The organism is Streptococcus sp. 1171_SSPC (genome assembly GCF_001069335.1).
Lineage (GTDB): Bacteria > Bacillota > Bacilli > Lactobacillales > Streptococcaceae > Streptococcus > Streptococcus xiaochunlingii.
The window spans coordinates 22,663-127,480 of record NZ_JWAK01000035.1; the positions used below are offsets into that span (position 1 = coordinate 22,663).

At 42.4% G+C, this 104,818-nt stretch carries 97 protein-coding genes, 1 tRNA gene, 1 other RNA gene and 1 pseudogene; 87 read left to right on the forward strand and 13 right to left on the reverse strand.

Translation table 11 applies throughout. The features are described from left to right. Positions 1–53 precede the first annotated feature (53 nt). On the reverse strand, positions 54–524 hold the full coding sequence (locus tag ADF75_RS07070) for an arginine repressor (RefSeq protein ID WP_048689219.1): 471 nt from the start codon (positions 522–524) through the stop codon (positions 54–56). A gap of 12 nt (positions 525–536) precedes the next feature. Beyond that, positions 537–1,565, reverse strand: a complete 1,029-nt coding sequence (gene queA, locus ADF75_RS07075; protein ID WP_048789630.1) for a tRNA preQ1(34) S-adenosylmethionine ribosyltransferase-isomerase QueA — start codon at positions 1,563–1,565, stop codon at positions 537–539. A 203-nt stretch (positions 1,566–1,768) separates the two neighbouring features. Between queA and ADF75_RS07080 the strand changes: the two genes are divergently transcribed. The 12 genes from ADF75_RS07080 (at position 1,769) to ADF75_RS07135 (ending at position 16,450) form a co-directional block, all read left to right on the forward strand. Further along, positions 1,769–2,470 carry a glucosamine-6-phosphate deaminase gene (locus tag ADF75_RS07080; RefSeq protein ID WP_048689227.1) on the forward strand — a complete coding sequence of 234 codons (702 nt, stop codon included), beginning with the start codon at positions 1,769–1,771 and terminating at the stop codon, positions 2,468–2,470. 107 nt (positions 2,471–2,577) lie between these two features. Continuing rightward, on the forward strand, positions 2,578–3,912 hold the full coding sequence (locus ADF75_RS07085) for a DUF1958 domain-containing protein (protein ID WP_048789631.1): 1,335 nt from the start codon (positions 2,578–2,580) through the stop codon (positions 3,910–3,912). Between the two features lie 72 nt (positions 3,913–3,984). Beyond that, positions 3,985–5,148, forward strand: a complete 1,164-nt coding sequence (locus ADF75_RS07090; RefSeq protein ID WP_048789632.1) for an MFS transporter — start codon at positions 3,985–3,987, stop codon at positions 5,146–5,148. Positions 5,149–5,231: 83 nt separating this feature from the next. Then, positions 5,232–6,521: a serine hydrolase gene (locus tag ADF75_RS07095; RefSeq protein ID WP_048789633.1), complete on the forward strand. Its 1,290-nt coding sequence runs from the start codon at positions 5,232–5,234 to the stop codon at positions 6,519–6,521. A gap of 293 nt (positions 6,522–6,814) precedes the next feature. Next, a complete protein-coding gene (locus ADF75_RS07100; protein WP_048789634.1) occupies positions 6,815–7,369 on the forward strand; it encodes a hypothetical protein in 555 nt (184 codons plus the stop codon). Between the two features lie 158 nt (positions 7,370–7,527). Continuing rightward, on the forward strand, positions 7,528–8,478 hold the full coding sequence (locus ADF75_RS07105) for a competence protein CoiA (protein ID WP_048789635.1): 951 nt from the start codon (positions 7,528–7,530) through the stop codon (positions 8,476–8,478). A gap of 70 nt (positions 8,479–8,548) precedes the next feature. Beyond that, positions 8,549–10,351 (forward strand): oligoendopeptidase F, encoded by a 1,803-nt coding sequence (gene pepF / locus ADF75_RS07110; RefSeq protein ID WP_048789636.1) that lies wholly within the window; start codon positions 8,549–8,551, stop codon positions 10,349–10,351. 1 nt (position 10,352) lies between these two features. Further along, on the forward strand, positions 10,353–11,066 hold the full coding sequence (locus tag ADF75_RS07115; RefSeq protein WP_048789637.1) for an O-methyltransferase: 714 nt from the start codon (positions 10,353–10,355) through the stop codon (positions 11,064–11,066). 77 nt (positions 11,067–11,143) lie between these two features. After that, the gene (locus ADF75_RS07120; protein WP_048789638.1) at positions 11,144–12,085 is read left to right on the forward strand and encodes a peptidylprolyl isomerase; all 942 of its coding nucleotides are present in this window, start codon (positions 11,144–11,146) and stop codon (positions 12,083–12,085) included. 290 nt (positions 12,086–12,375) lie between these two features. Continuing rightward, complete coding sequence (locus tag ADF75_RS07125; protein WP_048789639.1) at positions 12,376–12,858, forward strand: LURP-one-related/scramblase family protein; 483 nt, start codon at positions 12,376–12,378, stop codon at positions 12,856–12,858. A 36-nt stretch (positions 12,859–12,894) separates the two neighbouring features. Beyond that, entirely contained in the window at positions 12,895–15,513 is a 2,619-nt protein-coding gene (gene alaS / locus ADF75_RS07130; RefSeq protein WP_048789640.1) for an alanine--tRNA ligase, read from the forward strand. A 280-nt stretch (positions 15,514–15,793) separates the two neighbouring features. Then, on the forward strand, positions 15,794–16,450 hold the full coding sequence (locus ADF75_RS07135; RefSeq protein WP_048717184.1) for a CPBP family intramembrane glutamic endopeptidase: 657 nt from the start codon (positions 15,794–15,796) through the stop codon (positions 16,448–16,450). A 150-nt stretch (positions 16,451–16,600) separates the two neighbouring features. Here the strand turns inward: ADF75_RS07135 and nrdF are convergent, their stop codons facing one another. The 3 genes from nrdF to nrdH all read right to left on the reverse strand — a co-directional run bounded on the left by nrdF (position 16,601) and on the right by nrdH (position 20,194). Next, entirely contained in the window at positions 16,601–17,560 is a 960-nt protein-coding gene (gene nrdF / locus ADF75_RS07140) for a class 1b ribonucleoside-diphosphate reductase subunit beta (protein ID WP_037608336.1), read from the reverse strand. Between the two features lie 123 nt (positions 17,561–17,683). Then, positions 17,684–19,843, reverse strand: coding sequence for a class 1b ribonucleoside-diphosphate reductase subunit alpha (gene nrdE / locus ADF75_RS07145; protein ID WP_048789641.1), 2,160 nt, complete (start codon positions 19,841–19,843; stop codon positions 17,684–17,686). A 132-nt stretch (positions 19,844–19,975) separates the two neighbouring features. Further along, a complete protein-coding gene (gene nrdH / locus ADF75_RS07150) occupies positions 19,976–20,194 on the reverse strand; it encodes a glutaredoxin-like protein NrdH (RefSeq protein WP_006596951.1) in 219 nt (72 codons plus the stop codon). Between the two features lie 431 nt (positions 20,195–20,625). Between nrdH and ADF75_RS07155 the strand changes: the two genes are divergently transcribed. The 26 genes from ADF75_RS07155 (at position 20,626) to ADF75_RS07280 (ending at position 51,434) form a co-directional block, all read left to right on the forward strand. After that, on the forward strand, positions 20,626–20,889 hold the full coding sequence (locus tag ADF75_RS07155; protein WP_006596636.1) for a phosphocarrier protein HPr: 264 nt from the start codon (positions 20,626–20,628) through the stop codon (positions 20,887–20,889). A 2-nt stretch (positions 20,890–20,891) separates the two neighbouring features. Then, entirely contained in the window at positions 20,892–22,625 is a 1,734-nt protein-coding gene (gene ptsP, locus ADF75_RS07160; protein ID WP_048789642.1) for a phosphoenolpyruvate--protein phosphotransferase, read from the forward strand. Between the two features lie 386 nt (positions 22,626–23,011). Further along, positions 23,012–24,913 (forward strand): 1,4-alpha-glucan branching protein GlgB, encoded by a 1,902-nt coding sequence (gene glgB / locus ADF75_RS07165; protein ID WP_048789643.1) that lies wholly within the window; start codon positions 23,012–23,014, stop codon positions 24,911–24,913. Between the two features lie 117 nt (positions 24,914–25,030). Then, positions 25,031–26,173: a glucose-1-phosphate adenylyltransferase gene (locus ADF75_RS07170; protein ID WP_048789644.1), complete on the forward strand. Its 1,143-nt coding sequence runs from the start codon at positions 25,031–25,033 to the stop codon at positions 26,171–26,173. After that, complete coding sequence (glgD, locus tag ADF75_RS07175) at positions 26,163–27,299, forward strand: glucose-1-phosphate adenylyltransferase subunit GlgD (RefSeq protein WP_048789645.1); 1,137 nt, start codon at positions 26,163–26,165, stop codon at positions 27,297–27,299. The genes ADF75_RS07170 and glgD overlap by 11 nt, the downstream gene beginning before the upstream one ends. Further along, the gene (gene glgA / locus ADF75_RS07180; RefSeq protein WP_048789646.1) at positions 27,299–28,726 is read left to right on the forward strand and encodes a glycogen synthase GlgA; all 1,428 of its coding nucleotides are present in this window, start codon (positions 27,299–27,301) and stop codon (positions 28,724–28,726) included. The genes glgD and glgA overlap by 1 nt, the downstream gene beginning before the upstream one ends. Before the next feature lie 302 nt (positions 28,727–29,028). Beyond that, positions 29,029–34,875 (forward strand): ZmpA/ZmpB/ZmpC family metallo-endopeptidase, encoded by a 5,847-nt coding sequence (locus tag ADF75_RS07185; RefSeq protein WP_048789647.1) that lies wholly within the window; start codon positions 29,029–29,031, stop codon positions 34,873–34,875. Positions 34,876–35,147: 272 nt separating this feature from the next. Then, positions 35,148–35,348 (forward strand): F0F1 ATP synthase subunit C, encoded by a 201-nt coding sequence (locus tag ADF75_RS07190; RefSeq protein WP_006596628.1) that lies wholly within the window; start codon positions 35,148–35,150, stop codon positions 35,346–35,348. A 32-nt stretch (positions 35,349–35,380) separates the two neighbouring features. Then, entirely contained in the window at positions 35,381–36,097 is a 717-nt protein-coding gene (atpB, locus tag ADF75_RS07195; RefSeq protein WP_048789648.1) for a F0F1 ATP synthase subunit A, read from the forward strand. Between the two features lie 15 nt (positions 36,098–36,112). Next, on the forward strand, positions 36,113–36,607 hold the full coding sequence (gene atpF, locus ADF75_RS07200; RefSeq protein ID WP_006596626.1) for a F0F1 ATP synthase subunit B: 495 nt from the start codon (positions 36,113–36,115) through the stop codon (positions 36,605–36,607). Then, positions 36,607–37,143 carry a F0F1 ATP synthase subunit delta gene (locus ADF75_RS07205; RefSeq protein WP_048789649.1) on the forward strand — a complete coding sequence of 179 codons (537 nt, stop codon included), beginning with the start codon at positions 36,607–36,609 and terminating at the stop codon, positions 37,141–37,143. The genes atpF and ADF75_RS07205 overlap by 1 nt, the downstream gene beginning before the upstream one ends. A 15-nt stretch (positions 37,144–37,158) precedes the next feature. Next, the gene (gene atpA / locus ADF75_RS07210; RefSeq protein WP_048789650.1) at positions 37,159–38,664 is read left to right on the forward strand and encodes a F0F1 ATP synthase subunit alpha; all 1,506 of its coding nucleotides are present in this window, start codon (positions 37,159–37,161) and stop codon (positions 38,662–38,664) included. Positions 38,665–38,679: 15 nt separating this feature from the next. Next, positions 38,680–39,561: a F0F1 ATP synthase subunit gamma gene (locus tag ADF75_RS07215; RefSeq protein ID WP_006596944.1), complete on the forward strand. Its 882-nt coding sequence runs from the start codon at positions 38,680–38,682 to the stop codon at positions 39,559–39,561. 87 nt (positions 39,562–39,648) lie between these two features. Further along, the gene (gene atpD / locus ADF75_RS07220) at positions 39,649–41,055 is read left to right on the forward strand and encodes a F0F1 ATP synthase subunit beta (protein ID WP_048789651.1); all 1,407 of its coding nucleotides are present in this window, start codon (positions 39,649–39,651) and stop codon (positions 41,053–41,055) included. A gap of 13 nt (positions 41,056–41,068) precedes the next feature. Next, entirely contained in the window at positions 41,069–41,488 is a 420-nt protein-coding gene (locus ADF75_RS07225) for a F0F1 ATP synthase subunit epsilon (RefSeq protein ID WP_048689307.1), read from the forward strand. A gap of 87 nt (positions 41,489–41,575) precedes the next feature. Beyond that, positions 41,576–41,806 (forward strand): DUF1146 family protein, encoded by a 231-nt coding sequence (locus ADF75_RS07230; protein WP_040803274.1) that lies wholly within the window; start codon positions 41,576–41,578, stop codon positions 41,804–41,806. Between the two features lie 66 nt (positions 41,807–41,872). After that, a complete protein-coding gene (gene murA / locus ADF75_RS07235) occupies positions 41,873–43,156 on the forward strand; it encodes a UDP-N-acetylglucosamine 1-carboxyvinyltransferase (RefSeq protein ID WP_048789652.1) in 1,284 nt (427 codons plus the stop codon). Continuing rightward, positions 43,146–43,334, forward strand: coding sequence for a DNA-directed RNA polymerase subunit beta (locus ADF75_RS07240; protein WP_006596916.1), 189 nt, complete (start codon positions 43,146–43,148; stop codon positions 43,332–43,334). The genes murA and ADF75_RS07240 overlap by 11 nt, the downstream gene beginning before the upstream one ends. A gap of 105 nt (positions 43,335–43,439) precedes the next feature. Continuing rightward, a complete protein-coding gene (locus tag ADF75_RS07245) occupies positions 43,440–44,252 on the forward strand; it encodes a DNA/RNA non-specific endonuclease (RefSeq protein WP_192831475.1) in 813 nt (270 codons plus the stop codon). Between the two features lie 166 nt (positions 44,253–44,418). Then, positions 44,419–45,138 carry a matrixin family metalloprotease gene (locus ADF75_RS07250; protein ID WP_048789654.1) on the forward strand — a complete coding sequence of 240 codons (720 nt, stop codon included), beginning with the start codon at positions 44,419–44,421 and terminating at the stop codon, positions 45,136–45,138. A gap of 2 nt (positions 45,139–45,140) precedes the next feature. Continuing rightward, positions 45,141–45,512 carry a hypothetical protein gene (locus tag ADF75_RS07255; protein WP_048789655.1) on the forward strand — a complete coding sequence of 124 codons (372 nt, stop codon included), beginning with the start codon at positions 45,141–45,143 and terminating at the stop codon, positions 45,510–45,512. A gap of 82 nt (positions 45,513–45,594) precedes the next feature. Further along, entirely contained in the window at positions 45,595–47,502 is a 1,908-nt protein-coding gene (locus ADF75_RS07260) for an ABC-F family ATP-binding cassette domain-containing protein (RefSeq protein WP_048789656.1), read from the forward strand. Between the two features lie 208 nt (positions 47,503–47,710). Continuing rightward, entirely contained in the window at positions 47,711–48,067 is a 357-nt protein-coding gene (locus tag ADF75_RS07265; protein ID WP_048789657.1) for a hypothetical protein, read from the forward strand. A gap of 4 nt (positions 48,068–48,071) precedes the next feature. Beyond that, positions 48,072–48,944 carry an XRE/MutR family transcriptional regulator gene (locus ADF75_RS07270; RefSeq protein ID WP_048789658.1) on the forward strand — a complete coding sequence of 291 codons (873 nt, stop codon included), beginning with the start codon at positions 48,072–48,074 and terminating at the stop codon, positions 48,942–48,944. A 23-nt stretch (positions 48,945–48,967) separates the two neighbouring features. After that, positions 48,968–50,146: an MFS transporter gene (locus tag ADF75_RS07275; protein WP_048789659.1), complete on the forward strand. Its 1,179-nt coding sequence runs from the start codon at positions 48,968–48,970 to the stop codon at positions 50,144–50,146. Between the two features lie 109 nt (positions 50,147–50,255). Next, positions 50,256–51,434, forward strand: coding sequence for an MFS transporter (locus tag ADF75_RS07280; protein WP_048789660.1), 1,179 nt, complete (start codon positions 50,256–50,258; stop codon positions 51,432–51,434). 32 nt (positions 51,435–51,466) lie between these two features. Here ADF75_RS07280 and ADF75_RS07285 read toward each other — a convergent pair whose 3' ends face one another. From ADF75_RS07285 to murT, 3 genes are read right to left on the reverse strand one after another with little or no spacing between them, the layout of a single operon-like run. Further along, positions 51,467–51,757: a LapA family protein gene (locus ADF75_RS07285; protein WP_048689338.1), complete on the reverse strand. Its 291-nt coding sequence runs from the start codon at positions 51,755–51,757 to the stop codon at positions 51,467–51,469. 9 nt (positions 51,758–51,766) lie between these two features. Continuing rightward, positions 51,767–52,555: a lipid II isoglutaminyl synthase subunit GatD gene (gene gatD / locus ADF75_RS07290; protein ID WP_048789661.1), complete on the reverse strand. Its 789-nt coding sequence runs from the start codon at positions 52,553–52,555 to the stop codon at positions 51,767–51,769. After that, positions 52,555–53,895, reverse strand: coding sequence for a lipid II isoglutaminyl synthase subunit MurT (murT, locus tag ADF75_RS07295; RefSeq protein ID WP_048789662.1), 1,341 nt, complete (start codon positions 53,893–53,895; stop codon positions 52,555–52,557). The genes gatD and murT overlap by 1 nt, the downstream gene beginning before the upstream one ends. A gap of 181 nt (positions 53,896–54,076) precedes the next feature. Between murT and cdaA the strand changes: the two genes are divergently transcribed. From cdaA to whiA, 10 genes are all read left to right on the forward strand, one after another. Beyond that, complete coding sequence (cdaA, locus tag ADF75_RS07300) at positions 54,077–54,925, forward strand: diadenylate cyclase CdaA (RefSeq protein WP_048789663.1); 849 nt, start codon at positions 54,077–54,079, stop codon at positions 54,923–54,925. Then, positions 54,922–55,662 (forward strand): CdaR family protein, encoded by a 741-nt coding sequence (locus ADF75_RS07305; RefSeq protein WP_048689349.1) that lies wholly within the window; start codon positions 54,922–54,924, stop codon positions 55,660–55,662. Before cdaA ends, ADF75_RS07305 begins: the two co-directional genes overlap by 4 nt. Positions 55,663–55,689: 27 nt before the next feature. Further along, entirely contained in the window at positions 55,690–57,045 is a 1,356-nt protein-coding gene (gene glmM, locus ADF75_RS07310) for a phosphoglucosamine mutase (protein WP_048789664.1), read from the forward strand. 365 nt (positions 57,046–57,410) lie between these two features. Next, positions 57,411–57,542, forward strand: a complete 132-nt coding sequence (locus tag ADF75_RS10050) for a DUF4044 domain-containing protein (protein ID WP_065426872.1) — start codon at positions 57,411–57,413, stop codon at positions 57,540–57,542. Positions 57,543–57,587: 45 nt separating this feature from the next. Then, positions 57,588–58,901 (forward strand): GTPase ObgE, encoded by a 1,314-nt coding sequence (gene obgE / locus ADF75_RS07315; protein WP_048689356.1) that lies wholly within the window; start codon positions 57,588–57,590, stop codon positions 58,899–58,901. 23 nt (positions 58,902–58,924) lie between these two features. After that, positions 58,925–59,086: a hypothetical protein gene (locus ADF75_RS10560; protein ID WP_006596601.1), complete on the forward strand. Its 162-nt coding sequence runs from the start codon at positions 58,925–58,927 to the stop codon at positions 59,084–59,086. Positions 59,087–59,102: 16 nt separating this feature from the next. Continuing rightward, on the forward strand, positions 59,103–59,480 hold the full coding sequence (locus ADF75_RS07325) for a RidA family protein (protein ID WP_048689361.1): 378 nt from the start codon (positions 59,103–59,105) through the stop codon (positions 59,478–59,480). A 111-nt stretch (positions 59,481–59,591) separates the two neighbouring features. Further along, on the forward strand, positions 59,592–60,488 hold the full coding sequence (gene rapZ / locus ADF75_RS07330) for an RNase adapter RapZ (RefSeq protein ID WP_048689366.1): 897 nt from the start codon (positions 59,592–59,594) through the stop codon (positions 60,486–60,488). Further along, positions 60,485–61,462 (forward strand): YvcK family protein, encoded by a 978-nt coding sequence (locus ADF75_RS07335; protein ID WP_048689370.1) that lies wholly within the window; start codon positions 60,485–60,487, stop codon positions 61,460–61,462. Before rapZ ends, ADF75_RS07335 begins: the two co-directional genes overlap by 4 nt. Then, positions 61,459–62,379: a DNA-binding protein WhiA gene (gene whiA, locus ADF75_RS07340; RefSeq protein ID WP_048689373.1), complete on the forward strand. Its 921-nt coding sequence runs from the start codon at positions 61,459–61,461 to the stop codon at positions 62,377–62,379. Before ADF75_RS07335 ends, whiA begins: the two co-directional genes overlap by 4 nt. A 39-nt stretch (positions 62,380–62,418) precedes the next feature. Here whiA and ADF75_RS07345 read toward each other — a convergent pair whose 3' ends face one another. Continuing rightward, entirely contained in the window at positions 62,419–63,387 is a 969-nt protein-coding gene (locus ADF75_RS07345; protein WP_048689377.1) for an NAD(P)/FAD-dependent oxidoreductase, read from the reverse strand. Positions 63,388–63,592: 205 nt separating this feature from the next. On the opposite strand from ADF75_RS07345, the gene gla reads away from it, so the two are divergent. The 4 genes from gla to rpsU all read left to right on the forward strand — a co-directional run bounded on the left by gla (position 63,593) and on the right by rpsU (position 65,874). Next, positions 63,593–64,462, forward strand: coding sequence for an aquaglyceroporin Gla (gene gla, locus ADF75_RS07350; RefSeq protein WP_048689380.1), 870 nt, complete (start codon positions 63,593–63,595; stop codon positions 64,460–64,462). A gap of 126 nt (positions 64,463–64,588) precedes the next feature. Next, on the forward strand, positions 64,589–65,212 hold the full coding sequence (locus tag ADF75_RS07355) for a class I SAM-dependent methyltransferase (protein ID WP_125329602.1): 624 nt from the start codon (positions 64,589–64,591) through the stop codon (positions 65,210–65,212). A 30-nt stretch (positions 65,213–65,242) separates the two neighbouring features. Continuing rightward, positions 65,243–65,554: a hypothetical protein gene (locus tag ADF75_RS07360; RefSeq protein WP_048689384.1), complete on the forward strand. Its 312-nt coding sequence runs from the start codon at positions 65,243–65,245 to the stop codon at positions 65,552–65,554. 143 nt (positions 65,555–65,697) lie between these two features. Continuing rightward, the gene (rpsU, locus tag ADF75_RS07365) at positions 65,698–65,874 is read left to right on the forward strand and encodes a 30S ribosomal protein S21 (protein ID WP_000048054.1); all 177 of its coding nucleotides are present in this window, start codon (positions 65,698–65,700) and stop codon (positions 65,872–65,874) included. A gap of 101 nt (positions 65,875–65,975) precedes the next feature. Here rpsU and mscL read toward each other — a convergent pair whose 3' ends face one another. Continuing rightward, positions 65,976–66,353, reverse strand: a complete 378-nt coding sequence (gene mscL / locus ADF75_RS07370) for a large conductance mechanosensitive channel protein MscL (RefSeq protein WP_048689389.1) — start codon at positions 66,351–66,353, stop codon at positions 65,976–65,978. A gap of 238 nt (positions 66,354–66,591) precedes the next feature. Here mscL and dnaG point away from each other — a divergent pair, with 238 nt between their 5' ends. The 11 genes from dnaG to lepB all read left to right on the forward strand — a co-directional run bounded on the left by dnaG (position 66,592) and on the right by lepB (position 79,089). Beyond that, positions 66,592–68,379: a DNA primase gene (dnaG, locus tag ADF75_RS07375; RefSeq protein ID WP_048789665.1), complete on the forward strand. Its 1,788-nt coding sequence runs from the start codon at positions 66,592–66,594 to the stop codon at positions 68,377–68,379. Positions 68,380–68,381: 2 nt separating this feature from the next. Then, positions 68,382–69,494, forward strand: coding sequence for an RNA polymerase sigma factor RpoD (gene rpoD, locus ADF75_RS07380; protein WP_048689399.1), 1,113 nt, complete (start codon positions 68,382–68,384; stop codon positions 69,492–69,494). Between the two features lie 344 nt (positions 69,495–69,838). After that, complete coding sequence (locus ADF75_RS07385) at positions 69,839–70,168, forward strand: metal-sulfur cluster assembly factor (RefSeq protein ID WP_006596590.1); 330 nt, start codon at positions 69,839–69,841, stop codon at positions 70,166–70,168. A 155-nt stretch (positions 70,169–70,323) separates the two neighbouring features. Next, positions 70,324–71,031, forward strand: a complete 708-nt coding sequence (locus ADF75_RS07390) for an ABC transporter ATP-binding protein (protein ID WP_048691014.1) — start codon at positions 70,324–70,326, stop codon at positions 71,029–71,031. A 9-nt stretch (positions 71,032–71,040) separates the two neighbouring features. After that, positions 71,041–71,841, forward strand: coding sequence for a hypothetical protein (locus ADF75_RS07395; RefSeq protein ID WP_048691012.1), 801 nt, complete (start codon positions 71,041–71,043; stop codon positions 71,839–71,841). 76 nt (positions 71,842–71,917) lie between these two features. Next, positions 71,918–72,265, forward strand: a transfer-messenger RNA (tmRNA) gene (gene ssrA, locus ADF75_RS10055). 132 nt (positions 72,266–72,397) lie between these two features. Beyond that, positions 72,398–72,485 (forward strand) — tRNA-Ser (locus ADF75_RS07400). A gap of 128 nt (positions 72,486–72,613) precedes the next feature. Continuing rightward, positions 72,614–75,715: a DNA polymerase III subunit alpha gene (locus ADF75_RS07405; protein WP_048689099.1), complete on the forward strand. Its 3,102-nt coding sequence runs from the start codon at positions 72,614–72,616 to the stop codon at positions 75,713–75,715. Positions 75,716–75,800: 85 nt separating this feature from the next. After that, positions 75,801–76,814 (forward strand): 6-phosphofructokinase, encoded by a 1,014-nt coding sequence (pfkA, locus tag ADF75_RS07410; RefSeq protein ID WP_048689104.1) that lies wholly within the window; start codon positions 75,801–75,803, stop codon positions 76,812–76,814. Positions 76,815–76,874: 60 nt separating this feature from the next. Continuing rightward, complete coding sequence (gene pyk / locus ADF75_RS07415) at positions 76,875–78,380, forward strand: pyruvate kinase (RefSeq protein ID WP_048689107.1); 1,506 nt, start codon at positions 76,875–76,877, stop codon at positions 78,378–78,380. Positions 78,381–78,531: 151 nt separating this feature from the next. Next, positions 78,532–79,089: a signal peptidase I gene (gene lepB, locus ADF75_RS07420; protein WP_048689111.1), complete on the forward strand. Its 558-nt coding sequence runs from the start codon at positions 78,532–78,534 to the stop codon at positions 79,087–79,089. An 88-nt stretch (positions 79,090–79,177) separates the two neighbouring features. On the opposite strand, the gene ADF75_RS07425 is transcribed toward lepB, so the two are convergent. Further along, positions 79,178–80,371, reverse strand: coding sequence for a cation diffusion facilitator family transporter (locus tag ADF75_RS07425; protein ID WP_048689114.1), 1,194 nt, complete (start codon positions 80,369–80,371; stop codon positions 79,178–79,180). Positions 80,372–80,569: 198 nt separating this feature from the next. Here ADF75_RS07425 and pcrA point away from each other — a divergent pair, with 198 nt between their 5' ends. The 4 genes from pcrA (at position 80,570) to ADF75_RS07450 (ending at position 85,752) form a co-directional block, all read left to right on the forward strand. Further along, on the forward strand, positions 80,570–82,855 hold the full coding sequence (pcrA, locus tag ADF75_RS07430; protein ID WP_048789679.1) for a DNA helicase PcrA: 2,286 nt from the start codon (positions 80,570–80,572) through the stop codon (positions 82,853–82,855). A gap of 337 nt (positions 82,856–83,192) precedes the next feature. Next, positions 83,193–84,467: a DUF2130 domain-containing protein gene (locus ADF75_RS07440; RefSeq protein WP_048789667.1), complete on the forward strand. Its 1,275-nt coding sequence runs from the start codon at positions 83,193–83,195 to the stop codon at positions 84,465–84,467. A gap of 9 nt (positions 84,468–84,476) precedes the next feature. Then, the gene (locus ADF75_RS07445; protein ID WP_048789668.1) at positions 84,477–84,920 is read left to right on the forward strand and encodes a GNAT family N-acetyltransferase; all 444 of its coding nucleotides are present in this window, start codon (positions 84,477–84,479) and stop codon (positions 84,918–84,920) included. A gap of 31 nt (positions 84,921–84,951) precedes the next feature. Then, positions 84,952–85,752 carry an alpha/beta fold hydrolase gene (locus ADF75_RS07450; RefSeq protein WP_048789669.1) on the forward strand — a complete coding sequence of 267 codons (801 nt, stop codon included), beginning with the start codon at positions 84,952–84,954 and terminating at the stop codon, positions 85,750–85,752. A gap of 31 nt (positions 85,753–85,783) precedes the next feature. On the opposite strand, the gene ADF75_RS07455 is transcribed toward ADF75_RS07450, so the two are convergent. Then, positions 85,784–87,100, reverse strand: coding sequence for an FAD-containing oxidoreductase (locus tag ADF75_RS07455; RefSeq protein ID WP_048789670.1), 1,317 nt, complete (start codon positions 87,098–87,100; stop codon positions 85,784–85,786). A 179-nt stretch (positions 87,101–87,279) separates the two neighbouring features. Here ADF75_RS07455 and truB (ADF75_RS10315) point away from each other — a divergent pair. From truB (ADF75_RS10315) to ADF75_RS07530, 17 genes and pseudogenes are all read left to right on the forward strand, one after another. Next, positions 87,280–87,441, forward strand: a pseudogene (gene truB, locus ADF75_RS10315) (tRNA pseudouridine(55) synthase TruB); the annotation flags it as partial. Further along, the gene (locus ADF75_RS07460) at positions 87,419–87,706 is read left to right on the forward strand and encodes a hypothetical protein (protein WP_239665210.1); all 288 of its coding nucleotides are present in this window, start codon (positions 87,419–87,421) and stop codon (positions 87,704–87,706) included. The pseudogene truB (ADF75_RS10315) and the gene ADF75_RS07460, both read left to right, overlap by 23 nt. Beyond that, complete coding sequence (locus ADF75_RS10610) at positions 87,706–87,819, forward strand: DUF4176 domain-containing protein (RefSeq protein WP_239665211.1); 114 nt, start codon at positions 87,706–87,708, stop codon at positions 87,817–87,819. Before ADF75_RS07460 ends, ADF75_RS10610 begins: the two co-directional genes overlap by 1 nt. 44 nt (positions 87,820–87,863) lie before the next feature. Then, positions 87,864–88,625 carry a hypothetical protein gene (locus ADF75_RS07465; RefSeq protein ID WP_048789671.1) on the forward strand — a complete coding sequence of 254 codons (762 nt, stop codon included), beginning with the start codon at positions 87,864–87,866 and terminating at the stop codon, positions 88,623–88,625. A gap of 167 nt (positions 88,626–88,792) precedes the next feature. Continuing rightward, the gene (gene truB / locus ADF75_RS07470; protein ID WP_048789672.1) at positions 88,793–89,689 is read left to right on the forward strand and encodes a tRNA pseudouridine(55) synthase TruB; all 897 of its coding nucleotides are present in this window, start codon (positions 88,793–88,795) and stop codon (positions 89,687–89,689) included. A 4-nt stretch (positions 89,690–89,693) separates the two neighbouring features. Then, on the forward strand, positions 89,694–90,611 hold the full coding sequence (locus ADF75_RS07475) for a bifunctional riboflavin kinase/FAD synthetase (protein WP_048789673.1): 918 nt from the start codon (positions 89,694–89,696) through the stop codon (positions 90,609–90,611). Between the two features lie 126 nt (positions 90,612–90,737). Further along, a complete protein-coding gene (locus tag ADF75_RS07480; RefSeq protein WP_040803090.1) occupies positions 90,738–91,139 on the forward strand; it encodes a Spx/MgsR family RNA polymerase-binding regulatory protein in 402 nt (133 codons plus the stop codon). A gap of 1 nt (position 91,140) precedes the next feature. Beyond that, positions 91,141–91,419 carry a UPF0223 family protein gene (locus ADF75_RS07485; RefSeq protein WP_048789674.1) on the forward strand — a complete coding sequence of 93 codons (279 nt, stop codon included), beginning with the start codon at positions 91,141–91,143 and terminating at the stop codon, positions 91,417–91,419. Next, on the forward strand, positions 91,409–92,182 hold the full coding sequence (locus ADF75_RS07490; protein ID WP_048789675.1) for an inositol monophosphatase family protein: 774 nt from the start codon (positions 91,409–91,411) through the stop codon (positions 92,180–92,182). Before ADF75_RS07485 ends, ADF75_RS07490 begins: the two co-directional genes overlap by 11 nt. Further along, positions 92,179–93,483 (forward strand): RsmF rRNA methyltransferase first C-terminal domain-containing protein, encoded by a 1,305-nt coding sequence (locus tag ADF75_RS07495; RefSeq protein ID WP_048789676.1) that lies wholly within the window; start codon positions 92,179–92,181, stop codon positions 93,481–93,483. The genes ADF75_RS07490 and ADF75_RS07495 overlap by 4 nt, the downstream gene beginning before the upstream one ends. Positions 93,484–93,613: 130 nt before the next feature. Beyond that, positions 93,614–94,480, forward strand: a complete 867-nt coding sequence (locus ADF75_RS07500) for a phosphate ABC transporter substrate-binding protein PstS family protein (protein WP_048789677.1) — start codon at positions 93,614–93,616, stop codon at positions 94,478–94,480. 17 nt (positions 94,481–94,497) lie between these two features. After that, positions 94,498–95,409, forward strand: a complete 912-nt coding sequence (pstC, locus tag ADF75_RS07505; protein ID WP_006596571.1) for a phosphate ABC transporter permease subunit PstC — start codon at positions 94,498–94,500, stop codon at positions 95,407–95,409. Further along, positions 95,399–96,283: a phosphate ABC transporter permease PstA gene (pstA, locus tag ADF75_RS07510; RefSeq protein ID WP_006596570.1), complete on the forward strand. Its 885-nt coding sequence runs from the start codon at positions 95,399–95,401 to the stop codon at positions 96,281–96,283. Before pstC ends, pstA begins: the two co-directional genes overlap by 11 nt. Positions 96,284–96,294: 11 nt before the next feature. Next, positions 96,295–97,098: a phosphate ABC transporter ATP-binding protein PstB gene (gene pstB / locus ADF75_RS07515; protein ID WP_048689960.1), complete on the forward strand. Its 804-nt coding sequence runs from the start codon at positions 96,295–96,297 to the stop codon at positions 97,096–97,098. 36 nt (positions 97,099–97,134) lie between these two features. Then, positions 97,135–97,893 carry a phosphate ABC transporter ATP-binding protein PstB gene (pstB, locus tag ADF75_RS07520; protein ID WP_048689957.1) on the forward strand — a complete coding sequence of 253 codons (759 nt, stop codon included), beginning with the start codon at positions 97,135–97,137 and terminating at the stop codon, positions 97,891–97,893. A gap of 14 nt (positions 97,894–97,907) precedes the next feature. Beyond that, on the forward strand, positions 97,908–98,561 hold the full coding sequence (phoU, locus tag ADF75_RS07525; protein WP_006596567.1) for a phosphate signaling complex protein PhoU: 654 nt from the start codon (positions 97,908–97,910) through the stop codon (positions 98,559–98,561). A 131-nt stretch (positions 98,562–98,692) separates the two neighbouring features. Further along, positions 98,693–101,236 carry a M1 family metallopeptidase gene (locus ADF75_RS07530; protein WP_048689954.1) on the forward strand — a complete coding sequence of 848 codons (2,544 nt, stop codon included), beginning with the start codon at positions 98,693–98,695 and terminating at the stop codon, positions 101,234–101,236. A 56-nt stretch (positions 101,237–101,292) separates the two neighbouring features. Here the strand turns inward: ADF75_RS07530 and ADF75_RS07535 are convergent, their stop codons facing one another. Next, complete coding sequence (locus ADF75_RS07535) at positions 101,293–101,835, reverse strand: biotin transporter BioY (RefSeq protein WP_048689947.1); 543 nt, start codon at positions 101,833–101,835, stop codon at positions 101,293–101,295. Positions 101,836–102,040: 205 nt separating this feature from the next. Here ADF75_RS07535 and ADF75_RS07540 point away from each other — a divergent pair, with 205 nt between their 5' ends. The 3 genes from ADF75_RS07540 (at position 102,041) to ADF75_RS07550 (ending at position 104,781) form a co-directional block, all read left to right on the forward strand. Further along, positions 102,041–102,631 carry a hypothetical protein gene (locus ADF75_RS07540; protein WP_048689944.1) on the forward strand — a complete coding sequence of 197 codons (591 nt, stop codon included), beginning with the start codon at positions 102,041–102,043 and terminating at the stop codon, positions 102,629–102,631. A 112-nt stretch (positions 102,632–102,743) separates the two neighbouring features. Then, the gene (locus ADF75_RS07545; protein ID WP_006596563.1) at positions 102,744–103,418 is read left to right on the forward strand and encodes a response regulator transcription factor; all 675 of its coding nucleotides are present in this window, start codon (positions 102,744–102,746) and stop codon (positions 103,416–103,418) included. Beyond that, positions 103,408–104,781, forward strand: a complete 1,374-nt coding sequence (locus tag ADF75_RS07550; protein WP_048789678.1) for a sensor histidine kinase — start codon at positions 103,408–103,410, stop codon at positions 104,779–104,781. The genes ADF75_RS07545 and ADF75_RS07550 overlap by 11 nt, the downstream gene beginning before the upstream one ends. The last annotated feature ends 37 nt before the right edge of the window (positions 104,782–104,818 follow it).

A 104,818-nucleotide genomic window follows, 5' to 3' on the forward strand; every position in this document is an offset into this window, starting at 1 on the left:
ACGACGAAATCGAATTCTAACGAATTACCGATTTCTGTCCCACTCTCTTTCTTTTATTTGCTAAAGAAGAAGGGAGGAGTGAATTCTTTCAATTTTTCAAAGCAGTCCAAAGCTCCCTGATTGTCTTCACAAATGATGAGGCAGACATCATCTCCGCAGACGGTTGCGACAATTTGTGGCAATTCAAGGGCATCTAAGATGGCTCCGAAGGACTGGGCCAGACCAGGGAGTGTTTTGACGACTACTTGGTTTTGGACGGGACGAAGCATGACAAGGGCATCTTCCATATAAAAACGCAGTCGGTTTTCCCAGCGAGATGGGGCAATGCTATTGATGGCATAATAAGAGCTATCCCCTTCGTTAATTTTTACCAGATTCAAGGATTTGACATCTCTTGAGAGGGTTGACTGGGTCACGATGATGCCGTTCGCTTCCAGGCTGTCCTGCAATTCTTGTTGGGTTCGAATTTTCTTTTCTGAAATAATGGACCGGATCAGGCGGTGGCGACTTTCAATCTTATTCATAAGGGGCTCTCCTTATTTGATAAACATAGCATCTCCAAAGCTAAAGAAACGGTAGCCTTGGTCGATAGCGTGCTGATAAGCATCCAGAGTGAGTTCTCGACCTGCGAAGGCAGAAACGAGCATGACTAAGGTTGATTTTGGTAAGTGGAAGTTGGTTGAAAAGGCGTCGACAACTTGCCACTGATAGCCTGGTTTGATAAAGATATTGGTCCAACCAGAGTCGGCTTGTAACTCTCCATTAAACTTGTTCCCAATTGTTTCTAAAGTTCGGATAGAAGTGGTCCCAACGGCAACGATGCGGTGTCCACTCGCTTTGACTTGTCGAAGGGTTTGGGCGGCTTCTTCTGAGAGTTGATAAAATTCGGAATGCATTTCATGTTGGTCGAGATCATCGACGGATACAGGACGGAAGGTACCTAGTCCGACATGAAGGGTTAGATAAACCAAGTGAACCCCTTTGTCTTCGATCCTCTGTAAGAGCTCAGGTGTGAAATGGAGGCCAGCAGTAGGAGCTGCGGCAGATCCATTTTCTTTGGCATAGACTGTCTGGTAACGTTCCTTATCTTCTAATTTTTCATGGATGTAAGGTGGTAGGGGCATTTCTCCTAAACTTTCCAAGACTTCAAGGAAAATTCCTTGGTAAGAAAACTCTACGATACATCCTCCGTGTTCCAGCTTTTTGATTAGGGTCGCTTGAAGACGTCCATCGCCAAAGCTGACGACCCCTCCCTCTTTGAGACGTTTGGCAGGTTTAGCAAGAACCTCCCATTGATCGCCTTCGATATTTTTTAAGAGAAGAAGCTCCACATGCCCTCCTGTATCCGGTTTGACCCCATGGAGACGAGCTGGAAGGACACGGGTATTGTTCATGACTAAAGCATCCCCTGGTTCCAATTCATTGATAATGGCGTCAAAATGCTGGTCTTCCATCTGACCTGTTTGTCGATTGAGGATCAGTAGTTTTGAGGCATCGCGCTTCTCTAATGGGGTTTGCGCAATTAACTCCTCGGGGAGGTGGAAATCAAAGTCATTCGTGTTCATGTTCTCTCCTTGTATCTAAATTCTTCTATTTCTTACATTTAACCTTCCCCATTATATCATGAAATAAGAGTGAAACAAAGGAAATCACTAGCCGAATTTTAAAGGGATGAAGGTAAAAAATCCTTTTCTAACATCAAGAAAGCGCTTGACAAAAATTGGTCTATACCATATAATGAATATAAGAAATAAGCGGAGGATTTATCATGAAAGTTATTGAAGTAGCTAATCAAATCGAAGGGGGACAGGTTGCTTTTGACCTGCTAAAAGAAAAGTTAGAGCAGGGTGCCAAAACTCTGGGGCTTGCGACTGGAAGCAGTCCACTTGAGTTTTATAAATTGATTCGGGAGAGTGATTTGGATTTCTCAGACATGGTCAGTGTCAACTTGGATGAGTATGTCGGCTTGACGGGAGAAGATCCTCAATCCTATCGTTACTTTATGCAGGAAAATTTATTCAATGAGAAACCGTTTAAAGTTAGCTATCTTCCAAAAGGAAATGAAGATACTGCAGAAGAAGAAACAGCTCATTACAATGAAATTTTGGCCCAACATCCAGTAGATCTGCAAATTCTAGGGATCGGTCGCAACGGCCACATTGGTTTTAACGAACCAGGCACGCCATTTGACAGCCAAACGCATTTGGTCCATTTGGATCAATCAACGATTGAAGCCAACTCTCGCTTCTTTGAAAAAATTGAAGATGTTCCAACTCAAGCCATCTCCATGGGGATTGCGAACATTCTTGCTGCCAAGTCTATCATTCTCTTTGCCTATGGAGAATCAAAAGCAGAAGCTATTGCAGGAATGGTTAATGGTCCAAAAACAGAGAGTTTACCAGCGAGTGCCCTTCAAGGTCATCCAGATGTCGTGATTATTGCAGACCAAGCAGCCTTGAGCCTACTGTAACCAGTTGAAAAAGAGAGACCTATCTGAAATATCCTGAAAGATAGGTTTTTTTATGGATTGAAGTATGGTACAATAAGATAAAATTCTATATTTGAGGAAAATATATTTTGAAAAAGAAGTTGCTCGTTTTAGGAATCGTCGTCTTATCTCTACTCCGCCCTCTGTCAATCGTAGCGGATGAGCTAGTGGATATGGCGCAAAAAATGTATCCCAATGATCATGTGCAAGCCTATAATCGACCAAGGTCCTCTCTCGTCATCGATGCGAATACCGGGGATGTTTTGTGGAGAGACAATATTGATGAAGTGCGGGATCCAGCAAGTATGAGTAAGCTCATGACATTGTATCTGCTTTTCGAAACCATGAAAGAGGGAAAAATTACCAAAGATACGGTTGTCACTGCAACAGCTGCGGATCAATCCATGTCAAAAATCTATGAGATTTCCAACAATAACATCGTTGCAGGTGTGGACTATACGGTCTCTGAATTGATTACCATGACGGCTGTTCCATCCTCCAATGTGGCTACGATTATGTTGGCTAATCTCCTTTCTAACCACGATGCGGATGCCTTTATTCAGCGGATGAACGAAAAGTCCAAGGAGTTGGGGATGACCAATACAATTTGGAACAATCCGAGTGGAGCGGCCATTTCAACCTTCCAAGGTTTATATACCAGTTATAACTATCCAAATGATGCGGCCAACCAGACAACTGCAAGAGATTTGGCGATTCTCGTCTATCATTTCGTGAAAGAATATCCAGAGATTCTTAGCTATACCAATCAGGCTAAGGTGACCGTGAAACAAGGAACGCCTTATGAGGAGACTTTTGATACCTATAACTATTCCTTGCCAGGAGCTAGATATGCTCTTGAAGGAGTAGATGGTCTGAAGACAGGTTCGAGTCCACGTGGTGCCTTTAATTATATCGCAACCGCTAAACGGGGGGACCAACGAATTATCTCCGTAGTCATGGGAGTTGGTGATTGGTCCGACCAGGATGGTGAATACTATCGACATCCATTTGGCAATGCCTTGATCGAAAAGGCTTTTGCTGATTATCGTTATAAGAAGTTGTTGGACAAGGGTGTTCAGACGATTGATGGAAAGACCTACACACTGGATCAACCTTTCTATGCCACGGTCAAAAAGGGAGAAGAGAATCCAAAACTCGTTGTCAAAGATGGACAGGTTGAGGCGGATTCAGGCTTGATGACCCTATCAGAAAAGATTTCTGATGGACTTCCAGTCAAAGAAGGAGCAGTGAGTCAATCGGATTCCCAAAGTACGGCGGCCCCAGCTAGAGAAAAATCCTTTCATTTTCCTCTTGAAAGCCTGGTCATTCTGATTCCAATTTTCATTCTTGCTATGATTCTGTATTTAGAAAGAGCTCATCGCAAAGAACGGGCGCGCAAGGCTCAGGATCGCTACAAAAAATAACTGATCAAAACTCAACTGAAATCCAGTTGGGTTTTGTCATTGCCTTTTATTTCTCATGTTGAAAGGAAACTTATGAAAGCATTTCGAAATTCCTATCCTGCTTATTTATTTTTATATAGTTTTTACTTCATGTCGACGGCCCTCTTTACGACTTTAATCTCTGTCTATCTGATAGGCCAGCAGTATTCAGCCAGTCAGGTATCTAATTTGGTGTCGACAGCCTTTTTCCTATCCATGCTTACCCAGCCCTTATTTGGTTATATCAATGAACGATTTGGCATTGTTAAAATCACGACCTTGAGCTTAGGAGTCCTCATGGCAGGAGTGGGTGGCTTTATCTGGGCCCCTAACTTCTTTTGGTTGACGATTTTTTATGGCTTGGTATTACTGTGTCTAAATGGGACGGCTCCCATGATGGAGATTTTAGCTACCCAGAGTCCCTATGCTTTTGGAAAAATCCGCGTTTGGGGGACGCTAGGGTATGCGGCTGGAGCCCACCTAGCTGGTTGGCTCTATGCTCATCTTAGCCCCCAGTCTGTATACTATTGTGTATTGGTCACGATCCTTCTTAGTTTCTTCACTTTAGGGGCTATCCGTATTTCCAAGACCAATCGGGTACAGAAAGAAGCTGTCTCGATCCGTCCTTTGCTCCATAATGGACCCTATCTCTTTTTCCTATTACTGATGGGGCTTGTGTCGGGCGTGGGGAATATTGGCCATACCTATATTCCAGCTCTCTTGATGGATAGTGGCCTTCCTGTTCAGATAGCCTCTACGGTTGTGGCCCTATCTGTTGTTGTAGAAGCGCCCCTCATCTTTTTTTCAGACCGTTTTATGGACCATTGGCCCTTGCGTTTACTAATCTTGCTTCCTGTGGGGATCCTCTTGCTCCAGTATTTTATCTATGCTCTTCCGAGTCCGGTCTTCTTAAAAGTGCTGGTCACCCTCTTGGCTAAGCATACGACAGGGATGGTCTTGATCATGGTCTCCTTGCGTTTTATCTCCCAACAGGTGGATAAGAAAGATCTAGTCTTAGCTATGGCTCTTGTACAAGGAGTCCGCTATCTTGGTACCATTCTCTTGCAACCGCTAGCAGCTTTCTTTGTGGATCACGGAGGATTTTCAATGATGAGTTACTTCTTGGTGGCTGTCCTAGTCCTCGTCCTTCTACTAAGCCTCTTTTTAAAGATGCCAAAAGGGAAATCTCCAGGTCTCTTTGGGAACACGAAGGAGTAAAAAGTTTAGGAAATAGAGTTTGTGAATAGAAGGACTTATGCTATAATGGAGAACGATGATGTTTATGAAAGAAATGAGAGAGAATGAAGTTTAAACGTGCCTTATTTGCGACACTTTCCCTTGCTTGCCTATGTTTCCCAATGCTAGCAAAGGCAGATGATCTTTACCAACAAGAAGATATCATGTCGATCACAGAAAAATCTGGGACTTCGGTGGATGAATTTTTCCGTCCCAAGGCTGATATTGTCGTTGATGCTCATACAGGAGCTATTCTTTATGGTGATAATATTGATGCTCCTCGTGACTCGGGTAGTATGGCTAAATTGATGTCTGTTTATGTTCTTCTGAGAGCTATTAAAGAAGGGCAGCTGGATTATGATACCCTGATTACAGCGACGGATACGGATGTGATCATTTCTCAAAATCAGAAGTTGAGCAATAGTCCCATTGTGGCGGGTGCTCAATACAAGGTATCTACCCTCCTAAATATGATTTTTGTTCCTTCATCCAGTGCCGCGACCATCATGATTGCCAATAAGGTGTCGGGAGGAGATCCAGATAAATTCTTGGATTTGATGAACCAGCGGGCCCAGGAAATTGGAATGACCAATACCAAGTGGAACAATCCTAATGGTGCCCCAACTGCAGTCCTAGATGGCTACTATAATCCGACCCGCTATGATCAACATGCCATTAACCAAACAACCGCAAGAGATATGTCTATTTTGGCCTATCACATAGTTAACGAGTTCCCTGAAATCCTCAACTATACTAAAAATGCCAAGATAACTCTCTTCCAAGGTACAGATTATGAAGAAACCCATGAAAATTATAATTATTCCTTGGAAGGTGGAAGGTATTCTCTAAAGGGAGCGGATGGCCTAAAAACCGGCTCTAGTCCGACAGCAGATTATAATTACACCTTGACGGTTAATCGCGGAAATCAGCGATTTGTTCAAGTCATTATGGGAGTTGGGCATTACGATGTGGAAATTGCAGAGAGCCTGCGCCACGTCATTGGAAATGCCCTGATTGAAAGACTCTATCAGGATTATGAGTACAAAGAGATCCTGCCTGCGGGGGATCACACGATTCAGGGGCAAACCTATCACTTAGACAAACCCTTCTATGCTACAGTGAAAAGAGGGACCAATCCAGAGATCAGTGTTCAAAATGGCCTGCTACAAATCGCCAATGGCTTGCAAACTGTTTCTCCGTCCATTCAGCAAACGCAGGCTGTAAGCGCAGTAGAAGCGTCCCATCAGAAGACCACGAGTAGTCGTCAAAAAGGCTGGGATCCAATGTGGCTCTGTTGCTTCCTTCCTTTTATTTTCTTAAGAATTTTCTTTAACATCAGATATAAGAGAAAATAAAAAGATTTCCGTATTTGGAAATCTTAAATTAAAGAAATAATATTCCTAGAAACTTCCATAGGTGAGTACGGACGTCATGGAACTTCGAAGAAGTTCCATGACTAATTAAGATATAAAGGGCGTCTGCGGATAAAGTCAAAATAGGAAGTTTGACGCAGAATCTTTGGATTCTAGGAGAACTTATCTTTTTGACACAATCCGCAGCCCGTGTTCAATTAGTTTTGGATCTAAGGCTCCAAAACTCCCGAGCTTGATGCTAAAATGGTAGTGGAAGCTTAAAAAGGAGAGAGTGAATGAAAAAAATACTAATATCGACGCTTGCTTTACTGGGAGTGATGGGGCTAGTAGCCTGCTCGAATCAAGAAGGGACCTCGTCCAGTGAAAAGTCTGTAAAGGAAACACGCCAGTCATCAACCTTTTCTCAGGGCAAGAAAGTGACCAGCTTGAAAGGATCCTCAGAGTCTCCTTTTGTCTTGTATACAGATGAGGAACTTGAAAATGCTAGAACTGTTGGAGACTTTAAAGCGCTCTATGCTTTGATGATGGACCGAACCGTTGCTCATTCAGAGGAAGCAGGAGCATCACTGACGGGCTCTGCTAAAGAGACCTATGAGACCTATCTGAAAGATTTGAAAGAGAAAATGGAAACGAGCAAGACCCGCTTTAATGAATCTATGGATACGATAGGGTCCGAAGACACCGAAGTCCCGGAAGCTACCCGTGCAACCATTGTTGAAAAATTTGAAACGGCTCGAAAACAAGCTGAAGCATCTGAAAATGGGACCGCTCCATCATCGGAAACTCCAGATCCGGCATCAGACGAGAATTCGAGTGAGTCAGATCAATAAGCTAGGGACGTATTTAAACTTCTCGTCTAGGATGGATGAGCAGTCGCTTTGCATGTAAGAACGATTATATCTAAACAAGGAGCTTGGCTCCTTTTTTTCTTTCTCTTCTATATAAATAAGCGTCTTCGGTTACGAATTATATAAGTGGAGGTGATGACATGTTTGTTGCGACAGATGCAAAGCAACAGCGTTGGAATTGTTTGGAGAAAATCCCGATGAAAAAGGAAGGTCCCTTTTTCTGTCTCTTGTGTGGAAAGGAAGTCCGCTTAAAGAAAGGGTTTGTGATGCGTCCTCATTTTGCTCACGTTAGCCTAGAGGCTTGCCCCTTTCATCATGAGACGGAGAGTCCAGAGCATTTAGAGTTAAAACTGGGGCTTTATCAATGGGCCAAGCAAAACTCCGATGCTGAAGTGGAAAGTCCTCTGCAGGCTTTCCAACAGATTGCGGATGTTCTCCTTCCGGATCAAAAGATTGCCTTAGAAGTGCAATGCAGTTCCTTGTCTATGGAGCGTTTAAAAGAACGGAGCGATGCCTATCACAAGCATGGCTATCAGGTCTATTGGTTGTTAGGGAAAAACTTGTGGCTTAAGAAAAGCTTGTCTGCTCTGCAGGAAGGTTTTGTCTATTTTAGTCAAAATAGGGGCTTTCATCTCTGGGAGTTAGACCTAGAGAAGCAGGAAGTTCGTCTCCACTATCTCATTCATCAAGACTTGCGAGGGCGTCTTTATTATCGGACTCAACATTTCCCTTTTTATGGAGGTAATCTGTTAGAAGTTTTGCGGACGCCTTATGCCCAACAAAGCTTGCAACAAATGACAGTTCCTCTAGACAGACAGTTTAAGGACTATCTTCGTCAACAGCTGTATTACCGCCATCCTAAATGGATGGCCCTTCAGGAACAACTCTATCTGAAAGGAAAGCATCTCCTGGAGTTGGACTTGGAAGCCTTTTATCCCCTTTGTCGGCCACTGAAGTCTTCCCATTTTATTCAGATTAGGGGAGATTGGCGAAGCTATTACCAGGACTTTATGACCTACTATCGTCGAACTGGAATGAAAGCGACGCAGACTCTTTATTCCCCTCGTTTTTATCAGAATGGGAAAGCTTAAATTTCCGTGAATCAAATACCCCCAAATGGTAATATATGTGATAAAATAGAAACATTGGAGGATTTTTGTAATGGTAAAACAACGAAATGAAATTGATGAAAAATACCAATGGGATTTGTCGACCATTTTTGCGACAGACCAAGCTTGGGAAGAAGAAGCAACTGCTTTAGCTGCAGCGATTAAAGATGCTGCCCATTTTGCAGGATCTTTATTGTCTTCTCCAGCCAATCTATTAGAAACCACAGAAGTTTATTTGGACTTGAGCCGTCGTTTGGAGAAGGTCTATGTCTACGCCCATATGAAGAATGACCAGGATACACGCGTAGCCAAATACCAAGAATTCCAATCAAAAGCCATGTCTCTATACAGCCTTTTAGGGGAGATCTTTGCCTTCTACGAACCAGAATTTATGGAGATCACCGAAGAGCAATATGCCAACTTCTTGAAAGAAGTCCCTGCCTTAGAAGCTTATGCTCATTACTTTGACAAATTGCTCAAAACCAAAGAGCACGTTCTTTCTCAAAAAGAAGAAGAATTGCTAGCAGGAGCAGGTGAAATCTTTGCTGCGGCAGGGGAAACTTTTGAGATTTTGGACAATGCCGATATCGTCTTTCCAATGGTGAAAGATGACCAAGGCCAAGAAGTGCAGTTGACTCATGGAAACTACATCTCTTTGGTAGAGTCGAAGGACCGCCAAGTTCGTAAGGAAGCATACCAAGCCTTGTATGGTGTCTACGAACAGTACCAACATACCTATGCCAAGACCCTTCAGACCAACGTCAAGGTCCACAATTACAATGCTAAGGTTCGCAAATTCTCTAGCGCACGTGAAGCAGCTCTTTCTGCTAACTTTATCCCAGAGAGTGTCTATGATAGTTTGGTAGAAGCGGTTAACAAGCATTTGCCACTCTTGCAACGTTACGTGAAACTTCGCTCAAAAATCTTGGGAATTGAAGATTTGAAGATGTATGATGTCTACACACCATTGTCTTCTACTGACTACAAGTTCACTTACGAAGAAGCCCTTGCCAAATCTGAGCAGGCTTTGGCGGTGCTTGGTGATGACTACCTATCCCGCGTGAAGCGCGCCTTCACCGAACGTTGGATCGACGTCCAAGTCAACCAAGGGAAACGCTCAGGGGCTTATTCAGGTGGTTCATACGATACCAATGCCTTTATGTTGTTGAACTGGCAGGATACATTGGACAATCTCTTCACCTTGGTGCATGAGACAGGCCACAGTATGCACTCTAGCTATACTCGTGAGACTCAGCCTTATGTCTATGGGGATTATTCTATCTTCCTTGCTGAGATTGCTTCCACAACTAATGAAAATATCTTGACCGAGCAATTGTTGGCAGAAGTAGAAGATGATGAAACCCGTTTTGCCATTCTCAACCACTTCTTGGATGGTTTCCGTGGTACCGTCTTCCGTCAAACCCAGTTTGCTGAGTTTGAGCATGCCATTCATAAAGCAGATCAAGAAGGACAAGTCTTAACTAGCGAATTCTTGAATGAGCTCTATGCGGATTTGAACGAGAAATACTATGGTCTTTCTAAAGAAGACAATCCAGAAATCCAATACGAATGGGCTCGCATTCCTCATTTCTACTATAACTACTATGTTTTCCAATATTCAACTGGTTTTGCAGCAGCCTCTGCCTTAGCTGAGAAAATCGTTCATGGAACACAAGAAGATAAGGACAAATACCTAGAGTATTTGAAGGCCGGAAATTCGGATTACCCACTCAACGTAATCCGCAAGGCGGGTGTTGATATGGAAAAAGAAGACTACCTCAATGCTGCCTTTGAAGTCTTTGAACGTCGTCTCAATGAATTTGAGGCTCTCGTTGAAAAATTAGGATTGGCCTAAGATGGTAGAGTCTTACAGTAAAAATGCCAACCACAATATGCGCCGCCCAGTTGTCAAGGAGGAAATTGTCTCCTTCATGCGGGAGCGCCAAGCACCGGTAACGGATGCTTTAAAAGAGCTAGAAGAATTTGCTCGGCGGGAAAATATTCCCATCATCCCTCATGAAACGGTCGCTTTCTTTCGTCTCTTTTTGCAGACCATGCAACCCAAGTCGATCTTAGAAATTGGGACGGCGATCGGCTTTTCGGCCCTCTTGATGGCAGAGCAAGTACCTGATGCAAGGATTACAACCATTGATCGCAACGAGGAAATGATTGGTTTTGCCAAGGAAAACTTTGCTCGTTTTGACCAGCGTAACCAAATCACCCTCTTAGAAGGGGATGCGGTCGATCTGCTAGAGCATATCGAGCAACGCTTTGACTTGATTTTTATGGATTCGGCTAAGTCCAAGTACATCGTCTTTCTTCCAGAAGTTCTCAAACGGTTGGAAGTTGGGGGAGTAGTCATTTTGGACGATATCTTCCAAGGAGGAGATGTGGCGCGTGATATTATGGAAGTTCGTCGTGGACAACGCACCATCTATCGAGGCTTGCAGCGTCTTTTTGACGCCACTTTGGACCATCCTGGCTTGACGGCCAGTTTGATTCCCCTCGGCGATGGCATTCTTATGATTCGTAAAAATCAGGAAGAGATTTCTTTGCCGACAGAAGAGTAGCTTTTAGACTTATTTAAGTTATCCTGTTGAATTTGTGGTAAAATAGTAGCAGTGAATTTTAGAATGGAGAAATAAACATGAAGAAAAAATTTGTAGCTGGAGCGGTGACCCTCTTATCCGTTGTAACGCTAGCAGCTTGTGCAAAAGGTGGCAGTGACAAGGATATCGTCACAATGAAGGGTGACACGATCACTGTTGGTGATTTCTATGATGAAATCAAAAACAACCAAGGTGCACAACAATATCTTTTCCAAATGACCATTAATAAAGTCTTTGAAAAAGAATACGGCTCAAAAGTCTCAGACAAAGATGTTGAGAAAAAAGTTGATGAGCAGAAAAAACAATTGGGTGAAGCTTTCAAGAGCTACCTCACTCAACAAGGGTTAACAGAAGAAACCAACAAACAACAAATCCGTAGCAATCTTTTGTTAGAGTATGCGGTTGACCAAGCTATTTCAAAAGAGTTGACAGACGAAGCTTACAAAAAAGCCTTTGAAAGCTATACACCAGAAATCACTGCAAATGTGATTAAAGTGGATTCAGAAGAAAAAGCGAATGAAGTTCTTGCAAGTGTAAAAGCTGAAGGTGCTGACTTTGCACAAATTGCCAAAGAAAATTCTACAGATGCTAGCACCAAAGAAAAGGGTGGAGAAATCAAATTTGACTCTGGAACAACAACTGTTCCAACTCGTGTCAAGGAAGCAGCATCTAAGCTTGATGTAAATGGTATTTCAGATGTCGTTATTGATCCTGCTAGTCAAAAAAGCGCTGGTGCCTACTATATCGTTAAAGTAACTAAGAAGGAAGAAAAAGGATCTGACTGGAAGAAATACGAAAAACGCTTGAAAGAAATTCTGACGGCAGGACGTAAAAATGATGCCAACTTTATCCGTAGCATCATTGCCAAAGCAATGTCAAATGCCAATATCAAGGTCAAAGATGATGCCTTCAAGGCAACCTTCAACCAATACATGCAAAATATTGGTGCAACAACAGAAGGTAGCTCATCTTCTAAATAAGGATATTAGTTGACGAGCATTGTATTTATCTGTATAATGAGATAGTTGAGAATAAATCATTTAGAATCGGATGCAGAGAAGTGGCGGGGGTGCGAGCCATGGAAGAGAAATGATTTTGCTACTCAATAGAACAATTACATAATCGAATGAAGAATGACAAGTTCATTGAATGAAGGTGGTACCGCGGTTTTTCGCCCTTCGTTAGTGAGCTTGTCTTTTTTTCAGCATTTCTACCGGAGATCCTTTCTAATAAGAGAAAGGTTTTCATAAGGATTTGCAGGAGGAAACTGATGAAAACGTATCTGGTCAAACAAAAGTTTCGACTTGGAGGGGAACGCTTTGACATCAAAAATGATCTAGGAATGGTGGAATACCAGGTAGAAGGTTCATTTTTGAAGATTCCTAAGACCTTTACGGTATTTGATGTAGAAGGCCAGAAGGTCAGCCATATTATGAAGAAGCCTTTTAGCCTCTTGCCCCAATTCACTGTAGAATTGGCAGATGGCTCCAGTTTTTTCATCCGTAAAAAACTGACCTTATTACGTGATAAGTATGACATTTCTAACCTAGGACTTCGCATCGAAGGCAATATCTGGGATTTGGATTTCAAGTTATTGGATGATCGCGACCAGCTGGTTGCAGAGATTAGCAAGCAAGTCTTTACCTTGACGTCGACTTATCAGGTTTCTGTCTATGAAGAGGAATATGCCAATCTGGTGATTTCCTTGTGTCTTGCCATTGACTATGTAGAAATGATGGAAAATGGCTCCTAAGCCAATCAATAGAAAACAATAAATAGAGGAGAAAACATGAAACAATTAACTAGTGCACAAGTCCGCAAAATGTGGCTTGATTTCTGGGCGACCAAAGGTCACTCAGTAGAACCATCTGTTAGCTTGGTTCCAGTAAACGATCCAACCCTATTGTGGATTAACTCAGGGGTCGCAACCCTTAAGAAATACTTTGATGGAACTATCATCCCTGAAAACCCACGGATTACCAATGCGCAAAAGGCTATCCGTACCAACGATATCGAAAACGTAGGGAAGACTGCTCGTCACCATACTATGTTTGAAATGTTGGGGAATTTCTCCATCGGGGATTACTTCCGTGACGAAGCCATTACCTGGGCTTATGAACTCTTGACAAGTCCGGAGTGGTTTGACTTCCCTAAAGACAAACTCTACATGACCTACTATCCAGCTGATACAGATTCATACAACCGCTGGATCGAAGTGGGCGTGGACCCAAGTCACTTGATCCCAATCGAAGACAACTTCTGGGAAATCGGTGCTGGACCTTCTGGACCAGATACAGAAATCTTCTTTGACCGTGGAGAAGCATTTGACCCAGAAAACATCGGTATTCGCCTTCTTGCAGAAGATATCGAAAACGACCGTTACATCGAAATCTGGAACATTGTCTTGTCACAATTTAATGCAGACCCAGCGGTTCCTCGTAGCGAGTACAAGGAATTGCCACACAAGAACATTGATACGGGCGCTGGTTTAGAGCGTTTGGTGGCGGTTATCCAAGGGGCTAAGACAAACTTTGAAACAGACCTCTTCATGCCGATTATCCGTGAAGTTGAGAAGTTGTCTGGTAAAACCTACGATCCAGATGACGACAACATGAGCTTCAAGGTGATTGCGGACCACATCCGTTCGCTGTCATTTGCGATTGGGGATGGTGCCCTTCCTGGAAATGAAGGTCGTGGCTATGTCCTTCGTCGTCTCCTCCGTCGTGCCTCTATGCATGGTCAAAAATTGGGTATCAATGAGCCTTTCCTTTACAAACTCGTTCCAACTGTTGGAAAAATCATGGAAAGCTACTACCCAGAAGTTCTTGAAAAACGTGACTTTATCGAAAAAATCGTTAAGAGCGAAGAAGAGTCATTTGCTCGTACTCTTCACTCAGGTCAACACTTTGCAGAAACAATCGTAGCAGACTTGAAAGAAAAAGGCCAAACGGTTATCGCTGGTCAAGATGTCTTTAAACTCTATGATACATACGGATTCCCAGTAGAGCTGACAGAAGAAATCGCTGAAGAAGCTGGAATGACAGTTGATCGTGAAGGTTTTGAAGCAGCCATGAAAGAACAACAAGAACGTGCGCGTGCATCTGCTGTCAAAGGCGGATCTATGGGTATGCAAAACGAAACCCTTCAAAACATCACTGTAGAAAGTGTCTTCAACTACAATGCTAGCCAATTGTCTTCTAAGTTGGTGGCTATCGTAGCTGACAATGCTGAAGTAGAAGCTGTATCAGAAGGAACTGCGTCACTTATCTTTGCAGAGACACCTTTCTACGCTGAAATGGGTGGACAAGTTGCGGACCATGGTCAAATCTTGGATGCTGCAGGAAATGTCGTAGCGACTGTAACAGACGTTCAAAAAGCACCAAATGGCCAACCACTTCATACCGTTGAAGTTCATGCTCCACTTGCTTTGAACCAAGAATACACTTTGGCGATCGATAGCAATCGTCGTCACCGTGTCATGAAGAACCACACAGCCACTCACTTGCTCCATGCGGCTCTTCACAATATCCTTGGCCACCATGCAACTCAAGCAGGTTCACTTAATGAAGTGGAATTCCTTCGCTTTGACTTCACTCACTTCCAAGCTGTAACTCCAGAAGAATTGCGTGCTATTGAACAGCAAGTCAATGAAAAAATCTGGGAAGCGATCGCAGTTAAGACTGTTGAGACTGATATTGATACAGCTAAAGATATGGGTGCTATGGCCCTCTTTGGTGAGAAATACGGTAAGGAAGTCCGTGTTGTGACCATCGGTGACTACTCAGTGGAGCTCTGTGGTGGTACCCACGTTGGCAATACTTCTGAGATTGGCCTCTTCAAGATTGTCAAAGAAGAAGGGATTGGATCAGGAACTCGTCGTATCTTGGCAGTGACTGGTAAAGAAGCCTTCGAAGCTTATCGTGAACAAGAAGATGCACTGAAAGCAGTCGCAGCAACCTTGAAAGCACCTCAACTCAAGGAAGTTCCTCATAAGGTTGAAGGCCTTCAAGAGCAGCTCCGTCAATTGCAAAAAGAAAATGCTGAATTGAAGGAAAAAGCTGCAGCAGCAGCGGCAGGTGATGTCTTCAAACATGTTCAAGAAGCAAACGGCCACCGTTACATTGCTAGTCAAGTTTCTGTATCAGATGCAGGTGCCCTTCGTACCTTTGCGGATAACTGGAAACAAAAAGATTACTCTGACGTGCTTGTTCTTGTCGCAGCAATCGGTGACAAGGTCAACCTTCTCGTAGCCAGCAAGACAAAAGACATCCACGCAGGTAACTTGGTTAAAGAATTGGCTCCAATCGTTGATGGACGTGGTGGTGGTAAACCAGACATGGCCATGGCAGGAGGAAGCAACCAAGCGAAAATCCAAGAATTATTGGATGCCGTAGCAACTAAATTGTAAGCAACAAGAGATCTACCTTCGGGTAGGTCTTTTTGTATGGTAAACTGTTAAATCTTTGTAAAAACTTTTTAAGAAGTACTTGTAATTTTTGATAAATACATTACAATAAATATATAGGAAAAAGGAAGTGTCTTAGATATTGCTCCATTGTCGATTTGAAGGTGCAGTCCGAGGCCCTCATAAAAATCCTAAGTTTGACAGCATAATAAATAATCAAAAGTAGATAATTGAATTAAAAAATAGACTTGGAATAGGAATCGAAAGGAAAAAGGAGTGTTGTATGAAGGGGAACAGTATCTGGAAAAATGTTGGTTTGTATGCCTTGGTGGTCTTCTCTCATTTTATTTTATTTTCGAGGATTCTTGCTAGTTGCTTGAATGTTCTTGTTGAGGGAGGTTCCGAGCTTCTCATTCTCTTGATATTCGCTTTGGTATCTGCTCTCTATATTTTTGGTTTGTGGAAATGGTACCAAAAGGGTTGGAAACTTGAGGTTAAAAAGACCAAACTGACGTCCACGATATGGTTACCCATTGGATTATTAGTTGCCTTTATTGCTCTTCAAGCCTTGGTCTCGGGTGAATCGTCTAATAATCAAAGAAGTATTGAGTTTTTCTTGGAGTTATTTCCTGCCTTCGTTTTTTTCTATATTATTTTTATTGCTCCCATTATTGAAGAATTCATAACTAGAGGCTTAATGGCCAAGTATCTATTTTCAAAGCAGGAAACCCTAGGACAGACCTTGCTCTATATTGCTCTTTCTTCTAGTTTATTTTCTTTTCTCCATCTTCCGTCTAGTCTAGGGCAATTTCTAATTTACTTTATAATGGGTTCAATTTTCGCTTTAGCGTATCTGACTAAGGAAGATATTCGTTATGCCATTGCCCTGCATATAGCAAATAACCTGATCGCTTCTCTCCTTATCTTCTTGCTTCAATAAAGAAGAATGGGGACTAACATACCTAACAAATCAGCCCTTTCCAAATCTGGAAAGGACTGATTTGTTTATTTGAGATAGTTTCTTCTGCAGCAAGGCTAATTTTTAGCATAAAAAAACAAAAAAACCTTTCCATCTGGAAAGGTTTTTGTCTTATAGGCCATAGTTGTAATCGTCATCCTGCATGGCTTCTACTTCACCGAGAAGATAACCATTTCCGACTTGAGAGAAGAAGTCGTGGTTGGATGTACCGGTTGAGATCCCGTTCATGACGATTGGGTTGACATCATCCGCTGAGTCAGGGAAAAGGGGATCTTGTCCCAAATTCATGAGGGCTTTGTTAGCATTGTAGCGAAGGAAGGTCTTGACTTCCTCTGTCCAACCTACACCGTCATAGAGGCTCTCTGTATAGCCTTCTTCGTTTTCATAGAGGGTGTAGAGCAAGTCATACATCCATTCTTTAAGTTTTTCTTGTTCGTCTTCTGGTAATTCGTTAAATCCAAGTTGGAACTTGTAGCCGATATAGGTTCCGTGAACAGATTCGTCCCGAATGATCAACTTGATGATTTCTGCCACGTTGGCCAATTTGTTGTTTCCAAGATAGTAGAGCGGTGTGAAGAAACCAGAGTAGAAGAGGAAGGTTTCAAGGAAGACGCTGGCTACTTTCTTTTCTAGAGGAGTGCCATTGAGGTAGATCTCGTTGATGATTTCTGCCTTCTTTTGAAGGAAGGGATTGGTATTGGTCCATTCGAAAATCTCTTCGATTTCTGACTTGGTATTCAAGGTAGAAAAGATAGAAGAGTAAGACTTAGCATGGACAGATTCCATGAATTGGATGTTGTTAAAGACAGCTTCTTCATGAGGAGTACGAATATCCGCACGAAGGGCTTGCACACCCGTTTCAGACTGCATGGTATCGAGAAGGGTTAAACCTCCAAAAACTTTACCAACAAGGTCTTTTTCCTTGTTAGACAGCTTTCTCCAGTCGTCCAAGTCGTTTGACAAAGGAATACGTGTATCCAACCAGAATTGTTCGGTTAGCTTTTCCCAAGTAGATTTATCGATGACATCCTCGATGGCATTCCAGTTAATGGCTTTGTAGTAAGTTTCCATTTGAAATCTCTTTCTTTTTCTAATTCATTCGATCATACAATCATTATTATTCTAACACAATTGTTAGAATACCGCACAAAAAGTCGGCGAACCGACTTTTTGGTAGCAATGGATCAGAGTGTCTTAGATGACACAGCTTTCACATTGGTTCGCGCCAACTTCTCCACCATCATCGGTAAAGGTACGGACGTAGTAGATAGACTTGATTCCCTTGTTAAAGGCGTAGTTGCGAAGGATAGACAAGTCACGAGTGGTTTGTTTGTTTTCAGTTTTCCATTCGTAAAGCCCTTTTGGAATATCACTACGCATGAAGAGCGTGAGTGAAAGTCCTTGGTCTACGTGCTCAGTTGCAGCAGCATAGACGTCGATGACTTTTCGCATATCCATGTCGTAGGCAGAAGTGTAGTAAGGAATGGTTTCTGTTGACAAACCAGCAGCAGGGTAGTAGATCTTACCGATTTTCTTCTCTTGGCGTTCTTCAATCCGTTGTGTGATTGGGTGGATAGAAGCAGATACGTCATTGATGTAGCTGATAGAACCATTTGGTGCGACAGCCAAGCGGTTTTGGTGGTAAAGACCATCTGCCTTGACTTTATCGCGGAGTTCAGCCCAGTCTTCTGCACTAGGAATGAAGATATCCTTAAAGAGTTCTTTGACGCGATCAGATTTTGGAACAAACTCTCCGGTCGTGTACTTATCAAAGTAGCTACCGTTGGCATAGTCTGATTTTTCAAAGTTGTGGAAGGTAACGCCCCGTTCACGTGCGATGTTGTTTGATTCGACGAGAGTCCAGTAGTTCATGAGCATGAAGTAGATGCTCGTAAACTCAACAGATTCAGGTGATCCATACTCGATCAATTGTTGGGCAAGGTAGCTGTGAAGTCCCATGGCTCCAAGACCAAAGGTATGAGCTTGGCTATTTCCGTGGTCAATTGTTGGAACAGCAACGATATGAGAGCTATCTGTAACGAAGGTCAAAGCACGAACCATGGCACGAATCGAACGACCAAAATCAGGTGAAGTCATCATGTTAACCACGTTGGTTGAACCAAGGTTACATGAGACGTCAGTCCCCATTTTAATGAATTCTTGAGCATCGTTAATCAAGCTTGGCTCTTGAACCTGGAGGATCTCTGAACACAAGTTACTCATGATGATCTTTCCATCAATAGGGTTTGCCCGGTTAGCAGTATCGATGTTAACTACATATGGGTAACCAGATTCTTGTTGCAATTTAGAAATTTCAGTTTCCAAATCACGGGCCTTAATTTTTGTCTTGCGGATGTTCGGATTAGCAACCAACTCATCGTATTTTTCAGTGATGTCGATGTAGTTAAATGGCACTCCGTATTCACGCTCTACAGAGTAAGGGCTGAAGAGGTACATTTCTTCATTCTTACGAGCCAACTCGTAGAACTTGTCTGGCACGACGACACCAAGTGAAAGGGTCTTAACACGAACTTTTTCATCGGCATTTTCCTTCTTAGTAGAAAGGAAGGAGATGATATCTGGGTGGAAGACATTGAGGTAAACTACACCAGCCCCTTGGCGTTGTCCCAATTGGTTAGAGTAAGAGAAGCTATCTTCGAAGAGTTTCATGACTGGCACGACCCCAGAAGCGGCTCCTTCATAGCCCTTGATTGGTGCACCAGCTTCGCGAAGATTGCTGAGGGAGATTCCAACCCCACCACCGATACGTGAAAGTTGGAGGGCCGAGTTGATAGAGCGTCCGATCGCATTCATATCATCAGTTACCTGGATCAAGAAACAAGAAACCAATTCCCCACGGCGGGCACGTCCAGCATTCAAGAAAGAAGGAGTAGCTGGTTGGTAGCGCTGGTGGATGATTTCATTTGCGATGTCTTTAGCAATTTCTTCATTTCCATCCGCAAAGTAGAGAGCATTGAAGAAGACGCGGTCTTCCATACTTTCGAGATAGTACTCTCCATCATTTGTTTTCAGAGCATACTGGTTATAGAATTTATAGGCAGCCATGAAGGACTTGAATTGGAAGTTTTGATCTTTGATAAATTGGGCCAATTCTTCCAAAAATTCAGGACGGTACTTCTGAATGAAGGCTGTTTCGATATAGTTGTGTTCAATAAGGTAGTTGATTTTATCCGTTATTGAATCAAAGGCCATGGTATTTGGCACAACATTTTCTTTGAAGAAAGCATCCAAGGCTTCTTTATCTTTATGAAGCATGATTTGACCGTTAACTGGACGGTTGATTTCATTATTAAGACGGAAGTAGGTTACGTCTTCAAGTGATTTTAATCCCATAATGTTCCTTTTTCTAATTCAAAAACAAAGGGGAGGCAAGCTCCCCTGTACAAGTAAAAGGGCTAGGGGAACACTGTAGTCGAGAACTACAGTAATCCATTCCCTAGACCAATCAGATCCTGTTTGATAGTTTTAAGATAATTTCTTGAGCTTAGCTGGTTGGAAGCCAGAGAAGACTTCATCTGCCGTTTGGATAACTGGTGCAGCGTTGAAACCAAGGTTCTTCACATGGTCTACAAACTCAGGTTGCTCATCTAGATTAATTTCACGGTATTCAACGTGATTGGTATCTAAAAAACGTTTGGTCATTTTACATTGAACGCAATTATTTTTTGAATAAATTGTCACCATAATGTGATCTAACTCCTCTAAATTCATAAATCTGTATCTAGTATAAACAAAAGGTTTTTCCTTGTCAAGAGTTTTAACTAAATATTGTGCACGTAAATTAACTATATCGGAGTATACCACAATATGTAGTATTGTAAGAATTAGTGAAAATTGAGGAAAACGTGATAAAATATAGGTTTTTTAAGTCAAAGGAATTCGAACTATTTTCCTAAAATTCTATATACTGTGTCCCTGAAAGCAATTCTATTTATTTAATAGAAGAAAGTAAAAAAAGTAGTTTAAAAGAAGAGAAAAAATGAGTGCTTCCTGTAAGTATTTTCAGTAAGTGTGTGATAAAAATCTTGAAAAATAATGAAGAAGATGATATAATAGCAAATTGTAAGGGTTATCACAGATAACTCAAAAACTAATTTTAAAAGGAGAGTCAAACTATGGCTTCTAAAGATTTCCACATCGTGGCAGAAACAGGTATCCACGCACGTCCAGCAACTTTGTTGGTTCAAACTGCTAGCAAATTTGCTTCAGATATTACTCTTGAATACAAAGGTAAATCAGTTAACTTGAAATCAATCATGGGTGTTATGAGCCTTGGTGTTGGTCAAGGAGCTGACGTTGTAATCTCAGCTGAAGGTGCTGACGCTGATGATGCTCTTGCAGCAATCGCTGAAACAATGGAAAAAGAAGGATTGGCATAAACATGACAGAAATGCTTAAAGGAATTGCAGCATCTGATGGTGTTGCCGTTGCTAAGGCATATCTACTTGTTCAACCCGACTTGTCATTTGAAACAATCTCAGTTGAAGATACAAATGCAGAAGAAGCTCGTTTGGATGCAGCTCTTGAAGCTTCACAGAACGAGCTTTCTCTTATTCGGGAGAATGCAGTAGCGAGCCTTGGTGAGGAAGCGGCACAAGTATTTGATGCTCACATGATGGTCCTTTCTGACCCTGAAATGGTTGGTCAGATCAAGGAAACAATTCGCACGAAGAAGGTGAATGCTGAGGCTGGTTTAAAAGAAGTCACAGACATGTTTATCACCATCTTTGAAGGAATGGAAGATAACCCATACATGCAAGAACGTGCAGCAGATATTCGCGACGTGACCAAACGTGTTCTTGCAAACTTGCTTGGTAAGAAATTGCCAAACCCTGCAACCATCAATGAAGAAGCAATCGTGGTTGCGCATGACTTGACTCCATCCGATACCGCTCAATTGAACAAACAGTTTGTTAAAGCCTTTGTTACAAACATTGGTGGACGTACAAGTCACTCAGCTATCATGGCGCGTACACTTGAAATTGCAGCGGTTCTTGGTACAAACAACATTACAGATCTTGTAAAAGATGGTGATGTGTTGGCTGTATCTGGAATCACTGGTGAAGTGGTCATCAACCCAAGTGAAGAACAAATTGCAGCCTTTAAAGCAGCTGGTGAAGCTTACGCTAAACAAAAAGCTGAATGGGCTCTTTTGAAAGATGCCAAAACTGTTACTGCAGATGGCAAACACTTCGAGTTGGCTGCTAACATCGGTACACCTAAAGACGTTGAAGGTGTGAACGAAAATGGTGCAGAAGCTGTTGGTCTCTATCGTACTGAATTCTTGTACATGGATTCTCAAGATTTCCCAACTGAAGATGATCAATATGAAGCATACAAAGCGGTTCTTGAAGGAATGAACGGTAAACCTGTTGTCGTTCGTACAATGGATATCGGTGGGGATAAAGAACTTCCTTACTTCGATCTTCCTAAAGAAATGAACCCATTTTTGGGTTACCGTGCGTTGCGTATCTCTATCTCTGAAACAGGTAACCAAATGTTCCGTACACAATTGCGTGCTTTGCTTCGTGCATCTGTTCACGGTAAATTGCGGATCATGTTCCCAATGGTTGCTTTGTTGACAGAGTTCCGTACAGCTAAAGGTATTCTGGAAGAAGAAAAAGCGAAATTGGTTGCGGAAGGTGTTGCCGTTGCTGACGACATCGAAGTAGGGATCATGATCGAAATCCCAGCAGCAGCGATGTTGGCTGATCAATTTGCCAAAGAAGTTGACTTCTTCTCAATTGGTACAAACGACTTGATCCAATACACCATGGCTGCTGACCGTATGAACGAACAAGTTTCATACCTTTACCAACCATATAACCCATCAATCCTTCGTTTGATCAACAATGTGATCAAAGCAGCTCACGCTGAAGGTAAATGGGCTGGAATGTGTGGTGAGATGGCTGGTGACCAAACAGCTGTTCCTCTTCTTGTCGGAATGGGCTTGGATGAGTTTTCTATGTCAGCTACATCTGTCCTTCGTACACGTAGCTTGATGAAGAAACTTGACACAGCTAAGATGCAAGAATACGCCAATCGTGCTCTTACTGAATGTTCAACTATGGAAGAAGTGCTTGAACTTTCTAAAGAATACGTGAACGTAGACTAATTGATCTTAAAAATCTGATAAAAGTTATCACCTCGGAAGAGGTGGTAGCTTTTTTATTTTAAACCTGTATTTGTTTCTTTAAATGAAGTAGCTGAACAAAAATGGAGTAGGTGTTGCTATATCAAAACAAAAAATTTAAATTTTCCAAAAATTTTCGGAAATAGGTTTAATTACAATTATTTTTATAGTATAATATTGGAAAGATAGTTTGAAAACTGAACAATTATGAATCTACTTTAGGAAATTTCAGGGAAACAATGAAAGTTTCAAATTCTTTTCATAATTTTTCATCGTATTATTCAAGAAAAAATCTTGAATATTTCAACTATTTATAGTAGAATAATATCAATAGGAAGCGCTTACATAAAAGCGAGAGAGGTGAGTGAATGGATACGAAACAAGCATTGTATACATTTGGAACCGGAGAGAACTTTCATCTTCAACATTATCTAGGGGCTCATAAAGAGCAAGTAGATGGTGTGGAAGGGTATAGTTTCCGTGTATGGGCTCCAAATGCTCAGGCAGTACACCTGGTAGGTGATTTCACCCAATGGGAAGAAAATGAAATTCCTATGGTAAGAAACGAAGCTGGTGTTTGGGAAGTTTTTACAACTGCACCTCAAGTTGGCGATATCTATAAGTTCCATGTTACAAGACAAAATGGCCACCGCTTGATGAAGGTGGATCCTTTAGCAGTCCGCATGGAAAAACGTCCGGGTACTGGAGCGGTTATTACAGATATTCCGGAACGGAAATGGAAAGATGGACTCTGGATGGCTAGACGGAGAAAACTTGGCTTTAGATCTCGTCCAGTAAATATTTATGAAGTTCATGCCGGTTCATGGAAACGCAATGAAGATGGAAGTCCTTATTCATTTGCTCAGTTGAAGGAAGACTTGATTCCCTACTTGGTAAAAATGAACTATACCCATGTGGAGTTCATGCCGGTGATGGCTCACCCGCTTGGATTAAGTTGGGGCTACCAATTGATGGGTTACTTTGCCTTAGAGCATACCTACGGAACACCGGAAGAGTTTCAGGATTTCGTTGAGGCCTGTCACTTGAATAACATCGGGGTGATTGTGGACTGGGTGCCGGGTCACTTTACTATCAATGATGATGCCTTGGCTTATTACGATGGAACACCTACTTTTGAATACCAGGACCACCATCGTGCCCACAACTATGGCTGGGGAGCAATGAACTTTGACCTAGGGAAAAACCAGGTTCAATCCTTCCTCATCTCTAGTGTAAAATTCTGGATTGAGTTTTACCATTTGGATGGAATCCGGGTCGATGCGGTCAGCAACATGCTTTACTTAGACTACGATAGTGGTCCATGGACACCAAATATTGATGGTGGAAATCTCAACTATGAGGGGATCCATTTCCTTAAGCGGATGAATGCTGTGATTAAATCAGAACATCCGGATGTCATCATGGCAGCGGAGGAAAGTTCATCTGGCACCAAGATCACTGGTCCAGAAGAGTATGGCGGTTTAGGATTTGACTACAAGTGGAATATGGGCTGGATGAATGATATCCTTCGCTTCTATGAGGAAGATCCTATTTATCGGAAATTTGATTTCAACTTGGTGACCTTTAGCTTTATGTATGCTTTCTCTGAAAACTTCTTGTTGCCATTCTCTCATGATGAAGTGGTCCACGGGAAGAAGAGTCTCATGCATAAGATGTGGGGAGATCGCTACAACCAGTTCGCTGGCTTGCGCAACCTCTTGACCTATCAGATTTGTCACCCAGGTAAGAAATTGCTCTTCATGGGTTCAGAGTTTGGCCAATTCTTAGAATGGAAGTCTGAAGAACAGCTAGAATGGTCCAATCTAGAAGATGACATGAACCGCAAGATGCAAGAGTTTACTTCACAGCTCAATCAATTCTACAAAGATAACAAGATGCTCTGGGAAATTGATGATAGCTATGATGGTATTGAGATTATTGATGCAGATAACCGAGATCAGAGTGTCTTGACCTTTACTCGTAAGGATAAAAAAGGAAATCATCTGCTTTGTATCTTTAATATGGCACCAGTAGAGCGCAAGGACTTTACAGTCGGCGTCCCTGTTGCTGGGGTCTATGAAGAAATTTGGAATACAGAACTAGAGAAATGGGGAGGTGTCTGGAAAGAGCACAACCAGGAAGTGAAGACTCAAGAGGGATTATGGAAAGATTATCCACAAACCTTGACCTTCACCTTACCGGCTCTTGGAGCCAGTGTATGGAAAGTGAAACGAAAACTTCGTTCCAATGTGTCTAAAACAAAAAAATAGTTGTTGGTGATCTACTGATCGCAGTCTATGATCCCATTCCTAAGTCTGTAGAAGAGGCCACAGTGCCTCTCCTCAGAGGTGGGAAGAAGGTCTCGTCAATCCAAAAAGGAGTAATCAATGAAGAATGAAATGCTAGCTCTGATCCTTGCTGGTGGGCAAGGAACTCGCCTTGGAAAACTCACTCAAAGCATTGCCAAACCTGCAGTGCAATTTGGTGGACGTTATCGTATTATTGACTTTGCCTTATCCAACTGTGCCAACTCAGGTATCCACAATGTTGGCGTGATTACTCAGTATCAACCGCTTGCCTTAAACAACCATATCGGAAATGGTTCCAGTTGGGGTCTTGATGGTATTAATACTGGGGTTTCTATCCTTCAACCTTATTCTGCAAGTGAAGGAAATCGTTGGTTTGAAGGAACAAGTCATGCGATTTTCCAAAATATCGACTACATCGATAGCATCAATCCAGAGTATGTGTTGATCCTTTCTGGAGACCATATCTACAAGATGGACTATGACGACATGCTTCAGTCTCACAAAGATCACAATGCCAGCCTTACAGTAGCTGTATTAGATGTACCTTTAAAAGAAGCTAGCCGTTTCGGAATTATGAATACGGATGCCAACAATCGAATTGTCGAATTTGAAGAAAAACCTGCAGAGCCAAAATCAACAAAAGCTTCTATGGGGATCTACATTTTTGACTGGTCTCGTCTTCGCAACATGCTAGTGGCTGCAGAGAAGAGTGACATCGATATGTCTGACTTTGGTAAAAACGTTATTCCAACTTATCTTGAATCTGGAGAAAGCGTCTATGCTTATGAATTCAAGGGCTATTGGAAAGACGTGGGGACTATTGAATCTCTCTGGGAAGCGAATATGGAATATATTGATCCAAACAATGCCTTGGACAGCCGGGATCGTCACTGGAAGATTTATTCTCGTAACTTGATTTCACCACCAAACTTATTTGGCGAACATGCCCATATTGAAGATTCCTTGGTAGTGGATGGCTGCTTGGTAGACGGAACAGTAAAACATTCTATCTTGTCTACGGAAGCACAAGTTCGTAAAGGTGCAGTCGTTGAAGATTCTGTCGTCATGAGTGGTGCCATTATCGGTCAAGGTGCTGTGATTAAACGTGCTATTATCGGTGAAGGAGCAGTTGTTTCAGAAGGTGTTGTCATCGATGGAACGGAAGAAGTACAAGTCGTTGGATATAACGAAAAAGTGGGGGTAGCAACAGATGAAGATTGATAAGTATTCAGCTATTTTAGGAAACACAGTAGGCTTCCATGATATGTCATCATTGACAGATCATCGTCCTGTTGCCAGTCTGCCATTTGATGGAAAATATCGCTTGATCGACTTCCCGCTTTCTAGCCTCGCTAATGCAGGAATTCGAAGTGTATTTGGTATCTTCCAGCAAGAAAATATCAGTTCTGTCTTTGACCATATTCGCTCTGGTCGTGAGTGGGGCTTGTCAACCCTCTTGAGTCACTACTATCTCGGTATCTACAACACTCCAGTAGAAAGTTCAAACGTTGGCAAAGAATACTACGAGCAACTCTTGACCTATTTGAAACGCTCTGGTTCAAACCAGACAGTCGCTCTGAACTGTGACGTCTTGGTGAATATTGATTTGAACCAGGTTTTCCATTTGCATAATACCATTGATGCACCTATTACAGTCGTATACAAAAAGATGCATCAACGGGATATCTCAGAAGTAAATGCAATCTTGGATATTGATGAGACAGACCATGTGACTGGTCAAAAATTGTTTGAAGGCCAAGATCCTGAAGCACTTTACAATATGTCGACCGACATCTTTATTGTGGACACTCCTTGGTTGATTGAAAAATTGGAGCAAGAAGTTCATAAGGAACATCCAGAAAAACTGCGTTATATCTTACGTGATTTAGCGGTTGAATATGGGGCATTCGCTTTTGAATACACTGGCTATATTGCTAATATTCACTCTGTTGAATCCTACTACCGCGCTAATCTTGACATGTTGGAAACTCAGAAATTCATGTCTCTCTTCTCACCAAATCAAAAGATTTATACCAAGGTGAAAAATGAAGAGCCAACTTACTATGCGACTGGTTCGCAAATTAAGAATTCGCAATTTGCCTCAGGAAGCATTGTCGAAGCTTTGGTACATGATTCTGTCATCTCTCGTCGTGTTCATCTCCATAAGGGGGCAGAAATTCGTAGCAGTCTTTTGTTCCCAGGTGTTGTTGTTCACGAAGGAGCAGTCGTAGAGCATGCGATTCTTGATAAGGGCGTCGTAGTTGAAACTGGTGTTACCATTCGTGGAACCAAAGAGGCACCTCTTGTAATTAAAAAAGGTGCTGTGATTACAGAGGATATTGGATAATGAAATTATTGTTTGTTGCCGCTGAAGGAGCTCCCTTTTCAAAAACAGGGGGCCTAGGAGATGTGATTGGAGCACTTCCTAAATCCTTGGCTAAAAAGGGACATGATGTTCGTGTCGTCCTCCCCTACTATGACATGGTAGAGGCGAAATTTGGCGACCAAGTTGAAGATGTGCTACACTTCGAGACCAGAGTTGGATGGAGAAGTGAATACGTTGGTGTGAAACGCATCTATCGTGATGGTGTTACTTTCTATTTTATTGATAACCAGAAATATTTCTTTAGAGGGCATGTCTACGGAGATTTTGATGATGGGGAGCGCTTTGCCTACTTCCAATTGGCAACGCTGGAGATGATGGAACGAGTAGACTTTATTCCAAATATCATCCATGTTCATGATTATCATACTGCCATGATTCCTTTCCTTCTTAAGGAAAAATACCGTTGGATTCAAGCTTACAATGGTATTAAGTCTGTCTTGACCATCCATAATCTAGAGTTCCAAGGGCAGTTTGACCCAGGAATGCTGTGGGATTTGTTTGGAGTTGGATTTGAACGCTATGAAGATGGGACACTTCGTTGGAAGGATTGCTTGAACTGGATGAAGGCCGGGATCCTCTATGCTGATCGTGTGACCACTGTTTCACCAAGTTACGGTTATGAAATCATGACGGCTGAATATGGTTGCGGACTCGATCAAATCTTGCGGATGGAATCTGGTAAATTAACGGGGATTGTGAATGGAATCGATACAGACCTCTACAATCCTGAAACAGACCCGCTCTTGACCTATCATTTCAGTCAAGATGATTTATCAGGGAAAGCAGCAAGTAAGCGAGCTCTTCAGGAACGTGTCGGACTTCCGGTACGTGATGATGTTCCCTTGTTTGGAATTGTTTCTCGTTTGACCCGCCAAAAAGGCTTTGACGTGGTGGTTGAAGAACTCCACAATCTTCTACAAAAGGATATCCAAATCGTTCTTTTGGGTACAGGAGATCCTGGCTTTGAGCAAGCCTTTGCTTGGTTTGGCCAAGCTTATCCAGATAAACTTTCTGCTAACATCATGTTTGACGTGCAGTTGGCGCAAGAAATCTATGCCGCTTCGGATGTTTTCTTGATGCCAAGTCGTTTTGAACCATGTGGACTATCTCAAATGATGGCCATGCGCTACGGTACCTTGCCATTGGTTCACGAGGTAGGGGGATTGCGTGATACAGTGCAAGCCTATAATGTCATCAATGGCAGTGGTACTGGATTTAGCTTTAACAACCTATCTGGTTATTGGTTAAACTGGGCTGTCGATCAAGCTTTGACAGTCTATACTCATGATAAGAATGCTTGGTACGGTCTTCAAAGAGAAGCCATGAGTCGTGATTTCTCTTGGGATACGGCTAGTCAACACTATGCGGATCTCTATCAGTCTTTGTAAGATAAATCTCTAAAAACGCCTATTTTGAACTGACCCCAAAAGTTAGACAGAAAAATCTGACTCTTGGGGCCGGTACATTTTAGGAGTTTTTTTGTTGCTAAGAAAGGAAAAGGAGCTACTTACATATAGGAAGCAAAAAGGGAAGAAATCTGAGTAAGATGAGTTGCTAAAAGATGCGAAAAAAGATAAGATAGATAAAGGTAAAAAATCACGGGAAGCGTTTTAGGGGAAGTGTCATTCCTCTCCAAACATAAATGTGACTTCCTATGATTTACAAATATTACTATGTAGGAAATTATAGGATGAAACAAAGAAGACAAGCTTTTGAAAAGATTACCAAGTATTCGATTCGGAAATTATCCGTCGGAGTAGGTCCGGTTGCTATTGGAGCCCTTATTTTTGCAGGGAGTGTATTAGGAGCACCTTCTGTACAAGCTGATCAATTCACGGCAGAAGCGACAGTTCATTTGGGGTATGTCACGGAAAATGAGTTGACTCCTGAGGAACAAGCTCAGGTGATTCGTGCAATTCCTGAAGAATATCAAAATGAAGATACCTTTTATCTGGTCTATAAGAAAAAAACACCTAGTCAAGGGCTACTACCTCAAACAGGGACGACCGAATTGGCGATTGCTGGCCTTAGTTTAGCGACTGCCTCTTTAGCAGTTCTTTTGCTGTCCAAAAAACACCGAAAAAAAGTAATGGGACTCCTATTAATTGGTTCCATGGGGCAAAGTCTGCTCTTATCTATTGATGCCGCAGCCTTGCAAAATATTGAATTAGCAAGCTACAATCAAACTCTTTCAATTGCAAGCAGTAAAGAACTAGCCAATGGTGTCATTCCGATTGAAGGCTATGACTATGTTGGCTACCTTCGTTGTCCAGTTGATCCAAGAGCTACAGGCCAAGAACCTCATGTAAGAGTAGAGGAAAAGCCAGTATCCCAACCTGCAACAGAAGGAAAGACTCTATCTCAGGTAACACCTGAAGAGGGTCCTGCATTCCCTATAGTGGACAAGCCAAACGTTGAAGTTTCAACAGAAATTATTCCGTTTGAAACGGTAGAACAAGCAGATCCTACTTTAGCAAAAGGTCAAACAGCAGTTTTAAGAGCTGGACAAAATGGTGAACAGACTGTTTTTACAGAAGTAAGTACGGTAAATGGTCAGGAAGTTCGCAAGGTAGTTGAAAGCAAGGTTACTAAAGAACCAGTTTCACAAATTCTTGCTGTCGGGACCAAGGAGGATGTTCAACCAAGTCCACAACCTGCCCCAATAGTCACAGCTAAGGGAACTCAGGAAGAAGGTCATGTGGGAGAAGCGCCTGTTCAGCCGGAAGCCCCAGCCTATACCGGTGTGGTTGAAGCTAAGGGAACGCAAGAAGAAGGTCATGTAGGAGAAGCGCCTGTTCAACCGGAGACTCCATCCTATACAGGTGTCGTTGAAGCTAAGGGAACTCAGGAAGAAGGCCATGTCGGCGAAGCTCCCGTTCAACCAGAGAATCCAGCCTATACCGGTGTTGTGGAAGCCAAGGGAACGCAAGAAGAAGGCCATGTCGGCGAAGCCCCAATTCAACCGGAGAACCCAGTTTACCAAGCGACCGAAGGGACAGTGACGGAGACAGAAACGGTAATCCTTCCATATGAAACAGAGTATGTAACGGATGCCAATCGTTACACAGATGAAGAAAGCCTTCTTCAGAAAGGCGAGGCTGGTAGCCAGGAAATTCGTCGTGTTTATAAAACAGTCAATGGCGAGAAGATTGGAGAGCCCCTCAGTACGACAACTGAAACGGTAAAAGCTCCTGTGACAGAAAGAATTAGTCGTGGAAGTAAGGCGATTGAAGGCCAAACAGAGGATGTTTCGTTTGAGGATATTCCATTTAAGACGGTAACCGAACAAGATGGCACCCTGCTAAAAGGAACCGAAAGGGTTTCTCAAGCCGGTAAGAATGGGAAGAAGAAAATCACCAAGGTTTACAAGACCATCAAGGGGGTTAAAACGGCAGATGCTCCAACGGTTTCGGAAGAAGTAGTTGAACAGGCCCAAGATCGGATCATTCAAAAAGGGACTAAAGAACTTGAAAAGCCAACCTTAACCTTGACCCAGGTCGAGAAGGAAGAATTGAAGCGTAGTGCTAAAGCTACTTATCGTTTGGACAAACCAGACGGTGTGACCATCAAGTCTATCCAGGCTGTATTGAAGAAGGGTGATCAAGTGGTTAAAACGTTTGCCCTTTCAGAGACGGACTTAGCAGCTGCCTTAGCGGACTTGGACTACTACAAGGATTATACAATCACAACGATCATGGTCTATGACCGTGGAAACGGAGACGAAGAAGAAGTTCTTAAGGAAGAACCGCTAAGACTTGACCTTAAAAAAGTTGAAGTCAAAAACATCAAGGAAACCAGTCTGATTAGCGTGGATGACCAAGGCCTTGAGACTGATCGTAGCCTCTTGTCGGAGACACCATCAGATGTGAAGCCTTACTACTTAAAGGTCACCACCCATGAAAATAAGGTTACGAAACTAGCTGTTGATAAAATTGAAGAAGATACTGTAGATGGAAATAAACTATACAAAGTAACTGCTAAAGCACCAGATTTGATTCAACGTACTGCAGAGAATCGTTTCACTGAAGAGTATGTACACTATTTACCTAAGCCAAAAGCTCACGAAGGTGATGTTTACTACGACTTTAATGAACTTGTAAAAGCTATGCAAGCCAATCCGACTGGTACATTTAAACTTGGTAGCAATATGAATGCTAATAATGTACCAGCTGCTGGCAAATCTTATGTAACCAATGCCTTTAAAGGTTCATTGGGAAGTACTGATGGCAATAAATTTGCCATTCATAATATCACTAGACCATTATTTGGAAACATTGAAGGTGGATCTGTCAAGGATCTCTTATTAGAAAATGTAAATATTGATATGCCTGGAGTTGATCGAGTAGCTCCAATTGCCAATGTCATCAAAAACAATGCAACTATCGAGAATGTCAAAGTAACAGGAAGTGTTGTCGGTAATAATGATGTAGCTGGTATTATCAATAAAATTGATGGTAGTGGGAAGGTAAGTAATGTTGCCTTTATTGGTAAACTTCACGCTGCAGGTAATAGAGGAGGCTATTTAGCTGGTATCCTTGGTGAAAACTGGAAGGGTGTCGTTGAGAAAGCCTACGTTGAAGCTGAAATTACTGGTAACAAAGCAAAAGCTGCGGGTCTAGTCTATTCATCTCAAAATGGTGCTAATAACTACACGGTCGGTAAAGAAGGGGTCCTTAGAAATTCAGTTGCTAAAGGTTCTATCGAACTAAAAGAAGCTGTTCAGTCTGGTGGACTGCTGGGTACAAACTGGGCCTTAGGTACTATTGAAGACAACATCACTATGATGAAAGTCAAAACAGGTGAGATGGTATTTGGTCACTCAGATATTGATGCTGACGATTACTTCACCTATTCAAGAACCAAACGTAATTATAGTGTTGATGGCGTGAGTGAAGGTAAGAAATCCTTTAACAATTCACGTAAAATTCCAAGTATCTCACTGGCAGAAGCTGAGCAGAAAATTGTAGCAATGGGAATCACTGCTGATAAATTTACTAGCAGCAAACCAATTGAAGACAAGCTTAATAACAGTCTAAACAAAGACGATCAGTACAAAGCAATTGATAGTTATGATGCAACTCGTGAGCTAGCTTACCGTAATATTGCAAAACTTCAACCTTTCTATAATAAAGAGTGGATTGTAGACCAAGGTAATAAATTAGCTGCAGGAAGTCCTCTCTTGACTAAAGAAGTATTATCTGTAACTGCCATGAAAGGTAATACTTTCGTGACGGAATTAGCTGATGCTGATCATATTATGATCCACTATGCAGATAAGACAAAAGATATCTTTAGCATTACGCCGAAAGACTCTAAAGTCAAACAAGTGAAAGAGTACGGTATTGCAGAACTCGGTGAAGTAGTCTATACGCCGAATATGGTGGACAAAGACCGTAGTGATCTCATTGGTGCCATCGTAGGGAAATTAAGTCCTGTCGAATTGCAATCTGATCCAATCTACACTCATCTTGGTAGAACAGGACCAAACAAAGTCAATGCCATTAAGAACCTTTACCTCGAAGAAAGTTTCCAAGAAGTCAAGGACAATCTGACTCACTTGGTGAAACAACTAGTTGAAAACCAAGACCATCAATTAAACACGGATGAGGCTGCCAAACGTGCCCTTATCAAGAAGATTGATGATAACAAGGCAGCGGTTCTCCTTGGTCTTTCTTACCTGAACCGTTATTACGGAGTGAAGTTTGATGATTTTAATATTAAGCAACTCATGTTGTTTAAACCAGACTTCTATGGTAAGAATGTAAGTGTGTTAGACTTCTTGATCAAGGTTGGTTCCAAAGAAAATAACATTAAAGGTGATAGAACTTTAGAAGCTTATCGCGAAACTATCGGTGGAGTTATCGGTATAGGCGAGTTAAACAGTTTCTTAGACTATAATATGCGTCTATTCACAGAAGACAAAGATCTAAATGATTGGTTCATAAAAGCAACCAAAGACAATGTCTATATTGTCGAGCCTGAGACAACCAATCCAGCATTCGCATCTGCTAAGCATAGAGCCTATGAGGGCTTAAACAATGATGTTCACGGTAAAATGATTTTACCACTCTTGAACTTAAAAGATGCCCATATGTTCTTGATTTCAACCTATAACACCATGGCCTATAGTTCATTTGAAAAATATGGTAAGAACACTGAAGCAGAGCGTAATGCCTTCAAAGCTGAAATTGATAAGGTTGCTAAAGGACAACAGAATTACCTAGATTTCTGGTCACGTCTATCTCTAGATAAAGTACGTAATCAGCTCTTGAAGAGCAATAATATGGTTCCAACACCTGTACTGGACAACCAGAATTATAAAGGCATTAGTACTGACCGTTATGGCCATACAAACAGTGGTAAAGATGTGGCACCTATCCGTGAATTGTATGGACCTACAGACCGTTACCATGCGACTGATTGGCGTATGGGAGCTGTTGCTCGCGTTTATGCGAATCCATATAAGGATGATTCTGTCTTCTTTATGGTGACGGACATGATTAGTGATTTTGGGGTATCTGCCTTTACTCATGAAACAACTCACGTAAATGACCGAATGGTTTACCTAGGTGGCTCAAGACACCGTGAAGGAACAGATCTTGAAGCATTTGCTCAAGGAATGTTACAAACTCCGTCAGTATCAAATCCAAATGGTGAGTACAAAGCCCTAGGTCTCAACATGGCTTATGAACGTCCAAACGATGGAAATCAATGGTATAACACTAATCCAAATGACCTTAAATCACGTGACGAAATTGATCGTTACATGAAGGGCTATAATGACACTCTCATGCTTCTAGATTATCTTGAAGGAGAAGCTGTCCTCAATAAAGCAAATCAAGATTTAAACAATGCTTGGTTCAAGAAGGTTGATAAGCAATACCGAGGAAATAACACCAAGAACCAATTCGATAAGGTTCGACCGTTGAGTGATGAGGAAAAAGCCATTGCTTTAAACACAGTAGATGACCTCATCACCAATAATTTCATGACCAACCGTGGTCCTGGAAATGGCGTCTATAATCCATCAGACTTTGGTTCAGCTTATGTGACCGTACCGATGATGACAGGGATCTATGGTGGGAACACTAGTGAAGGTGCTCCAGGAGCGATGTCATTTAAACACAATACTTTCAGAATCTGGGGTTACTATGGCTATGAAAAAGGCTTCCTGAACTATGCTTCTAACATGCTAAAAGCTGAATCTAAAAAAGCTGGTAAAGATACTCTAGGTGATGATTTCATCATTAACAAGATTTCTGATGGTAAATTTAGTACCCTTGAAGATTGGAAGAAAGCTTACTTCAAAGAAGTTGTGACAAGTGCTAAAAATGGAATACAATCTTTTGAAATTGATGGTAAAACATACAATAGCTATGAAGACTTGAAACAAGCCTTTGCTGAAGCAGTTGATAAAGATAAAGCTACCCTAAGTAACGGCTCTGTCAAATTTGATCATACTGTTTCACTGAAAGAAAAAGTCTTTAAGAAATTGCTGCAACAAACAGACAGTTTCAAAACCTCTATTTTTAAATAGGAAGAAAATGCTCATCTGCTCGTCAGGTGAGTTTTTTCTATCCTTGGTAATAATGCCTCCTCTTCTGATGAAAATAATATAAATTTGTGTGAAATACAAAAATAGACAAAGTGTCTAAAGATAATTAGAATCTTTTGAAAGCTAGTGGTAAGAGAAATTTTAAAAGTGGTGACAGAATTGCCGTAAAACGTTTTCTTTCTGAGCAAACATTTGACTATTATATTTTTTAGGAGTAAACTAAGGGAGTAAAATTTATTTAAGGAGAATTCATCATGAATTTAACATTTTTAGGTCTTTGTTTTGCCTGCTTCGGCGTATCCATTGCTGAAGGATTGATTATGAGTAATCTTTTTAAAGCTGCTTCTCGTCAACCAGAGATTATCGGTCAATTACGTAGCCTTTTGATCCTTGGGATTGCCTTTGTAGAAGGTACCTTCTTCGTAACCTTGGCCATGGCCTTCGTTATTAAATAGACTTCTCTATTTAGGAAAGGAGGTGTCAAACCTTGGAAGAAAGTGTGAATCCAACCCTAAATATTGGACCAGTATCCTTTGATTTGACCCTACTTGCCATGTCTCTTGTAACTGTTTTGATGGTCTTTGCTTTTGTCTATTGGGCAAGCCGCAAAATGACCCTCCGTCCTAAGGGCAAACAGAATGCTCTTGAGATGATCTATGATTTTGTCATTAGTTTTACCAAGGGAAACATTGGAGAGCACTACATGAAGAACTATTCTTTGTTCTTGTTTTCTCTCTTTCTCTTTATCTTAGTGGCCAATAATATTGGCTTAATGGCAAAAGTCCAAACAACAAACGGTTATAACTTGTGGACTTCCCCAACGGCTAACCTCGGCTATGACTTATCTCTCTCCTTTATGATCACCTTGATCGCACATGTGGAAGGAGTTCGTCGTCGAGGCTTTAAGGAATACTTGAAGGCCTTTGCGACTCCTGGTTTTATGACCCCGATGAACCTCCTAGAAGAGGTGACCAATTTTGCTTCCTTAGCAATTCGGATCTACGGGAATATTTTTGCCGGTGAAGTATTGGCAGGCTTGCTCTTAGCCTTGTCTCAACAAGCCTTTTATTGGTATCCAGCAGCCTTTATCGGAAGCATGTTATGGACAGCCTTTTCGATTTTCATTTCATGTATCCAAGCCTATGTATTTACCATGTTGTCATCCATGTACATAGGTAAAAAAATAAACGGTGAGGAAGAGTAAGTAGAGGAGTAGAAGATGGATTTAACAATTGGTACCATTATTGGTGACTTTATACTAATCGCTGGTTCCTTCCTCTTATTAATCTTTTTAGTAAAGAAATTTGCTTGGGGCAATATTACTAGTATTTTGGATGCGCGTGCTGAAAAAATCACCAACGATATTGACGAAGCAGAGGCAGCCCGTAAAAAGGCTGAGGAACTAGCTACAAAACGCGAAGCAGAGTTGGCAGGTAGTCGTCAAGAAGCTACAACGATTCTTGAAACGGCCAAGGAAACAGCCGAAAAAAATAAGGCTCACATTCTCAGTGAAGCTAACCAAGAAGCCCTTCGCTTGAAAGAAAAAGCGCAATTAGAAATTTCGCAAAATAAAGAAGAAGCGATGAACAGTATCAAGGGAGATGTCGCAGATCTAACCGTTAACTTGGCAGGTAAATTACTAAGCCAACAGTTGGACTCTGAAGGCCATCGCCAACTGATCGATCGCTACCTAAATGAATTAGGAGATGCCTAATGGACAAAAAGCAATTAATGGTAATTGAGAAATATTCCCAGCCTTTTGTTCAATTGGTATTTGAAAAGAATCAGCAAGATGACGTTTATGAACAACTCAGTCAAATAAAGGCTGTTTTTGAGGAAACAGACCTTGCTGCATTTTTAGCTCATATCGGTGTAGAGGATGAAGAGAAGGCGAAAAGTCTGCGACTTTTCCAAAACTCGGATTCAACATTACTAGACCATTTGATTGAAGTGGTTATTCTCAATCATCGTGAAGCCTTATTTTATGACATTGTCAGAGTTAGTATGGATCAAATCCAACAAGTGAGCAACTGTTTCGAAGTAACCGTTTCTTCGGTTACAGGGCTCGATCAGGCTCAAAAAGAAAAATTGATCCCCATTATTGAAAAGAAATTTGGCATCCAAGTTCGTTCTCTGAAAGAAAAATTGGATCCAGATTTGATTGGTGGTTTTGTGGTTTCAGCAAATCACAAGACGCTTGATACCAGTCTAAAACGTCAATTGCAAGTCATAAAAGCAAATTTGAAATAGAAAGTGGTGTGAATTTTGGCGATTAACGCACAAGAAATCAGCGCTTTAATTAAGCAACAAATTGAAAATTTCCAGCCAAATTTTGACGTCACAGAGACCGGAGTCGTTACCTATATTGGTGACGGGATTGCGCGTGCTCATGGCCTTGAAAATGCAATGAGTGGTGAGTTGTTGATCTTTGAAAACGGCTCATACGGGATGGCGCAAAACTTGGAAACGACAGATGTTGGGATTATTATCCTCGGAGACTTTACGGATATTCGTGAAGGAGACTCGATCCGTCGGACTGGTAAAATCATGGAAGTCCCTGCTGGGGATGCCTTAATTGGTCGGGTTGTCAATCCTCTCGGTCAGCCAGTGGATGGCTTGGGAGAAATCGTGACAGATAAATTCCGTCCAGTTGAAACACCAGCTCCTGGTGTTATGCAACGGAAATCTGTCTCAGAGCCCCTTCAAACCGGTTTGAAAGCCATTGATGCCCTCGTTCCAATTGGACGAGGCCAACGGGAATTGATCATCGGAGACCGTCAAACAGGGAAAACCTCTATTGCCATCGATACCATCTTGAACCAAAAGGATCAAGACATGATCTGTATCTATGTCGCAATTGGACAAAAAGAATCAACGGTTCGGACACAAGTAGAAACACTTCGCAAGTATGGAGCAATGGATTATACCATTGTCGTGACAGCATCAGCCTCACAACCGTCTCCATTGCTATTCCTTGCACCTTATGCAGGGGTTGCGATGGCCGAAGAGTTCATGTACAATGGCAAACACGTTTTGATCGTCTATGATGATTTGTCAAAACAAGCCGTTGCTTACCGTGAATTGTCCCTTCTTCTTCGTCGTCCGCCAGGACGTGAAGCCTTCCCAGGGGATGTCTTCTACCTTCACAGCCGTTTGTTGGAACGTTCTGCGAAAGTATCGGATGAATTAGGTGGTGGATCCATAACTGCGCTTCCAATTATTGAAACACAAGCAGGAGATATTTCCGCTTATATCGCAACTAACGTGATTTCGATTACGGATGGCCAAATCTTCTTGCAAGATAGCCTCTTTAACTCAGGAATTCGTCCAGCCATCGATGCGGGATCCTCTGTGTCACGGGTTGGTGGATCAGCTCAAATCAAGGCTATGAAGAAGGTTGCGGGGACTCTCCGTATTGACCTCGCTTCTTACCGTGAATTGGAAGCTTTCACCAAGTTTGGTAGTGACTTGGATGCTGCTACTCAAGCCAAGTTGAACCGTGGTCGCCGGACTGTAGAAGTCTTGAAGCAACCGGTCCATGAACCATTAACTGTCGAAAAACAGGTGGTGATCTTGTATGCTTTGACACATGGGTTCTTGGATAGTGTACCAGTTGATGATATCCTTCGCTTTGAAGAGGAATTGTTTGCCTTTGTAGAAGCGCATCATCCAGAAATCTTTGAAACCATTCGTACGACCAAAGATCTTCCAAGTGAAGAAACAATGGATGCAGTGATTACTGACTTTGTCAACCAATCAAGTTTCAAATAGAAATAGGAGTGGCAGATGGCAGTTTCTTTAAATGATATCAAAAATAAAATTGCATCGACAAAGAATACCAGTCAAATTACGAATGCTATGCAGATGGTATCTGCTGCCAAACTTGGGAAGTCTGAGCAAGCTGCCAAGGACTTCCAAATTTACGCATCTAAGGTTCGTAAACTATTGACAGACCTCTTACATGGACACGAGGCTGAGAATGCTAAATACCATCCATTTTTAAAGAGTCGTCCTGTCAAAAAGTCTGCTTATATTGTTATCACTTCTGACCGTGGACTAGTGGGAGGCTACAACGCCTCTATCCTCAAGTCAGTTATGGAATTGAAGGAAGAATACCATCCAACGGGTGAGGATTTTGAAGTCATCTGTATTGGAAGTATTGGGGCAGATTTCTTTAGAGCAAGAGGCATTCAGCCAGTTTATGAACTACGTGGCCTAGCGGATCAACCAAGCTTTGATGAAGTGCGGAAGATTATCAATAAGACAGTCCAAATGTATCAAAATGAATTGTTTGATGAATTGTATGTCTGTTATAATCACCACGTCAATAGTTTGACCAGTCAATTGCGGGTAGAACAAATGCTTCCGATTATTGACTTGGACCCCAATGAAGCAGATGAAGATTATATCTTGAATCTGGAGTTGGAATCAGACCGCGATGCGATTTTGGATCAATTGCTTCCACAGTTTGCGGAAAGTATGATTTATGGAGCCATCATTGATGCCAAAACAGCTGAAAATGCTGCCGGTATGATGGCCATGCAAACCGCAACAGACAATGCCAAGAAAGTAATTGATGAATTGACCATTCAATACAACCGAGCTCGTCAGGCAACCATTACGCAAGAAATTACGGAAATTGTTGCAGGAGCGAGTGCGCTTGAGTAGTTGATTCGATGCACATTTTAACAATAAAAAATAAGCTTGATCGCAGTTATTAACAAGCTTACAGACTTAATAGAATAGGAGAATGACATGAGTTTAGGCAAAATTTCTCAGGTTGTAGGTCCTGTCGTTGACGTAGCTTTTGCTGCGGGCGATAAACTCCCTGAGATTAATAATGCGCTTGTAGTCTATAAAAATGACCAACATAAATCAAAAGTCGTTCTTGAAGTAGCTCTTGAACTTGGGGATGGTGTCGTTCGTACCATTGCCATGGAATCAACAGATGGCTTGACTCGTGGGATGGAAGTATTGGACACTGGTCGTCCAATCTCTGTACCTGTCGGAAAAGAAACTCTTGGACGTGTCTTCAACGTCTTGGGAGATACCATTGACTTGGAAGAAGCATTTCCAGAAGATGCTCCTCGTGAATCCATTCATAAAAAAGCTCCATCCTTTGATGAGCTTTCTACTTCAGAAGAAATTCTTGAAACAGGGATCAAGGTCATTGACCTCCTTGCCCCTTACCTGAAAGGTGGGAAGGTCGGCCTCTTCGGTGGTGCCGGAGTTGGAAAGACCGTCTTGATTCAAGAATTGATCCACAACATTGCCCAAGAGCACGGTGGGATCTCTGTATTTACCGGAGTTGGAGAACGGACCCGTGAAGGGAATGACCTTTACTGGGAAATGAAGGAATCTGGCGTTATCGAAAAAACAGCCATGGTCTTTGGACAAATGAACGAACCACCAGGAGCACGGATGCGTGTAGCTCTTACTGGTTTGACCATTGCGGAATATTTCCGTGATGTAGAAGGTCAAGACGTTCTCTTGTTTATCGACAATATCTTCCGTTTCACCCAAGCCGGTTCAGAAGTATCAGCCCTTTTAGGACGGATGCCTTCTGCCGTGGGTTACCAACCGACCTTGGCAACTGAAATGGGACAATTGCAAGAACGGATTACCTCAACCAAGAAAGGTTCTGTTACATCGATCCAAGCCATCTATGTGCCAGCCGATGACTATACAGACCCTGCCCCAGCAACCGCCTTCGCCCATTTGGACTCAACGACCAACTTGGAGCGTAAATTGGTCCAATTAGGGATTTACCCTGCCGTTGACCCATTGGCATCTAGCTCTCGTGCCCTTTCTCCAGACATCGTCGGAGAAGAGCACTATGCGGTGGCTTCTGAGGTCAAACGCGTCCTTCAACGCTACCACGAATTGCAAGATATCATTGCTATCTTGGGGATGGATGAATTGTCTGATGATGAAAAGACCTTGGTAGCTCGTGCTCGTCGCATTCAGTTCTTCTTGTCTCAAAACTTTAATGTGGCGGAACAATTCACTGGTCAACCTGGTTCTTATGTACCGGTTGCAGAAACTGTACGTGGCTTTAAGGAAATTTTGGATGGGAAGCATGACCACTTGCCAGAGGATGCTTTCCGTGGTGTTGGTTCGATCGAAGATGTGATTGCAAAAGCTGAAAAAATGGGATTCTAAGAAGAGGTGAAAGATGAGTCAAATGAACGTCCAAATCGTTACACCGGATGGACTGGTTTATGATCATCATGCCGCATTTGTATCTGTCAAGACAATTGATGGTGAATTAGGGATTTTACCTCGTCATATCAATACCATTGCGGTTTTGGCTGTAGACCAAGTCAAGGTCCGTCGGGTCGATGACGAAAAACACATTGATTGGATCGCCGTGAATGGTGGGATTATCGAAGTGGCAGATAATGTCATTACCATCGTAGCGGATTCGGCGGAACGCGCTCGAGACATTGATGTTAGCCGGGCTGAGCGTGCAAAAATGCGTGCTGAAAAAGCCCTTGAAGAAGCCAAAGATCAACATTCTGTTGATATGGAGCGTCGTGCAAAAATTGCCCTTCAACGAGCTATTAACCGGATTAATGTCGGAAATCGATTATAAAAATAGAAAGAAGTTGATTAAATCGACTTCTTTTTTTTGAATCTAAAGAATATGAAAGGAAAGTTTTTCTTATGGTATAATAGAGGTATGATTCAAATGATTTTTACTTTTTGCAGTCACCTATTATTTATTTTCTTCGCCTACCACCTTCTTTCAACGGTGGTTCAGTGGGAGCGTTTTTTAAAGGTAAACGCCGAAACAGCCGTAAAAATTCGGCTTCTTATTTTATTGATCAGCATTAGTCTTGGCTATTTGACTAGTAGCTTCTTTATCAGTATTTATGAATTCAGTCGGCAGTTGTTTAACGGGAACTTTTAGCTTCTTTTTTAATGAATTTATGGTATGATAGTAGTCGTGACTGAATGAAATGGAGTAATAACAAGTATGGATAAAATTATTGTAAATGGTGGTCAAAATCGCCTAGTTGGAACTGTGAAGATTGAAGGAGCAAAGAATGCAGTCCTTCCCCTTTTAGCAGCAACTGTTTTGGCCAGTGAAGGAACAACAACTTTGACCAATGTTCCTGTTTTATCTGATGTCTTTACAATGAACAATGTCGTTCGTGGCTTGAACACTCAAGTTACGTTTGATGAAGAAACCAATACAGTAGTCGTTGATGCGACGCAACCATTAACAGAAGAAGCACCTTACAAATATGTCAGTAAGATGCGAGCTTCGATCGTCGTTTTAGGTCCTGTCTTGGCCCGGAATGGTCATGCCAAAGTTTCCATGCCAGGTGGCTGTACCATTGGAAGTCGTCCAATCGATTTGCACTTGAAGGGCTTGGAAGCCATGGGGGCGAAAATCACCCAAACAGCTGGTTACATTGAAGCAAAAGCAGATCGTCTTCAAGGAGCTCATATCTACATGGATTTCCCATCCGTAGGTGCCACCCAAAATATCATGATGGCAGCAACCTTAGCAAATGGAACAACGGTTATCGAGAACGCGGCCCGCGAACCTGAGATCGTGGACTTGGCCTCTCTGTTGAATAAGATGGGAGCTAAGGTACGTGGAGCAGGTACAGAAACCTTGACGATTGTTGGGGTAGATCGTTTGCATGGAGCGGTTCACAATGTCGTTCAAGACCGAATTGAGGCAGGAACCTTCATGGTTGGTGCAGCCATGACAGGTGGAGACGTTTTAATCGAGGATGCAATTTGGGAACACAACCGTCCTCTTCTGTCCAAAATGCAAGAAATGGGTGTTGAGGTAACAGAAGAAGAAAATGGTATTCGCATTCGCTCAGATGTCTCTAAATTGAAACCAGTAACGGTAAAAACCTTGCCTTATCCAGGCTTCCCTACAGATATGCAAGCCCAATTCACTGCTTTGATGGCCATGGCTTCTGGTGAATCAACAATGATTGAAACGGTCTTTGAAAATCGTTTCCAACATTTGGAAGAGATGCGTCGGATGGGCTTACACTCAGACATTATGAGAGATACAGCCCGCATCCAAGGTGGAGCTAGCTTACAAGGGGCTGAAGTGATGTCGACAGACTTGCGTGCTAGTGCGACCTTGATTTTAATGGGGCTTGTGGCTGAAGGAGAAACCAAAGTGAGCAAGTTAACCCACCTTGATCGTGGATATTTTAAATTCCATGAAAAATTGGTGGCTCTTGGAGCAGATGTACGTCGTGTGAAGGAAGATGATGATGAAAACTAAATTAAAAGCAATCGGAAAACAATTGGGGATCGTCTTATTGGTTCTTACCATTCTAGCGATTGTCTTTGCCCTTGGCTTGGTCATTGGATATGGTGTCATTGGCAATGGGAAGGATCCTTGGTCCATTCTCTCGCCAGATACCTGGAAGGAAATCCTTCAGAAATTTTCAGGTAAGTAACCATTTATCAAAAAGAGGAGCTTGAGATCGTGATCCCAGGCTCTTTCCCATTCAGTAGAAATAGAGGAAACCATTGTGGCAAACGATCAACAAAAACCACTTAAAATGAAAAAATCGAGACAAACCTTACTAGGCTTGGTGGTAGCTGCAGCTCTCTCAATCGGCGGGTATTATTTTAGTCAACCCCAGCCAATCGCCAGTCACTCTCAAGTTCAAACGGTTGTTACTTCGAGTCAAGAAGCAACACCGAGTAAGGAACTAGCGGAGAGTGTTCTGACAGATAGTGTTCGAGCTAAACTAGGAAAGAACATTCAATGGAACGAAGCAGGCGCTTTCATCATTAACCAGAATAAAACCAATCTGGATGCGGATGTTGCGAGTCTCCCTTATGCAGATACCAAGACAAAGACTGTAAAAGGACGAGAAATTCCCACGGTTGCCAACGCTTTGATGACCAAGGCGACTCGTCAATACCAAAAAAGAGAACAAATGGACATAGATTGGGCCCCAGCTGGTTGGCACCAAGTAACCAATTTAGCTGGGGAATATGACCATGCGGTTGATCGGGGACACCTTCTCGGCTATGCCTTGATTGGCAACTTAGATGGATTTGATGCCTCGATGACGAATCCTAAAAATATTGCGGTTCAAACAGCTTGGGCCAATCAAGCACGTGATAGTTTTTCGACGGGACAAAATTACTATGAAACCCTTGTTCGCAAGGCCCTAGACAAAAATAAACGGGTCCGTTATCGGGTGACACTCTACTATGCATCGGATGAAGATTTAGTACCAGTTGGTAGTCAGATTGAAGCGAAATCCAGCGATGGTAGTCTAGAGTTTAATGTCTTTGTTCCGAATGTCCAGAGTGGGATTAGTTTGGATTATCGTACTGGAAAAGTAACAGTGCATCGCTAAGCTAAAGATAAAAGAAGAAGCAGGATGAAAAGGATTCGGTTGGCTTTGCTGTCAACTGGATCTTTTTCTTTTCATGACTTCAATCTTTAGTTTATTTTAAGAAAAGTAAGGTATATTATTGTCTTCTAGACCTAAACAGAGGTCTTCCCAAGGAAAGGAGGAGCTTGTGAGAACTATTATAGCCATGATTCGTTTTCTAATACGGGCCATTTGGAGTCTTGTTTGGGGCTTGTTTTGGACCCTAGCCCTCAGTTTTTCCCTACTGGTTGGTGTTCTATTCTTTAGTGGCAAAACCGGTAGCGGGATAGATGGGGTCAGTCGTGCAGCCCAAACGGTTGTCACGCAGGTAGATGCTTACTTTCATCGAACTGGTCCTTTGCTAGGTCCGGGAAGTCCATCTGCTCAAGAAGGTCTTGCAACAGATGGCCATACCTCTACAGGAGCAAGGTGGGATCAGGCAACTGCAAAAGTTTATCTAGATCCTGCAATGGATGAGACCTTTACCCTTGCTTATAAGGAAGCTCTTGAGTCTTGGAATCAGACAGGGGCCTTCACTTTCCAACTTGTCACCAGTGAAGAAGAGGCAGATATCCTCTTGACAGAGATGGATGATAGCACGGTTTCTGTAGCAGGTGAAGCAGAAACCCAGACTAATGTTTTAACCAATCGTTTCAAACGGGTGATTGTTCGTTTGAATCGCTATTACCTATTAAACAAGCAGTACAACTATTCCCACCAACGGATTGTAAATACAGCTGAGCATGAACTAGGCCATGCCATTGGTTTGGACCATAATGAGGAAGAGTCTGTCATGCAGGCAGCTGGTTCCTTTTATAGCATTCAAGCGAGGGATATTGAGGCTGTTCGTCAACTATACAAGGAGTAAGGATGATCAAACGCATACTGTATCTTATTCGAACCTTTCCAGAACAAGTGGCACTCTTTGTGTTTAATTCTGGAATCTTTCTATGGCTATCCCAAAAAGGGCAAGCAATTTCCCATGAATTAGGCATTCAACAGGCTTGGGAAAACTATGCTCCTGAGGGAGTCCGTCAATTTTTCGGGGACAATAAGGAAGCTGTTCAAGCTTTCTTCTCCAATTCGGCCATTACTTGGCTGATTGGTTCCATGATTATCCTATTTGTGATTCGCTTTGTGAAGGGAGTCATCAAATGGGGCTTGATTTTGCTGGTGATTGGCATCGGACTTTTCCTAGCCTATCAATACAGTCAAATGGCTTCCAATATCTCAGCAATTTGAAAAGTAAGGAAAGGTCAAGCGCATCTAGCGTTTGGCCTTTTCTTCAATTGTCATTTTGTCAAAAGTAAGGTACAATGAAACTATGATTATTTTACAAGCCAACAAAATTGAACGCTCTTTTGCAGGGGAGGTTCTTTTTGATAATATCAGCCTGCAAGTGGATGAACGGGACCGGATTGCCCTGGTCGGAAAGAACGGAGCCGGCAAGTCTACGCTCTTGAAAATCTTGGTGGGAGAAGAAGAGCCGACTTCTGGGGAAATCAATAAAAAGCGAGATCTCTCTCTTTCCTATCTAGCTCAAGATAGCCGCTTTGAGTCGTCCAATACTATTTACGATGAGATGCTCCATGTCTTTGACGATCTCAGAAAGACCGAGAAAGCCTTGCGTCAGATGGAGCTTGCAATGGGGGAAACAACTGGCGCTGACCTAGAAAAACTCATGCAGGACTATGACCGTCTCTCGGAAGAATTCCGTCAGGCAGGTGGCTTCACCTATGAAGCTGACATCCGCGCGATTCTCAACGGCTTTAAGTTCGATGAGTCCATGTGGCAGATGAAGATTGAAGAGCTGTCTGGTGGGCAAAATACCCGTCTGGCTCTGGCCAAGATGCTCTTGGAAAAGCCAAATCTCTTGGTACTGGATGAGCCGACCAACCACTTGGATATTGAGACCATTGCCTGGTTGGAAAATTACTTGGTGAATTATAGTGGGGCCCTTCTCATTGTCAGCCACGACCGCTATTTCCTAGATAAGGTTGCCACCATTACCTTGGACTTGACCAAGCATTCTTTGGATCGCTATGTCGGCAATTACTCCAGCTTTGTCGATCAAAAAGAGCAAAAATTATTGACCGAAGCTAAGAACTACGAAAAGCAACAAAAAGAAATAGCTGCTCTCGAAGACTTTGTCAATCGCAATTTGGTGCGGGCGTCGACCACCAAGCGGGCCCAGTCTCGGCGTAAGCAGTTGGAAAAAATGGAGCGCTTAGATAAGCCCGAAGCTGGGGCCAAGTCTGCCCATATGACCTTCCATTCTGATAAGACGTCTGGAAATGTAGTTTTGACTGTAGAAGAGGCAGCTGTCGGCTATGACGATCAAATCCTGTCCGAGCCAATTAATTTGGATATCCGGAAGATGAATGCGGTCGCTATTGTGGGGCCAAATGGGATCGGGAAATCTACCCTGATCAAGTCCATTATTGGACAGATTCCTTTTATCAAAGGGGAAGCCCGTTTTGGGGCCAATGTCGAGGTGGGCTACTATGATCAGACCCAAAGTAAGTTAACCCCTTACAACAGTGTCTTGGATGAGCTCTGGAATGACTTTAAACTGACACCAGAAGTAGAAATTCGCAATCGCCTGGGAGCCTTTCTTTTCTCTGGGGACGATGTCAAGAAAACCGTCGGCATGCTGTCAGGTGGAGAGCGAGCGCGCTTGCTTCTAGCCAAGCTGTCCATGGAGAATAACAACTTTTTGATTCTCGACGAGCCGACTAACCACTTGGATATCGATAGCAAGGAAGTACTGGAAAATGCCTTGATTGATTTTGACGGGACTCTTCTATTTGTCAGCCACGACCGCTACTTTATCAATCGGGTTGCTACACAAGTTTTGGAACTGTCGGAAGAAGGCTCAACTCTTTACCTAGGAGACTATGATTATTATCTGGAGAAAAAAGCGGAGTTAGAGGCCCTTGCTGCAGCACAAGCAGAAGCTATGCCTGTTTCTTCTACGGAGGAAGTCACCAGCAATGACTATCACCTGCAAAAGCAAAATCAGAAGGAACTCCGGAAAATCACCCGTCGCATTGAGCAATTGGAAGCGGAGATGGAAGAGCTTGATCAAAAAATCCAAGCCATCACCGAAACCATGCATAGCACCAATGATGCAGAAGACTTGGTACAACTCCAGAGCGACCTTGACCAACTAACCGTCCAGCAGGAAGCAGTCATGGAAGAGTGGGCAGAACTGTCAGAGCAGGTGGAATAGATGGAAGAGCTTGGAAAAGTTTTTCGTGAATTTCGAATCAATAAAAATTATTCGTTGAAAGAAGCATCAGGCCACTAATGAAATCGGCGAGTTCATGGAGAGCCAGTAGCAATTGGACCAGCTGACCGCCATCCAAGAAGAAGCCAGGCTAGATTGGGAAGAACTAGCACAGTAAGTATAGTTTTCTAATTTGTATAAGGAGAACATTATGGCGACTGAAAATGATTGGTTTATGAAGCAGGTTAAAGGTGTAGCCGACATGATTGGTACAACTTTGCGCCTACGGATTCAAAATTTAGATTTGGGGCAGTATGAGGATGAGGAAGGAAGTCTCATCAATGGGGCTCACTATCTTCAGCAAGTTCTAGAAGAGCAGCGATTTGCAGAGGCCATTTCTTTTGTTGAAGAGCAGATGAAACGCCTACCTCTTCATCAGTATGATCTATTGGTTGATTGGCTGATTTCCTACTTAAGACAATTAGATGTTTCCGTGAAAGAAGATCAAGGATTCTACGAAGGGTACTTGCAAGAGTTAGAAAGGCACTTAAAGGAATTTAAGTGGTAATCAGATGGAAGATTTAGGCAAAGTTTTTCGCGAATTTCGAATCAGTAAAAAATATTCATTGAAAGAAGCTGCAGGAGAAGCTTGCTCGACTTCCCAATTATCCCGTTTTGAATTGGGGGAGTCGGATCTGGCTGCTTCGCGCTTCTTTGACATTTTGGACAATATCCATGTGACGATTGAGAATTTTATGGATAAGGCCAGAAATTTTCAACACCATGAGCATGTAGCTTTGATGGCTCAGATTATTCCGCTTTACTATTCAAATGATATCGCAGGTTTTCAAAAGCTTCAAAGAGAACAACTTGAAAAGGCTAAAGGTTCGATCAATCCCCTCTATTTTGAGCTGAACTGGATCCTGCTACAAGGGCTGATTTGCCAGAGAGATGCCAGCTACACGATGAAGCAGCGTGATCTGGATAAGGTGGCGGATTATCTCTTTCAAACGGAAGAGTGGACCATGTACGAGTTGATCCTCTTTGGCAATCTCTACAGCTTTTATGAGGTGGACTATGTCACACGGCTTGGGAGAGAAGTGATGGAGCGTGAAGATTTCTACAAGGAAATTGGTCGCCATCGAAAACTAGTCTTGATTCTAGCTCTCAATTGCTACCAGCATTGTTTAGAACACCGTTCTTTTGAAAATGCCAGCTATTTTGAAGCCTATGTAGAAAAGATTATCGGGAAGAGCATCAAACTCTACGAACGCAATATCTTTCATTACCTTATGGGATTTGCTCTGTATCAGAAGGGCAGAAAAGAAGAAGGGCAGAAGCAAATGCAGGAATCCATGCATATTTTTGATGTACTAGGACTGCCAGAGCAGGTAGCCTATTATCAAGAACACTTTGATAAATTTGTAAAAAATGAATGTTCCTAAATAGGAGAGATAAAGGAGATTTTATGAACCGACATGCGGTCCAATTAATTAGTCGTGGAGCTATTAACAAAATTGGAAATATGCTCTATGATTATGGGAATAGTGTCTGGCTGGCCTCGATGGGGACTATAGGAAAGACGGTATTAGGGATCTATCAAATTTCTGAGTTAGTGACAGGGATCCTCGTGAATCCTTTTGGAGGGGTGATTTCAGACCGTTTTTCTCGTCGCAAGATTTTGATGACGACCGACTTGGTTTGTGGTCTCCTTTGTATGGCGATTTCTTTTATCAGAAATGATCGTTGGATGATTGCGGCCCTGATTTTTGCCAATATTATTCAGGCCATTGCCTTTGGTTTTTCTCGACCTGCCAATAAAGCTATTATCACAGAGGTTGTTGAGAAAGATGAGATTGTGACCTATAATGCTCACCTGGAGTTGGTCTTACAGGTTGTTAGTGTCAGTTCACCTGTTTTTTCTTTCCTAGTTCTACAATTTGCCAGTCTTCATGCGACCCTCTTACTGGATGCGCTGACCTTTTTCATTGCCTTTGTCCTAGTGGCTTTCCTTCCGAAAGAAGAAGCTAAGGTTCAAGAGAGGAAACAGTTTACCGGGAAAGATATTTTTTCGGATATGAAATATGGACTAAACTATATCTGGCATCAGAAAGAGATTTTCTTTCTCTTATTGGTGGCTTCTAGCGTCAATTTCTTTTTTGCGGCTTTTGAATTTTTACTCCCATTTTCCAATCGACTATACGGCTTCAAAGGAGCTTATGCGACCATCTTAACATTGGGAGCTTTAGGATCTATTCTAGGAGCACTTGTTGCCAATAAAATTACATCAAGTATGAAAATTCTCCTGTTTTTACTGATCATGGCAGGGGTCGGAGTGTTCATAATGGGCTTGCCCCTTCCGCCTTATCTTTCCTTTTCAGGAAATATGATCTGTGAATTTTTTGTGACCATTTTCGACATCCACGTTTTTACACAAGTACAAACCAAGGTGGAAGATGATTATCTGGGGAGAGTCTTGAGCACGATTTATACTTTGGCTGTTCTATTTATGCCCATCGCCAAGGGTTTGATGACTTGGTTGCCAAGCGTCCGCATGGAATCATTTCTTTTTATTGGAGCTGGAGTTATTCTCTTTTCACTCTTGGCTCAGCTAGTAGATAAGCAACTTCAATCAAAAGAACAGTAGGGATCCTTTGATAAATTTGTAAAACACTAATTTTCCCAAATAGGGGACAAAATGAAAACCTCTTTCATGAACTGATACAATAGTTTCAGAAAATGAAGGAGGTTTTTTTATGAATCGACATGCAGTCCAATTAATTGCTCGTGGGGCGATCAATAGAATGGGAAATATGCTCTATGACTATGGGAATAGTGTCTGGTTGGCCTCGATGGGGACTATAGGAAAAACAGTATTGGGGATTTATCAGATTTCTGAACTTGTGACCTCCATTCTAGTTAATCCATTTGGAGGGGTGATCTCAGACCGTTTTTCCCGTCGCAAGATTTTGATGACGACCGACTTGGTGTGTGGTCTCCTTTGTTTGGCGATTTCTTTTATCAGGAACGATCGTTGGATGATTGCGGCCCTAATTGTTGCCAATATTGTTCAGGCCATTGCCTTTGCATTTTCTCGTACGGCCAACAAAGCCATTATCACTGAGGTCGTAGAGAAGGACGAGATTGTGACCTATAATGCCCGCTTGGAGTTGGTCTTACAGGTTGTCGGTGTTAGCTCACCTGTGTTCTCTTTCCTTGTTTTACAATTTGCTAGTCTCCATGCGACTCTCTTACTAGATGCGCTGACCTTTTTCATCGCCTTTGTCCTAGTAGCATTCCTTCCGAAAGAAGAAGCCAAAGCTCAAGAGAAGAAAAAATTTACAGGAAAAGATATTTTTTCGGATATCAAGGATGGATTGCACTATATCTGGCATCAGAAAGAGATTTTTTTCCTCCTCTTGGTTGCGTCTAGCGTCAATTTCTTTTTTGCAGCCTTTGAGTTTTTGCTTCCTTTTTCCAATCGCCTTTACGGAGTAAAGGGTGCTTATGCGACCATTTTAACGTTAGGAGCTATTGGTTCCATCATCGGAGCCTTGATCGCCAATAAATTTAAATCAAGCATGGAGATGCTTCTCTTCTTATTGATTTTAACAGGAGTAGGAGTCTTCATGATGGGCTTGCCCCTTTCGCCTCTTCTTTCCTTTTCTGGAAATTTAGTCTGTGAACTCTTTATGACAATTTTTAATATTCACTTTTTTACTCAGGTTCAAACCAAGGTGGAGGGCGACTATCTGGGCAGGGTCTTAAGCACCATTTTTACATTGGCCATTCTCTTTATGCCCATCGCTAAAGGCTTGATGACCTGGTTACCAAGTGTTCGAGTAGAATCCTTTCTCCTGATTGGAGCTGGCGTCATCCTTTTTTCACTCCTAGCTCAAGTAGTCGCCAAGCACCTACAAGCAAAAAATCATTAGAACAACATGAAAAAAGCACCGATTGGTGCTTTTTAGTTTTCGATTTGTTTGATTTTTTCTTCTTTATCACCTGACATCTTTTGTCCTAGTTGTTTTTTCGCAGTTTTTAACTCATGTTTTAATGAGAAATTTTTTGGAAGGCTGACTAAGAAAGTCACCAGCGAACCAAGAAGGACACAAACCAGAATCAAAATGATGAGCGGGAGTTTAAATTGGACCAGCAAAAAGTTTACAGTCACCGTTTGCATATTGGCCAAGGAAATAATCGCAATAAGCAAGACTGCAATCAGTAGTGCAACATATTGTAGTTTTCGTTTATTCATTTTGTCTCCCTATTCTTCTATTTCAGCTTTGCTTTTCACATCAGCGTATTCTTCTGCTTTTTCAAGGCTTAAGATATCATTGTAAGTCGCTAAGACGATGTCTTGTCCATATTTTTTCTTTAGAGCTGTTGTCACCAAGCGATAGGCCAAATTGGCGTTGCGAGACAAGATAGGGCCGTGGAAGTAGCTACCAAAGACGTTTTTGTAATGAACGCCTTCGCAACCATCTTCTTTATTGTTCCCATTTCCGTAGACGACCTTGCCCAGCGGTTTTTCATCCTCTGCCAAGAAGGTCCGACCTTGGTGGTTCTCAAAACCATAGTAGGTTTCATTGAACTCTTCATTATGGATCTTGATGTCTCCAATATAGCGATTGTTGACTTGGTTGAGGGTATAGTGCCCCATAATACCAAGTCCCTCAATGCGTTTACCAGAAGCTTCAATATAGTACTGGCCTAGAAGCTGAAATCCACCACAGATAGCAAGGACCACCCCATCGTTATGAATGAAGCGTTCGATGTCTTCTTTTTTATCTGGTAGATCTTCTGATACAATGGTCTGTTCGTAGTCTTGGCCTCCACCGAAAAAGGCAATATCGTAGGTGTCTGGATCAAAGCGGTCTTTGAGCGAAACGATGTCAACAGTGACATGAGCACCAAGTTTCTCCGCAACGTACTTGAGCATGAGGATATTTCCATTGTCCCCATAAGTATTCATCAGATTCCCATAAAGATGGGCAATTCTCAATTCATATTGGTAGTTTTCCTGATCAGGGGATTGTAGTGAAGTATACGTCATTAATTCATCTCCTTTTCAATCAGGTGTTCTTGAGCTAGCAATTCACGGAATTCTAGCATGGCCGTATAGGTGGCTAAAATATAGGCGTGAGGAGTAGCCTGTCCTTTAATCTGGGTAAAGACATCCTCTAATTTTGCATTTTCAGTAATCTGGTCAGCCGGATAGCCTGTAACCCGAAGTCGTCGAGCAATTTCTGAGTGGCGTACCCCACCGGCGTTGATTTCTGGAATGTCCATCTGGGTGATTTGCTCAAAGTCGGCATCCCAGATCCAGCTGGTATCAATCCCATCTGCATAGTTGGCGTTGAGAAGAACGGACAAACTGAAGGGATACGGCGCTAGTTTGATCATTTCAATAGCCTGAGTAGCTCCAACCGGGTTTTTGATCAGGATTAGGGTACATTCTTTATCCCCAATCTTAAAGGTTTCCTGACGACCAAAGACAGCCTTACTCTTATCGAAACCACGCTTAATGACGTCTGGGCTTACATCAAAATAATGGGCCACCGCAACTGCAGCAAGGGCGTTGTAAATATTGTATAGGCCCCCGATATTGATGTGGTAGTTTGTACCGTTGATCTTAAAGTGAGAAGAAGTATTGGTCAGCTCGGTCAATTCATCGACAGCGACTGTTAAAGGAGGACGGTGGAAGCCACAGCTTTCACAAATGTAATCTCCCAGATTCGCATAGGTATTCAAGTGGTAGGTCAAGATTCTATGACATTCTGGGCAGACGATACCTTCTGTATTGTAATGAGCTAGCTGTGGAGCAGTTTTTTCCGTCTCAAAGCCAAAATATTGAATGGGATTTGGTAGGGGAAGGGTATGGAAAAGAGGACTATCCCCATTCATCAAAACAGTTGCTTGAGGCGCTTTTTTAATCCCATCTAAAATCATCCGATAAGTTGTGTAGATTTCTCCGTAGCGGTCCATTTGATCGCGGAAGATATTGGTGATCACAAACAAGGTCGGTGTGATGTAGTCACAAATCCGAGACAGACTGGCTTCATCAATTTCAAGAACAGCGATCGGACGACCAGAAGAACCTTTTGCGTTCAAGAAAGTAGTCGTAATCCCTGAAATCATATTGGCACCACTAGGATTGGTCACGATAGGTCCGAAAGCCTCCTGAAGAATCCCAACAGTGAGAGCTGTTGTTAGTGTTTTCCCATTCGTACCAGTGATAACCACAATTTCGTAGTTCTGGCCCAGATGTTGTAAAATGTCTTTATCAATTTGAAGGGCGATTTTTCCGGGAAGGGTAGAGCCACGTCCAAGCATACGCAAGAGGTGACTGCTCATTTTTCCGGCGATAAGCCCCATACTAGTCTTAATCTTCATAATTCATATTTTATCACAAAAAGCAACAGAAGGTTACAGAAAAATCTGTTGAAACATGATATAATGATGTGGAGTGGTTTGAACGCGCTATCCATTTTCTAGAAGCTCTGCTGTTGCCAGTAAGTATCTACAATGGTTAGTCGCGCGAAAAGCCTAGAAGAGAAGTGGTAGGTATGAGATTGTGAACATCCAACAACTGTCAAATCCCCAGTATTGGGCTAGTTTATTTCCCACTCCCTGGAGTGTGGTTGTCAACCTTATTGACATTGCCCTAGTGGCTTGGTTACTGTATTATTTTATCAAAGCCATTGTCGGCACTAAAATTATGATTTTGGTGCGTGGTGTTTTGACCTTTTTCTTATTTGAGTTAGTTGCCAATATGATTGGCTTGACGACCATTTCTTGGTTGATTAACCAAATCATCACATACGGGGTCATTGCTGCGGTAGTGATTTTCTCTCCGGAAATTCGGACGGGATTAGAACGATTAGGTCGAGCCACTGAATTTTTCTCAACCAATCAAATTAGTACTGAAGAAAAATTGGTTCAATCTTATGTAAAAGCGGTTGCTTATATGAGCCCTCGGAAGATTGGTGCCTTGGTTGCGATTCAAGGAAGTAGAACCCTTCAAGAATATATTTCTACTGGTATTCCCCTTGATGCAGATGTTTCGGGTGAACTTCTGATTAATATTTTTATCCCCAACACCCCGCTTCACGATGGGGCAGTGATTGTCACCAATGATAAAATTGCTGTATCTTGTGCCTATCTCCCCTTAACAGAAAGTACTGGGATTTCAAAAGAGTTCGGTACACGGCACCGGGCAGCCATCGGCTTATCCGAGGTAAGTGATGCCTTCACCTTTGTTATTTCGGAAGAAACAGGTGGTATCTCTATAACGAGAAATGGAAGTTTTAGACACAACCTCAGTATCGAAGAATTCGAACAAGAGTTGCGTTCTTTCATTATTCCAGAAGATCAAGGAAAAAAAGATTTGAAATCAAGAATTTTTGGAGGACGTATCAAATGATTCCAAAAAGAAAAATTGTCTATATCGTGACCTCCGTCTTTTTCTCAAGTCTCTTATTCATCAATGCAACCTCTGTTAATTTCCAGAATAACAGTAGTGCCCGTCAAGTGAGTTCTGAAACTTACACCAATACTCTTACCAATATTCCGATTGATGTAAAATACAACGATAGTAAATATTTTGTCAGTGGGATTAGTTCAGAAGTGACAGTCTTTCTGAAAGGATCTAACCGTGTTGCCTTAGCATCAGAGATGCAGGCTAGTACTCGTAAATTTAAAGTGGTTGCTGATTTAAGTGATCTGAAAGAAGGCCAGCATGAAATCACATTAAATATTGAAGGCTTACCTTCTGGTTTAACAGCAACCATCGAGCCTCAGAGGGTAACTGCAAAAATTGGTAAGAAGATGACGAAAAAGTTTGATGTTTCCGTCACTATACCTGATAAACAGATTGCTCCAGGGTGGAGTCTCTCACATGTTACTTTCTCTGAAGATGAAGTATCTGTGACAAGTGACCAAGATACTTTAGCTAAAATTGATCATGTGGAAGCCATCTTCCCTGAAGGAGATCTCTTGAACAATACCTACACTGCAACCGTATCAATGAAGGCAGTAGATAGTGAAGGGAATGATTTACCAGTCATTATCTCTCCATCAGAACTCTACATGAAGGTTGAGCTGAAACAAACAAGTTCCAGCTCTTCATCGACCAGTTCTTCATCACATAATAGCAATTAATATAGATTCATCGAAAGGAATATCATAATGGGTAAATATTTTGGAACGGACGGAGTCCGTGGAGAAGCAAACGTCGAATTGATGCCAGAGTTGGCCTTTAAGCTCGGTCGATACGGAGGTTATGTCCTCAGTCAACATGAAAAAGAAACTCCACTTGTTTTCGTAGGACGAGATACACGTATTTCTGGTGAAATGTTAGAAAGTGCTCTCGTAGCAGGTCTCCTATCTGTAGGGATTAAAGTTTATAAACTCGGTGTCATCGCGACACCAGGTGTAGCTTATTTGGTTCGTTCTGAAGGGGCAAGTGCTGGGGTCATGATTTCTGCCAGTCATAATCCAGCTCTAGACAATGGAATCAAATTTTTTGGGAATGACGGCTATAAACTGGATGATGACCGTGAATTAGAGATAGAAGCCTTATTGGATGCGGAGTCTGATACTCTCCCTCGTCCAAGTGCGGAAGGTCTTGGAACCGTGATGGATTATCCAGAAGGACTTCGTAAGTATCAAGAATACTTAGTTTCAACTGGAACCCAGCTGGAAGGAATGCACGTAGCTCTTGATGCTGCGAATGGTTCCGCATCTACAAGTGCCCGTCAAGTCTTTGCTGACCTAGGAGCACGTTTGACAGTTATTGGCGAAAGCCCAAATGGTCTCAATATCAATGACCAAGTAGGTTCAACCCATCCTGAGGCTTTGCAAGAGGCTGTCCGAGAATCTGGTGCGGCTATTGGTTTGGCTTTTGATGGTGATAGTGACCGTTTGATTGCAGTTGATGAAAATGGGGACCTAGTGGATGGTGATAAAATCATGTACATCATTGGGACTTATCTTTCTGATAAGGGCCTCTTAAAAGATAACACCATCGTAACGACCGTCATGTCTAATCTAGGTTTCCATAAGGCTTTGGATGCCAAGGGGATTAACAAGGTTGTGACTGCTGTTGGAGACCGCTATGTGGTGGAAGAGATGCGGAAGTCTGGTTACAATCTAGGTGGTGAACAGTCTGGTCACGTGATTGTCATGGACTACAATACCACTGGAGATGGTCAGATGAGTGCCGTTCAATTGACCAAGATTATGCAAGAAACTGGTCGTACATTATCAGACCTTGCATCAGAAGTTACCATCTATCCTCAAAAATTGGTCAATATCCGTGTTGAAAACAGCATGAAGGACAAGGCTATGGAAGTACCTGCCATTCGTGCGATTATTGAGAAGATGGAAGCTGAAATGGCTGGAAATGGTCGCATCTTAGTGCGTCCAAGTGGTACCGAACCTCTTCTCCGTGTCATGGCAGAAGCACCAACCCATGAAGAAGTAGACTACTATGTGGATACCATTGCTACAGTAGTCAAAGATGAAATTGGTCTTGAAGTTTAAATAATATAAGTAAACTTTCTAAAATAGAGTTTGAAAGGTTGGCTGAAAAAATACGTTGAATGATGAGGCCCATAGCCCTCATGACAACAGTTCTCTTTTCAATTACTTTTGTTCAAGCCATTCAAGCAGGAAACACCCTGATCTTGGCTTATCCTAAAGAAATAACTTTAATATCATCGTTTTTAAAAGGCTGGAATTTTCCAGTCTTTTTTGTTAGTTAGATGAAAAGGGATTTGAACAAGTGTGGATGTTTAAAAAAATATTTCATCCAATAGTCCTCTTTCGTATAGAGGTGGATGTTTGAAAAATGCCCTTATTCGTGGTAAAATAGGGCTAATGAATTTATTGTAATTGAGGTAAAAAACGTGGCTTTTGGAGACAACGGAAAACGCAAAAAAACTTTCTTTGAAAAATTGACCATGGTGGTCATTGTAATTATGTTGATTGTAACGGTTGGAGCAATCTTTGCTGCAGCTTTGGGTGCACTATCCTACTAAGGGACTACCAAGCAACACTTGGTTATAAAAGGAAAACGATAAACTATGAGTATGTTTTTAGATACAGCCAAGATTAAGGTCAAGGCTGGAAATGGCGGCGATGGCATGGTGGCCTTTCGCCGTGAAAAGTATGTTCCCAATGGCGGCCCTTGGGGTGGTGATGGTGGACGAGGAGGCAATGTCATCTTCGTTGTAGACGAAGGTTTGCGCACGCTGATGGACTTCCGCTATAACCGGCATTTCAAAGCCCAAAATGGGGAAAAGGGAATGACCAAAGGAATGCACGGACGGGGAGCAGAAGATCTCTATGTACGAGTTCCCCAAGGAACGACTGTCCGAGATGCTGAGACAGGCAAGGTCATTACCGACTTGGTTGAAAATGGGCAAGAGTACATTGTTGCCCATGGTGGACGTGGAGGACGCGGAAATATCCGTTTTGCCACTCCTAAAAATCCAGCACCTGAGATTTCAGAAAATGGGGAACCTGGTCAGGAACGCGAACTCGAATTAGAACTCAAAGTCTTGGCAGACGTTGGCTTGGTTGGCTTCCCATCAGTAGGAAAATCAACTCTTCTCAGTGTGATTACATCTGCCAAACCAAAAATCGGAGCCTATCATTTTACAACTATCGTTCCAAACTTGGGGATGGTTCGGACGCCGTCAGGTGAATCCTTTGCAGTCGCAGACCTTCCTGGATTGATCGAAGGAGCTAGCCAAGGGGTCGGGTTAGGAACCCAGTTCCTTCGTCACATCGAGCGCACCCGTGTTATCTTGCATATCATCGATATGTCAGCCAGTGAAGGACGAGATCCTTATGAAGATTACATTCAAATCAACAAAGAGCTTGAAACATATAATCTTCGCTTGATGGAACGTCCTCAGATTATCGTGGCGAATAAGATGGATATGCCAGAGAGCCAGGAAAATTTGAAAGAGTTCAAGAAAAAATTGGCGGCCAACTACGACGAGTTTGATGAACTGCCACAAATCTTCCCAATCTCTAGTTTAGCGCATCAAGGTTTGGACAACTTGTTAGAAGCAACAGCAGACTTGTTAGACAAAACACCAGAATTCTTGCTCTATACAGAAGAAGATATGGCGCAAGAAGAAGTCTACTACGGCTTTGATGAGGACCAACCAGCCTTCAAGATTAATCGTGATGATGATGCTTCTTGGATCTTGTCCGGTGATAAGCTAGAGAAGCTCTTCAATATGACCAATTTTGATCGCGACGAGTCTGTCATGAAGTTTGCGCGTCAATTGCGCGGAATGGGTGTCGATGAAGCCCTTCGTGCGCGTGGTGCCAAAGACGGAGATATCGTTCGGATCGGTAAATTTGAATTTGAATTTGTTGACTAGTTAGAGCTAAAGAGGAGAAGAAGATGGGAGATAAACCTATATCCTTTCGTGATAAAGACGGAAATTTTGTCTCTGCTGCAGACGTTTGGAATGCAGAAAAATTGGAAGAACTCTTTAATAAGCTGAATCCCAAACGTAAGTTACGCTTAGAACGGGAAAAATTAGCAGCATCCAGTGAAAATTAGGAATCAGGAGAAGAAAATGGCAAAAACAATTCACACAGACAAAGCACCGGCAGCAATTGGACCTTATGTTCAAGGAAAAATTGTGGGCAATCTTTTATTTGCAAGTGGGCAAGTTCCGCTTTCACCAGAAACAGGTGAAATTGTTGGAGAAACCATCCAAGAACAAACCCAGCAAGTGTTGAAGAATATTGCTGCTATCCTTGAGGAAGCTGGAACGAACTTTGATCACGTGGTTAAAACAACCTGTTTCTTAAGTGATATGAATGATTTTGTCCCTTTTAACGAGGTATACAAAACAGCATTTTCAAGTGAATTTCCAGCACGTTCTGCAGTAGAAGTGGCTCGCTTGCCACGCGATGTCAAAGTTGAAATTGAAGTCATTGCAGAAGTATAGTCTGAATAGAGGAATGCATTCGGGAAATAAGAATGCTGGAGTGAGAGCCATCGACTGACCAACTGGAAAGATGATGGTCTCCTCCTTTTTTGTAAGGAAAAGGTGATTAGGATGACAGATACAGAAAAAACAATTCAACTGGTCATTGTGACAGGAATGAGTGGTGCAGGAAAGACTGTAGCCATTCAATCCTTTGAAGATATGGGGTATTTCACCATCGACAATATGCCACCAGCTCTCTTGCCGAAATTTATTGAGCTGATTCAACTGTCGATGGACAATAATAAGTTGGCTCTCGTAGTGGATATGCGGAGCCGGTCTTTCTTCGCAGAAATTCGCTCCATTTTGGACGAATTAGAGAACCACGAAGGGATTGATTTTAAAATTCTCTTTTTGGATGCGACCGATAGTGAATTGGTTGCTCGCTACAAAGAGACTCGTCGTAGCCATCCACTGGCTGCTGATGGGCGTGTCTTGGATGGGATTACGTTGGAACGGGAACTTTTGGCTCCACTTAAAAACATGAGTCAAAATGTCATTGATACGACAGAACTAACTCCTCGTAATCTTCGAAAAGTTATTGCTGAACAATTCTCCAGACAAGATAGCCAGCCTGAGTTTCGGATTGAAGTCATGTCCTTTGGCTTTAAGTATGGTTTGCCTTTAGATGCGGACTTGGTCTTTGATGTTCGTTTCCTACCGAATCCTTATTACAAATCAGAGCTACGGAATCAAACTGGCTTGGATGATGATGTCTATAACTATGTTATGGACCATCAAGAAGCAGAGGAGTTTTATCGTCATCTTTACGATTTGATTGCTCCCATCTTGCCAGCATACAAACGAGAAGGAAAATCTGTTTTGACGATTGCAGTTGGTTGCACAGGTGGCCAACACCGTTCAGTAGCCTTTGCAGCTCGTCTTGGAAGGGATCTAGCGAAAGATTGGACGGTGAATATGAGTCATCGAGATAAAGACCGACGGAAGGAAACGGTGAATCGCTCATGAGAAAACCAAAGATGACCGTCATCGGAGGCGGTACAGGGATTTCCGTTATTTTGGACAGCCTTCGGAAAAAGGATGTTGAAATTACGGCTATTGTGACAGTGGCGGATGATGGGGGTAGTTCTGGGGAACTTCGAAAAAATATTCATCAATTGACACCACCAGGTGACTTGCGAAATGTACTAGTAGCCATGTCTGATATGCCTCGCTTTTATGAAAAAGTTTTTCAATACCGTTTTGCAGAAGAAGATGGGCCACTAGCTGGGCATCCTCTAGGGAATTTGATTATTGCAGGGATTTCTGAAATGCAGGGATCGACTTATAATGCCATGCAATTGCTGACTAAATTTTTCCATACGACAGGAAAAATCTATCCTTCTAGTGATACACCATTGACCCTTCATGCCGTCTTTATGGATGGGTCAGAGGTGGCTGGTGAGAGTGAAATCGCCCATCATGAGGGCATGATTGATTATGTTTATGTCACCAATACCTATAATGATGAGACGCCGAAAGCGAGTCGAAAAGTAGTAGATGCGATTTTAGAAAGTGATATGGTGATTTTAGGACCAGGTTCTCTCTTTACATCGATTCTTCCCAATCTAGTGATTGAAGAAATTGGACATGCCTTGCTTGAGACAAAAGCAGAGGTCGCTTATGTCTGCAATATCATGACCCAACGTGGGGAGACAGAACACTTTACCGATAGTGACCATGTTTCCGTCCTTCATAAACACTTGAAGAAGCCGTTTATTGATACTGTTTTAGTCAACATTGAAAAAGTCCCTCAAGAATATATGGACACGAATCGCTTTGATGAATACCTGGTTCAAGTAGAACATGATTTCGCAGGTCTAAAATCGCAGGTTCCCCGAGTTATTTCAAGCAATTTCCTTCGCTTGGAAAACGGCGGCGCCTTCCATGATGGAGAAGCTGTTGTGGATGAACTGATGCAAATTGTACAGGTGATTAAATGAGTTTTACCATTAAAGTAAAAGAAGAGCTCTTGACCCTTCACCGCTTTGAGAAAAGTGAGTTATCTGCTCTAATTAAGATGTCAGGTAGTTTGGGTCTAAGTATGGGGGGCTTAAGTTTGTCTCTGACCACGGAGAATGCTAAGATTGCCCGCCATATCTACGAATTGATTGTAGAATTTTATCAGGTCAAATCGGACATTCGTCACCACCAAAAAACCAATTTAAAAAAGAATCGCGTCTATACTGTTTCTATTGATGAAAAAGTCGAAGAGATTCTTGCAGACCTGCACTTAGCAGATTCTTTCTTTGGTATTGAGACAGGGATTGACCCAAGAATTTTAGAAGAAGATGAAGCAAGTCGAGCTTATCTGAGAGGTGCTTTCTTAGCAAGTGGGACCATCAAGGATCCGGAGTCTGGTCGCTATCAATTAGAAATTAGCTCTGTTTATTCTGATCATGCTCAGGACTTGGCCAACCTGATGCAACACTTTTTGTTAGATGCCAAGACCATCGAACGCAAAAAAGGAGTCGTCACCTATTTGCAGAGGGCAGAGGATATTATTGATTTCCTCATCTTGGTAGAAGCCAAGCAGGCTTTGGAAGAATTTGAGTCTGTCAAGGTCATGCGAGAAGCGCGCAATGATCTCAATCGAGCCAATAATGCTGAAATGGCCAATATTGCGCGGACGGTCACAGCTAGTATGAAGACCATTAACAATATCGTCAAAATCATGGATACCATCGGATTAGGTGGTCTTCCTGTCGAGCTTCAGGAAGTTGCCTATGTTCGAATCCAGAATCCCGACTATTCTATCCAGCAAATTGCGGATGCCTTGAAAACTCCCTTAACCAAAAGTGGCGTCAATCATCGCTTGCGAAAAATCAATAAGATAGCAGACGAGCTAGATGAACTATAAGAAAAAAACCTTTGAATCAGTTGATTCAAAGGTTTCTTCTTATAAGCTAGTCGAGTGGACTGGTTGAACTTTCTTGTCTGGATAAATGTAGTTTATCGCATTATTTACCGCAGTCGGAGCCTCGCCCAGACCAGTAGCAATCAAATCGATTTTTCCTTCGTAGAAGCAACAGTCGCCACAAGCGTAGATGCCTTCTCGGCTGGTCTCTTGTTTGCGGTTCACGAGGATCTTATGGCGTTGGAGGTCCAAGCCCCATTCTTTCAATTTCCCAACGGATGATTTAAAGCCATAGTTGACAAAGAGTTCATCGATGGGGAGTAATTGGGTTTCATCTGATTTAACCTTGCTAATTTCCAGATGGCTAGCATGGCCATTTTCTCCGATTAAACGGCTAGGAACATAAGGAGTTTGAATAGAGACGGACGAAGCCTTCAATTCTTCAACACTGTGTTCGAGAGCGCGGAAATTATCACGACGATGGACCAGAGTTGTCGGTGCGATTTTTTCAAAGGCTAGAGCCCAATCGACTGCTGAATCTCCTCCTCCTAGAATAGCAACTTGTTTGCCGGCATATTGTTGGATATTTGAAACATGGTAGTGAACGTTCTCGAATTCTTCAGCCCCATCCACTTCTAAAGGACGAGGTTTAAAGGCACCACCACCCATCGCAATAATAACAGCACGACTGAAATGCTGGTCTTTATTGGTTTCAATGAGGAAGTGATTCTCGTTTTTACGAATGTCCAAAACGGTTTCGTTCAGACAAATGTCAGTCTCGAATGTTTCTAATTGATCGATCAACCGTTGGGACAATTCTTCTCCAGTCAGGTTCGTAAAACCAGGGACATCCAGGATTCGTTTTTCAGGATAGAGAATAGCGGGTTGACCACCTAGTTGAGGAAGGGAATCAATCAATTTTACTTTTACTTGACGCATATGGCCATAGAAGGCAGCAAAGAGTCCTACAGGGCCTCCACCGATAATGGTAATGTCATAGATTTCAGACATGAGATCTCCTTTGTGATGTGTAACTAGTCCTATTGTATCATAATTCGGAGATAAATAGAAAGTGGAGGAGGGTACAAGGATTAAAAAGAATGAATCAGGGGATTGAGATATATTTTTTAAAAATAATGTTCGGTTTATTTACAAGTGTTCGATAATCTGTTAGAATAAATTATTATTATTTTTTTTATAAGGAGATTATTCAAAAATGCAATTTGATTTTTGGGTTAAAGTTGCGACCGAATTTATTGCAACAGCATTATTGATTATTTTAGGAAATGGTGCCGTTGCAAACGTTGAGTTGAAGGGTACCAAGGGGCATCAAAGTGGATGGCTCGTGATTGCGATTGGCTACGGAATAGGTGTTATGATGCCAGCCTTGATGTTTGGTAACGTTTCTGGTAACCATATCAACCCTGCCTTTACGATTGGTCTTGCAGTTAGCGGACTCTTCCCTTGGGAAAATGTTTTATACTACATCGTTGCTCAACTTCTTGGGGCTATGTTTGGGCAATTGGTTGTCGTTGCGACTCACCGTCCTTACTACCTTCAAACTGAAAATCCAAACAATATCTTGGGAACATTCTCAACGATTTCTAGCTTGGATAAAGGAACTCCAGAATCACGTAAAGCAGCAACCATCAATGGTTTCGTCAATGAGTTTGCTGGATCATTCGTCCTTTTCTTCGGTGCACTTGCCTTGACAAAACACTTCTTTGGTGCAGAGGTTGCTTCTCTAGCTCAAAGAGCAGCGACTGAGCAGGGAGGGATTTTTGATGCTTCTTCAACAGCCGCAAAATTGGCTTTGTCACAAGCACATGCTCCTGGTTTAGGAGTGGCTCACTTGGCACTTGGATTCCTCGTTATGGCTTTGGTGACATCACTTGGTGGTCCTACAGGACCTGGTTTGAACCCTGCACGTGACCTTGGTCCACGTTTGGTTCACGCCTTCCTTCCAAAATCTGTTTTAGGTGAACACAAGGGAGATTCAAAATGGTGGTACGCTTGGGTACCAGTTGTAGCACCAATCTTGGCTGCAATCGTTGCTATTGCCCTCTTTACCTTCCTTTATAAGTAAGACCAGAATACTTTTCGTAGACATTACGGAAAGTGTTTTTTTAAGAAAGTTTCGTGTAGAAACAATAATTAAGTCTGTTTTTTTATGGGGCTTTAATTGTGTTATTTTAATAAAGGAGTTAGTAGCTTGTTAATTATAATTATTACCATCTGCTTATTATTTTTATATTTCTTAATGCATCATCTAATTCAGCAGTCAAAGAATCCTACAGGAATACTCGGGAAAGGAATGATGAAAATTTGGAATTATACTTATTTTCCTATGTATGTGTGGGCAACCAGACAACTGGATAAAAATGATGTCCATAGAATACTAGATGTAGGAGTAGGAAACGGTCGTTCAAGTATCTTTTTGAAAGAAATCTATCCAAGAAGTACAGTTATAGGAATCGATAGTTCAGCAACTGCTATCTCAGAAGCGAAGGATTCGGAAAGTTTAAACCTTAAGTTTGAACGAAAAGATGTTAGAAAGACAGGTTATCCTGATGAAACGTTTGATTTAATAACAGGCTTTCAAACGCATTTTCATTGGGAGGATATAGAGACTTCATTTACGGAGTTAAGAAGAGTTCTTACATCAGATGGACTGCTTTTGCTAGCTTGTGAATGGCAAAAATTAGTTTATTTCTTGCCACAATTCAAAGTGGAGGATGAGTTTAGTAAGTTCTTGTCGTCAAAAGGACTGAATCTTTTAACAAGTCAGAAGAGTGGGCGATGGATTCTTTATAAGATTGTAAAAGAGACGAATTAAGTCAGTAAATGCTTATTATTAGGAGTAGGGATGAAAGAAAGGAATATAATAAAAGATAATAGAAGAGCTGGTTATTTTAGTTTTCTATATTATTTGCATGAGGAGAAAGAGTTTCATTCAGACGCACTTGTTGCTCTTTGTCAGTATCTAGAAAGGATGGATTCTGTTAGTCTTGAGCAACTGAAAGACTTACGTTGGATTGAATGTCAAATTTTGCGCCATATGGTCTATCATTTTGATCCAAATGATCTAAGTAGAATTCGCAATCTCCCAACGAATTATTGGGAGGAATTGGAAGCATTCGAACAAGTAGTGTCAAAGCTTTATGATCGTTATGAATGAAAGGATTTTCCAAAATCTGAAATTCTAGCACAGTTTTGAAGCTAAGATGATGGTGAGAGATGAATTCCTTTAACTTTTTCTTGACAATCTACAGAATTCCGTGTAGAATAGAATAGATCTTGAACTTGAAGGGAGTGAAAAACATGTCAAAAACAGTAGTACGTAAGAATGAATCTCTTGACGATGCTCTTCGTCGTTTCAAACGCGCGGTTACTAAAGCTGGTACTCTTCAAGAAACACGCAAACGTGAATTCTATGAAAAACCTTCTGTAAAACGTAAACGTAAATCAGAAGCAGCTCGTAAACGTAAAAAATTCTAATTGAATACAAGAACAGACTTCGGTCTGTTTTTTGTTTCTCTAGAAAAATTGAAGATAAAAAACCCGACCTTCTAGCTAGAAGATCGGATCTTTTTATCTGATTATTTGTTTGCAAGCAAGTCGCGGATTTCAGCAAGCAACTCTTCTTGAGTAGGAGCAGCTTCTTCTTCAGCAGCTTCCTCTTTTTTACCAAGGTTTTGAGCTTTCTCAGCAGCTTTTACTACGAAGAAAAGAACAGTACCAACAACAAGGAAGTTGATAACAGCGCTCAAGAAGCTACCGTAAGCAACACCGTTCCATGACAATTGTGCAATCTTTTCAACACCAGCAGCTTTCATAGCTGGGTTCAAAATAAGTGGAGTGATGATATCGTTAACAAATGATGTTACGATAGCTCCAAATGCAGCTCCGATAACGACTGCGACAGCAAGGTCAACAATATTCCCACGAAGGAGAAAAGCTTTCAAATCTTTTAACATATCCTAAATATGTCCTTTCATAATAAATTTTACAGAGCATAGTATAACTAAAATTTTTTTCGTATTCAATAAATATGCTCAAATTTTTTTAAAAAGTTGATTTAAGAAAAATGGAGGCTTTCAAAACTCAGGAAAAATGTGGAAAAATCGGGTGAAAATCAATGCGGATGATTTACAATTGACAAAAATTAGTTTAAAATAGTTAATGATATTCTATGGTAAAATGGAGGCACTGTTTATGGTTGACAAACAACTGATTTCAGAAATAAAAAACAGTGTGAATATTGTAGATGTAATCGGAGAAGTCGTTCAATTGACAAAGGCAGGACGAAACTTTTTAGGTCTCTGCCCTTTTCATGGTGAAAAGACGCCTTCTTTCAATGTGGTCGAGGATAAACAATTCTATCATTGTTTTGGTTGTGGTCGCTCAGGCGATGTTTTTAAGTTTATCGAAGACTATCGTGGTGTCTCCTTCATGGAAGCTGTTCAAATTGTCGGAGATCAGGTGGGCATTCGTGTCCAGACTCTTCCTCCAAGTCAGTCTAGGCCCCAACAAGCAGATGAGAAACAGCCCTTCTATGAAATCCATCAAGAGGCTGCCAAGTTCTATCATGCCATCCTGATGACGACAAAGATGGGTGAAGAGGCTCGGCAATACTTGTATGATCGAGGGCTTGATGATGAGGTTCTTCGGCATTTTCAAATAGGGCTTGCACCAGCAGAAGGAAATTATCTGCTTCAGAGTGTTTCAGGGAAGTTTTCAGAAAATATTCTGGCCGACTCAGGTTTATTTCATATTAGTGATAGGGGGATCATGTATGATGCGTTTCAAGATCGCATCATGTTTCCCTTGTCGGATGATACTGGCCGAGTCATTGCCTTTTCTGGTCGACTCTGGCGTGAATCAGCTGAGGGAGCAAAGCCTCAGGGGAAATACAAGAATAGCCGCGGTACGCTCCTTTTTAACAAGAGTTATGAGCTCTACCATTTGGACAAGGCCAAGCAGGTCGCTAAGAAGAACCATGAGCTTTATCTGATGGAAGGATTCATGGATGTCATCGCAGCCTACCGAGCTGGGATTGAGAATGCCGTTGCTTCTATGGGGACAGCCCTCACGCAGGAACATGTGGCTCATCTGAGCAAATTTACCAAAAAGGTTATCTTGGCCTATGATGGGGATAAGGCGGGAAGGCTGGCGACAGCAAAAGCTTTGGAGGTCCTGGAAAAACAGGAGGTAGAGGTTGTTCAAATTCCTGATCAGATGGACCCAGACGAGTATCTCAATAAGAATTCTCCTCAGGCTTTGGCGGATTTATTGGAAAAAACACGTCTCAGTCGCGTAGAGTTTCTCATGGATTATTGGAAGCCAGATAATATTGAAAATTTGCAGGCGCAGATTGAATTTGTCGAAAAAATGGCTCCCTTAATTGCTCAGACGCCATCTGTAACGGCACAGAATACCTATATTTATAAATTAGCCGATCTCTTGGTCGACTTTGATTATATGCAGGTAGAACAGACGGTTAATGCTAGTCGCCTTCAGATGCGTAGCCAACGTCAGGAGCAAGGACAAGTTCAGGCCCAGGATCCAGTTGCTAGTCCAACTGTTGTCCAAAAGCAACTGCCTCGTCTGGTCCGGGCGGAGAATCATCTCCTTCATCGGATGAATGCTTTTCCTTATGTTTTGAATGAATATCGTCTTCGGACAGATTTTTCATTTGATACCCCTGCCTTACAGACCTTGTACCAACTTCTTTGTCAAAATGGAGAAGTGACATCGCAGGATTTGTCAGAGCAGACAGAGGAAGTGCAACGGGCCTGGTATCTGATGTTAGAAGAAAATTTACCGGATGAAATAGCGGAGAATGAGTTGGAAGAAGTGGAAGAAACGAGAAAACGGGAGCTTCTTCGCAAAGAAAGTCAACAAATAGGAAAGAAAGTCCGAGAAGCCTCTCACAGCGGAGATGCGGATCAGGCTTTATTGGAACTCGAGCGCTTAATCGCTCAAAAAAGAAGAATGGAGTAGGAATGGCGAAAGAACAAAAAGATATCACAACTTTAGATGTCCAAATTGCAGAGTTTATTCGTAGTCATAAGAAAAGTGGTACTGCAACAGATGATGAAATCAATGATCAATTGGTCATTCCTTTTACCTTGGATGCCGATGGGATTGATGATTTGTTGCAACGGATTCAAGATGCAGGGATTTCCATCACGGATAAGGAAGGAAATCCAAGTGCGCGTGTCCTGAACAATGAAGAGGAAGAACCAGAGTTGACGGATGAGGAATTGCTTGGAAGCAACTCTGCCAAGGTCAATGACCCAGTACGGATGTACTTGAAAGAAATTGGGGTCGTTCCTCTTTTGACCAATGAAGAAGAGCAAGAATTGGCTATCTTAGTGGAACAAGGAGACTTGGAAGCCAAGCAACGTTTGGCAGAAGCCAACCTTCGTTTGGTTGTATCCATTGCGAAACGTTACGTTGGTCGTGGAATGCAATTTTTGGATTTGATCCAAGAAGGAAATATGGGCTTGATGAAGGCCGTTGATAAGTTTGACTATACCAAAGGGTTCAAGTTCTCTACCTATGCTACTTGGTGGATCCGTCAGGCTATCACTCGTGCTATCGCAGACCAAGCCCGTACCATTCGAATTCCTGTCCACATGGTGGAAACCATTAACAAATTGGTTCGGGAGCAACGCAATCTCTTGCAAGAATTGGGACAAGACCCAACGCCTGAACAAATCGCTGAACGCATGGATATGACGCCTGATAAGGTGCGCGAAATCTTGAAGATTGCCCAAGAGCCTGTTTCTCTTGAAACACCAATCGGGGAAGAAGACGATAGCCATTTGGGAGATTTCATCGAAGACGAAGTAATTGAAAATCCAGTAGACTACACCACTCGAGTGGTTCTCCGCGAACAATTGGATGAAGTCCTCGATACCCTGACAGACCGGGAAGAAAATGTGCTTCGTCTCCGTTTCGGTTTGGATGATGGAAAAATGCGGACCTTGGAAGATGTGGGGAAAGTCTTCAACGTGACCCGTGAACGGATCCGTCAGATCGAAGCCAAAGCCCTCCGCAAACTCCGCCACCCAAGCAGAAGCAAACCATTACGTGATTTTATAGAGGATTAAAAAGGTCCGGGGGACCTTTTTAACGGCCACCCAAAAACAAAAGAGTGGCCAGGTCCAGTGGACATTTTTAACGGTCGCCTAGAAATAAAAAAGCGACCCAGGCCCAGTGGCCCCTTTTAACGGTCGCCTAGAAATGAAGAAGCGACCCAGGTCCGGGGGACCTTTTTAACGGCCACCAAAAAACAAGAGAGTGGCCCAGGTCCAGTGGCCCTTTTTAATGGTCGCCTAGAAATGGGAAAGCAACCTAGGTCCGGGTGCCCTTTTCTAGAGCCCTTTGAATCTAGGGCTTGCTGTAAACAAAATAATTCTTCCTGGGGTTGAACTGAGTGAAGAAGGAGTAAAGAATGAGTTATACGACAGAAGAAATCGAACAAATTAAAAACCGTATTCTTGAAAATCTAGAGCAGGTCATCGATCCTGAATTAGGTATAGATATTGTCAACCTTGGTTTGGTCTACGAAATTCGGTTTGATGGTGAAACTGGTGAAACAGAAATCGATATGACCCTCACCACCATGGGCTGTCCATTGGCAGACTTGCTGACGGATCAGATTTATGATGCTTTAACAGGAATGGAAGAAGTGACCAAGGTCGATGTGAAATTGGTCTGGTATCCAGCTTGGACAGTTGAGAAGATGAGCCGCTATGCGCGAATTGCTCTAGGAATTAAATAAAATTGTTTTAAAGGAGGAATGGATGTTCCTCTTTTTTTGCGAAGATAGTTTGGATGTCAAATAGTACGAATATTATATCTTCTTTTACGATTATATCTTGCAATCACTTCTTAGTAAGGTTATAATAGAATCATTATTAAATTAAGGAGAAGATTATGAATCAGTACCCTTTGGTCTACTTAGACCATGTTCAAAAAGTGTATGGTAAGCACATTGCCTTATATGATGTGAGTGTCAATATTCAACCGGGTCGTATCATTGGTTTGTTAGGACCAAACGGAAGTGGTAAAACAACCATCATTAAATTAGTGAATGGGCTTTTGCAACCTACTTCGGGAAATGTTTACATCCATGGTGAAGTGCCGTCTGCAAGAACCAAACAAGTCGTTTCTTATTTACCAGATACAACTTATTTGGATGAGAATATGAAGATTTCAGAGACTCTCCGTTTCTTCCAAGACTTCTATAAAGATTTCAATGTGCAACGTGCCTATCAATTGTTGAACGATTTACAATTGCACCCAGAGCAAAAATTGAAACAACTCTCTAAAGGGAATAAAGAAAAAGTTCAATTAATTTTGGTCATGAGCCGTGAAGCGGATTTGTACATTCTTGATGAACCAATTGGTGGAGTGGACCCTGCTGCGCGTGACTACATTCTTAGAACCATCATTCAAAATCGTCGTCCAAACTCATCAGTATTGATTTCAACCCACTTGATTGCGGACGTTGAACAAGTCTTGGATGAAGCGCTCTTTATCAATCAAGGTCGTATTCTGTTGCATGAAAACACAACTGTTTTACGTAACCAATACGGTAAATCGATTGATGAGATCTTCCGTGAACAATTTAGAATGTATTAGGAGGCTCTTATGTTTGGGAAATTAATGAAATATGAATTAAAAGCAACCTATAAGTGGTATCTCATTATTTCGGGTGTGCTTGCTATTCTCGCTATTTTTGCTGGTTTATTAGCTTCTAGTGTTATTACTGGCGCAGCAAGTTATACAGCAGATACAACCTATACGATTGTTGGAATTGTTGTTCTGGTTATTTTTGCGGGTTACATTGGCTTGACCTTGACCAACTATATCATTATTATTCGTCGTTTTTACAATAATATTTTTGGTCGAGAAGGTTATTTGACCTGGACTTTGCCAACTAGCTCTCATACCGTTTTACTTGCAAAAGCTACCTCTGCTTTGATTTGGAGTATCTTCTGTTTTATTAGCTTGGTCCTTTCTTTGGTTATTTTCCTAGGTGTAATTGGACTTTCTCAACAACAGAATATCTTTGAGGTGCTTGGTCTACTTCTTGAACGTATTGGTGGCCCTCTGTTTTGGCAAACCTTGTTTTTCCAATTGTTAGCAACCATTTCAGGGATTTTGATGCTCTATTGTGCGATTTCACTGGGCCAACTTTTTATTAATCATCGTGTCGTAATGGCCTTTGTCTTTGGTTTTATTCTTTGGGTTGTTCTTAGCATCATTGGAAGAATGTTTCCTACTGTGGAGTTAACCAGCCTTTCATATCTGTCAAGTGGCTATTATGATACCCTTAGTGATGTATTGGCTGTTAACTTTATTCCGGCTTATATCTATGAACTAGTGAAAATTGTAGCGATGTACTTTACAGTTCATTATGTAACAAAATTCAAATTGAACTTGCAATAAGAATGAAAGAGGGAGGAATTCCTCTTTTTCTTTTGCCATTTTACCCAAAAAATGATAAACTTGAGTATATCATTTTGGGGTCGTTACGGATTCGACAGGCATTATGAGGCATATTTTGCGACTCGTGTGGCGACGTAAACGCTCAGTTAAATATAACTGCAAAAAATAACACTTCTTACGCTCTAGCTGCCTAAAAACCAGCAGGCGTGACCCGATTCGGATTGCTCGTGTCTGATGACAGGTCTTAATTTTAGCGAGATACGATCAAACTTTGTCTAGCAGTTTGATAAGAGATTAATGGACTCGCAGTTTCTTGGCTTGAGTTATGTGTCGAGGGACTGTTAAACCAATACATAACCTATGGTTGTAGACAAATATGTTGGCAGGTGTTTGGACGTGGGTTCGATTCCCACCGGCTCCATTTTTATACATGCAAACGACAAATCCTTGTCGTTTTTTGTTTCTTTAAAATCTATCAAGCAATGATATCTTGTGAGCGATTCCTAAATTTTTTGTTGACAGGAGGAGCGCTTTTCCGTATAATGGATACTAGTTTGGAAGATTACTCAAGAGGCTTAAGAGGCCGTGTTGGAAACGCGGTAGGCGTGTAACAGCGTGCGTGGGTTCGAATCCCATGTCTTCCGTAAGAGAAAGGAAAGCAGATCAGTTGATCTGTTTTTTTTGTTAGGCAGGATTGGCAATGGGTAAGAGTGTCTTCTTTGGCGGATTTCCTGTATAATAGAAGGAAAGAACGGACGAAAAGGAGTGCAAGGTGATTACACAACTGGACACAAAATCGGTTTATACCTTTATGGACAGTTTAGTCTCTATTAGAGACTATATTCAGCGTGCCAAAGAAATGGGTTACCAACAGATTGGTCTCATGGATATAGATAATCTATATGGGGCCTACGAGTTTTTAGAAGAGTGCCAAAAAGCTGGTATTGGAGCTGTCCTAGGTCTTGATTTAGAAGTTGAGTTACCAGCGGGGCCCTTGTCTATTCGTTTGCTTGCATTAGGTACCGTAGGTTATAAACATTTAATCAAGATTTCCAGCATGAAAATGATGGGAACAACTGACTGGTCGGCCTTTCAACACTTTTTGGATGATCTAGCCATTATCGTTCCCTATTTTGAAGGGATTGAGTATTTAGACTTGGGTCAAGACTTTGCGATTGGTGTCTTTCCAGATACTCCAGCGAAACAGTTTTCTCGTCCTGTTTTCCCCCTCCATACAGTCCGCTATTTTTCAATGAGTGATTTGGAGAGTCTTCAGATGCTCCATGCCATTCGCAATAATTGCAGTCTGAAAGAAGTGGGAGCTGTTGACACTTCTATGATGTTACTGCCACCAGAAGAGTTGGAGCGGGCCTTTGCTCATAACTATCCAGATAGTATTTCTTATCTAGAGAAGACTCTTGCGGCTGTTCATTATGAGATTGATACGCAATTAAAGCTTCCCCGCTTCAATCCAGAGAAACCTGCAGTCGAGGAATTACGTGAGTTGGCTGAGGAGGGCTTGAGAAATAAGGGGCTGGACCAGACAGTCTACCAAGAGCGTTTGCGTCATGAATTAGATGTCATCCATCAGATGGGCTTTGATGACTACTTTTTGATTGTCTGGGATTTGTTACGGTTTGGTCGAAGCCAAGGTTATTATATGGGGATGGGACGTGGATCAGCAGTTGGTAGTCTAGTAGCCTATGCTTTAGATATCACAGGGATTGATCCAGTCAAGAACAATCTCCTCTTTGAGCGTTTCTTGAACTTAGAGCGCTATACCATGCCAGATATTGATATTGATATTCCAGATGTTTATCGTCCCAAATTTATCCAGTATGTTAAAAATCGCTACCGCAGTCCTCATGTGGCTCAAATTGTGACCTTCTCAACTTTTGGAGCCAAACAAGCCATTCGAGATGTTTTTAAGAGATTTGGAACCCCAGAGTATGAGTTAACCAACCTCACCAAGCGGATTGGCTTACGGGATACCTTGGCTTCCGCTTATGAAAAGAATGTAGCTTTTCGCCAAGCCATCCAAAGTCGTCCAGAATACCGGAAGGGCTTTGAAATTGCGAAGAGGATTGAAGGGCAACCACGTCAGACGTCGATTCATGCGGCAGGAGTCGTCATGAGTGGAGAAGATCTCACCAATCAAATCCCGATCAAGATGGGCGAGGAGATGAATCTGACCCAATATGATGCCCATGGTGTTGAGGCAAATGGTCTGCTCAAGATGGACTTCTTAGGACTCCGAAATTTGACTTTTGCTCAACGGATGCAGGAAGCAGTAAAGGAAAAATATCAAAAGGATATTAAAATCGAGGATATTCCTCTAGAAGATCCGGAAACGATTGCTTTGTTTGCTGCGGGGAATACCAAGGGAATCTTCCAGTTTGAGCAAGCAGGAGCTATCCGTTTATTAAGACGGGTTCAACCCAACTGTTTTGAGGAGATTGTTGCGACCACATCTTTGAACCGGCCTGGGGCTAGTGACTATATTGATAATTTCGTCAAACGCAAGCATGGCAAAGAGAAGGTCGATATGATTGATCCTAGTTTGGAAGGGGTTCTAGCACCAACATATGGCATCATGCTCTATCAGGAGCAAGTCATGCAGGTGGCCCAGACCTTTGCTGGGTTTAGTCTAGGAAAAGCCGATATCCTCAGACGGGCCATGGGGAAAAAGAACGTGGCAGAAATGCATCGGATGGAAGATGACTTTATCAAGGGGGCTGTCGCGCTTGGACACAGTGCAGAAAAAGCCAAGCAAGTCTTTGCCATTATGGAAAAATTTGCTGGCTATGGCTTCAACCGTTCCCATGCCTATGCCTACTCAGCCTTGGCCTTCCAATTGGCTTACTTTAAAGTCCATTATCCAGATGTCTTCTTTGACATTATGCTCAACTACTCTAGCAGTGATTATTTGACCGATGCGCTGCAATTTGATTTCCAAGTGGCTCCTTTGACCATTAATACCATTCCTTATAAGGATAAGTTCCAAGATCAGAAGATTTATCTAGGAATGAAAAATATCAAAGGTCTCCCAAAAGATCTAGCCTATTGGATTATTGAACAACGACCCTTTGAGAGCATAGAAGATTTTATCTTGCGCTTGCCAAGCCAATACCACAAACTTCCTCTTTTAACTCCTTTGGTAGAATTGGGCTTGTTTGACTGCTTTGAAAAAAATCGCAGAAAAGTCCTTCAGAACCTTCCCAACCTATTTGTCTTTGCGGATGAATTGGGTAGCTTATTTGGTCAAGCTAATTATTCCTGGATGGATGCTGAGGATTATAGCAAGGCTGAGAAGTATGAAATGGAGCAGAGGGTCATTGGGGTCGGTCTCAGCCCTCATCCTCTGGTGGAAATAGTAGCAGCAAGTAGCAAACCGACTCGACCAATCGCTTCTTTAAGCGAAGGAGAACAGGCCACCATCTTGGTTGAAGTCCAATCAATCCGGACAATCCGAACCAAAAATGGAGAAAATATGGCCTTTTTACAAGTTTCCGATCTCCAAAAGAAGATGGATGTCACCCTTTTTCCTGATACTTATCGCCACTATAGCTCAAAAATAAGAGAGAAGGGCTACTACTATCTCAAAGGAAAAGTGCAATCTAGAGATGGTCGTCTTCAGATGGTTTTAATGGAAGCAGAAGAAGCCACCAATCAGCGTTTTTGGATTCAATTGTTTGATCACCAAGAGGACCGGGCAGTTTTAGATATCTTAAAAGCCTATCCGGGTCCCTATCCTGTCGTTATTCGCTATGAAGAGGAGAAAAAGACCATTCAATTAAAAGGAGTTTCCGTCCAGAAAAACGAGAAGTTAGAAAATGAGCTGGCAAGTATTGCTATGAAAACGATTTATCGATAAAATCTACGGAAAATAGGAGAAATTTGAGCCTCTTTGTGTTATAATCATTTAGAATGTAAAAGAAAAAAAAGGAGCAAATATCGAAATGAAACGTATTGCTGTTTTAACCAGTGGAGGAGATGCCCCTGGAATGAATGCTGCTATCCGTGCAGTTGTTCGCCAAGCAATTTCTGAAGGAATGGAAGTATTTGGTATCTATAATGGATACGCTGGTATGGTTGCTGGTGATATCCATCAATTGGATGCTTCATCAGTTGGAGATATTATTTCTCGTGGTGGAACGATGCTTCATTCAGCTCGCTATCCTGAATTTGCTGAACGCGAAGGTCAATTAAAAGGGATCGAGCAGTTGAAGAAACATGGAATCGAAGGTGTTGTCGTTATCGGTGGTGATGGATCATACCACGGAGCGATGCGTTTGACTGAACATGGCTTCCCAGCTGTAGGACTTCCTGGAACAATTGATAATGATATCGTTGGTACAGATTTTACAATCGGGTTTGATACAGCAGTTACAACTGTTATGGACGCGATTGATAAGATCCGCGATACCTCATCTAGTCACCATCGTACTTTCGTTATCGAGGTAATGGGACGTAATGCCGGGGATATTGCCCTTTGGTCTGGTATTGCTTCTGGTGCGGATGAAATTATCATCCCAGAAGAAGGCTTTGCTATCGAAGATGTCGTTGAGAGCATCAAGAAGGGCTACGAAAAAGGTCGTACACACAACATCATCGTTCTTGCTGAAGGTGTGATGTCAGCTGCTGAATTTGGTAAAGCCTTGAAAGATGCTGGAGATACAAGCGATCTTCGTGTAACAGAACTTGGACATATCCAACGTGGTGGTTCACCAACTGCGCGTGACCGTGTTCTTGCTTCACGTTTGGGTGCACATGCTGTTAAGTTGTTGAAAGCTGGTATCGGTGGCGTAGCTGTTGGTATTCGCAATGAACAAATGGTGGAAAACCCAATTCTTGGTAGTGCAGAAGAAGGTGCCCTCTTTAGCTTAACTGAAGATGGTAAGATTAAAGTGAACAACCCTCACAAGGCTGACTTGAACCTTGCAGAGTTGAACCGTAGCTTATCTTCTATTTAATATTTATTTGTTAAAATTTGTCTAAAAAGACAGTGTATTTTAAAAGGAGTCATAGAAATCATGAACAAACGTGTAAAAATCGTTGCAACCTTAGGTCCTGCGGTAGAAATCCGTGGTGGTAAAAAATTCGGTGATGACGGATACTGGGGTGAAAAACTTGACGTTGAAGCATCAGCTAAAAACATTGCTCAATTGATCGAAGCTGGAGCAAACACTTTCCGTTTCAACTTCTCACACGGTGACCACCAAGAACAAGGTGACCGTATGGCTACTGTTAAACTTGCAGAAAAACTTGCAGGTAAAAAAGTTGGTTTCCTTCTTGATACAAAAGGTCCAGAAATCCGTACTGAATTGTTCGAAGGCGATGCTAAAGAGTACTCATATAAGACTGGTGAAAAAATCCGTGTTGCTACTAAACAAGGAATCAAATCAACTCGTGAAGTGATTGCCTTGAACGTTGCAGGTGCGCTTGACATCTATGATGACGTTGAAGTTGGTCGCCAAGTATTGGTTGACGATGGTAAATTGGGTCTTCGTGTTGTAGAAAAAGACGACGCAACTCGTGAATTCGTTTGTGAAGTTGAAAATGACGGTGTGATCGCTAAACAAAAAGGTGTGAACATTCCTAACACGAAAATTCCTTTCCCAGCTCTTGCTGAACGTGATAACGCTGATATCCGCTTCGGTTTGGAACAAGGTATCAACTTCATCGCGATTTCATTCGTACGTACTGCAAAAGACGTAAACGAAGTTCGTGCCATCTGTGAAGAAACTGGTAACGGTCACGTTCAATTGTTTGCTAAAATCGAAAACCAACAAGGTATCGATAACTTGGATGAAATTATTGAAGCTGCTGACGGTATCATGATTGCTCGTGGTGACATGGGTATCGAAGTACCATTCGAAATGGTTCCAGTTTACCAAAAAATGATCATCACAAAAGTGAACGCTGCTGGTAAAGTTGTTATCACTGCAACAAACATGCTTGAAACAATGACTGAAAAACCACGTGCAACTCGTTCAGAAGTATCTGACGTCTTCAACGCAGTTATCGACGGAACTGACGCTACTATGCTTTCAGGTGAGTCTGCAAATGGTAAATACCCACTTGAGTCTGTAACAACAATGGCAACTATTGACAAGAACGCTCAAACTCTTCTTAACGAATATGGACGTTTGAACTCAGATTCATTCGAACGTAATTCTAAGACAGAAGTTATGGCTTCAGCTGTTAAAGATGCTACAAACTCAATGGACATCAAATTGATTGTAACATTGACTAAGACTGGTCACACAGCACGTTTGATTTCTAAATACCGTCCAGATGCTGACATCTTGGCCTTGACATTTGACGAATTGACAGAGCGTGGATTGATGTTGAACTGGGGTGTTATCCCAATGTTGACTGAAGCTCCATCATCAACTGACGATATGTTCGAAATCGCAGAACGTAAAGCAGTAGAAGCAGGTCTTGTACAATCTGGTGACGATATCGTTATCGTTGCAGGTGTACCACTTGGCGAAGCTGTTCGTACAAACACAATGCGTATCCGTACAGTCCGTTAATCTAATCAATGAACAAACCTTGTTTTCTAAGTTTAAAGCTTGGAGACAAGGTTTTTCTTTTTAGAGCAATTTTCTGACAATTTGGGAATGTGGGCCTTTTTTATTGTCTAATAAAATGGTATAATGAAATGAGCTGAAAGGGGGGATAGGAATGTCGAAAAGGGATTTGATTCGGAATATTATCATCATTGGAATATTGGGCTTGGTACTCCTTACTTTGCGCCTATTTGTTTTTCAACCATTGTGGGTATCTGATCAAATGGCCAATGCCTCCGTTAAGAAAGATGATTTAGTATTAGCGACTAAAAAGGGGAAAATTGATCGAACGGACTTGGTCCTCTATCATGTAAAAGAGAAACAATATCTTGGACGTGTCATTGCGATAGAGAGCGATGAGGTCAGCTATGTGGATGATGTCTTTTATCTGAATGGTGTAGCTACAGCAGAGCCGTATTTGGACAAGATGAAGACCAAACATTTGGCTGCCCCAAGTGGCGATTATTTTACAAATGATTTTTTCTCTAGAGAACTCAAGGGAACCAAGGCTGGAAAAGTACCTAGTAATAGTTACTTAGTCCTAAATGATGATCGCAACAATACCAAAGACAGTCGTGAATTTGGTTATATTCAAGCAGATCAGATTGAGGGTGTTGTCGATTTCAGATTGTACCCTCTAAATAAATTTGGTTTTATTAAAGAAGAAGAATAGTCCATGAGGACTATTTTTTCTTACAAAATAGCTACTGCAGAAAGGAATTGCAGTAGCTTTTATTCTGGTTAGATTGAGGTAAAGAGTGCTATTTTTCTTGTTTACTGGTAATTTGGTGAAAGACCTTTTGCCAGTGTTCATGACGCCGCCAGAGACTGGTATGGATCTGGTTATTTAACTCATAGCGAATCAATTTGGTCTTTTGACTGATGGATTCGATTTCGAAATTCTTAAAGGGAATTTGATGTTCTTCCTGCAAACGGACCAGGTCCTCCTTGTGACTTTCTTGGCCATACTCATTGATGAGGGTGAAGTTGTCAGCCAGGAGGGTTTGGTATTCCTGTTGAGCCTGCAAACGTTCCTCATAGGTCTTTAATTTGAGAAGGACATTGTCCAAAATCTCATCTTCAGGGATAGAACTTGGCTCCACATGGACGTCAATGTCAAAGACCCCAAATTTTTCCTTGAGAAGGCGCTCGACCTCTTCGGTAATCGCATGGCTCTCATAAACAGAGAGGTCTGGATTCATTTCGATGACGACATCTAGGTAAATGTTGCTTCCATAGGTCCGTCCCCGTTGGGATTTGACCCGGCTGACCTTTGGCAATTCTAGAATGGCAGCCTTGTATTTATCAAGAAGACTTTCATCAAATCCATCTGAGAGGCTGAAGGAGGATTCAATGAAAATGTCGTAGGCAGTTTTTAGGATAAAGAAGGTGATGACAATGGCCACCAATTGGTCCACAATTGGATAGTTAAGAGCACTAGCTCCAATCGCAACAGAGGTTCCTAAAGAAGTGACCACATCAGACAGGTTATCTTTAGCAGCAGCATTGAGGGCCTTGGATTGGGCTTTCTTGGCTAAAGTGCGGTTATGAAGATAGACCGCAAACATGACAAGGGCTGACCCAACTCCAACAATGGCTCCTAAAGGATCAATAACAGTTGTTTCCCTGCTGAGAATTTTTTGAACCGTATCTCGTAGGACATCAAAGCCCACATAAAACATGATGATGGAAGTTACCAGGCTAGCTAGATCTTCAATCTTCCAATGACCAAATCGGTGGTCGCGGTCAGCTGGCTGGCGGGCCATGCGAATGCCGATGAGAAGGGCGACATTACTGATAATATCGGATAAGTTATTAAAACCATCCGCGACCAAACTGGAGGAGTGAAGCAGGTGGCCTGTTGCTAATTTGGCAGCGGAAAGAATCAGGTAGGCGACAATACTGATCAGGGCTCCACGTTCGGCTAGTTTTAAATTACTTTGTGATTGATTCACTTAGACCTCCTCCAGACTTCTGTAGATTTCCTCCTAAGCGACAAACTTGGATCGTTGTTGATGAGGAAATGTTCGTTCTTCTTAAGGCTTTATTATAGCCTTTTTGAGTGTAAAATTCAAATGATGCCAACTGTTTCCAAAAGGAGAAAGGGCGAAAATGTGGTATAATAGAACGATTGAATGAATGAGGAGTATGAGATGAATCCTTTATTGAATGGTATGAATGATCGCCAGGCAGAGGCGGTCCAAACGACAGAAGGTCCCCTCTTGATCATGGCGGGGGCAGGTTCTGGTAAGACACGTGTCTTGACCCATCGGATTGCTTACTTGATTGACGAAAAAATGGTCAATCCTTGGAATATCTTGGCTATTACCTTTACCAATAAGGCCGCTCGGGAGATGAAAGAGCGGGCTTATCAGTTGAATCCAGCAACCCAAGATTGCTTGATCGCCACCTTCCACTCCATGTGTGTGCGTATCCTTCGCTACGATGCGGATCACATTGGTTACAATCGTAACTTTACCATTGTTGATCCAGGTGAGCAACGAACACTGATGAAACGGATTCTCAAGCAGTTAAACTTGGATCCTAAGAAATGGAATGAACGAACCATTTTGGGAACTATATCCAATGCCAAGAATGACTTAATTGATGAAGTGGCTTATGCTGCCCAAGCGGGGGATATGTACACCCAGATCGTCGCCAAGTGCTATGAGGCTTACCAAAAGGAACTCCGTCAGTCAGAAGCGGTGGACTTTGATGATTTGATCATGTTGACCTTGCGTCTCTTTGACCAGCATCTTGATGTGCTGACCTATTACCAGCAGAAGTTCCAATACATCCATGTAGATGAGTACCAAGATACCAACCATGCCCAATACCAATTGGTCAAACTCTTAGCTTCTCGCTTTAAAAATATCTGTGTTGTTGGGGATGCTGACCAGTCTATTTATGGCTGGCGGGGAGCAGACATGCAAAATATTCTCGACTTTGAAAAGGATTATCCCGATGCCAAGGTCGTCTTGTTAGAGGAAAATTATCGCTCCACTAAAACCATCCTACAAGCAGCTAACGATGTGATCAAAAACAATCGGAACCGCCGTCCGAAGAATCTCTGGACCCAAAATGCTGACGGGGAAGAGATTGTCTACTACCGGGCTAATGACGAGCAGGATGAAGCGGTCTTTGTTGCTAAAACGATTGAAGAGCTTAGTCGCGAAGCTGGCTACAAACACCGTGATTTTGCCGTTCTCTACCGGACCAATGCTCAGTCCCGGACCATTGAAGAAGCGCTGCTCAAGTCTAACATTCCCTACACCATGGTAGGGGGCACCAAGTTCTACAGCCGGAAGGAAATTCGGGATATCATTGCTTATCTAAACTTGATTGCCAACCTTAGTGACAATATCAGTTTTGAGCGCATTATCAATGAACCCAAGCGGGGAATCGGGCCAGGTACAGTGGATAAGATTCGTGACTTTGCTCAAATGCAAGAGTCCTCACTTCTAGATGCTTCGGCTAATATCATGCTCTCAGGCATCAAAGGAAAGGCTGCCCAAGCCATCTGGGACTTTGCCAATCTCATTCTTGATTTGAGAGAAAGATTGGACCAGCTGACCATTACAGAATTGGTCGAAGAAGTCCTTGACAAGACAGGCTATATGACAGCCCTAACCAATCAGGGAAATTTGGAAAGTCAGGCCCGCATCGAGAATATCCAAGAGTTCCTATCTGTTACCAAGAATTTTGATGAAAACGGAGAGACCGTCGAAGACGAATCAGGTGTGGAGACCCTGAGTCGCTTCTTGAACGATTTGGCTTTGATTGCCGATACAGATGATGGAGCTCAAGAGACCTCAGAAGTCACCTTGATGACCCTTCACGCGGCTAAAGGATTGGAGTTTCCAGTCGTCTTCTTGATTGGGATGGAAGAAAATGTCTTTCCTCTTAGTCGAGCAGCTGAGGATCCGGATGAATTGGAAGAAGAGCGTCGCCTAGCATATGTAGGAATCACGCGGGCAGAGAAGGTTCTTTTCTTGACCAATGCCAACTCTCGTTTGCTCTTTGGACGGACCAGCTACAACCGCCCGACGCGTTTCATCAATGAAATTAGCTCGGATTTATTGACCTACCAGGGCTTGGCCCGTCCAGCCAACACTAGCTTTAAGGCTTCTTATAGCAATGGAGGCGGAACAACCTTTGGAAAAGGAATGAGCCTGTCACAAGCCCTTCAAGAGCGCAAGAGACAAGCAGCTCCAAGTGCCCTCACGTCATCAAGCCTCCCCTTTGGCAATAGCAACCGTTCTAGCACCAAAGAAAGTGTCGCTTGGGCCATTGGTGATATTGCCATTCACAAGAAGTGGGGCGAAGGAACTGTCCTAGAAGTCTCTGGTAGTGGCAATACCCAAGAGCTCAAGATCAACTTCCCAGAAGTGGGTCTCAAAAAACTCTTGGCCAGTGTCGCTCCGATTGAGAAGAAATAAACTAAAGCCAGTAAGCCTAACTTGATGGTTTTGTCCTTTTATCAACTTCCCTTAGGTGAGGGCGGACGGTAGCGACTTCCTTTGGGATTCCATACCTTAGATTTGAGCCTTCCGTCTCAAATCTACCGAGCAGGAGAAACAAATCTGTTTCTCCTGCTTTTCTCACAGCGGGAAGTTTTAATGGACATCGTTCTGCTTTAACAAATCCTCTCATTTACTCTATTCATTGCCATAAACTTGATTGTGGAGGGAAATAGTAGGAGCAAGCCTCGTTTGCTGGTTTTGATTTTACAGGTGGCATGATATAATATACTAAGAATAGAGAAAGAGGCATGCTATGAACGAAATCAAGTGTCCCAACTGTGGGGAAGTTTTTACAGTTAATGAAAGTCAATACAGCGAGCTCTTGTCACAGGTACGGACAGCGGAGTTTGACAAGGAAATTCATGAGCGGATTCGGCAAGAGTTGGCTTTGGCTGAGCAAAAGGCCCTTAATGAGCAACAAGAGAAGTTAGCTAAGAAGGATCAAGAAATTGCCCAGTTACAAAACCAGATTCAACAGTTTGATACTGAAAAAGAATTGGCTAAAAAAGAGGTGGAGCAAACGGCTAGCCAAAGCCTGCTAGAGAAAGAAAAAGAAGTGCAAGCACTGGAGAATCAGTTGGCTACCTTGCGCTTGGAGCATGAGAACCAACTGCAAAAGACGCTTTCTAATTTGGAGAAGGAGCGTGATCAGGTACAAAACCAATTGCTCCTTCAAGAGAAGGAAAATGAACTGTCCCTAGCTTCTGTTAAACAAAATTATGAAGCCCAGCTAAAGGCGGCCAATGAACAGGTCGAGTTCTACAAGAATTTCAAGGCCCAACAATCTACAAAAGCTATCGGTGAAAGTCTGGAGCAGTATGCGGAAAGTGAATTCAACAAGGTTCGCAGTTTTGCCTTCCCAAATGCCTATTTTGAAAAGGACAACAAGGTCTCTGCACGTGGGTCTAAAGGTGACTTTATCTTCCGCGAGTGTGATGAAAATGGAGTGGAGATTATCTCCATCATGTTTGAGATGAAGAATGAAGCCGACGGGACCGAGAAGAAGCATAAGAATGCGGATTTCTACAAGGAATTGGACAAGGACCGTCGAGAAAAGAACTGTGAATATGCGGTTTTGGTGACCATGCTTGAGGCAGATAATGACTACTTCAACACAGGGATTGTCGATGTTAGCCACGAGTATGAGAAGATGTATGTGGTGCGTCCTCAGTTCTTTATCCAGATCATTGGGCTCCTGCGTAATGCGGCCCTCAATTCCCTCAAATACAAGCAGGAATTGGCGCTTGTTCGTGAACAAAATATCGACATCACCCACTTTGAAGAAGACCTGGATGCTTTCAAAGTTGCCTTTGCTAAGAACTACAACTCAGCTTCCGTCAACTTCGGTAAGGCCATCGATGAAATTGACAAGGCTATTAAACGGATGGAAGAAGTTAAGAAGTTCTTGACTACATCAGAAAATCAACTTCGTCTTGCTAACAACAAGTTGGATGATGTTTCCGTTAAAAAATTGACACGGAAAAATCCAACCATGAAGGCTAAGTTTGATGCCTTGAAGGAAGAATAGGAGAATCCTATGCAGATACGAAAAGCAACCATGAAAGATGCTGAAGCCCTACTGTCTCTATACGAAGACTTGGGCTATCCAACGACCGCTTCTAAGCTGTCTCGACGTTTAGAAATGATTCTTTCTCAGCCGCATTATGGCTGTCTTTTAGCTGAAAGAAACGGAGAAATTTTAGGTTTCTTAGGTTATGCAAAGCTCTTCTTTTTTGAAGCAGATGGATCTTACTATCGTATTTTGGCTTTGTCAGTTGCAAAAGAAACAAGACGACAAGGAATTGCTAGTAGGCTAATCGATGAATTGAAAAAACAAGCAGTAAAAGAAGGAGTTAAGGCACTGGCTCTAAATAGTGGATTAACCGCTGAACGAAATACTGCACATCAGTTTTATCAGGCAGTTGGATTTGAAAAAGTGACTGCTGGCTTTGCCTTGCATTTAAAAACTCAACATGAATAAATCATGAAAAAATAGTAGAGGGAACGAAGTAATGTCTTCAACAAAAGGGAAAACCTTATATTTTAACGAAAAGACCATGGACTATGTAACATTTGGTAAAGGTAAGCAGCCATTAGTGATCATACTAGGCTTGGGGGATGGGCTTCAGACCGTTAAAGGAAAGGCCCAGCTCTTTTCCCTCTCTTATCGTCTACTTGCTAAGTGTTATAAAATCTATGTTTTTTCTCGAATCAATGAGTTGAGGCAGGGCTATACGACGCGGGATATGGCAGCAGATGTAGCAGAAGCAATGGAGGCGCTGAACTTAGATACAGCCTATGTCATGGGGATTTCACAAGGTGGAATGATTGCCCAATGGTTGGTGGCGGATTTCCCTGAAAAGGTACAAAAGATCATTTTAGCTGTGACCACTGCAAAACCTAGTCAACTTGCTAGAGAACGAATTGAGCATTGGCAAAAACTTAGTCAATCTGGAAATTTTAAGCATCTCATGCTGGATATTGCAAAGCATTCCTATACGCAAAAGAGCTATCAAAAGTGGCGGTTGCTTTATAATATTATGGGTCGCTTGGGGCGAATCAAAGATGAAAATAGAATAGCCATTCAGTCTCAGTCTTGCCTGGAACATAATAGCCGTGAGGTCTTAAAGGAAATTCAGTGTCCAACCTTTGTCCTTGGTGCGCTTGAAGATGATGTGATTGGTGTGGACGGATCCAAGGAACTGGCAAAAGCGATTTCGGGTTGTCAGCTCCTTATTCTAAAGCATTCTGGGCATGCTCTTTATGAAGAAAATAAAGCATTTCAAGAGGCTGTCTGTGGATTCTTAAACTAAAAAACGCTGGAAAAATTTCCAGCGTTTTTATTTAAATCGCAAAGAGATCGTTTAGGTTTTCAGCCATGGTTGGGTGGGTAAAGATTTGTTTTGCAATGTAAGTATAAGGGATCTTGTTGTCCATGGCCATGGTGATCAGGTTGATGATTTCGCCTGCAGCTTCTCCAAAGAGTGTCACTCCAAGAATTTCTTTAGTTTCTGGGTTGACCACGGCTTTGAAGGCACCTCGAAGGTCTGCATTGACATGTCCACGAGGCATGGCAGCAACTGGCAATTCTTTAACAGCAACTGGAAGTCCTTTGTCACGCGCTTCTTGTTCGGTCAAGCCGACTTGGGCAAGTGGAGGAGCAATAAAGAGTGTTGTCGCATAATTTCTACGAGTTTCAAGGTTGTAGCTACCATCGCCTGTAAGGTAGTTGAAGACAATGCGGAAGTCATCGAGCGACATGTAGGTGAACTGTGGACCACCATTGACATCCCCAACTGCAAAGACACCAGAGACGCTGGTTTCCAAATGACGGTTGACTTGGATCGCTCCACGATCAGTGACTTGGATGTCTGTGTTTTCAAGACCAAGACCAGCTGTGTTTGGCTTACGACCTGTTGCGTAGAGAAGGATATCAAACTCGAAGTCTCCTTTATCGGTTACAAGGGTTAAGCTAGCTTCACCATCCTTGATTTCTTGGGTATGAACACCTTGCAAGAACTGAATGCCATCTTCTTCCAGGTAGCCTTTTGCAAGAGCTGCAATGCTTGGCTCAATCCGTGGCAAGAATGCTTCAGAGGCGTCTAATACTGTAACTTGGCTACCCAAGGTATTGTAGAGATGGGCAAATTCCAATCCGATTGGTCCACCGCCAAGAACACCCAGGCGTTTTGGTAGGTTTTCCAACCGTTGAATACCGGTTGAATCCACAGCAAATTTACTTTCAGCTAGCCCCGGAATTGGAAGGATAGTTGGCACTGCACCAGTATTAATAATAATGGTTTCAGCTGTCAATTCTTCTTTTTCCTCACCAGCTTGAATTTCGATGACCTTGTTGGAAACGAAACGAGCAGTTGCATCGATAATGTCCACACCTGTTCCAGCAATGGTTGCGTAGTTCTTGCCGTTGAGACGAGTGGTGACCGCATTCTTTTCACTCATAGCTTGTTCAAAATCCAAGCCTTTTTCCGCTGCAACAATCAAGGTCTTAGTGGGAATACAAGCGATATTGATACAAGTACCACCATACATAGACTTGCTCTTTTCAATCAGAGCGACTTTTTTCCCTTGGCTTGATAATTTCGCTGCAAGTGTTTTACCAGCTTTACCAAATCCAATAACAATAACATCATACATTAACATATGTTACACCTTCTTTCGTTTTCTATTGTATCAAACCCATTTTAAAAAGTCTGAAATCTGCTACGGGATTTTTTTGAAGCTCATGGGAAGAGGGAACAGAGACAAGAAGTCTCGTTTCATGGTATAATAAAGGGTCGGTGACTAGGGTGATCACACATGAGCTAGAAAGAGCAAATCAGATAGACGGAATTATCAATGTAAAAAAAGAAGCAGGGATGACTTCACATGATGTGGTCTTTAAACCGCGAAAAATCCTAGGAACCAAGAAGATTGGCCATGGGGGAACGCTGGATCCAGATGTAGTGGGAGTGCTTCCGATTGCAGTTGTCCAAGGCGCCAGATTCGAAAGATGGTAAGGCTAAACTAATCGCCCAAGCTCAAGCTATAAAAGATATCGTGTTCAATAAAGAAATAAACGACTACTTCGATACTGCCGAACCCGAAAATAAGCTAGCTCGAATCATGTTTTCTTATTACGGAGCCCTCAATGCTCAGCTAAAAGGAGATGAAGCTCGTGCCCGTAGTTTGTTTGAAAGCATCGCCCATGAAAATCCAGAGCTTTTCTATGTTCAGGAAGCTCAGAAATATTTAGGAGTTGAAAACTGATGTCAGAACGTACTACTTTACCGATTGGGAGTGTTGTTCGGGTGAGAGAAGGTGTGGAGCCTGTCATGATTGTTAATCATTGTCCAGATACTAATAAGCAGAGGCAAAAATGAAACTAGGACCATTTGGATTGGGCTTATTAATAGGGGGGTAAAACATGGAAATACAATTAAAATTACGTGGAAACTCAGAAGGATTTATCCTTGAGTCAAAATTACCTGATGATGAACATTGGACTGAAAGAATTGAAATCGTTCAAGAAGATGAAGGTTATCGTCTATATGCAAAAGATGTAGAAATTCTAGTCTTGAAAGTATCAGAATTCATTTCTAAGAAGAAAAGAATAGTCGCAAGAGGGTTAAATAAGGATTTGATTTATTTTGAAGAAGAAAGATTTGACCATTTATGGGAACAAGCATACTGGCATGGAGTTTTTCAATTTAATTTAAATAACTATGAAATGACGTGTGTAGGTTCAGGTAGTAAAGGAGATATTTCACCTGTCACAAAAGATGGCATTCCGATTGCCGTTTATGCTGCAAGTAATATTGCAATTGCTGGAAAGAGAAATTTTTCTCTCTATACTGAAAATATTGACGAAATTGACAATTTACTGATGTTTTACGTAATTGATTATATTAGGGGATATGACTTTTTAGATATTGATTCTTTATCTGCAAGATATCGTTTCTTTTATCAATTCACTAATCGCTCAGCTCTAACGAAGGAACATTTAGATATGCTTCCAGAGGCTAGAAAACCTTCTAAGTTAGAGGCGTTTATCATTTATTTTTTATCAGCCTTCTTTGTTGTGGGTATCAGTTTGGTATCATTACGCCCTTTGTTCGCATTTTTAGTAGCAATACTGATACATTTTATTTATACTATCATAAAGAATTGGAGAGACAGAGGTGAATAGTAGGGTATTTACCTACAGATTTGTTATTGATGCTGGATTAAAAAGTAATCTTAAAAAAGGTGCCAATAGCCTGATCAAAAGCATGAGAGGATGGTTTAAATGATACTGGAACGAATGAAAAAAACTTTATTAACCACATGATGAGAAAGGAAATCAGAAAGCAAGACATGAATGGTATTATCAACTTAAAAAAAGAAGCAGGCATGACCTCGCATGATGCGGTTTTTAAACTGCGTAAGATTTTAGGAACCAAGAAAATCGGTCACGGTGGTACCTTAGATCCGGATGTGGTGGGAGTGCTTCCGATTGCAGTTGGAAAAGCAACTCGTATGGTCGAATTTATGCAAGATGAAGGCAAGGTCTATGAGGGAGAAATCACTTTGGGATTTTCTACGACGACAGAGGATGCCAGTGGGGAAGTCATAGAGCGGACCCCAGTGGAAGCACCTTTAGATGCAGCAGAGGTGGATCGCATGATTGCCCAGATGGTGGGAGAAATCGAGCAGGTACCGCCTATGTATTCAGCGGTCAAGGTCAATGGACGTAAGCTCTATGAATATGCACGGGCAGGAGAAGAAGTGGAACGGCCTGTCCGGCAGGTAACCATTTATGACTTTAGGCGCACTAGTGAGATTAGCTATGAAGAAGGACTAGCCCGTTTTCGCTTCCGAGTCAAATGCAGCAAGGGAACCTATATCCGGACCTTGTCGGTGGATTTGGGTCAAAAACTGGGTTATGCAGCCCATATGTCTCATCTGACCCGAACCAGTGCTGCCGGTTTGTCATTGGATGATGCCTTGACCCTGGAAGAGATTGCTGAAAAAGTAGGGCAAGGAGATTTGAGCTTCCTTCATCCACTTGAGATTGGAACCGGGGATCTGGAAAAAGTAGAGCTGACTGTTGAAGAAGTTGGCGAAGTCCAAGTGGGACGCTTTATTCCAGTTGAGAGCGAAGCCAGAGAGTTAGCTGCGTTTTACCAAGGGAAATTGGTAGCCATTATGGAAAAAAGGGAAGAACTTTACAAACCTCGCAAGGTTTTTCTGACAGAAAGTGTGTTACAATAAATTTATGAACATTTGTTATGTAACTAGTGAAAAAGAAATAAAAGCTCAAGCAGATACCGTTCTTGTCTTGGGCTATTTTGACGGTCTCCATCGAGGGCACCAGGAGCTCTTTCGGACAGCTCGCATCATTGCCGATGAGCAAGGACTTCGAGTAGCTGTTTTAACCTTTCCAGAATCTCCAAAGCTGGCTTTTGCCCGTTACCAACCAGAACTACTCCTCCATCTCCAAAATCCGGAGGAGCGCTTTAAACGAATGGAAGAACTGGGAGTCGATGATCTATATCTTATCGATTTTACCAGTGATTTTGCGGCTCATACGGCCCAAGAATTCGTTGTGACCTATCTAACTGCACTTCGGGCGCGTGTCCTAGTGGCAGGCTTTGATTATAGCTTTGGTAGCGATAAGAAAGTAGCTAGTGATCTAGAAACCTATTTTAAAGGCCAAGTCATCGTCGTTCCACCTGTCCTAGACCAGGACGAAAAAATCAGCTCAACCCGTATTCGGCAGGCCATTGCATCAGGTCAGGTTAAAGAAGCAGCTGATCTTTTAGGCTATCCCTTATCCAGTCGTGGCATTGTAGTCCATGGGGATGCACGAGGTCGCACCATTGGTTTTCCAACAGCCAATCTGGCGCCTATCGATCGCACCCATCTCCCTCAAGATGGTGTTTATGTCGTCGAAGTAGAAGTGCTAGGAAAACGTCACCGGGGGATGGCTTCTGTAGGGAAAAACTCGACCTTTGATGGGACGGAACTTCGCTTTGAAGCCAATATCTTTGATTTTTCAAAAGATATTTATGGACATACGATTCGGATTTTTTGGTTAGACAAGATTCGAGAAATGGTCAAATTTGACAGTGTAGAAGCCCTCGTCAAGCAACTGCATCAGGACGAGATCCTGGCTCGTCAATGGACCAGATAATTTTTGTTAGAAATTCTCCCTTAAGGGGAGAATTTTCTTTGTCTAAATTAAAAAATCACTATGCAAGCGCGGAATAATTTTGTATAATAGAGTCAGCTAAGTGTGTCCAAAAAAGAAGAGAAGAACATGATTACATTATTTTTGTCTCCGAGTTGTACATCCTGTCGAAAGGCCCGGGCTTGGTTAGAAAAACATGAAGTTCCTTTTAAGGAACACAATATTATGACGAGTCCTTTAACAACTGAGGAGTTGCGTAATATTTTAGCTCTAACTGAGAACGGTACAGACGATATTATTTCAACTCGTTCTAAAATTTTTCAGAAGTTAAATGTTGATGTAGAGGATTTATCGATTTCTGCTTTGATCAAGTTGATTGAGGAAAATCCTAGTCTTTTGCGTCGCCCAATTATTCTAGACAAGAAACGGATGCAAATCGGTTTTAATGAGGATGAAATCCGTGCATTTCTCCCTCGAGGATATCGTAAGGAAGAGTTAAGATCTGCTACACTAAGAGCGGAGATCCATTAATATGAATAAGAATTATAGTTACCCACTCGATTTATCGTGGAGCACTGAAGAGCTTGCTTCGGTGCTTTCTTTTTTTAATCAGGTTGAACAAGCCTACGAACAAAAGGCAGATGCCCGCATCTACCTAGAAGCCTATAAGGCCTTTAAGAGAGTTGTCCCAAGTATTGGCGAAGAAAAGCGTCTGGGCAAAGAATTTGAAGAGGTCAGTGGCTACTCACTTTATCGCGCAACCAAAGTTGCGAAAGAAAAAGGGGAAGGATGGTTTTCGATTGATCAATAAATTAGAATTTGCTAAGACCATTGTCAAAGAAGCAGGAAGCTATCTTAGAGAACACCTGCATGATCAGCTAGCAATCACAGTCAAAACAAATCCGACGGATTTGGTGACTCAAATGGACCAAGAAGTGCAAGCAACCTTGGTTGGCAAGATTTTAGAAGCCTATCCAGAAGACCATATTTTTGCGGAAGAGGATGACCTTCGTGCACCTATTCGTTCCGGTAAGGTCTGGGTGATTGATCCCATTGATGGGACCAATAATTTTGTGACCCAAAAAGAAGACTTTGCCGTTATGGTCGCCTATTTTGAAGAAGGGATTGGCCAGTTTGGATTGATCTATGATGTCATGCGAGATCATCTCTTTTTTGGTGGAAAGGATTTTGGGGTCTTTTGCAATGAGAAAGAACTGAAACCCTTTCAAAATCGTCCCCTTAGTGATTTATTAGTGGCTTCCAATGTTGGCATGCTCAAGTCCAACGCTTGGGGCATGGCGGATCTGGGGGCAGAATGCTTAGGAATTCGGGTCTATGGGAGTGCTGGTATCAGCTTTACCAAGATTTTATCCGGTGGTATTTTAGGCTACTTCAGCTATATCTGGCCATGGGACTATGCAGCAGCTGCGATTATGGGTGAATGCCTAGGATACTCAGTCTTGACCTTGGAAGGAAAAGAACCCAACTATGAGACTTTGGAGCCCATCATGATGGTGCCAACTTGTAAATTAGATGAGATTCAACCCTTTTTGAAGAAAGGAACACACGCATGACCTTTCCTCAAGGATTTAAAGAAAAATATGATCAACTACTTGGAGAGGAGGCTGAGGCCTTCTTTCAAACCTTTGAAGAGCCGGCCGTATCTGCCTATCGGACTAATCCATTAAAGGCGGAGCAAATCAGTGGAGATGACCCTATTCCAGGCATGCCTTGGAGTTACTATGGCAAGGTGTCGGGTAAATCCGTTGCCCATGTCACTGGACTGGTCTATTCGCAAGAACCGGCTGCCCAAATGGTAGCCCAAGTAGCCCATCCAAAACCAGGTATGAAGGTCTTGGATCTTGCGGCAGCACCGGGTGGCAAGGCGACCCACTTGCTCTCTTATTTAGACAATCAAGGACTCCTTGTTTCCAATGAAATCCATAAGGGCCGCTCCAAGATTCTGGTTGAGAATGTCGAACGTTTTGGAGCCCGCAATGTCGTGGTGACCAATGAATCAGCCGATCGCTTGGCTAAGGTTTTCCCAGCCTATTTTGATTTGATTGTTTTGGACGCACCATGCTCTGGTGAAGGAATGTTTCGAAAGCAGCCAGATGCTATGGACTATTGGCATCCTGATTATCCAGTCCAATGTGCTGGTCTCCAGAGAGAAATCTTAACAGATGCCCTCAAAATGCTGGCCCCAGGGGGGCAGCTGGTTTATTCGACTTGTACCTGGGCACCAGAAGAAAACGAAGAAATTGTTTCTTGGCTCTTAGACGAATATGAGCTGGAATTGCTACCGATTGAAAAAATCAATGGCATGGTAGAAGGGATCGGCCATCCCGAAACAGCCCGTATGTATCCCCATCATTTCAAAGGGGAAGGGCAATTTGTAGCCAAATTCCTTTATCAGGGAGAGCCTGAAGTCAAGAAGATCAAGGAAGGCCGTTCCAATCTAACGGCTGAGCAGAAGAAGTTGTGGCAAGCTTTTGCCAAGGACTGCTTGGCCATGGACTTGGAGGGCCTCTACCAATGTTTTGGAGATCAGCTTTATCTCCTGCCGGTTGGACTTCCTGATTTGAAAAAGGTCAAGATTGCTCGCAATGGCTTGCATCTTGGAACCTTTAAGAAAAATCGCTTTGAACCTAGCTTTGCTTTGGGCTTAGCTCTGAAGCCAGATCAAGTGAAGAAAGCGGTCAGCTTATCGGATCAAGACTTCATCAAGTACGTAGCTGGGGAGACCATTCAACTGGATCATGACTATAGCAATGGATGGTATCAGGTCTTAGCTGGAGGCAATGGTTTAGGCTTTGCTAAAGTAACTGGCCGGACCTTGAAAAATTTCTTTCCAAAAGGTTTGAGATTTAGATAAATTATTAGGAAATGCGGTCTTTCTATGTTATAGTGGAAATAGAGTGATTCTTGCTAGAATACTAGAAGATGACCAAGTGTTTAGAGATAAAATTTAAACGATATTTGATTATGATTCAAGGAGACTTACATTGAATAAATGCAAAAAGCTAGTCCTTGGGCTAGCAACAGTAGCACTTGCAGCTTCTCTATCTGCCTGTGCATCTTGGATTGACCGTGGAGAAGCGATTACAGCTGTTGGATCGACAGCTCTACAACCCTTAGTTGAAGGGGTAGTAGATCGTTATATTGAAGAACATCCCGGTAAGATTGTCAATGTCCAAGGGGGAGGATCTGGTACAGGTCTGTCTCAGGTCCAATCAGGAGCCGTCGACATTGGAAATAGTGACCTCTTTGCAGAGGAAAAAGATGGCATCGATGCTTCTAGCTTGGTAGACCATCAAGTGGCAGTAGCGGGAACAGCCATCATTGCTAATAAGAATATTTCTGTTGACGATTTAACAACCGAACAATTGCGTAAGATTTTTACTGGTGAATATACCAACTGGAAGCAATTGGGTGGTGAGGACCTGGAAATTACCATCGTGAACCGGGCAGTAGGATCTGGTAGCCGTGCTGTGTTTGATGATATCATCATGAATGGGAAAGATCCAAAACAGGCTCAAGAACAAGATTCAAATGGAATGGTGAAAAACATTGTTTCCCAGACTCCAGGTGCCATTTCTTATTTGGCCTTTACCTACGTGGATGATAGTGTTAAAACCATGAAGTTAAATGGCTATGAACCAACTAAGGAAAACGTGGTGAACAATAACTGGCCAATCTGGTCTTACGAACATATGTATACCAAGGGAGAGCCTAGTAAATTGGCTAAGAAATTCTTGGATTACATGATGACAGATGAGGTCCAGCAGGAAATCGTTGGTAAGATGGGCTATATCCCAATCAATGATATGAAAGTCAGCCGTGATCTTAACGGTAACATTACGAAGAAATAAGAAGAATTAGGTAAAACATGAACGAAGTAGCAAAAAAAATGCTCGCAAAGTCCAATAATTCTCGGTTGGAAAAATTTGGTAAAACCATTACTTTCTGCTGTATGAGTTTGATTGTCTTTGTCGTAGCTTTGATTTTGATTTTTGTAGCCCAAAAGGGATTATCGACCTTCTTTGTCAACAAGGTCAATGTCTTTAGTTTCCTTTTCGGATCCACATGGAATCCATCAGGGAAAGAATTTGGGGCTTTGCCAATGATCTTGGGTTCCTTCATTGTAACCCTTTTGTCTGCCTTGGTGGCGACACCTTTTGCCATCGGTGCGGCAGTCTTCATGACAGAAGTTTCTCCTAAGGGAGCTCGCCTCTTACAACCAGCTATTGAATTGTTGGTAGGGATTCCTTCTGTTGTATACGGATTTATTGGTTTGCAAGTGGTGGTTCCATTTGTTCGTTCCATCTTTGGTGGGACAGGATTTGGGATCTTGTCAGGGGTCTTTGTCCTCTTTGTCATGATCCTTCCAACTGTGACCTTTATGACAACTGACAGCTTACGGGCAGTGCCTCGTCACTATCGGGAAGCGAGTATGGCTATGGGAGCGACTCGTTGGCAAACGATTTGGCATGTCACCTTAAAGGCGGCTCGCTCAGGTATTTTTACGGCAGTTGTCTTTGGAATGGCGCGTGCCTTTGGTGAAGCCTTGGCTATTCAGATGGTAGTCGGAAACTCAGCGGTTGTTCCAACATCTTTAACAACTCCAGCTTCCACCTTGACCTCTATCTTGACCATGGGTATCGGAAATACGGTTATGGGAACTGTTAACAACAACGTTCTCTGGTCACTTGCCTTGGTGCTCTTGCTGATGAGTTTGGCATTCAACAGCGTTATCAAATTGATCACGAAAGAAAGAGGTAAGAAGAACTATGCACGCTAAAAAAATAGATAAGATAGCGACAGGGGTTCTCTATGCAATTGCTGGAATTATTGTCACTATTCTTGCTTCTTTGATTCTCTATATCCTGGTTAGAGGGTTGCCGCATGTGTCTTGGACCTTCTTGACCAGCAAATCCTCTTCTTACCAAGCAGGTGGAGGGATTGGGATTCAGCTCTATAATTCCTTCTTCCTCTTAGTCATTACCTTGATTATTTCCTTCCCACTTTCATTAGGGGCAGGGATCTACTTATCAGAGTATGCCAAGAAGGGCCCATTGACCAATTTGGTTCGGACCTGTATTGAGATCCTGTCTTCTCTACCATCGGTCGTAGTCGGTCTCTTTGGTTACTTGGTCTTTGTAGTGCAGTTCCAATATGGCTTCTCGATTATTTCTGGAGCCTTGGCCTTGACGGTCTTTAACCTGCCACAGATGACTCGAAACATTGAAGATAGTTTGCAAAATGTCCACCATACACAAAGGGAAGCCGGTCTTGCACTTGGAATTTCTCGTTGGGAAACCGTGATTCACGTGGTGGTACCTGAAGCTTTACCAAGTATCATTACGGGTGTTGTACTAGCTTCTGGACGGATTTTTGGGGAAGCAGCGGCCTTGATTTATACAGCTGGTCAGTCTGCCCCAGCCTTGGATTGGAGTAACTGGAACCTCTTTAGTGTGACCAGTCCGATCTCTATTTTCCGTCAAGCAGAAACACTAGCAGTCCACATTTGGAAGGTCAATAGTGAAGGTACCATTCCAGATGCGATTGAAGTATCCGCTGGATCGGCAGCAGTTTTGTTGATCTTCATTTTGATTTTCAACTTTGGAGCGCGTAAGCTCGGTACTTACCTCCATAAGAAATTAACCTCAGCATAAAAGGAGAAGAAATGTCAAAGTACAATTGGGATGAGAAACATATCATTACTTTTCCTGAAGAAAAAGTGGTCCTTTCGACCAAAGACTTGCATGTCTACTATGGTTCAAATGAATCCATCAAGGGCGTGGATATGCAGTTTGAGAAGAATAAAATCACAGCTTTGATTGGTCCTTCTGGATCTGGAAAGTCCACTTATCTTAGAAGTTTGAACCGGATGAACGATACCATTGATATTGCGCGTGTGACTGGTGAGATCTGGTATGAAGGGATCGACGTCAACCGTCCTGATATCAATGTCTATGAAATGAGAAAGCATATTGGGATGGTCTTTCAACGACCAAATCCGTTTGCCAAGTCAATCTACCGCAATATTACCTTCCCTCACGAACGGGCAGGAGTCAAAGACAAGAAGGTCCTGGACGAAATCGTAGAAAAATCCTTGAAGCAAGCAGCCCTCTGGGATCAGGTTAAGGATGACTTGCACAAGTCCGCATTGACCCTCTCAGGTGGTCAACAGCAACGCCTCTGTATTGCCCGTGCGATCTCTGTGAAACCAGAGATTTTGCTTATGGATGAGCCAGCTTCAGCCTTGGATCCTATCGCGACTGCTCAGTTGGAAGAAACCATGCTGGAGTTGAAGAAGGACTATACGATTATCATCGTGACCCACAGCATGCAACAGGCTGCTCGTGCCAGCGATTATACAGGATTCTTCTATCTAGGCGATTTGATCGAGTATGATAAAACAGCCAATATTTTCCAAAATGCAAAACTACAATCAACCAACGACTATGTGTCTGGTCACTTTGGATAGGAATTGGCAACTTAGAAACAACATAAGGATGAAAACATGACAGAACCAATTTTGCAAGTCAAGGACTTGTCGGTTTATTACAATAAGAAAAAGGCACTGAATAGTGTGTCACTGGATTTCACCCCTAAAGAAATCACGGCTTTAATCGGTCCTTCTGGATCTGGGAAGTCTACCTTGCTCAAGGCTATTAACCGGATGGGAGATTTGAACCATGAGGTGACGACGACAGGAACCGTCATCTACAATGGTCACAATATCTATAGTCCACGGACTGATACGGTGGAGCTCCGTAAGGAAATCGGGATGGTTTTCCAACAACCCAACCCCTTCCCAATGTCTATCTATGACAATGTCACCTATGGACTCATGATTAATGGAATCAAGGACAAGCAAGTCTTGGATGAAGCGGTCGAAACCTCTTTAAAAAACGCTTCTATTTGGGATGAGGTCAAGGATCGCCTTCATGATTCAGCAATCGGGCTTTCAGGGGGGCAACAACAACGGGTTTGTGTGGCGCGTGTATTAGCAACCAGTCCAAAGATTATCCTCTTGGATGAGCCAACCTCAGCCTTGGATCCGATTTCTGCTGGAAAGATTGAAGAAACGCTTTATGGGTTGAAGGATCGTTATACCATGCTCTTAGTGACGCGCTCTATGCAACAAGCCAGTCGGATCTCGGATAGAACGGCCTTTTTCTTGGATGGGGACCTCATCGAGTATGATGACACCTCAAAAATCTTCTTGAACCCTGCTCGTAAGGAAACAGAAGATTATGTATCAGGGAAGTTTGGATAAGAAAGGGAAAGTAAATGTTACGCGTACAATTTGAAGAAGATTTAGAAAAACTTCATAACCAGTTTTATGCTATGGGAAATGAAGTCTTGACCCAGATTAATCGCACGGTTCGAGCTTTTGTCACTCATGACCGGGATCTGGCACGTCAGGTGATCGAAGATGATGCAGAGATTAATGAATATGAAGTGAAGTTGGAGCGCAAATCCTTTGAGATGATTGCCCTTCAACAACCGGTTTCTCAGGACCTTCGGATGGTTATGACAGTCTTAAAAGCTGTGTCTGACGTCGAACGTATGGGAGACCACGCGGTATCTATCGCTCGTGCAACCATCCGTATGAAGGGGGAACTTCGTAGTAAGGTTGTAGAAGAAGAAATTAGCAAAATGGGTCGAGAAGTCAAAGACTTTGTTGAAGCAACCTTGGAGCTCTACTTAAAAGGGGATGTTGAAACGGCCTATGAAGTAGCGACTCGCGATGAAAAGATTAATGAGTATTATGATCGTATTCAAGAGTTGGCAACGGAAGAAATCAAGCATAATCCTGACTTGATTATCACTGGGCGTGATTACTTCCAAGTCATCAACTACTTGGAGCGTATTGGTGATTACGCTAAAAATATCTGTGAGTGGGTTGTCTACTTCGAAACTGGAAAAATTGTGGAATTATAAGAAAAGTAAGTCTGAGGTCATGATCTCAGACTTTTGTCTTTTTGTAGACCTGGTTTTGCCCCCTCTTACCTTACAGTTAGTAGGATTTATGTTAGAATAGAAGATGAGAAAAAATGAAGAAGGAGTTACTCATGCAAGCAGTTGCACATTTTATTGATACATTTGTACCTAAGCACTACGATCTATTCTTAGATTTGAACCGCTCTAGTAAAACTTTCTCAGGGAAAGTGATCATTAGCGGAGAAGTAAAAGAGACTCGCATCTCTCTTCACCAAAAGGATTTGACCATCGAAACAGTAGAAGTAGCAGGTCAAAACCGTCCATTTACGGTGGATGATGACAATGAAGCAGTCTATGTCGAATTAGAAGGGACAGGTCAAGTAACGATTACCTTGACCTATTCAGGTAAGATCACAGACAATATGACAGGAATTTATCCTTCTTACTACACAGTAGATGGTGTGAAGAAGGAAGTGATCTCTACTCAGTTTGAGAGCCATTTTGCGCGTGAAGCCTTCCCAAGTGTGGATGAGCCAGAAGCCAAAGCGACCTTTGATTTGGCTGTGAAGTTTGACCAAGAAGAAGGAGAAATCGTTCTTTCTAACATGCCTGAAATCGATGTGGAAAACCGCAAAGAAACAGGTATTTGGAAGTTTGATACGACTCCACGTATGTCTTCTTATCTCTTGGCCTTTGCGGCTGGAGACCTCCAAGGGGTGACAGCTAAGACCAAGAATGGAACCCTAGTCGGTGTCTACTCTACCAAAGCTCACCCATTAGAAAACTTGGACTTCTCATTGGATATTGCCGTTCGTGCTATTGAATTTTATGAAGACTACTATGGCGTGAAGTATCCAATCCCTCAATCTCTTCATATCGCCCTTCCAGACTTCTCTTCAGGTGCGATGGAAAACTGGGGCTTGGTAACCTACCGTGAAGTCTACCTTCTTGTTGATGAGAATTCGACTGCCCAAAGCCGTCAAACAGTAGCCTTAGTGGTGGCTCACGAGTTGGCTCACCAATGGTTCGGAAACCTCGTGACCATGAAATGGTGGGATGACCTCTGGTTGAATGAAAGCTTCGCCAATATGATGGAATATGTCAGCTTGGATGCCATCGAACCAAGCTGGAATATCTTTGAAGACTTCCAAACAACTGGTGTGCCTGCTGCCTTGAAACGCGATGCTACAGATGGCGTTCAATCCGTCCATGTGGAAGTGAAACACCCAGACGAGATCAACACCCTCTTTGACCCAGCCATCGTTTACGCTAAGGGTAGCCGTCTCATGCACATGCTTCGCCGTTGGTTAGGCGATGACGCCTTCCGTAAAGGGTTGAAGATTTACTTTGAAAAACACCAATACGGAAATACCATCGGTCGTGACCTTTGGGATGCTCTTGGGCAAGCTTCAGGTCGTGATGTCGCAGCCTTTATGGATTCTTGGTTGGAGCAACCAGGATACCCTGTTGTCTCAGCTGTTGTAGAGAACGATACCTTGATCATCCGTCAAGAGCAGTTCTTCATCGGAGAAAGAGAAGAAAAAGGCCGTAAGTGGGTTGTTCCATTGAATAGCAACTGGACAGGTATTCCAGATACCTTGGAAACTGAAGTCTTAGAAATTCCAAACTACAGTGCCTTGAAAGCAGCTAACAACGGAGCTCTTCGCTTCAATACAGAAAATACAGCTCACTATATCAGTGACTACCGTGGGGAATTGTTAGAAGACATCCTTGCTGAACTTGCTAACTTGGATAGCACTTCGAAACTACAAGTGGTTCAAGAACGCCGTCTCTTAGCGGAAAGTGGTCAAATTTCTTATGCAAGCCTCTTGCCAGTGATTGAACATTTGACAGAAGAAAGTTCCTACTTGGTCGTTTCTGCTGTTTCGAGCGTCTTGAGCGGAATCAGTCTCTTTGTGGATGAAGGAACTGAAACAGAAGTAGCCTTCCATGAGTTGTTGAAACGGATGAACCGTTACAACTTCGAACGCTTGGGACTGGAAGCTAAGCCTGGTGAAACAGAAGAAGACGAAAAAGTTCGTCAGCTAATGATTGCTAATATGATTAAGGCCAATGATGAAGCTGCACAAGCACAAGCGAGCGCTATCTTTGAAGCGCACGCAGCTGATCTAGAAAAACTTCCAGCTGCCATTCGCTTGCAAATCTTGGTCAACCAAATCAAACACCAGGAAACCAAGGCGCTTAGCCAACAATATCTGGATACCTATGTGAAGACAGTTGATGGAAACTTTAAACGCCAGTTGGCGGCTGCCCTTTCTTATACCAAGGATGAGGAAACTTTGGAAGCTCTATTGAAGGAGTGGAAGAACAAGGATGTGGTGAAACCTCAGGACTTGGCTATGAGCTGGTACTTCAATTTCTTGCACCATGACTTTACCCAAGGAAGAACCTGGACTTGGGCGCGTGAAAACTGGGATTGGATCAAGAAAGCACTCGGTGGTGATATGAGCTTTGATAAGTTTGTCATCTACCCAGCTAACTGTTTCAAGACCCGTGAACGGTTGAATGAATACAAGGCCTTCTTTGAGCCTCAATTGGATGATATGGCGATCAGCCGTAATATCAAGATGGGAATTAAAGAGATCGCGGCTCGTATCGATCTTATCGAGCGGGAGAAAGCAGCGGTTGAAACAGCCCTTCTAGCAACTAAATAAAGAAAAAAAAGCTCCTAGAGAGGAACCTACAGGTTTGTAGGCCTCTCTAAGAGTTTTTATTTTGCTTTTTTGAAATATGGGAGATGTTTGAGATTGCGATAGAGAATAACTGCGAAAACCGTTGTCAACGTCATCTTAATCAAATCTGGTAATACAAAAGGTAGGACGACCAGTTTTACGGTGAGATCCAAACTCTGGTGGGTAATGAGCATAAAACCTAAGGCACCCCCAATAAAGAGGACGACTTCCCCCAAGGCGTTAGCTAGGAAGATACGAATGGGCTGTCCCTTTTGGCCAGCGAGGCTAGAGGTAACCAAAGCACGAAGGGGAAAGAAGAAAAGGAATCCAGCAGTGGGACCGTAGAAGGAGCTGATGCCTCCGTGACCACCTGCAAAGACGGGGAGGCCAATGGCACCTAAGAGGAGGTAAATGAGAACAGAAAGGGTGGCTTCTTTTGGACGGTAGATGCTGGCGATCAATCCAATCGCTAAAGTCTGAAGCGTGATAGGAATGGGTCCAAGTGGGATTGTAAAAGGAGATAGGGCAGCAATCAGAGCTGCTCCAAGAGCAATTAATGTCATTGATTCTATTTTTTTCAAAACAGTAAACCTCGCTTTATTTTTATGGTAACTATTCTACAAAAAAGAATGCAAGCCTGTCAAGTCCTCTATTCAGCTGTGACAATTGTCTCCATCCTCATTTTAGGAAAGTTTAAGAAAAAATTTAGTCACGATTAAGGAAGAATCGGTAAACTATCCCTATCTAAACAAAGGCCTTGTTTAAATAATTTAAGGAATGGAAAGAATGCAAGCTTCGAATGAACAAAAGCAAGAAAGAACTGAAAAAATGATTGTCGTTAAGAAAAGTCCTAAGTGGTGGGCAACTGCCGCAACAACAGGAGGACTTGTCGTAGGAATGACTGGTGGATTTGGCTTGGGAATGTTGGCGACAGCCAATACGACTCCCCAACGCCAACAAGCAGCAGTAGCTACACAAAATAGTAACCAGCCTGCCCAAAACCATCAAGGACAAAATAGCCAGGGGAAGGATCAAAATAGCCCTTCAAATGCTCAAGGTTTCAAAGGACAAAATGGTGGTCCAGGGCAAGGACAAATGAACGGTCAACCACCTCAAGGAGGGGGGCCACAAGGTGGTCAAGGACAAGATGGATTTGGTGGTGGACCAGGCGGTATGCCACCGCGAGATGGCCAAAACGGTGGACCAGGACAAGGAGACATGAATGGCCAACCACCACAAGATGGAGGGCCTCAAGGTCAACAAGACAAGCAACAAAATGGAAAATCCAATAAAAAGTCCTCCAAGAAATCCTCTTCGAAAAAATCGTCTAGCAATACAAACAATTTATCAAAGGATGAGACAGGAACAGCAGGCTAAGAAAAAAGTTGAAATCGCTATCTGAATGCTACTGAATGAAGCCTGGTCATGTTATAATAGAGTAGAAAATACTCGTCATCCCTGTATGGAAGAATGAGAAGGAGAAGTACACATGATTAAGATTTTATTAGTAGAAGACGACCTCGGTTTGTCTAATTCAGTATTTGATTTTTTAGATGACTTTGCAGATGTCATGCAAGTCTTTGATGGAGACGAAGGTCTTTATGAGGCTGAAAGTGGCATCTATGACCTCATTTTGCTAGACCTCATGCTCCCTGAAAAAGATGGTTTCCAAGTTCTGAAAGAATTGAGAGATAAGGGTGTCTCCACTCCAGTATTGATTATGACAGCCAAAGAGAGCTTGGACGATAAGGGCCATGGGTTTGAGTTAGGGGCAGATGACTATCTGACCAAGCCATTCTACCTAGAAGAGCTCAAAATGCGGATCCAAGCATTGCTGAAGCGCTCTGGTAAGGTCAATGAAAATACCCTTTCTTATGGGAATGTAACCGTTAATCTTTCGACAAATTCTACGCTTGTTGAAGGGAAAGAAGTGGAGCTATTAGGGAAAGAATTTGATCTTTTGGTCTATTTCCTTCAAAATCAAAATGTTATCCTGCCCAAGACACAAATCTTTGATCGACTTTGGGGATTTGATAGCGATACGACCATTTCGGTTGTTGAAGTGTATGTTTCTAAGATTCGTAAGAAGTTAAAAGGAACAGACTTTGCAAAAAATCTCCAAACATTGCGTAGCGTGGGGTACATTCTGAAAGATGCTCAATAAAATTAAAAAAACTGTCAATGCGGATGACTTTTCTTATTTCATCCGCTATTTCGGACTCTTTACCTTGATTTTCTCAACCATGACCTTGATTATTATTCAAGTAATGCGGTCAAGTCTGTATACAACGGTTGATGAAAATTTAAAGATGCTGAGTAAAGATCGTTATTCCATCATTAGCTTGGCCAATCGTACCGGAAATGGGATGGGAAGAGACGAACCAGATGATGACCGACCAGAAGATGATGAACCTGATCCCGAGGATGGCCCTAGACCATCGGTCACTTCCAATAGTACAGCCATCCTCTTGAATGATAATTTTGAAAATGTGACGACGGACAATGGTTTTCTTGATTTAAAAACAGTGACCTTTAGTCGCAGCTATTTAAACAAGATCAAGCAGATTCAAATCACCAATCATTATAAGCAGAAGGAAAGCTACCGGGCTTATTTGGTGGATATTGATCCCGATGATTATATCGATGGGGTGAAATATGCCGTGATCATGACCAATATCAGCCAGTTGGAGCAGACCAGTGAAAAACACGAGAGCCAAATCGCCTTGGTCATGATTTGCTTCTGGGGCATTTCCCTCTTTGCAAGTATCTTCCTGGCTAAAATGAGTGTGAAACCTCTCTTAGAGAGTATGAATCGGCAGAAGGCTTTTGTCGAAAATGCTTCTCATGAATTGCGGACACCTTTAGCCGTTTTGCAAAATCGTTTGGAAACCCTGTTCCGAAAGCCAGAGGCAACAATTATGGAATCCAGTGAGAATATCGCCTCCTCTTTGGATGAGGTTCGCAATATGCGCTTACTGACGACCAATCTCTTAAACTTAGCCCGTCGAGATGATGGGATTAAACCTGAGTTTTGTGAAATCTCTCCCTCTTTTTTCGACCAAACCTTTGCCAATTATGAAATCATTGCCGAGGAAAATGATAAAATTTTCGAGTATGAGAATCATGTCGAAAAGAGTCTGGTGTCTGACAAGGTCCTACTGAAACAGCTGATGACCATTTTGTATGACAATGCCCTCAAATACACAGAGGAAGAAGGAAAGATACGGTTTGTCGCCCAATTCAAGGATCGCTATCTCTATCTTCGGGTAGAGGATAATGGACCAGGGATTTCAGACGAAGATAAAAAGCGGATATTTGATCGATTCTACCGAGTGGATAAGGCGCGGACCCGTCAAAAGGGTGGTTTTGGTTTAGGCCTATCCTTAGCCAAGCAAATCGTAGAAGCCTTTAATGGTACCATTACCGTTCGAGATAACAAGCCAAAAGGTGCTATTTTCGAGGTCAAACTAGCAACCAAGTCAGATAGTAAAAAGAAATCAAGTTCTAAATCAACGAAAAACAAGTAAGAGAGTGGGACAGAAATCGGTAATTCGTTAGAATTCG

Coding starts and splice junctions, on each gene's coding strand:
- ADF75_RS07070 (WP_048689219.1), bottom strand. CDS start 524: ATGAATAAGATTGAAAGTCGCCACCGCCTGATCCGGTCCATTATTTCA.
- queA (WP_048789630.1), bottom strand. CDS start 1,565: ATGAACACGAATGACTTTGATTTCCACCTCCCCGAGGAGTTAATTGCG.
- ADF75_RS07080 (WP_048689227.1), top strand. CDS start 1,769: ATGAAAGTTATTGAAGTAGCTAATCAAATCGAAGGGGGACAGGTTGCT.
- ADF75_RS07090 (WP_048789632.1), top strand. CDS start 3,985: ATGAAAGCATTTCGAAATTCCTATCCTGCTTATTTATTTTTATATAGT.
- ADF75_RS07095 (WP_048789633.1), top strand. CDS start 5,232: ATGAAGTTTAAACGTGCCTTATTTGCGACACTTTCCCTTGCTTGCCTA.
- ADF75_RS07100 (WP_048789634.1), top strand. CDS start 6,815: ATGAAAAAAATACTAATATCGACGCTTGCTTTACTGGGAGTGATGGGG.
- ADF75_RS07105 (WP_048789635.1), top strand. CDS start 7,528: ATGTTTGTTGCGACAGATGCAAAGCAACAGCGTTGGAATTGTTTGGAG.
- pepF (WP_048789636.1), top strand. CDS start 8,549: ATGGTAAAACAACGAAATGAAATTGATGAAAAATACCAATGGGATTTG.
- ADF75_RS07115 (WP_048789637.1), top strand. CDS start 10,353: ATGGTAGAGTCTTACAGTAAAAATGCCAACCACAATATGCGCCGCCCA.
- ADF75_RS07120 (WP_048789638.1), top strand. CDS start 11,144: ATGAAGAAAAAATTTGTAGCTGGAGCGGTGACCCTCTTATCCGTTGTA.
- ADF75_RS07125 (WP_048789639.1), top strand. CDS start 12,376: ATGAAAACGTATCTGGTCAAACAAAAGTTTCGACTTGGAGGGGAACGC.
- alaS (WP_048789640.1), top strand. CDS start 12,895: ATGAAACAATTAACTAGTGCACAAGTCCGCAAAATGTGGCTTGATTTC.
- ADF75_RS07135 (WP_048717184.1), top strand. CDS start 15,794: ATGAAGGGGAACAGTATCTGGAAAAATGTTGGTTTGTATGCCTTGGTG.
- nrdF (WP_037608336.1), bottom strand. CDS start 17,560: ATGGAAACTTACTACAAAGCCATTAACTGGAATGCCATCGAGGATGTC.
- nrdE (WP_048789641.1), bottom strand. CDS start 19,843: ATGGGATTAAAATCACTTGAAGACGTAACCTACTTCCGTCTTAATAAT.
- nrdH (WP_006596951.1), bottom strand. CDS start 20,194: ATGGTGACAATTTATTCAAAAAATAATTGCGTTCAATGTAAAATGACC.
- ADF75_RS07155 (WP_006596636.1), top strand. CDS start 20,626: ATGGCTTCTAAAGATTTCCACATCGTGGCAGAAACAGGTATCCACGCA.
- ptsP (WP_048789642.1), top strand. CDS start 20,892: ATGACAGAAATGCTTAAAGGAATTGCAGCATCTGATGGTGTTGCCGTT.
- glgB (WP_048789643.1), top strand. CDS start 23,012: ATGGATACGAAACAAGCATTGTATACATTTGGAACCGGAGAGAACTTT.
- ADF75_RS07170 (WP_048789644.1), top strand. CDS start 25,031: ATGAAGAATGAAATGCTAGCTCTGATCCTTGCTGGTGGGCAAGGAACT.
- glgD (WP_048789645.1), top strand. CDS start 26,163: ATGAAGATTGATAAGTATTCAGCTATTTTAGGAAACACAGTAGGCTTC.
- glgA (WP_048789646.1), top strand. CDS start 27,299: ATGAAATTATTGTTTGTTGCCGCTGAAGGAGCTCCCTTTTCAAAAACA.
- ADF75_RS07185 (WP_048789647.1), top strand. CDS start 29,029: ATGAAACAAAGAAGACAAGCTTTTGAAAAGATTACCAAGTATTCGATT.
- ADF75_RS07190 (WP_006596628.1), top strand. CDS start 35,148: ATGAATTTAACATTTTTAGGTCTTTGTTTTGCCTGCTTCGGCGTATCC.
- atpF (WP_006596626.1), top strand. CDS start 36,113: ATGGATTTAACAATTGGTACCATTATTGGTGACTTTATACTAATCGCT.
- ADF75_RS07205 (WP_048789649.1), top strand. CDS start 36,607: ATGGACAAAAAGCAATTAATGGTAATTGAGAAATATTCCCAGCCTTTT.
- ADF75_RS07215 (WP_006596944.1), top strand. CDS start 38,680: ATGGCAGTTTCTTTAAATGATATCAAAAATAAAATTGCATCGACAAAG.
- atpD (WP_048789651.1), top strand. CDS start 39,649: ATGAGTTTAGGCAAAATTTCTCAGGTTGTAGGTCCTGTCGTTGACGTA.
- ADF75_RS07225 (WP_048689307.1), top strand. CDS start 41,069: ATGAGTCAAATGAACGTCCAAATCGTTACACCGGATGGACTGGTTTAT.
- ADF75_RS07230 (WP_040803274.1), top strand. CDS start 41,576: ATGATTCAAATGATTTTTACTTTTTGCAGTCACCTATTATTTATTTTC.
- murA (WP_048789652.1), top strand. CDS start 41,873: ATGGATAAAATTATTGTAAATGGTGGTCAAAATCGCCTAGTTGGAACT.
- ADF75_RS07240 (WP_006596916.1), top strand. CDS start 43,146: ATGAAAACTAAATTAAAAGCAATCGGAAAACAATTGGGGATCGTCTTA.
- ADF75_RS07245 (WP_192831475.1), top strand. CDS start 43,440: ATGAAAAAATCGAGACAAACCTTACTAGGCTTGGTGGTAGCTGCAGCT.
- ADF75_RS07255 (WP_048789655.1), top strand. CDS start 45,141: ATGATCAAACGCATACTGTATCTTATTCGAACCTTTCCAGAACAAGTG.
- ADF75_RS07260 (WP_048789656.1), top strand. CDS start 45,595: ATGATTATTTTACAAGCCAACAAAATTGAACGCTCTTTTGCAGGGGAG.
- ADF75_RS07265 (WP_048789657.1), top strand. CDS start 47,711: ATGGCGACTGAAAATGATTGGTTTATGAAGCAGGTTAAAGGTGTAGCC.
- ADF75_RS07270 (WP_048789658.1), top strand. CDS start 48,072: ATGGAAGATTTAGGCAAAGTTTTTCGCGAATTTCGAATCAGTAAAAAA.
- ADF75_RS07275 (WP_048789659.1), top strand. CDS start 48,968: ATGAACCGACATGCGGTCCAATTAATTAGTCGTGGAGCTATTAACAAA.
- ADF75_RS07280 (WP_048789660.1), top strand. CDS start 50,256: ATGAATCGACATGCAGTCCAATTAATTGCTCGTGGGGCGATCAATAGA.
- ADF75_RS07285 (WP_048689338.1), bottom strand. CDS start 51,757: ATGAATAAACGAAAACTACAATATGTTGCACTACTGATTGCAGTCTTG.
- gatD (WP_048789661.1), bottom strand. CDS start 52,555: ATGACGTATACTTCACTACAATCCCCTGATCAGGAAAACTACCAATAT.
- murT (WP_048789662.1), bottom strand. CDS start 53,895: ATGAAGATTAAGACTAGTATGGGGCTTATCGCCGGAAAAATGAGCAGT.
- ADF75_RS07305 (WP_048689349.1), top strand. CDS start 54,922: ATGATTCCAAAAAGAAAAATTGTCTATATCGTGACCTCCGTCTTTTTC.
- glmM (WP_048789664.1), top strand. CDS start 55,690: ATGGGTAAATATTTTGGAACGGACGGAGTCCGTGGAGAAGCAAACGTC.
- obgE (WP_048689356.1), top strand. CDS start 57,588: ATGAGTATGTTTTTAGATACAGCCAAGATTAAGGTCAAGGCTGGAAAT.
- ADF75_RS10560 (WP_006596601.1), top strand. CDS start 58,925: ATGGGAGATAAACCTATATCCTTTCGTGATAAAGACGGAAATTTTGTC.
- ADF75_RS07325 (WP_048689361.1), top strand. CDS start 59,103: ATGGCAAAAACAATTCACACAGACAAAGCACCGGCAGCAATTGGACCT.
- rapZ (WP_048689366.1), top strand. CDS start 59,592: ATGACAGATACAGAAAAAACAATTCAACTGGTCATTGTGACAGGAATG.
- ADF75_RS07335 (WP_048689370.1), top strand. CDS start 60,485: ATGAGAAAACCAAAGATGACCGTCATCGGAGGCGGTACAGGGATTTCC.
- whiA (WP_048689373.1), top strand. CDS start 61,459: ATGAGTTTTACCATTAAAGTAAAAGAAGAGCTCTTGACCCTTCACCGC.
- ADF75_RS07345 (WP_048689377.1), bottom strand. CDS start 63,387: ATGTCTGAAATCTATGACATTACCATTATCGGTGGAGGCCCTGTAGGA.
- gla (WP_048689380.1), top strand. CDS start 63,593: ATGCAATTTGATTTTTGGGTTAAAGTTGCGACCGAATTTATTGCAACA.
- ADF75_RS07360 (WP_048689384.1), top strand. CDS start 65,243: ATGAAAGAAAGGAATATAATAAAAGATAATAGAAGAGCTGGTTATTTT.
- rpsU (WP_000048054.1), top strand. CDS start 65,698: ATGTCAAAAACAGTAGTACGTAAGAATGAATCTCTTGACGATGCTCTT.
- mscL (WP_048689389.1), bottom strand. CDS start 66,353: ATGTTAAAAGATTTGAAAGCTTTTCTCCTTCGTGGGAATATTGTTGAC.
- dnaG (WP_048789665.1), top strand. CDS start 66,592: ATGGTTGACAAACAACTGATTTCAGAAATAAAAAACAGTGTGAATATT.
- rpoD (WP_048689399.1), top strand. CDS start 68,382: ATGGCGAAAGAACAAAAAGATATCACAACTTTAGATGTCCAAATTGCA.
- ADF75_RS07385 (WP_006596590.1), top strand. CDS start 69,839: ATGAGTTATACGACAGAAGAAATCGAACAAATTAAAAACCGTATTCTT.
- ADF75_RS07390 (WP_048691014.1), top strand. CDS start 70,324: ATGAATCAGTACCCTTTGGTCTACTTAGACCATGTTCAAAAAGTGTAT.
- ADF75_RS07395 (WP_048691012.1), top strand. CDS start 71,041: ATGTTTGGGAAATTAATGAAATATGAATTAAAAGCAACCTATAAGTGG.
- pfkA (WP_048689104.1), top strand. CDS start 75,801: ATGAAACGTATTGCTGTTTTAACCAGTGGAGGAGATGCCCCTGGAATG.
- pyk (WP_048689107.1), top strand. CDS start 76,875: ATGAACAAACGTGTAAAAATCGTTGCAACCTTAGGTCCTGCGGTAGAA.
- lepB (WP_048689111.1), top strand. CDS start 78,532: ATGTCGAAAAGGGATTTGATTCGGAATATTATCATCATTGGAATATTG.
- pcrA (WP_048789679.1), top strand. CDS start 80,570: ATGAATCCTTTATTGAATGGTATGAATGATCGCCAGGCAGAGGCGGTC.
- ADF75_RS07440 (WP_048789667.1), top strand. CDS start 83,193: ATGAACGAAATCAAGTGTCCCAACTGTGGGGAAGTTTTTACAGTTAAT.
- ADF75_RS07445 (WP_048789668.1), top strand. CDS start 84,477: ATGCAGATACGAAAAGCAACCATGAAAGATGCTGAAGCCCTACTGTCT.
- ADF75_RS07450 (WP_048789669.1), top strand. CDS start 84,952: ATGTCTTCAACAAAAGGGAAAACCTTATATTTTAACGAAAAGACCATG.
- ADF75_RS07455 (WP_048789670.1), bottom strand. CDS start 87,100: ATGTTAATGTATGATGTTATTGTTATTGGATTTGGTAAAGCTGGTAAA.
- ADF75_RS10610 (WP_239665211.1), top strand. CDS start 87,706: ATGTCAGAACGTACTACTTTACCGATTGGGAGTGTTGTTCGGGTGAGA.
- ADF75_RS07465 (WP_048789671.1), top strand. CDS start 87,864: ATGGAAATACAATTAAAATTACGTGGAAACTCAGAAGGATTTATCCTT.
- truB (WP_048789672.1), top strand. CDS start 88,793: ATGAATGGTATTATCAACTTAAAAAAAGAAGCAGGCATGACCTCGCAT.
- ADF75_RS07475 (WP_048789673.1), top strand. CDS start 89,694: ATGAACATTTGTTATGTAACTAGTGAAAAAGAAATAAAAGCTCAAGCA.
- ADF75_RS07480 (WP_040803090.1), top strand. CDS start 90,738: ATGATTACATTATTTTTGTCTCCGAGTTGTACATCCTGTCGAAAGGCC.
- ADF75_RS07485 (WP_048789674.1), top strand. CDS start 91,141: ATGAATAAGAATTATAGTTACCCACTCGATTTATCGTGGAGCACTGAA.
- ADF75_RS07495 (WP_048789676.1), top strand. CDS start 92,179: ATGACCTTTCCTCAAGGATTTAAAGAAAAATATGATCAACTACTTGGA.
- pstC (WP_006596571.1), top strand. CDS start 94,498: ATGAACGAAGTAGCAAAAAAAATGCTCGCAAAGTCCAATAATTCTCGG.
- pstA (WP_006596570.1), top strand. CDS start 95,399: ATGCACGCTAAAAAAATAGATAAGATAGCGACAGGGGTTCTCTATGCA.
- pstB (WP_048689960.1), top strand. CDS start 96,295: ATGTCAAAGTACAATTGGGATGAGAAACATATCATTACTTTTCCTGAA.
- pstB (WP_048689957.1), top strand. CDS start 97,135: ATGACAGAACCAATTTTGCAAGTCAAGGACTTGTCGGTTTATTACAAT.
- phoU (WP_006596567.1), top strand. CDS start 97,908: ATGTTACGCGTACAATTTGAAGAAGATTTAGAAAAACTTCATAACCAG.
- ADF75_RS07530 (WP_048689954.1), top strand. CDS start 98,693: ATGCAAGCAGTTGCACATTTTATTGATACATTTGTACCTAAGCACTAC.
- ADF75_RS07540 (WP_048689944.1), top strand. CDS start 102,041: ATGCAAGCTTCGAATGAACAAAAGCAAGAAAGAACTGAAAAAATGATT.
- ADF75_RS07545 (WP_006596563.1), top strand. CDS start 102,744: ATGATTAAGATTTTATTAGTAGAAGACGACCTCGGTTTGTCTAATTCA.
- ADF75_RS07550 (WP_048789678.1), top strand. CDS start 103,408: ATGCTCAATAAAATTAAAAAAACTGTCAATGCGGATGACTTTTCTTAT.